This is a genomic window from Microbacterium sp. BG28, assembly GCF_034044005.1.
GTDB lineage: Bacteria > Actinomycetota > Actinomycetes > Actinomycetales > Microbacteriaceae > Microbacterium.
Genome location: NZ_JAXCHA010000002.1, coordinates 57672 through 170307, shown reverse-complemented (window position 1 = coordinate 170307; position 112636 = coordinate 57672). Strand labels below are relative to the sequence as shown.

Here is a 112636-nt window from a genome sequence, read left to right as displayed (position 1 = left end):
TGTACCGCTTCGACCACGCAGCCCCGTTCCTGCGCCTGATCGGACTCGGCGCGACGCACGCCACCGAACTGCCCTACCTCTGGGGCAACCTGACGAGCGGGCCCAAGGACCCGACATTCCGCCTCGGCGGCCGCCGGGTGGCCGAGAGCATCTCGGCTCGGATGCAGCAGCGATGGACCGCCTTCGCGCACGGAGACTCGCCCGATGCGGAGGGCGCGGCGCCCTGGGAGCCCTACTCGGTCGCTCAGGGGCGCAGCACGCTGGTGATCGACCATCAGGATCGGCTCGTGCCGGATCTCGACGGGGCACTGCGAGCCGCGTGGGGCGACGAAGTGCTGACCTTCCACTGACCGGGAGGCCGCGAGGGCGACGCATCGACGGAGAGGGCGGGAAACCGCCAGACGTCTCCGGCTCGAGCGCGTTGGCTGAAGGAATGAACAACGACACCGCGACCGCCGCCTTCCGCGCGCTCTGCCTCGACACGCCGCATCCGCTCGTCCTCGTCAACGCGTGGGATGCGGCGAGCGCGCGGATGATGGAGGCGGCCGGCGCGCCCGCGATCGCCACCACCAGCGCAGGAGTGGCATGGTCGCTCGGTCGATCCGACGGCGGCGCCCTCACCCGCGCCGAAGCAGTGGGTGCCGTGAGACGCATCGTCGGCGCCGTCTCGGTGCCGGTCTCCGCAGACATCGAAGGCGGGTATCCAGACTCTTTTGACGGCGTCGCGCGCACGATCGCGTCGGTGATCGACGCCGGAGCGGCCGGGATCAACATCGAGGACGGCACATTGTCACCGGCCGACTTCGCGGACCGCATCGCCGAGGCGCGGCGGACGGCCGATCGCGCGGGCGTGGCACTTTTCATCAATGCCCGAACAGACGTCTTCCTTCGCGGCGGGCGGAGCGCGGCCGCGCTCACCGCAGAGGCGATCGAACGCGGACGACGCTACGTCGAAGCGGGCGCGGACGGCGTCTTCGTTCCGGGCGCGGAGGAGACAGAGATCGCTGCCCTCTCGTCGGGTATCCCGGCGCCCCTCAACGTGATGGGAGGACCTGGGTCGTCGACGACAGCGACGCTGGGGAGACTCGGTGCGGCGCGGGTCAGCGTCGGTTCGAGCGTCGCCCAGGCCGCATACGCGCTGGCGCGTCGTGCTGCGGCAGCGGCACTGACGGCGGGCAGCTTCGACGTTCTCGCCGACGGCATGGACTACGGCCGGCTCAACGCGTTGATGCGGAGCGCGTGACGGGCGAACGCTCCCCCTCTTTCCACGGATCACCGACCGTTGCTCGAATTGTCTGCTCCTCGGGTTACGATCGCGGCATAGGCGCGGTTCTGCAGGTCCGCGCCCATGCAGAACGCGAGGATCCCCGGTGCCCTTCAGAAGCAAAGAGACGCTCGAGACCTGGCTCGAGGAGTTTCATCGCTCGCGCGAGGCAGGAGACCTCGTCCGGGTCGCGGTCCAAGACGGATCCGAGGGCGGTGACACCGGACTCGTGCTCGTGCCGCTGCGCACCGCGCGCATCTCGATCTACATGGAGCCGATCGAGGTCGGCGATGCACGTTGGCGTGTGACGTTGGAACCGCAGACGGAGACGACGGTGCTCACGAGCTTCGAGCTGCAGCATCTCGCCGCAGAGCTCTCGGTCGCCGCCGAACTCTGCGCGTTCCTCGAGGCCAAGTCCGTGGGGCACGTCGAGAGCTGAGTCGTCCGCGACGTCACCGCACCGGCGAGCCGGCGCACGATGAGTGGGCGCGGCTCCGTATGCCGCGGCCTATTCTTCGGTCGACGCGGCATAGACGTTGTGTGAGATCGCGGTGAACCCCTCCCGGCCGGGTTGCCCGTCGGGGACGACGACGAACCTCTGCGGACCCGGTCCCGAGACGGTCATCTGCCCGCCCGCTCCCGCGCATCCTGTCGCCCAGGCGTCGTCGTCCGGGGAGAAGAGGATGCAGACCTCCGCGGGTCTGCTCCCCCGCGCCAGCCACACTTCGGTGCCCTCGTGCTCGGCAACCCATCTCATCGAGTCGAGATCGAAATTCGCCAGCGTATCGTCCGGCACGGTATCCGGCAGCGCACGCGTCTCGGTGCTCTCCAGGTCGGTGTACCCGCCCGAGCTCGTGCAGCCGGCGAGCGCCAGCATTGCCGCCGCGAACGCGAACGGTGCGGCGAGTCGTCGTCGGGGCGTCATGCTCCCACTCTGGCAGCTCCACGGGGTGCCCTGCATCTTGCGTTGTGACCGGTCACCCGTCGAACTCGTGAATCGGAACGTACTGCGCACCGTCGTCCAGTCGGTCCACGAGCACGTTCGGGCAAGACTGTTCCGAATCGTCCCAGGGGCGGTACCAGCTCACCAGGCGGTCATCGAGGAAGCGGATGCGGACGGAGAAACAGGTATAGCCGGCGGGCGGCCCGTCGTAGGCCATCACGGCCGACCCACCGACGTCCCCGTGCAATGGGGCCTCGTCGCGGAGCCCCGATGAGGCGAAGACATCGAGGACGAGCACGACCTCTTCCGCGTAAGAAGCGTCGCCCGGCTCCCACCGGTAGCCGTGCGTCAGAACGGCCGCGGCGGTAGGGCCGAGCGATGCGGGTACCGCTCCGCCGTCCCAGTACGTGTCCCGCTTGAGGGCAGCCACCGCATCCGCCCGAGTCGCCCCGGTCTCGCGCAGAGTGGTGATGCGCGCGACGAAGCCGCCCTCGGCCGAATCCATCTGACGCCACAGGACACCGTCGTAGGACTGCGCGCATCCGCTGAGCGCCAGAACAGCCACGGCCACCACGACGGCGACAACACGACGGATCACGTGTGCAGACTATGCGCGATTACTCTGAGGCCATGGATGTGAGCTGTGATGTCTGCGAGACCGCGCTCGTGCACAACGACGGACGGCCCCCGCACGACATCGCCATCCAGCGCACGAGCGACGAGCTCGAGCGTCGCGTGAACGACGGCCGGATGCGGTTCATCCGCGGCGATGTGCCCCTCGCGGACATGCTCGCGCTGGCAGAATCCGACCTGAAGTTCACGATCGTCAGCTACCTCGAGTGCCTGGCGTGCGGTCGCACCTGGTTCTGGGGACTCTGCATCCGGGGAGCGCCGATCTACCGGCCCGTCGATGCGGACGCACCGTTGCGGGAACGGTGGGAAGACGTGCCACCCCGCGAACGGTGGGCACGCGACGCCGCATCCTGAGCTAGGAGACCGGTGTCAGCCGTTCCACCGGAAGCCACAGCTCGCAGGTCGCGGTGCGGAAGTCTTCGCTGCGATCGAGCACCGCGACGATCGACGGGCCCGGTCGCAGTTGCCACGGGTTCGACGGGAACCAGTCTGTCGCCGATGCGGCGTACGCCTCCTGCAGGGCGTCCGGATGCGGTCCGGACGTCCGCAAAACGACCCAGGTTCCCGCATCCACCTCGATGACGTCGAGATCGGCGGGAGCATCCGCATCGGCGGCGAGCGCGACACCGTGCAGATAGGTCAGCTCGCTCCCCTCGGAGTAGTCGGGGTCGACATCCGCGCTGATCTGTAGGAGACCGGCGGGCTCGGCGCTGCTGAGTGACTTCAGGCGTGCGTGCTCTTCGACGGGCAGCGACGCGATGTGCGCCTGGATGTGCGGGTTCACGCCCGCGTGGATCAGGGGCACGCGTGCGGCGTGTCCGGCGAGGCGGAGGGCGGGGCGTTCGATGAGTCGGGCGTCCATGGCGGATCTCCCTTCGACGGTCAGGCGGAACCTGAGGATGGATTGCGGACGAAGGGGCCCACCGTCGCGACGCACGTCGCCGTGGCTCACGCCGTGCACCGCACGGAACGCTCTGCCGAAAGCCTCGACGGAGCCGTAGCCGAAGCGCACGGCGACCGTCAGCAGATCCTCGCCGTCGATCACGTCGGCCGCTGCCACCGTCATCCGTCGGCGTCGCACATACTCGGACACCGGCATCCCCGCGAGCGTCGAGAACATCCGACGCACGTGGTAGCCCGTGACTCCCGCGGATCCGGCCAGCGCCTCGACGTCGATCTCGTCGCCGAGGCGGTGTTCGATCTCGTCGACCAGGCGATTGAGCGCTTCGATCACAGTGGCTCCCTTCGCGATCCACTCTCGTCGGGCGGGCACGTGCGCGCCCGATCGTTCCGGACCGAATCTGTCGCCTGGGTTCGCGGGGTGTTCTCACCGGGGTCGCGTCAGGAGAGCATCAAGGAGTCGTGCTTGAGGATGTCCGCTTCCCGCATTCGCTGGACGACGTCAGCCCCGAATCTCCGCGAGCGCAGCGCTGAGGCGCGCGTCAGAGTCCGATGTACCTTCCAACACACCGACTCGCCGATCGAGGAGGCTCAGGCGCTCCTCAGCCCCAGCTTCCTCGAGGCGCAGCTCACGTACATCGATATCGGTCGGATACGGTTCCCCGAGAACGCTCATCGCCTCGCGGAGAACGTCTTCCCAGTCGTTGCCGAGGAAGACGGGAAGAGCACGCAATGCCTCCTCGGCGGTGTTGCCACCCCCGTAACGGAAGTATGAATCGAAGCCGCCAGATGCGACCTCCTGGCGCAGATCCAGGATGGCGAGGATCCCGCGCTCCTGCTCCGAGAGCGACGAGCGGTCCGTCTCGGATCGGGTCTCGTAGAACTCCCACACGTTGCGCGACGTCGCCGGAGCGCTTCCGCTCTCAGAAGTCACCGGCTCGGCTCGACGAAGGCGCCGCCGTATGTGTTCCGCGGCGGCGGCAAAGAGAGACGAGCGAGGTGACCGACGATTCATGTCTCGATGTTGTCAGGGTCGCGCTGGCGCCACCACTACGAGGTGCGCGAGCCCGTCAGCGCAACCACGATGACCTGCGGATCGACGTCGATACTGCCGACGGCGATCGAACGCCGGCGCCGCTTGCCTGCATCCTGTCAAGTGAACTCAACGCGCTCCACAACGTCATGATCACTCATCCATGGGAACGATTGCTCCGCCGAAGCCGTCATACCCACCTCCGTGGGTGGCGGCGATACCCACGAGTTCATGGATGATGCGCGCAACATCGGCGTCAGTGAGGGCATCGTCCCTCGAGGCCGTCAATGCTGTTCGCAGCAGCCCCGGCTCGACGGAGACTCGGAAGTCCGCATCTGCGAGCGCCTGCGCCGCAGCTTCCGCATTCGACCTTCTCCGAAAGAAGAAGAAGTGGTCGAGCTCACGGGGCTGGTCGAGTCGGTCACCGAGCTCGCGTCGTTGTTCCTTCTGAGCCCGCCAGTTGTTCAGGTGGTCGGAAGGGGATGAGGCACGCATAGGGACATTCTGTCGGTCGGGCGGCTCAGCTGTTACAAAGCGGAGGCAAACCGTGTTCACGTGGTGCGTCGCGTAGGCGACAGTGTGCGGCGTCGTCGGCCCCATCGTCGGCCTCGAAGCGGGTTCAGGACCCGTACACCACGCCCCGACGAGGTCCGTGAGCTCACTGCGTCCGGGTTGAGGCTGGTCAATGCGCCTCGTAGCCGTCCAGCAGGAAAGCAGTACCGTAGATGTCGCACCCGAGTCTACTCACGTCGCTGATGAGGTCGGCCTCCAACACGAAACCACCCTGAGAGCTGTCGGAATCTCCCGACCACCACAGGACGGTTTCCCCGCTCTCGCGAATGGTGGCGAGCGCGCGGTGGATTGGACCCACCCGCTGTACCAACCTGCGCAACGCGGCGAAGCCGGTTGCGTCATCCGAGTCGCCGTCGTCTTTCTCGGTGACTGACCAGAAGGTGCGCTGATGGCGCAACCGCTCCGGCGCAGCGTCTCGACCAGCGCGCCCTGCACGAGTCAGAGTCCCCATGTCACCTGAGTTGTCAGGCTCGATTCCGAGCATGGCTGTGACATCGGCGACGGAAAGAACGTCGGAGTAGATGCTCAAGGTCGCGCGACTGCTCCGAATCATGCAGCAAGGCTAGTTCTGTCCAGACGCTGTTCGGGAGTGGAACTCCTCCACCACGAATGCGCCGATGCTCAGTTGTTGAAGCGGAACTCCACAACGTCGCCGTCCTGCATGACGTAGTCCTTGCCTTCGAGGCGGGCCTTGCCCTTCGCACGGGCCTCGACGACCGAACCCGTCGCGACGAGGTCGTCGAACGAGATGACCTCGGCCTTGATGAAGCCCTTCTCGAAGTCGGTGTGGATGACACCGGCGGCCTGCGGCGCCTTCCAGCCCTTGCCGATCGTCCAGGCGCGTGCTTCCTTCGGACCCGCGGTGAGGTAGGTCTGCAGGCCCAGCGTGTCGAACCCGATACGTGCGAGCTGGTCGAGGCCCGACTCGTCCTGCCCCGTCGAGGCGAGCAGCTCAGCGGCTTCCTCCGGGTCGAGATCGATCAGCTCGGACTCGATCTTCGCGTCGAGGAACACCGCCTGCGCGGGCGCGACCAGAGCCGCGAGCTCGGCCTTGCGATCCGCATCCGTGAGCACGTCCTCGTCCACGTTGAAGACGAAGATGAACGGCTTCGCGGTCAGCAGGCCGAGCTCCTTGATGGGAGCCAGGTCGATGCCGGATGCCGACAGTAGCTGTCCGCGCTCGAGCGCGTCCTTGGCGGCCTGCGCCGTCTCGAGAACGATCGGCTCGAGCTTCTTGCCGCGCACTTCCTTCTCGTAGCGCGTGATCGCGCGCTCGAGGGTGTCGAGGTCGGCGAGCTGCAGCTCGGCGTTGATGGTCTCCATGTCGTTCTTCGGGTCGACGTTGCCATCGACGTGCACGACGTCGGAGTCGGCGAATCCGCGCACGACCTGCGCGATCGCGTCGGCCTCGCGGATGTTCGCGAGGAACTTGTTGCCGAGCCCCTCCCCCTCGCTCGCACCGCGCACGATGCCGGCGATGTCGACGAACGACACGGCGGCCGGCAGGATGCGCTCGCTGCCGAAGATCTCGGCAAGCTTGTCGAGGCGCGCATCGGGCAGGTTGACGACACCCACGTTCGGCTCGATCGTCGCGAACGGGTAGTTCGCCGCGAGCACCTGATTCTTGGTCAGGGCGTTGAACAGGGTGGACTTGCCGACATTCGGCAGCCCGACGATTCCGATGGTAAGAGCCACGGGCATCAAGTCTAGGCGCCCCACGGCTCGACCCCCGCCGGGGCCTGTGTGCTGGGGCGGGCGCCTTGCCGCATCCGCCGGTCGGAGAATCGCACGAATGTCGGAGGATGCGGCGCGAAACCTCCGACGGGACGCCGAATCTCCGACGCGACGCGCGCCACGGAGACGCCCGCACACCGCACCCGGCGACGCCTCGGATGCGGCCACCTCGGCGCGCCTCATCGTGCACCGCACGCATCCGGGCGAGGGTGAGGGCGTGTCACTGGATTTCACCGCGATCGACTTCGAGACGGCGAACTCCTCCAGCGCTTCAGCGTGCGCGGTGGGTCTTGCCCGCGTCCGCGGCGGGCGCATCGTCGCGACCGCGGGTTGGCTGATCCGCCCGCCCGAGGGGCACGACCGCTTCTTCGAGCTGAACATCGGCATCCACGGCATCCGTCCGGAGCACGTCGCCGGCGCGAAGGGCTGGAGCGAGCAGCTCGACGACATCGCCGCCTTCGCCGGCGCGGACGTGCTCGTCGCGCACAACGCCGGGTTCGACATGGCCGTGCTGCGGCGCGCGTGCGCCGCGACCGGCGACATCTGCCCGCCGTACCGCTACGCCTGCAGCCTCCAGCTCGCGCGCCGCACTTACGACCTCCCGAGCTACCGGCTGCCGATCGTCGCGGCCGAAGCGGGCTTCGCGGAGTTCCGCCACCACGACGCGACAGCGGATGCGGCCGCCTCCGCCGCCATCATGATCGATGCCGCGCGCCGCTGGAACGCGCCCGACATCGACGCCCTCGCCGCGGCATCCCGCATCCGCATCTGCGAGATCGACACGGCGGTCGCCGCCGCGGCCTGACCCGGCGATGTCCGGAGTCGGGGGCATGCTGTGCTCATGGACCCCGTGATCCTCCTCGTCGCCGCGCTGTGCCTCGCCGCCGGCATCGCCCTCGGCTGGTTCGCCGCGAACTCTCGCGCCTCCGGGCAGCAGGGTGCGCTCTCGGCCCGGGCCGCCGCCGCAGAGTCCGCCGCCGCGGCCGCGCGTGCCGAGCTCGAGCGGCAGGGCGGGCTGTACCGCGAGTTCGTGGAGCGCCAGCGCGCCGAACAGCGCGAACGCGACGACCGCGATCGGCGCGACAACGCCGTCGTGGCCGCCCTCGCGCCGGTCCGCGACACGCTCGCGCAGGTGCGGGTCAAGGTCGACGACCTCGAGCGGGAGCGCCACGCCCAGTACGGGGCCCTGGCCGAGCAGCTGCGCCGCGCGCAGGAGACCGACGATCTGCTGCGCGACACGACCGCGTCGCTCTCCTCCGCTCTGCGCTCGACGAGCACCCGCGGTGTGTGGGGAGAAGTGCAGCTGAGGCGCGTCGTCGAGGCGGCAGGACTCACCCGCCATGTCGACTTCGACGTGCAATCGTCGATCAGCTCGGATGCGGGTTCCGGCCGCCCCGACATGATCGTGCGGCTCCCGGGGGGCAAGGCCATCGCCGTCGATGCCAAGGTGCCGCTCGACGCGTTCATCGAGGCGCAGGCGATCGCCGACACCGCGCAGGGCGAGGATGCGGTGCGCCGCCGTGCGCTCCGCGACAAGCACGTGAAGGCCCTACGCGCCCACATCGACGCGCTCGCGAAGAAGCAGTACTGGGCTGGGATCGAATCCAGCCCCGAGTTCGTGATCTGCTTCGTGCCGAACGAGGCACTTCTGGCGACGGCACTCGACGAGGACCCCTCTCTGCTCGACTACGCGTTCCGGCAGCGTGTGGCCCTCGCCTCCCCCGTGAACCTTTGGGCGGTGCTTCGCACGGTCGCCTACACGTGGACGCAGGAGGCCGTCTCCGACGACGCCCGCGAGCTCTTCACGTTGGGCACGCAGCTCTACGAGCGCCTCGGCGGACTCACCAAGCACATCGACGACCTGCGTCGCGGCATCGAGCGCACGGTCGACGGCTACAACCGGTTCGTCGGGTCGCTTGAGAGCCGCGTCCTGGTGACCGCGCGACGCTTCCCCGGCATCGATGAGACGAAGTTGGATGCGGTCGCCGCGCCCGCCGCGCTCGAGTCCACGCCGCGCCGGCTGAGCGCCCCGGAGTTCACCGCTGCCCTCGACGAGGTGCGGCGGGCCGCATCCGACGACGCGGATGAACCTGCGGCGTCCGCCGACGAGACACAGCTGCCGACCTCCCCCGCCTGACGCGCGTGTTCGCCCGTCGCGGATACGCCTGCGGGCCGGCGTGTTCCCGACGACGATGGGCTCATGAAGCTCCTCGTTCTCGGCGGCACCGCATGGCTCGGGCGCACGACGGCCGCCTCCGCGATCGCCGCCGGCCATGACGTCACCTGCGCCGCCCGCGGCACGGATGTTCCGCACGGGGTGAGACAGGTCCACGTCGACCGCGACGCTCCCGACGGACTCGCGCCTCTTATCGACGCGCGGTGGGATGCGGTGATCGACGTCTCCCGTCAGCCGGGACAAGTGCGCCGCGCGGCGCGTCAGCTGCGCACCGACCGGTACGTCTTCGTCTCGACCTGCAACGTCTACGCGAGCCAGGCGGAGATCGGCGCGGACGAGTCGGCGCCACTGCTCGACCCTCTGGACACCGACGTCATGACCGACCCCGAGGATTACGGGCGCGCCAAGGTCGCCTGTGAGGACGCGGTGCGCGAGGTGTTCGACATCGACCGCTCAGCCATCGTCCGCTCCGGCCTCATCGGCGGTCCGGGCGACCCGACAGGACGCAGTACGTACTGGCCGCGCCGCTTCGCCGCGCCGTCGAACCCCGACGGCGCCGTGCTGGCACCGGATGCTCCCCGTCTGCCGACCTCGCTGATCGACGTGCGCGACCTCGCCGGGTGGCTCGTGCGACTCGCCGACGGAGCGGGCTCGGGCGTGTTCGATGCGCAGGGCGTGCCGCATCCGATCCCCGCGCACCTGGAGGCGGCGCGAGCCGCCGCGGGACATCGTGGCAGGGTGACCGTCGCCGCAGAAGACTGGCTGGCCGAACGCGACGTCCACGAATGGGTGGGGCCGCGGTCGCTGCCGCTCTGGCTGCGCGACCCTGACTGGTACGGGATGAACGCGCGGTCAACGGAGCGTGCAGTGGCTGCCGGTCTCGAGCGACGTCCGCTGGAATCGACCCTCGCCGATGTGCTCGGCGGGCCGGTGGTGTCGGGAGCGGGGCTCACCGACGGAGAGGAACGCGAGCTGCTCGCGCAGCTGGCGGTGTAGCTCAGGCTCCGCCGGGCACGAAGCTCAGGAGCAGGAGCACCACGGCGGAGACGCCGACGAACGCGCCGATCGCCCACCACGGGCTCGGCTGGTGGCCCTCCTCGCGGCGGACGCGGAAGAGGACGTCGGGGCGGCGCGCGGGGTCGGGGTTGTTGACAGCCACGGCGTCGGCGACGACGGCGAGCGCTCCGGTGTGCGGATGCGCGTTCTCCTGGGTTGCGGACATCGTTCGTCCCTTCGTCTCGGTGCAGAGATCGACATCGACGGTGATACGACGACGTTCATTCTGCCACCTGCCGATGTAGCCGCCCCGGAGGCTTGCGCTCCTCCCCCGCATCGGCGTCTCACTTGTGCACGCCACACGCCTCGAAACCGTGAACAACTGAGACACGAACCCCACCCCGGCCGCCCTCGCATCCGCGTCTCACTTGTGCACGCCGCACGCCCCCAAACCGTGCACAACTGAGACACGAACCCCACCCCGGCCCCCCAACGCATCCGTGTCTCACTCGTGCACGCCGCACGCCCCCAAACCGTGCACAACTGAGACACGAACCCGGAACAATCGAACCAAAGGGGGTACTGCGCACCCCTGCGCCGGGCAGGTCCCACTTGTTGCAGTTATCGGCCCACTGCCGCACCGCCGCGGAGATCAGTCGGGCCGCAGTGCCTGCTCCGCGCGATGCACCGCCTCGACGCCTCCGACATCGAGAACGTCGCGGTGTTCCGGATGCTGCCGGTAGAACTTCACGAGCACAGCCACGAGATTCGGGTCGGAACCGAGGCTGAGCGAAGGTGCCGTGATCAGCGGAGCGCCGCCCGCGCGCAGCAGCGAGAGCTTGGCTGCGGGCGCTGCAACGACCGCCACCTGCGCCAGCTCTTCCCACGACCAGTCCAGCGCGCCGCATCCGCGGATGCCCGTCACGCCGCGCGACGTGAGCGTCAGCCCCGCGGGGACGCGCCGTCGCACGATCCGCATCACCAGCATCGCGATCCCGATCACGCCGAGGATGTAGGGCCCGCTGCGTGTCAGGCGCGGCCCCCACGGCACCGGCAGTCCGTTCAGGTCGATGAAGAGCTGCGCGCCGGCCGGAAGCAGCAGCGACACGGCGATGAAGAGTGTCGGGACAGATCCGACCCGCAGCGGGACGAAGCGCAGGGAACCCGGTCGATCGTCGATCGTCAGCGCACGCGACACGACGCCCCGGAACGTGACGAGCAGCGCGATGCCGATCACCATCAGCGTCACCGCCAAGGCACCGAAGACGATGCGCCGGCTCAGCTCGTCGCTCACCGCGGCGATGAGGCCGACGACGACGGAGGTCGCCACCACACCCCACGCGAGCGGACGCGGGTTACGCCCACGCGGAAACACGGGCACCTCCCGGCCGTCGAGGAGCGGGAGCGTAGGGGTCATCCGCCGAACAGTCATCGCCCCATCATCCCGTCGGCCGCAAGTATGTCCCACTTGCTGGAGGATTCGGGCAAGAAACCTCCAGCAAGTGGGACATGCACTGCGGAAAGTGGGACATGCCAACCGGACTCACCAGCCGAGAGACTCAACCGGAGACCCAACCCCAGAGACTCAGCCCCCGAGGCTCGGCCCCAGAGACTCGGCCCCAGAGACTCGGCCCCCGAGGCTCAACCCCAGAGGCTCAGCCCCCGAGGCTCAGAGCTCGAGCGTCACAGCCACTTCGAGGTCAGGTGCTCGCTCGAGATGCGGCGAAGGGTGCCGGAGGCGCCGCGCAGCACGACGCTCTCGGTGTAGATGTGCTCGCCCTCGCGGCGCACGCCGGCGACCAGCTGACCGTCGGTCACGCCCGTGGCGACGAAGATCGTGTTCTTGCCCTTGACGAGATCCTCAGCCTCGTACACGGTGCCGTCGACCTTGAGGCCCGCGTCGATGCCGCGCTGCTTCTCGTCGTCGTTGCGCGGCGCGAGACGGCCCTGGATGTGGCCACCGAGCGCCTTGATCGCGCAGGCGGTGACGATGCCTTCGGGGCTCCCGCCGATCCCGACGCACATGTCGGTGCGGGCGTTGTGGCGGGCGGCGTTGATGCCACCCGCGACGTCGCCGTCGCTCATGAGGCGGGTGCCGGCGCCGGCCTCGCGGATCTCCTCGATGAGCTGGTCGTGGCGGGGGCGGTGCAGCACCGACACGACGATCTCGTCGACAGGCTTGCCGAGCGCCTTCGCGAGCAGACGGATGTTCTCACCGATCGGAAGACGGATGTCGACGACGCCGACGCCTGCGGGACCGGTGACGAGCTTGTCCATGTAGAAGACGCTGGACGCGTCGAGCATGGCGCCGTGGTCGGCGACCGCGATGACAGACAGGGCGTTGTTGCGCCCGGCGGCGGTCAGCGAGGTGCCGTCGATCGGATCGACAGCGATGTCGCACTTCGGGCCGCGGCCGGTGCCGACGTGCTCACCGTTGAAGAGCATGGGCGCGTTGTCCTTCTCGCCCTCGCCGATGACGATCACGCCGTCGAAGTTCACGGTGGTGAGGAACGCGCGCATCGCGTCGACCGCCGCACCGTCGGCCACCTCTTTCTGACCGCGACCGATGAAAGGAACGGAGCGGATCGCCGCCGCCTCTGTCGCGCGCACGAGCTCGAGCGCGAGGTTCCGGTCGGGGTGCAGCGGACTCATGTCGGCAGTAAGGCTCACCATGCGGCTCAGCCTAAGCAGGATCCCGCAGAGCGGACGCGAGTTTCACCCCTGAAGACGCGAAGAATTCGACGTTCTTTCAGCAGGAGGAAATCCGCCGCCCCCGCGGCGATATTCCTGGCGCCCGGAGCACCCGGTCGCCCGCATCCCCTTCGATAGAGTGACGGGTAACCACTGCACACAGCAAGGAGCGGACATGCCCGTCGCAACACCCGATCAGTATGCCGAGATGCTCGACCGCGCGAAGGCGGGCGGCTTCGCGTACCCGGCCATCAACGCGGCGAGCTCGCAGTCGATCAACGCGATCCTGCAGGGCCTCACGGAAGCCGGTTCCGACGGCATCATCCAGGTCACCACCGGCGGCGCCGACTACTTCGCCGGCCACACCGTCAAGGGCCGCGCCACCGGCGCGATCGCCTTCGCGAAGTTCGCCACCGAGGTCGCCAAGAACTACCCGATCACGGTCGCCCTCCACACCGACCACTGCCCCAAGCCCGCCCTCGAGGACTTCGTGCTGCCGCTGATCGCCGCATCCGAAGAAGAGGTCAAGGCCGGTCGCAACCCGCTCTTCCAGTCGCACATGTGGGACGGCTCGGCGGTTCCCCTCGACGAGAACATCGCGATCGCCAAGGAGCTCCTGCCCCGCATCAAGGCGATCAACGCGATCCTCGAGGTCGAGATCGGCGTCGTGGGCGGCGAAGAGGACGGCGTGAAGCACGAGGGCTCGAACGAGGCGCTCTACACGACCACCGCGGATGTGGCCAAGGCCGTCGAGGCCCTCGGTCTCGGCGACGCGGGCCGCTGGATCGCTGCCCTCACCTTCGGCAACGTGCACGGCGTCTACAAGCCCGGCAACGTGAAGCTGCGCCCGGAGCTCCTCGGCGAGATCCAGGAGGGCATCGCCGCGCAGTTCGGCACCGGCCCGAAGCCCCTCGACCTCGTGTTCCACGGCGGCAGCGGCTCGACCCCCGAAGAGATCGCCCTCGCGGTCGCGAACGGCGTCGTGAAGATGAACATCGACACCGACACCCAGTACGCGTTCACCCGTTCGGTCGCCGGCTTCATGTTCTCGAACTACGACGGCGTCCTGAAGGTCGACGGCGAGGTGGGCAACAAGAAGGCCTACGACCCGCGCGCCTGGGGCAAGGTCGCAGAGTCCGCCATGGCCGCCCGCGTCGTCGAGGCGACGCAGCAGCTCGGCTCCGCCGGCAAGTCGCTCGGCGCCTGACCGACGTCCCTCTCGCGAATGCCCCGGCTCCGGCCGGGGCATTCCGCATTTCAGGATGCGACGCGCTCCATCGCGGCAGCCGCCTCACGCTCGGCGAGCCGGCGCACCGCGTCGCGCCGGTCCCCGAAACGGTCCGCGGTGAACATCTCGGCGAGCTGCGGAAAGACCGCCCACCCATCGGTGAGCGTGACCACGGTCAACAGCAACTGCCCCGCATCCGCCTTCGAGACGCCGGGAAGGGCCCGCTGGACCGCTGCCACCTTGGACCTGCAGTGTTCCTCGCGCACGGCACGATCCGGCACGTCTCCCCCGCGCACAAGGCCTTCCCAGGCCATCAACCGACCGAGCTCAGGCTTTCTCACGATGCGCTCGAAGAGACCGGCGGCATAGTCGCCGATGGCTCGCGGGCCCTCCCCCTCGAGCGGAACGTCCTCGAACACCTCGGACAGCTCGTGCACGATCACCGCCTCGAAGAGCGCGTCCTTGCTTCCGAAGTACGAGTAGATCCGCTCCTTGTTGACCTCGGCCGCCTCGGCGATGCGGTCGATCCGCGCCCCGGCGGGCCCGTGCGCCGCGAACTCCGCTGTTGCCGCGGTCAGCAGTTGACGCCGTGTGCGTTCGGTGTCCCAAGCCATACCTCGAGCTTAGTCCGCGACTCCAACCGTTCAGTTGCAAAAGTGCGCGAACGCGTCTAGATTCATCTCCAAACGAACAGTTGGAGATGACATGACCGAACCGAGCGCCACGCCTCGTCCCCCGATGCCCAACGCCCACGTCCGAGCCGCGCTGACGTGGATCGCGATCTTCCCGCTCGTGACGATCGGGATGCTGGCGCTCTCGCCGTTCACGGAGAGCTGGCACCCCGTACTGCGTTCGCTGGTACTGACGCTCATCGTCGTGCCGCTCGCCAGCTACCTCGTCATGCCCGTGCTGCTGCGCACCCACGGGCGGGTCGCCATGGCGCGGTCGGCGCGGCGCGCTCAGACGCCGTCGAGCAGTCCTGGAGCTCCCTCGGGGCGCGAGAGCACGACGATCTCGTCGCCCGCGGAGATCTCACCCGACTTCACCACGCGGAAGTAGGGTCCGAGCCGCCGCTCGTCGGCGAACCGCTTGACCCAGCCGCGAGCTTCCGGGCCGCCGAGGCGACGGGCGAAGGTCTGGCAGGGGTTGCGGTGCCGGGTCACCTCGAGCACGAGCGTGTCGCCGATGCGCCACCGCTCCCCGATGACGACCGCGTTGACGTCGATGCCCTCGGTGCGCAGGTTCTCGCCGAACCATCCGGGCGCCAACTCGCGTCCCAGCTCACTCTCCCAGAACGCCGCGTCCTCCTGCGCGTACGCGTAGACGGCCTGCTCGAGCCCGCCGTGGTGCTTGCGGTTGGCCTGCACGTCGCCGCGCACCCCGTAGGGACCGACGCGCACGGGGCGATCGAGCGGACGCTTGTCGATCGCGGTGACGCCGATCGTGCCCGCATCCGGGATCAGTGCGTGCACGGCGCAGACGGCGACGACGCGCGCGGTCACGTTGCGCTCGGGGTCGGCAGGGGCGTGATGCTCCCGAGCTGCTGCATGAGGCCCGGGTCCGACATCAGCGGCACGACCAGGAGCACGCTCGCGAGGAGTGTGAAGACCACGCCGCCCACGAGCGGGATCCAGAAGCTCAGGCGTCCGGCGCGCAGATTCCACACCGAGACGGCGGCGGTCGCGAACCATCCGACGGCGAGCAGGATGGCGGCGGCCGCTCCCCAGGCCCGGGCGCCCGCCGCATCCGTCAGTCCACCCTCGACGCCGAACTGGGTCAGCAGCTGTGTGAGCAGCTCGTTGGGATCGACGAAGCCGGGGATCGAGCGCAGCACCTCGAACAGCCCGAGCGCCAGCAGCGCGATCGTGGCGACGCGGTCCATGGCCCGGGGGTTTCGCGCCACCGGCCCCGCGGCAGGAGTCGGGGCGGGCGCGGGCGGCGCCGCATCCGGAGCCTTGCCCGCGTCGAGGTCGAAGGTCGCGTCGGGCTGACGGATGCGAGCGCGCTGTTCTTCGGGCGTCGCGTACTCGCCGTACTGGGGGCGGGGGCGTTCGTCGCTCATGCGCTTGCCCGTCCACCGCGGGCGCGGGCGTCGGTGGCGCCGGATGCGTCGCGACGCAGCTCCTTGGGAAGCGAGAAGATGAGGTCCTCCTCGGCGGTGCGCACTTCGGCGACATCGGCGTAACCGGCACCGGCGAGCACGTCGAGCACCTCCTGCACGAGCACCTCGGGCACCGAGGCTCCGCTGGTCACACCCACCGTGGCGACGCCGTCGAGCCACTCCTGGCGCACCTCCTCGGCGTAGTCGACCCGGTAGGCGGCCTTGGCGCCGTGCTCCAGGGCGACTTCGACGAGGCGCACGCTGTTGGACGAGTTCGCGGAGCCGACCACGATCACCAGATCCGCGTCGCGCGCGACCTTCTTGATCGCGACCTGGCGGTTCTGCGTGGCGTAGCAGATGTCGTCGGACGGCGGATCCTGCAGGTTCGGGAACCGCTCGCGCAGGCGCCGCACGGTCTCCATCGTCTCGTCGACCGAGAGCGTGGTCTGCGAGAGCCACACGACCTTGTCGGGGTCGCGCACCTCCACGGTGTCGGCGTCGGCGGGCGAGTTCACGATCGTCACGTGCTCGGGCGCTTCTCCGGCGGTGCCCTCGACCTCCTCGTGTCCGAGGTGGCCGATGAGCAGGATCTCGAAGTCGTCGCGGGCGAAGCGCACGGCCTCGCGGTGCACCTTGGTCACGAGGGGGCAGGTCGCATCGATCGCCTGCAGCCCGCGGTCGGCGGCGGCTGAGACGACGGCGGGCGAGACGCCGTGCGCACTGAAGACGACGTGGGCGCCGGCGGGCACCTCGTCGACCTCCTCGACGAAGATCGCGCCCTTGGCCTCGAGCTCGGTCACGACGTGCACGTTGTGCACGATCTGCTTACGCACATAGACGGGTGCGCCGTAGCGCTCGAGCGCCTTCTCGACGGCGATGACCGCGCGGTCGACGCCGGCGCAGTACCCGCGGGGGGCTGCCAACAGCACTCTCTTGCGTCCGACGACCGGGATATCCTGAAGCCGGCCGCTGCGCGCCGGCATCCGGGGGGTGGGAAGGTGCACGGCGGGTGAGCTCACGCCCGTGATTCTACGGGCGCGTGCTGGGCAGAGGCCGAGCGACGGAGGATGCATGACGAGGTTCGCACCGGATGCGGCGGCACAGGCCCCGCACGGTGATGACGTCCATCCCCGCGACGCCACCCGCGAGGCACCCACATCCGTCGCCCGGTTCAACGAGACGATCCGGGCGTTCATCTCCTCCTGGGGCTCGGTGTGGGTCGAGGGCGAGATCACGTCGTGGAACGTGCGCGGCGGCAATGTGTACGGCCGGTTGAAAGACCTCGTCGGCGACGCGAGCGTGTCGTTCCGTATCTGGTCGTCGACGCTGCAGCGCCTGCCCGACGACCTGAAGGTCGGCGATCGCGTCGTCGCGAGCGTCAAGTCCGACTACTTCGTGCGCACGGGCGATTTCAGCGTGCTGGTCTCCGCGATGCGGCACACCGGCATCGGCGACCAGCTCGCCGCGATCGAGCAGCTGCGCGCGAAGCTGCGCGCCGAGGGACTCTTCTCGGCCGAGCGCAAGCGGCCTCTCCCGTTCCTGCCGCACCTGGTCGGACTCGTCACGGGTGAGCGATCGGATGCGGAGAAGGACGTGCACCGCAACGCCGAGCTGCGCTGGCCGCAGGTGAGCTTCCGCACCGAGTACGCCGCGGTGCAGGGCGACCGGTGCGTGCCCGAGACGATCGCCGCGCTGCAGAAGCTGGATGCCGACCCAAACGTCGACGTGATCATCATCGCCCGCGGCGGCGGCGACCCGCAGCACCTGCTGGGCTTCAACGACGAGCGACTGCTGCGCGCGGTCGCCGCGGCCACGACGCCGGTCGTCTCGGCGATCGGGCACGAGAACGACCACCCTCTGCTCGACGACGTCGCAGACCTCCGCGCCTCGACGCCGACGGACGCCGCCAAGCGCGTCGTGCCGGATGTGGGCGAGCAGCGCACGCTCGTGCGGCAGCTGCGAGCGCGCCTGGGCTCGCGCCTCAGCATGCGCGTCTCGCACGACATCGCGCAGCTCGAGCAGTTGCGCTCGCGCCCGGTGCTCAGAGAACCCGATGCGCTTCTCGAGCGGCGCGCGCACGAGATCGAGCTGCTCGCGGCCCGCGGACGCGACACGATCGACCGCGCACACAGCCATGCCGCGCGCCAGACGGCCGAGCTGCGCGCGTCGCTGCGCGCCCTCTCGCCCGGCGCCACGCTCGCGCGCGGCTACGCGATCGCCCACGTCGCCGGCGGCGTGATCGTGCGGGATGCGGCGCAGGCACCCGAGGGCACAGAGCTGACCGTCACGGTCGCCCGCGGCTCGTTCGCCGCCACCTCCGCCGGCGAGGTGCCCGAGACGTCTGCGACGGCGACGGACGCCTAGGATGGAAGCCATGTCCGCGCCCGAGGAGACCACTCCCGAGATCGCGTCGTTGTCGTTCGAACAGGCGCGCGACGAGCTCGTTCGTGTCGTCGCCGAACTCGAGCAGGGCTCCCCCACTCTCGAACAGTCGCTCTCGCTGTGGGAGCGCGGCGAGGCACTCGCCGCGCGCTGCGAGGAGTGGCTGCTGGGCGCCAAGCGCCGGCTGGATGCGGCGCGCTCCGGCGCCGAGGGCGAACTCTGATGGCGCGAGGTCCCCGCGTCGTCGCCGAGCTCGGCCGGCCAGAGACTCCCGACGAGACCGCCGCCCGCAAGGCGGAGTCCTCGCGCATCTACCGCTCGAGCCAGACGTTCCGCAACCTCATCGCGGCGCTGCTCGCGACCCTCGGCGTCGTGATCGTGATCATCTTCGCGGTGCCGCGCGGCAACCCGGCGCCCGCCCCCGCCGTGAACGTCGCCGAGATCGCCGACGGTTTCGCGGACGCCTACGGGCGCCCCGTCATCTCCCCCGACGTGCCCGAGAACTGGCGCGTGAACCAGGCGCAGCTCGAGGGCAACAGCGTCCCGGCTTTCACCATCGTGTACGTGCCCGACGCCGAGAGCTACATCAACATCGCGCAGGCCTTCGACGCGGATGCGGGGTGGGTCGCCCGCACGCTGAACAGCGCCGCGCCGACCGGCACCGAGACGATCGACGGCATCGAATGGCAGCGCTACGAGATCTCCGACGCACGCTCCGCCGGCGGCGTCTCCTATGCACTGGCGACCCCCGCGGGGCCCGACCAGATCCTCGTGTACGGCACGGCCACACCCGACACCGCGGCACAGCTGGCCACGACCGTCACCGACACCATCCTTCAGCTGCGTGAGGAGACACCGTGACCGAGACCCACCCCACCCCCGCCCAGGTCTGGGCCGAGATGCTCGAGGGTAACGCGCGCTTCGTCTCCGGCACGCCGCGCCACCCCCGGCAGGATGTGGAGCGCCGCCACGAGCTGGCAACCGGCCAGCGCCCGCGCGCCGCCCTGTTCGGCTGCTCCGACTCGCGTCTGGCCGCCGAGATCATCTTCGACGAGGGCCTGGGCGACCTGTTCGTGGTGCGCAACGCCGGTCAGGTCATCTCCGACTCCGTCGTCGGCAGCCTCGAGTACGCGGTCGAGGTGCTCGGCACGCCGCTCATCGTGGTGCTCGGCCATGACGAGTGCGGCGCCGTCCGCGCTGCCATCGACAGCACCTCGCCCGACTCGCCCGCACTGCCGCCGCGCATCTGGCGTCAGGTCGCGCCCATCGTGCCGGCCGTGCGCCGCGTGCAGGTCGCCGAGGGCACGAACGCCGCCACCGTCGATGCCGAGCACGTGGGCCGCGAGCACCTGCGCGACACCGTGACCGAGCTGCTGCACTCTTCGGAGCTCATCAGCGCCGCCGTGGCCGACGGCTCCCTCGCGATCGTCGGCGTCAACTACCGTCTCGCGAAAGGCGTCGCCGAGCCCGACTTCATCGTCGGGGCGGCGACCGAATCCGCCGCCTGATCACCTACCGTCCGCACACCGTCAGAGGAGACACCCGTGGCTGAGACCGAATACCGCATCGAACACGACACGATGGGCGAGGTCCGCGTTCCCGCATCCGCTCTCTACAGCGCGCAGACCCAGCGCGCCGTCGAGAACTTCCCGATCTCGGGCGACGCCCTGGCGCCTGCTCAGATCGTGGCGCTCGCGCGGATCAAGAAGGCCGCCGCTCTCGCGAACAAGCAGCTCGGCACCCTCGACGCGCAGATCGCCGACGCGATCGCCCGCGCCGCCGACCAGATCATCGCCGGCCAGCACGCCGACCAGTTCCCGATCGACGTCTACCAGACCGGCAGCGGCACCTCGTCGAACATGAACATGAACGAGGTGCTCGCGACCCTGGCGACGCGCCACCTGGGCTCGACGGTTCACCCGAACGACCATGTCAACGCCTCGCAGTCCTCGAACGACGTGTTCCCGACCTCGGTGCACATCGCGGTGACGCAGGAGATCATCGACGCCCTGATCCCCGCTCTCGACCACCTCGCCGTGGCGCTGGAGGAGAAGGCGGAAGCCTGGAGCGATGTCGTCAAGTCGGGGCGCACGCACCTCATGGATGCGACGCCCGTCACCCTCGGCCAGGAGTTCGGCGGGTACGCGCGCCAGATCCGCCTCGGCATCGAGCGCGTGCAGGCGACGATCCCCCGCGTCGCCGAGGTTCCGCTGGGCGGCACCGCGGTCGGCACCGGCATCAACACCCCCCTCGGCTTCCCGCAGAAGGTCATCGAGCTGATCGTCGCCGAGACCGAGCTGCCGATCACCGAGGCCAAGGACCACTTCGAGGCGCAGGCGAACCGCGACGGACTCGTCGAGGCATCCGGAGCCCTCCGCACCATCGCGGTCTCGCTCACCAAGATCAACAACGACCTGCGCTGGATGGGCTCGGGTCCCAACACGGGTCTCGGCGAGCTGCACATCCCCGACCTGCAGCCCGGCTCCTCGATCATGCCGGGCAAGGTCAACCCGGTCGTCCCCGAGGCCACGCTCATGGTGTGCGCGCGGGTCATCGGCAACGACGCCACGATCGCGTGGGCGGGCGCATCCGGCTCGTTCGAGCTGAACGTCGCCATCCCGGTGATGGGCACGGCGCTGCTGGAGTCGATCCGCCTGCTCGCCAACTCGGTGCGCGTGCTGGCCGACAAGACGATCCGCGGCCTCGAAGTCAACCGCGAGCGCGCGGCGGCCTACGCCGGTATGTCGCCCTCGATCGTCACCCCGCTGAACAAGCTGATCGGCTACGAGGCCGCCGCCAAGATCGCCAAGCACGCGGTCGCCGAAGGCATCACGGTCCGCGAGGCCGTCATCGCTCTCGGCTACGTCGAGCGGGGCGAACTCACCGAGGCGCAGCTCGACGAGAAGCTCGACCTGCTCTCGATGACCCACCCGGGCTGAGCTACACGCGAAACCGCCCGACGGGACATAATCGGAAGGTGAAGCAGACGCCGAGAATGCTCTCGGCGCGCGTGAAGACTCTGGGGGCGATCCTCCTTGTGGCGTGCGTCGGGCTGATCGTCGCGGGCGGGGTCTCCTTCTGGATCCAGCGGGCGCGTCTCGTCGACGACGTGGACGACCGTCTGATCGAGAAGGTGCAGGCCCTGCGACCCGTGGGCGATGCCCCGTCCCCCGGCATCTACCTCACGCGCACCGTGACCGGCTTTTTGCCCTCGCAGACCGAGGGCGTCGTCGGCGTCGTCAACGGTGAGATCGTCGTGTCCCCCTCGGCGGGCAACCTCTTCCGCGCGATCGAGGACCCCGCCGTCGTCGCGGCGGCGACGAAGGCGGTCTCGGGCAGCGACATCGTGCTGGGCACGGTATCGACCGACCAGGGCGAGGTGCGCTATGTGGCGTTGCCGGTGCAGATCGGCGGCGAGTCGGGCATCTACCTGCGCGGCGTCGACATGGAAGCCGAGATGGCACCGTTCCAGGCGTCGATCATGACGTACGTGATCGCCGCGGTGGTCGTCATGGCCGCGCTCGGCTTCGCGAGCTGGTTCTTCACCGGCCGACTTCTCTCCCCGCTCCGGCAGCTGCGCGAAGCGGCGGATGCGGTGACGCTCGACGATCTGGGCACGCGCGTTCCCGAGGGGGGCGATCACGAGATCGCCGACCTCTCGCGCACCATGAACTCCATGCTCGATCGCCTCGAGGCCTCCGTCAGCAGCCAACGCCAGCTGCTCGACGACATCCGGCACGAGCTGAAGACGCCGATCACGATCGTGCGCGGCCACCTCGAGATGATGAACGTCGACGATCGCGAGGATGTCATCGGCATCCGCGACATGGGAATCTCCGAGCTCGACCGGATGACGCGTCTCGTCGATGACATCGACCTGCTGTCGTCGGCGCAGGGCGACCAGTTCGAGATGCGCCCCGTCGACCTGGGAACGCTGACCGAGCGCGTCGGCGAGCTCGTCTCTGCCATCTCCGGCCACCCCTTCTCGCTCGCCCGGAGCGCGCGCGGTGTGGTGGTCGCGGACGCCGACCGGCTGACTCAGGCCTGGTTGCAGCTCGCCGACAACGCCGCGAAGTACACGCCGGCCGGCAGCCCCATCGAGGTCGGCAGCGACGTCGTCGACGGCGAGGCACGGCTGTGGGTGCGCGATCACGGCGCGGGCATTCCGCCTGCGGCCAGGCGCCGGATCTTCCAACGATTCGCACGCGTCGACGCGAACCGCTCCGTCGAGGGCTCTGGCCTGGGGCTTGCCATCGTCGAGGCGATCGCGCAGGCCCACGGCGGCTCCGTCGACGTGACCGACACTCCCGGCGGCGGCGCCACCTTCACGGTGCGCGTGCCGACCAGCGGCCATCCGTCCACTCTGGTCCCGACGCCCGTGCGCGCCGGCGACGTCGTTCTGCAGCGAGAGGCAACCACATGACCTTGATCCTGATCGCGGAGGATGAACCCCGCATCTCTGCTTTCGTGAAGCGGGGACTGGAGTCCGCGGGATTCGCCACCGAGGTGGTCGAGGACGGTGACGACGCTCTCGAGCGTGCGCTCTCGGGCGAGATCGATCTTCTGCTCCTGGATGTGGGACTGCCGGGCATGGACGGGTTCGAGGTGCTCCGGCACCTGCGCGGGCAGGGCTCGCACCTGCCGGTCATCATGCTGACCGCCCGCAGCAGCACCCGCGACACGGTCGACGGCCTCAACGCCGGCGCGAACGATTACGTGCCGAAGCCGTTCAAGTTCGACGAGCTGCTCGCGCGCGTGCGTTCGCGCCTGCGGGAGAACGTCGCGACCGGCAGCATCGCGATCGTGCACGGCGATGTCATCCTCGACGTCCTCTCGCGGCGCGCGAGCGTCGAGGGCCGCGAGATCGACCTCTCGGCGCGGGAGTTCGCCCTCGCCGAGCAGTTCCTGCGCCACCCCGGTCAGGTGCTCAGCCGCGAGCAGCTGCTCAGCCGCGTCTGGGGGCTCGACTTCGACCCGGGCTCCAACGTGGTCGACGTGTACGTACGGTACCTGCGCGCCAAGTTCGGTCACGAGCGCATCGTCACGGTGCGCGGCGCCGGCTACCGCTGGGAGTGAGCGCTCCGCATCCGCACCGGCCCGACGGCCGGTGAACTGGCGCGCCCAGACATGAGGAAGGCCCCCGGCGCTGGGGGACGCCGGGGGCCACAGAGAGACCACGGGACCCGAACCCGTGATGCCCGCCACCTCACCGGGGGGAATCGGTGACGGATTGCTTCTCCAGTTTTTCTTCGCCGTCAGAGTCTGGGGGAACTCATTCCAGCGGTGAATGACAGTGTCGCGTCATCCGTGTTGTCCATCATCCGCGGCTGCCGTGAGAGCACAAGGAGGATCGGGTGAGAAAGCTCTCATCCGGCGTCATGAGAGCTCCCCGGCCTCCAGGAGGTCGGTCACCAGAGCCGCGATCGCGGAGCGCTCCGAGCGCGTCAGGGTGACGTGCCCGAACAGTCCGTGCCCCTTGAGGGTCTCGATGACCGAAGCGATGCCGTCGTGGCGCCCGACCCGCAGGTTGTCGCGCTGGGCGACGTCGTGGGTGAGCACGACGCGGGAGTTCTCACCGATGCGGCTCAGCACCGTCAGCAGCACGTTGCGCTCGAGAGACTGCGCCTCGTCCACGATCACGAACGCGTCGTGCAGCGAGCGACCCCGGATGTGGGTCAGCGGCAGCACCTCGAGGATGCCGCGGGCGACGACCTCTTCCAGCACGTTCGAGCTCACTACCGATCCGAGCGTGTCGAACACCGCCTGACCCCAGGGGTTCATCTTCTCCTGTGCGTCACCGGGCAGGTAGCCGAGCTCTTGGCCGCCGACGGCGAACAGCGGACGGAACACGATGATCTTCCGCTGCTGCTGACGCTCCAGCACCGCCTCCAGCGCCGCGCACAGAGCGAGCGCCGACTTGCCGGTGCCCGCGCGCCCGCCGAGCGAGACGATGCCCACATCCGGGTCCGACAGCAGGTCGATCGCGATCCGCTGCTCCGCGGAGCGGCCGTGCAGACCGAACACGTCACGGTCGCCGCGCACGAGCCGGAACTCGCCGTCGCCGGTGACCCTTCCGAGGGCGGAACCGCGCTCGGAGTGCACGATGAGGCCCGTGTTGACGGGAAGGCCGCGCACGTCGTCGCTGGAGGCGACGTCGCTCTCGTACAGGTCGCTCATCTCATCGCCGGAGACGCTGATGTCGGCGATGCCGGTCCAGCCCGAGTCCGCCGCCTGCTCGGCGAGATACTCCTCCGCGAGGATGCCGAGGGAGGCGGCCTTGACGCGCATCGGGAGGTCCTTGGAGACGACCGTGACGTCGTGACCCTCCTGCTGGAGGTGCATGGCGACCGCGAGGATGCGGGTGTCGTTGTCGCCGAGCCGCATCCCGCTCGGCAGGACCGACGGGTCGGTGTTGGTCAGTTCGACGCGGAGCGATCCGCCGGCGCCGACGGGGACGGGGAAGTCGAGGCGACCGTGCTCGACGCGAAGCTCGTCGAGGTGCCGCAGCGCCTGGCGCGCGAAGTAACCCAGCTCCGGATCATGTCTCTTGGCCTCCAGTTCGGTGATGACGACGACGGGGATCACGACCGAGTGCTCCGCGAAGCGGAAGTACGCTCGGGGATCGCTCAGAAGCACCGAGGTGTCCAAAACATAAGAGCGCAGGTCAGTTTCCTGATCTGCGCTCTGCTGGACGGTCGCCCGCTGCTGCTGGTGTGGTGCTCGTGTGGTCACAACCCACTCCCCTTCCGGGCCCGTGGCCCGGGGTCTCTCGAGTCGACCGGTGGGTAGCGAGTCGCTTCCTGGGGCCGACCCGAACGGGCGCCGTGCCCGTTGTGATGACCGTACGACGCGGGCGGGTGCGAGTGCCAGAGCGGATGCGGGTGTGTCGCGTTACGACTTCGTTAACGAGGTCGCGGCATTCACTTGCCGAAGCGGCGGTCGCGGCGCGCGTAGTCGCGGATGGCGCGCAGCAGGTCGACCTCGCGGAGGTCGGGGCCCAGCGCCTCGACGAAGTAGAACTCGCTGTGGGCGGACTGCCAGAGCAGGAAGTCGCTGAGGCGCTGTTCGCCCGAGGTGCGGATGACGAGGTCGGGGTCGGGCTGACCACCCGTATAGAGGTGCTCGCCGATCTGCTCGGGCGTGAGGCTCTCGGCGAGTTCCTCGAGCGAGCCGCCGGTGTGGTCGTACTGCGTGATGATGCTGCGCACCGCATCCACGATCTCCCCGCGGCCGCCGTAGCCCACGGCGAGGTTGACGTGCATGCCGGTGTTGCCCGCCGTGCGTGCCTGCACGTCGGCCAGCACGCGAGCGAGCTCCTGCGGCAGCGGGGCCGCACGACCCACGTGCTGCACCCGCCAATCGCGCTCGTGCGACAGCTCGTCGGCGAGCTCGGCGATGATCTCGATGAGATCGGCCAGCTCCTTCGAGTCGCGCTTGGAGAGGTTGTCGATCGACAGCAGGTAGAGCGAGACGACCTTCACCCCGAGCTCGTCGCACCAGCGGAGGAACTCGCGCATCTTCGCAGCCCCCGCGCGGTGCCCGTGCGCCGCGGAGTCGTAGCCCAGCTGCCGCGCCCAGCGCCGGTTGCCGTCGATCATCATCGCGACGTGGCGGGGAACGGATGCGGGCGGGATCTGCCGGCGCAGACGATTGCTGTAGAGACGGTAGAGGGGCCCCCGCCCCTCACTCTCCCGACCGCTGGTCACTCCCCTACGCTACCGCCAGCACGGCAGGAGACACGCGCATTCAGCCAACGCTATGGCTACGTGCGGTCGCGGGCATATCCACCCGATTACTCTTGGTCCCATGAGCTCCGGCGTTCCCGACGTGCCCTCGCTGCCGCTGATCGACGCCGCCGAGAAGGACGCGAACACGGAGATCCGCCCCACCTGGCGCGGCTGGATCCACGCGGGCACCTTCCCGGTCGCGATCGCCGCGGGCATCGTCCTCATCGTGCTCGCGCACGGCTCCGCAGCCAAGTGGTCGGCGGCCGTGTTCATGACCACCTCGCTGCTGCTGTTCGGCAACTCGGCGCTGTATCACCGCTTCGACTGGAAGCCGCGCACGAAGGTCGTCCTGAAGCGGATCGATCACGCCAACATCCTGCTCTTGATCGCCGGCACCTACACCCCGCTGGCGGTCCTCGCGCTTCCGCCCGAGAAGTCGGTGCTGCTGCTGAGCCTCGTGTGGGGCGGCGCGATCCTCGGCATCCTCTTCCGGGTGTTCTGGATCCACGCGCCGCGCTGGCTGTACGTCGCGCTGTACATCCTGCTCGGCTGGGCGGCGGTCATGTACATCGTCGACCTGCTCAACGCGAACGTCGCGATGATGGTGCTCGTCATCGTCGGCGGGCTGCTCTACACCGGCGGCGCCGTCGTCTACGCGCTCAAGCGCCCCAATCCGTGGCCCGGGAAGTTCGGCTTCCACGAGATCTTCCACGTGTGCACCGTGCTGGCGTTCCTCTGCCACTGGGCTGCGTGCCTGCTCATCTGCCTCTCGCCCGCCTACAACGGCTGAGCGTCAGCGCTGGGCCGGGTCGATGTCCTCGTCATCGGTCTCGGAGTCGCGCTCGGCGGCATCGCCCTGCTTCGCGGCCAGCTCTTCCGCATCCAACTGTTCGCGGATCTCGGAACGGTAGCGCCCGCGGCGGATGCGGCGCAGCATGTCCCACACCAGCAGGATCACCGCGACACCCACGAGCGCGATGGCCGCGAAGCCCCAGGGGCCGGGCGTCACGAGCAGCGGGTCGACATCGGTCGGCGTCGGGGTCGGGGTCACCTCGGCGAGCCACACGGCCAGGTGCATGGATGTCTCCGTTCCGCGCGCGAGCGCTTAGCCTGGACTCAAGCCTAATTCCCGATCCGAGGGTCTATGACGACGCAACAGCTGCTCGACGAGCGTTACGGCCGCACCCGCGGTGCCCGTTCCGGCCGTTTCTGGGCCGTGTTCGCATCGATCGGGATCGCCGCTGCCGTGATCGTCGCCGGATGGTACGCGTTCTCGGCGAGCTCGTCGTCGGTGGATGCGGTCACGACCGGCTATCAGCTGGTCGACGAGCACACCACGAGCGTCTCGTTCCAGGTCACCGTGCCGCCCAACACGGCAGTCGCCTGCGTGCTCGAGGCGCAGGACGAGGAGCACGGCGTCGTGGGCTGGCGAGTCGTCGAATACCCGCCCTCTCCCGACCACACGCGGGCCTTCGTCGAGCAGATTCCGATCACCGCTGAGGCGACCACGGGATTGGTCAACGGATGCTGGGTGCCGTAGGCTAACGGCAACTGATCGACGACGCCCTGGCAACCGCCGGGGCGTCTTGGCTTAGTTGCGGTGCCTTGCGCCGCGACTCACGACGAAGGAGAGACCGTGTCTTCTGACGCAACGGTGAGCTTCCTCACTCAGGACGCCTACGACCGGCTGGTCGCCGAGCTCGAGCACCTGTCCACGACCGGCCGCGAGGAGATCGCGAAGCGGATCGAGGCGGCTCGTGAAGAGGGCGATCTCAAGGAGAACGGCGGCTACCACGCTGCGAAGGACGAGCAGGGCAAGCAGGAGGCGCGCATCCGCACGCTGCAGGCGATGCTGAAGAACGCCAAGGTGGGCGAGGCTCCCGAGTCGACCGGTGTGGTCGAGTCCGGCACCGTGGTGACCGCGATCGTCGCCGGCGGCGAAGAGGTGTTCCTGCTGGGCAACCGCGAGATCGCTGCCGGCAGCGAGCTCGACGTCTACAGCGAGGCGTCGCCGCTGGGCGCCGCCATCCTTGGCCTGCGCGAGGGCGAGAAGACCTCGTACACCGCGCCCAACGGCCGCGAGATCGCGGTCGAGGTCGTGAAGGTCGAGACCTACACGGGTCAGTGAGCGCGGACGCGCCGGTCAGTCGGCGACGACGACCGGCGCGAACCCCGCAGCCTCCAGCGCTGCGATCACTTCGGCGCGGTGCTCGACGCCCCGCGTCTCGACGCTCACCTGCAGGATCACCTGACTGATCTGTAGACCCTGTCCGTGGCGGGTGTGCAGCACCTCGGTGACGTTGGCACCGACGCGCGCGATGACCTCTGACACCTGCACGAGCTGGCCCGGACGATCGGGCAGCGGGATGCGCATGGTCATGTAGCGGCCCGCGGCGCTGAGTCCGTTCGAGATCACGCGCTGCAGCAGGAGCGGGTCGATGTTGCCGCCCGAGAGCACGGCGACGGTCGGACCGGATGCCGAGATCTTGCCCGTCATGAGGGCGGCAACGCCCACGGCGCCCGCGGGCTCCACGACAAGCTTCGCGCGCTCGAGCAGCATGAGGATCGCGCGGGCGATGTCGTCTTCGCTGACGGTGACGACCTCGTCCACCAGCTGACGGATGATCTCGAAGGGTACGTCGCCGGGGCGGGCGACCGCGATGCCGTCGGCGATCGTGGGCGTGGTGGCGACCTCCAAGGGCTCGCCCGCGGCGAGCGAGGGCGGGTACGCGGCCGAGTTGGCCGCCTGCACACCGATGATCCGCACGGTGCGCCCGTCGACCTCGGCGCGGGCCTTGATGGCCGCGGCGGCGCCGGCGGTGAGCCCGCCTCCCCCGATGTTGAAGATGACGGTCTCGACCGTCGGGAGGTCGTCGTAGATCTCGAGGCCGAGGGTTCCCTGACCCACCACGACGTCGCGGTGGTCGAACGGGTGGATGAGCACGGCGCCGGTGCGCTCGGCGAACTCCGCCGCGAGGCGCAGCGGGGTCTCGACGGTGTCGCCCTCGAGGATGACCTCGGCGCCGTAGCCGCGGGTGGCGAGCAGCTTCGGCACGGGCACGCCGAGCGGCATGAAGATCGTCGCGGGGATGCCGAGGCGCTGCGCGGCGAGGGCGACGCCCTGCGCGTGGTTGCCGGCGGATGCGGCGACGACACCGCGGGCGCGCTCCTCCTCGGTGAGGCGGGAGAGCCGGTAGATCGCGCCGCGGATCTTGAACGAGCCGGTGCGCTGCAGGTTCTCCATCTTGAGGATCACCGGGGCGCCCACGATCTCGCTGAGCACCTGCGACTCGTCCATGGGCGTGCGGGTGATCAGGCCGGTGAGGGTGCGGGCCGCATCCTCGAAGTCGGCCAGTGTGGGAAGACTCACCGCGTCGTTCTCCTTCGTTCGCGGGGCACAGTGCTCCAGATGAGTTCGTCCGGTTCGGGTGGCCTACCGGTCTCCCACGCGCGGCGGGAGAGGTAGAGGACGAAGACGTTGACGAAGGCGGCCAGCGGCACGGCGAACAGGGCGCCCGGGATGCCGGCGATCATGGCGCCGCCGGCGACCACGAGCACGACGGCGAGCGGGTGCACCTTGACGGCGGTGCCCATGAGGATGGGCTGCAGGATGTGGCCTTCGATCTGCTGCACGCCGAGCACGACCACCAGCATCCACAGCGCGATCCACGGCCCGTTGTAGACGAGGGCGAGGAACACGGCGAGGGCGCCGGTGACGACGGCTCCGACGAAGGGGATGAACGCGCCGAGGAACACGAGCACGCCGACCGGGATCGCGAGGGGCACGCCCAGCAGGAAGGCGCCGAGGCCGATACCGATCGCGTCGATCGTGGCGACGAGCAGCTGGGTGCGGGCGTAGGTGACGACCGTGAGCCAGCCGGACTTGCCGGCACCGTCGACCGCGGGGCGGGCGGCCTTCGGGAAGAGCCGGATGACCCACTTCCAGATGCCGCCGCCGTCGGCGAGCACGCACAGCAGGATGAAGATCGTGAGCAGGAGGCCGGTGGCGACGTGGCCCACGGTCGAACCGATGGCGAGCGCCCCCGACCACAGGAGCGAGGCCTGCTGCTCGAGCATGCCGAGACCCTGGCGCAGCATGCCGTCGATCTGGTCGGCGGTGAGATGCAGCGGGCCGTCGATGAGGTAGGTGCGGAGGCCTTCGATCGCGCCGACGGTGCGGTCGCGCACCGATCCCCATTCGCGGGTGATCTGCCAGATCGCGAGCCAGAGCAGACCGCCCACGATGGCGACGGTACCGAGCACCGAGGCGACGATCGCGAGCCACCGCGGCCAGCGGTGGCGCAGCATCCACGTGAACGCCGGCCACACGAGGGCAGCGATGAGGATGGCGATGAGCAGCGGGATGACCAGCAGCTTCAGCTGGATGATGATCCAGATCGCCACGCCGACGGCCGCCGCGATCAGCAGGAAGCGCCACGAGTACGCGGCGGCGATGCGGACGCCGCGCGGCACGCTGTGCGTGGTGTCGGAGCTGACGGTGCGCTGACGCAGGGCGTCGAAGAACGATCCGCGAGGCTTCTCGTCGGGCTCGGTCATCTCGCCAGTCTAGTTGTCGGAGGCTGACGCTACGCTGACGCGGTGCGTGCCAGATTGAGCCGGTCCGAAGCCCGACGTATCGCCCTGCGCGCGCAGGGCCTGGGGGCGCCGCGGCCCGCCGAGGTCACGGGGGCGCACCTGCGTCGCGAGATCCGCCGGATGTCGGTGCTGCAGATCGACTCGGTCAACGTGTTCGCCCGCTCGCACTACATGCCGCTGTTCTCGCGGCTCGGCCCCTACGACCCGGCGCGGCTCGACAAGCTGCTGTTCCAGCGTCGCGCACCGTTCGTGGAGTACTGGGCGCACCAGGCATCCTTCATCGACGCGGCGGACTGGCCGCTGTTCGCGTTCCGGATGCAGCACTACCGCGCCCGGCACGAGGCCAAGGGCTGGCGAGGCATCGACGCCGCCACGCTCGACTGGGTGCGCGGCGAACTGGCTGAGCGGGGGCCGCTGCGGCCGGCGCAGATCGAAGACGACGCGTCGCGCGCGCCGCGCGGGCCGTGGTGGGACTGGAGCGTCGTGAAGAGCGCGCTCGAGCTGCTGTGGTTCACCGGCGAGGTGGCGATCGCCGGGCGCCGTGGGTTCGAGCGCGTCTACGGGCTGGCGGAGCAGGTGCTGCCCGCATCCATCGCCGGGGTCGAGACACCGAAGGAAGACGCGGTGCGCGAGCTGGTGCGTCGCGCGGCGCGGGCGTACGGCGTCGCCACGGCGCGTGACCTCGACGACTATTGGCGGCTCGGCGATCAGCGCGCGACGCTGCGGGCGATCGGCGAGCTGGTGGATGCGGGTGAGCTGCAGCCGGTGCAGGTCGAGGGGTGGACGCGGGCGGGGCGCCCGGCGCCGGCGTGGGTGCATCGCGACGCAACCCTCCCCCGCACGATGGATGCGGCGGCGCTGCTCACGCCGTTCGATCCGGTGGTGTGGTTCCGCGATCGCGCGGAGCGCCTGTTCGATTTCTCGTACCGGATCGAGATCTACACGCCGGCGCCGCAGCGGCGGTTCGGCTACTACTCGCTGCCGGTGGTGATCGGCGACCGTGTGGCGGCGCGGATCGACCTGAAGGCGGATCGTGCCACATCCGTGCTGCGGGTGCAGTCGGCGTGGTGGGAGCCGTCGCGTCTGCCGGGCGATGTGGAGCGGGTCGCCGAGCTGCTGCGAGACGCGGCGATGTGGCAGCAGCTGGAGACGATCAGCGTGTCGCAGTGGGGCGATGCGACGAACGAGCTCGCGTGGGTGCTGGGCGCCGAGCGGCACGAGTCGCGGCCCGAGCCCGTCGCCTTGGAGGGCGACGAACCGGGCTGAGTCTCAGAACTGGATGCGGGGAGGCTCGGCGATGGCGGCGCCGTCGACGACCTCGAAGAACTCGCGCTCGTGGAAACCGAGGTTGCGGGCGAAGAGGTTGTTGGGGAACACCTTGATCTTGGTGTTGAGCTCGCGCACTCCCCCGTTGTAGAACCGGCGCGAGGCCTGGATCTTGTCTTCGGTGTCGACGATCGACTGCTGCAGGTGCAGGAAGTTCTGGCTGGCCTGGAGCTGCGGGTAGGCCTCGGCGACGGCGAACAGCGACTTGAGCGCCTGCTGCAGGTGGCCTTCGGCGATACCCGCTTCGGCGGGGCCCTGCGCGTTGATGGTCTCGGCGCGCGCCTGGGTGACGTTCTCGAAGACCGCCTTCTCGTGGGCGGCGTATCCCTTGACGGTCTCGATGAGGCCCGGGAGCAGGTCGGCGCGGCGCTTGAGTTGCACCGTGATGTCGCTCCATGCCTCGTCGACGCGGACGTTGAGTTGGACGAGCGAGTTGTACGTCGCCCACAGATAGATTCCGACGACCAGGACGATCAGTACGACGACCGCGACAGGGATCAGCCATTCCCACATATGACGAGCGCTCCGTTCTCTCCGGGCAATCCTACTGCCGCAGCCCGCGCTGATGACGGGCGGGCCTCGGACTCTCAGCCCATGCCCAACCCCGGCATCAGCTCGGCTGAGTGACGGGCCTTCGGGAGGCGTCGACCTCGAGCAGAGCGACGACCCCGACCATCACGGCCGCGGCGGCGATGAACTCGCCGACCGGCAGGAGTCCGGATGCGGCGACGAAGGCGATGCCGACGAGGATCGCCCACCAGATGGTCCGACGCACGCTCCCCCGCAGCAGCACGGCCCAGGTGGCGAGCAGGAAGAGCGCGAGCGGCAGAGTGAGAGCGAGGCCGGCCGCGGCGCCGGTGATCTCGGTGGCGCCGGTGACGTGGTCGATCTCGACCTCGACGCCGGAGGAGACGGCGCCGACGGCGGCGAAGAGGAAGTAGTGCAGGTAGCCGAAGACGAAGCCGTCGGAGGTGCTGCGCAGGCGGGCGGCCTGTTCGCGGGCGAAGTAGATCCACCAGATGGATGCGGTGATGACGACGCCGGCTGCGGCGAGACCGATGAGTTGGGAGGTGTGCTCCCCCGTGCTGAGCGCGTCGATCATCGCGTTGGCGCTCGCGAGCAGGCTCTCACCCAGCAGGATGAGGGTGAACAGGCCGTAGCGTTCGGCGATGTGGTGCGGGTGCCACTGAGTGCGACGCCGATGCTCCGCCCATACCGGAACGGCGAGCTCGAGGACCACGAGCACCCAGAATCCGACGAATTGGGGCGCGCCCTCGGGCAGGGCGAGGCGGGCGACCCAGAGCACCTGCACGGCGGCGACCCCGACGGCGAAGCGGAGCGCGGTGGGGCGGGATGCCGCATCCGAGATCGCGGCGCGCAGCCACTGCGCAACCATCGAGAGGCGCATGATGACGTAGCCGATGGTGACGATGAGGAAGTCGTCGTGGAGCATCGCCTGCTGCACGCCCGCGGCGAGCACGAGCACGCCACCCATCTGGGCGATGGTCATGACGCGGTAGAGCCAGTCATCGGTGTCGAACGCGGAGGCGAACCAGGTGAAGTTCATCCACGCCCACCACACGGCGAAGAACACCATCGCGTAGGAGAGGAGCCCGTGGGCGGCCTCCCCCTCGCTGATCAGGTGGTGCAGCGTGCTGGATGCCTGCGAGACCGCCACCACGAAGACGAGGTCGAACAGCAGCTCGAGCGGACTCGCCACCCGGTGGGGCGAACGCGGATCGAGCGCCCGCATCCGGCGCAGCCCCGCGCGGGTGGTTGCGATCATGAGTCGATTGTGGCGGATGTGCCAGGTTCGGTGGATCTCAGGCGGACCCGCTCGCCCGCTGCCTGATCGGATTCCACGGTCAGTGAGCCGGTGCGACGATCGTGTGTGCCAGTAGTGTCAGCAGAAAGCGTGGGGACGCATACACAAAATTGGGGGTGAGCGTGGGCTTCTACGTGCGCACGAGCGTCAAAGCCGGACCGTTCCGTTTCAACATGAGTCGGAGCGGGGTGGGCGTTTCGGTCGGAGTTCCTGGATTCCGAGTGGGAACGGGCCCGCGTGGGAACTACATACGCACCGGCCAGCACGGCGTTTTCTACGGGTCGACCCCAAGATCGTCGTCTGTGCACGTGACACCGTCCTATCCCCTTGCACAACCGTCGAACGACGTGGTGATGGAGGACGTCACCGGTGCAACAGTGTCGGAGATCATTCCGTCGGGTCGCGACGATGTTGTCGAGCAACTCAACGCAGCGGGCAGTGCGTTCCGCTGGGGTTGGCTCACCTTGATCGTGGCCCTCATTCTGGGTGCGGCAACGCTTCCGTGGGGTCTCATCGTCTGGCTGGTGGCCGCGCCTCATTGTGTACGTTTGCGGCTGCGTGACAGCTCGCTAAATAAGCCGAACATCAAAGTGTCAGTGGCGGCCTGATGTGGATTACCGGCGAGGTCGAGCTACCTGACGAGATCCTCGACGCTCATGAGCGCGGCGAGCTCGTATTCTTCGTGGGTGCGGGGGCCTCGCTCGGTAAGCCTTCGAACCTTCCCCTATTTGACGGCCTCGCGAAGAAGCTGGCGCGGCTGGCGTCGCACCCGTTCTCGAAGCGCGGTGGACTGGACTTTTTCATTGGGCAGCTGGAGTCGCTGCCTCAGGGATTTGACGCGCATGCCCACGCGCACGCCCTGATTTCCGATCCGAAGTCGAGATTCAATCCTCTCCACAGTGCGATTGTCGACCTCGCGGGAATCGGAAGAGCGTTCCGCGTGGTGACCACCAACTACGACGATCACCTTGCTTCTGCTGCCAGCGGTGGGTCGATCACGGCTCCAGATACCTGGTACGCCCCGGCGTTGCCCCTCGGGCGTGACTTCGCTGGGCTCGTCCACCTGCATGGCTCAGTACGGCGCCCGAAGGAGGAGATGATCCTCACCGACCGGGACTTCGGCCACGCGTACATCACCGATGCGTGGGCAGCACGGTTCCTGCTCCCCATGTTCGATCGATTTACCGTGGTGTTCATCGGCTACAGTCACGACGACGTGATCATGCGGTACCTCGCGCTTGGGCTGCCGTCGAGCGGCAAGGCCACTGCCTCCAAACGGTTCGCGATTACGAGCGATCCGACGAACAGCAAGTGGGGCTACCTGGGGATTCAGCCGATCGCCTACCCGGTGGTCGGGCGCGACCACCAGGCGCTCGTGGCGGCCCTTACCGCGTGGGCCGACCGCTCCAAAATGGGGCAGACCGACCACCGCTCGCGCGTGCAAGCGATCATTGGCGGCGGGACCACACTGCCGCTGCCTGACCGCGACTACCTCCATGCTCGTCTCCGGATTGCAGATGGCGCCCGCGACTTCGCGATGGCGACCGAATCACTTTCCGACGAAGCCAAACTCGAATGGCTCACCTGGCTGGAGGATTTCCCTGAGTTCAAAGCCCTCTTCTCGCCGCCGGACGTGCCGGACGCGACAGCGATCCTAGGCAACTGGTTCGCACGGACGTTCATCGAGTCGACGACGCTGAACGGCGCAGCTCTCCAGACCATGCAACGGCTCGGGCAGTCGGCGACGCCCTCGCTCTACCGGACCGCCATCTGGGTCGCCACCGACCTGAGCAAGCAGGACGCGGCTGCCGGAGAACGGTGGCAAGCGCTCCTCGCCACCTCGATCTATGGACAGTCAGCTCCACTCGGAACGGACTTCCTTATGCCGTTCCTGCCCGATTCGGCTGCACCGAGCATCGCGGTGCTTCGGGCAGCGCTGCGGCCGTTCCTCAAGCTGGAGCGGCGCTGGTTCCTCGACGATTCCGCGAAACGCACGATCCGTCCCGATGCGAAGGTCACCTGGAACCAGGAGGAGTACGCGCTGACCCAGCACGTCCTGCTCGTCGTGCAGGAGTCCGACGCCGGAGATCGCTCCCTCGGCGGCGCCTTGGAGGATGCCATCGTCGCGGCGTACGACCTGCTCGACGTCTATCACGGTGAGCGAGGCTGGGACCCGCTCGCGCATCACCGATCTGCGATCGAGCCACATGCCCAGGACGAATTCCGGGAGCCGCTCGATGCGGTCATCGACGGCCTCCGGGAATACGGGATCAAGGCGCTGCCCGTTTGGCCGGACCTTCCGGATCGATGGTGGAGCCTCGGCCGAGCACTCATGCAACGGCTGGCCCTGCATCTGATGGCCGTCGACCCAGCGCGGGCTGCGGATGACAAGCTCTCGTGGCTCCTCGATCGCACCGGTCTATATGCGGACGACCTGAAGCACGAGACGTATCAGATACTCGCCGCCGCGGTCGGTAGAGCGGCGCCGTCGCTCAAGCAGCGGGTCTTGGACGCAGCTGCTGCTGGGCCGGACTACCCCGAAGAGATTCGCGGTCGCGACCGCCACTTCGCGTACGCGAAGTACAACTTGCTCGCATGGCTAACGAAGGCCGCCCCCGACTGGGCAGAGGCTCAAACCGCGTTCGACGCCGCCCAGTCAGAGAATCCCGACTTCGCGGCGCGAGAGCACCCAGACTTCGACGGCTGGATGACGAGTGGCTCCTGGGGCGGGACGCCGCCGATGGACATCGAGGAATTCGTTCAGGCACTCGATCAGAACGTGAGCGCTGCACTCGATGACCTGCTGTCCCACGACTTCTCCGAACGCCACTTCGATCAGCCCGACTGGCAAGATGCCCTCAGGCTCGTGCAGCAGGCCGCTGAGCGACGCCCGGACCTTGGCATACAGCTTTGGGACGCCGTCCTCGGTCGCAACGATCTTGACGAAAGGCAGATCGGCCTATGGCGTGCGATTGCCGAAGGCTGGGGAAAAGCCGACCTCGGAGGTTCGGGACTCGGAGCTGTCCAGCGCCTCACTGCACTGCTGCCGGACAAAGACTCCGCCTATGCGATCGGGCGTTTCCTGCTTGATCAGATTCGACAGCAGATTGACGAAAATGAGTCCCCGGTGATCGCATCCATGCGCGAGCTGGCGCGATCACTTTGGCGTGAGCAGGGCACAGGCTTCACGCACCGGGAAGATTCGACTCCCCTGTCGTTCGCGCCTCTGTATCTAAACTCGTGGCCGGGGTTCGTGGCCCAGTACTGGAACAGTGAGGTCGATCGTCGCTGGCGCCACTCGCGCGAGGAGTGGTTGGGACTCAGCGACGAGGAGTCGGAGGCGCTCGTCGCGCTGCTGAACGGTAACAAGGATGCGCTAGATGCTACTCAGCCCGCGATTGCTGGAGAGCTGTTCTTCCACTTCGCGGCGGACGCCGACTTCGCGGCGGCGCACCTGCTTCCGCTCTTCGACGACCCACAGCGACACGCCTTTGGGTGGAACCCGTTCCTGCACCATCCGAGGTGGAATGACCGGATCCTCGCAGCCGGCCTGTTCGACAGCATCGTCGCCGAACTCGGCCGCCTCGACCAACTGCCAGAACGGACGCTGCATCACGTATTCCTCAGGTTTGTGACATCCGTGGTGTCGTACGCGGGGGTCACGAGCACCGATCGGAGGCGCCTGCTCGACCAGACAGTGCTCGCCTCAAACGGCTCACATGCCGTCGGCTTCGCTGATGCAGTAGCCCGATTCCTCCGTGAAGACGGCGTCGACGGCGCTGAGGTGTGGCGCCGGTGGCTCGGCAGACATCTGGAACGCCGCCTCAGAGGACAGCCGCGACTCGCATCCAACGAGGAGCTTGCGCGATGGGCAGATGTTGTCCCTGCCGTTGGTGAATTCATCCCCTCCGCCGCCATGCTCTTCAGCGGTCAGCGGATCGGCCTGGGGCCCCGGTTTCTTAATCAAGAGTTTCCGAAGGGCGTGTTCGTCACCTATGGTGATTCACTCGTTACCTTCTTCGCAGACCGTGTGCGAAGCACGACAAACTCTGATCTCATGGTGAGGTATCGGGTGCAGAAACTGGTTCAGACAGTACAAGCAGCGGCCGGAGAGAGCGTTGCAACGCCCCTTGTCGAAGCGGCGATCGAGATGGGATTTCTTGACGCTGCTGATTAGGACATACCGGAGCGCGGAACACAACGCGTTGCCTACGCAAACTCGTCCCGACGAAGGACGAAGTCACACCCGCCATCAGGCACCTCAATGTCACACGGTGCCCCCACTGGGACTCGAACCCAGACTGAAGCGATTTTAAGTCGCCTGCCTCTGCCATTGGGCTATGGGGGCCCGTCTCCACGCTAGCGCGCCGCCGGGCACTGGCCACGCATGACGATGCCCCCGTCACCGAAGCGACGGGGGCATCGTTCAAGCGAGAGAGGGTCAGCCCTTCGCGGCGACCTTCTTGTCCTTCTCGGCGGGAGCCACAGCGGCCTCGCCCTCATCCTTCGCGACGCTCTTCGGGTCGATCGGAGGGGTGGCGGGCTTCTCGGCCGGAGCCTCGGCAGCCGCCGGACGCGGACGCGCGGCGAACGCCTCGAACGTCTCGCGCGGGTTCTGCACCGTGATGAGCGTGACGTTGTCACGACCCAGGAAGAAGTTGTGCAGCCAGTCGCCGATCACGCGCCACTTGCGCTCCCACGACGGCATCGCCAGGCCGTGGTAGCCGCGGTGCGCGAGCCAGGCGAAGAAGCCCTTCATCGCGAACTTGCCCGACTGGAACACACCGTTGTACAGACCCAGGCCCGCGACGGCGCCGAGGTTCTTGTGCACGTACTCGCGCGGCAGCTCGCCACGGATCACGGCGGTGATGTTCTTGGCCATGAGCTTGGCCTGACGCACGGCGTGCTGCGCGTTCGGCACGCAGTAGCCGCCCACGCCGCCACCCGACAGGTCGGGAACAGCAGCGACGTCACCGGCAGCCCACGCCCCCTCGACGATCTCCTCCGGCGTACCCACGCGGAGGTCGGCGCGCGCACGGATACGGCCGCGCTCCTCGACGGGCAGGTCTCCCCCGCGCACGACGGTGGGGTTGGCCATGACACCGGCGGTCCACACGATCAGGTCGGTGGGGATGACCTCACCGGTCGAGAGCTCGACGTTGCCGTCGACGGCGCCCTTGACCTGCGTGTCGAGGTGCACGAACGCACCGCGCTCGGCGAGGCTCTTCAGCACCCACTCGCTCGTCTTCTGCGACACCTCGGGCATGATGCGCCCCATCGCCTCGATGAGGTGGAAGTGCGTGTCGTCGAACGTGAGCGTCGGGTAGTCCTTCACGAGCGACGATGCCAGGGCGCGCAGCTCGGCGAACACCTCGATACCCGCGAAGCCACCGCCGACGACGACGACGCTCAGCAGGCGGTCGCGCTCGGGGCCGGCGGGCAGGTTCGACGCCAGCTCGAAGTTCTTGATCAGGCGGTCGCGGATCGCGACGGCCTCCTCGATCGTCTTCAGACCGATCGCGTTCTCGGCGATGCCCGGAATCGGGAACGTGCGCGAGACGGCACCAGCGGTCACGACGATCTGGTCGTACTCCTCCTGCCACGGCTCACCCAGCTCGGGCGTGATCGTGGCGACCTTGTTCGCGTGGTCGATGCCGGTCACCTTCGCGGCCACGACACGCGTGCGCTTGAGGTGACGACGGTGACCCACCACCGCGTGCCGCGGCTCGATCTCGCCCGCGGCGACCTCGGGCAGGAACGGCTGGTACGTCATGTAGGGAAGCGGGTCGACCATGGTGACCTCGGCTTCGCCCTTGCGCAGATGCTTCTCAAGCTTCCAGGCGGTGTAGAAGCCGGCGTAGCCGCCGCCGACAATGAGGATCCTGGGCACGGTGCTTGTCACGGTGGAACGAACTCCTAGACGATTCAACGGCTGCGCGCGCGTTCGACACGCGCCAATCGGATGCGACGGACAGCAGCACTGACGCCGAGCGCTATCAGTATAGCGGCCACCGAGAACACCAATAACGGTATCGATCCGTACAAAAGCGTATCCATGCTGGGCAGCAGCGGAGACGCCGGACGCGAACCCGCCTCAGCGGGCGGCAGCGGCGGCACCGACACCTCCCCCACCGTCGGCAACGGCGCCGGAGACTCCTCCGCCCGGCGGTGCACACGGATCCACTCCGACAGGTCGCCCATCGGGTTCGCCGACACCTGCGGAACGGATGCGGACACCGCCGCCGCCGCATCCACAAGGCCATACCCGTACTGGTCGTCCGGCAGCGACCCCACCCCGGCGGGCGCCTTCGCCGTCGCGATCAGCCGCTCGATCACGTTCGCCGCATCGAGCTCCGGATGCGCCGCCCGCACGAGCGCGGCGATGCCCGCCACGATCGGCGCCGCACCGCTCGTGCCCTTCCACACGACCACCTGGCCGTCGGCCGAGACACCGAGCAGCTGCTCGCTCGGAGCCGAGACACCCAGCGTGATGCCCTGCGTCGACGCCTCCACGCTCGCCTTGCCCTGCGGGTCGACGCCCGCGACCGGCAGCACGCCGGGGATGGTCGCCGGCGCACCCACGCGCGCCGTGCCCGAACCACGGTTACCCGCCGCCACGATCACGACCACGTCGTGCTCGAACGCGTACTGGAACGCGTCGTCCCAGCTCGGATCCCAGTCGAGGGTGTTCGTCGTGAACGACAGGTTGATGACCTTCGCGCCGTTGTCGACCGACCACCGCATCGCGTTGGCGATCTGCTCCGAGAACGGCACCGGAGAGCTCGTGCCGAACCCCACCGACACCGACAGCAGCGAGGCGTCCGGCGCGACGCCGACCATGCCCGTCTCGTTCGGCAGTCCACGGGATGCGGCGAGCGACGCCACCCAGCTGCCGTGGTTCGCGTCGACCGCCCCCACGGGCGTGCGACCGTCCGCCGTGCCGAGACCCGACACATCCGTTCCGCCGACGACCGCGCCGTCGAACTCGGGCGCCTTGCCGATGCCCGTGTCGATGATCGCGATCTTCACGCCCTTGCCGCGCGTGGTGTCCCACGCCTTGCGGATGCCGTACGCGTCGAGCCAGTACTCCTGCGCGCGCATCGGGTCGACGCCCGGGCTCTCCTGCGGCACCGGCGCGGGCGTCGTCTGCGCGTAGGCGGCGGGCGCGACACCCGCCGTCAGCGCGACGAGAACCAGAGCGGCAGCGATCCGCAGGGCGAGCGCTCTCACCCCGGGGTGCCCTCGGCGAGCGCCGCACCGGGGTCGGCGCACACGCAGCGAGTCGGCGACCAGGTGCTGCGCTCGAGCGCCGCGTCGCCGATCGGGTTGACGCCGGGCCCGGCCGCCAGGGCGTGGCCGGCGAGGGCGTGCAGGCACTTCACGCGGGTGGGCATACCGCCCGCGGAGATGCCGGCGATCTCGGGCACCTCGCCGAAGCTCTCGCGGTCGGCCAGATACGCCTCGTGCGCCGCCTGATACGCAGCAGCGGTGTCTTCGTCCTCCAGCATCGCGGCGAACTCGGGCATCACATGCTCGGCCTCGAGCGTCGACATCGCCGCGGTCGCGGCGGGATGCGTGAGGTAGTAGAAGGTGGGAAACGGCGTGCCGTCAGCCAGTCGCGGTGCGGTGGCGACCACGGTCGGGTTACCGCACACGCAGCGCGCGGCGATCCCCACGACATCGCGCGCCGGGCGCCCCAGCTGGGAGCGGAGCACCGCGAGCTCGGCGTCGGTGACCGGGGGGAAAGGCGCAGAACTCACCCTCCCAGGTTACCGTGACCCGTCTGGGAGGCCCGGTTCAGGGTGCGGGAGTGGCGGGCGTCTCGCCGTCCGCGGGAGCCGTGGGGTCGGCGATCGCGGTCTTGGCGGCACCGGCGGTCACGACGGACCCCACGAGCTGGGCCATCCAGTCGGTGCGCGTCTGCTGCACCTCGTCGCTGACCGCATCCTGTTCGCGCGGCTGCTGCGCCGCCGTCAGGTCGTTGTCGACGATGTAGGCGATCTCGCCCGGGTTCATGTAGTACAGCCGCTCACGCGCCTGCGTCGTGATGTACGCCGGGTCGTCCCAGCGCTCGCTCTGCGCCTGCAGGTCGGCGATCTGCGACTCGGTGAGCTGCACCGAGTTCTTGAGCGCGGCGATCCGCTGCTGCTGGTCGAGGTAGGTGCCCACGGTCGGCACCAGCACGAGCACGCCCAGCACGACCAGGCCGAGCATGATGATCATGAAGCCGGAGAGGCGGATGCCGCCGAGCCAGTCGCGCACGTCGACGCGGCGGCGGGGCGCATCCGAAGAACGCCGGGAACGAGAAGGAGGAGCCGTTCGTGCTGCCACGGCTCCTCCTCTCGTTCAGTGACGTTCGGTCGTCACTCAGCCCTTGAAGCGCGGGAACGCGGCACGGCCGGCGAACACAGCCGCCTCGCCCAGTTCCTCTTCGATGCGCAGAAGCTGATTGTACTTCGCGACGCGCTCGCTGCGAGCGGGCGCACCGGTCTTGATCTGACCCGCGTTCGTGGCGACGGCGAGGTCGGCGATCGTGGTGTCCTCGGTCTCACCCGAGCGGTGCGACCACATCGAGCGGTAGCCGTTGCTGGTGGCCAGAGCCACCGCATCCAGCGTCTCGGTGAGCGAACCGATCTGGTTGAACTTCACCAGCAGCGCGTTGGCGACACCGAGGTCGATGCCCTGCTGCAGGCGCTTCGGGTTGGTGACGAACAGGTCGTCGCCGACGAGCTGCACCTTGGTGCCGATGGCGTCGGTGAGCGCCTTCCAGTTGTCCCAGTCGTCCTCGGCGAGGGCGTCCTCGATCGTGACGATCGGGTAGTTGGCGACCAGGTCGGCGAAGTAGTCGACGAGCTGCGCGGGGCTCCACGGCTTGCCCTCGACGGTGTACACGCCGTCCTTGTAGAACTCGGTCGCGGCGACGTCGAGGCCCACGGCGATGTCGGAGCCGGGCGTGAAGCCCGCCTTCTCGATGGCCTTGAGCAGGAAGTCGAGACCCTCGCGGTTGCTGGGGAGGTCAGGGGCGAAGCCGCCCTCGTCGCCGAGGCCCGTGTTGTAGCCGGCGGCCTTCAGCTCGCCCTTGAGGACGTGGTAGACCTCGGTGCCCCAGCGCAGCGACTCGGCGTAGGTCTCGGCGCCGATGGGCGCGAGGAAGAACTCCTGGAAGTCGATGCCGTTGTCGGCGTGCTCGCCACCGTTGATGACGTTGAACAGCGGAACGGGCAGCAGGTGCGCGTTCGGGCCGCCGAGGTAGCGGAACAGCGGAAGGTCGGCCGAGTCGGCGGCGGCCTTGGCGACGGCCAGGCTCACGCCGAGGATCGCGTTCGCGCCCGTGCGCGACTTGTTCTCGGTGCCGTCGGTCTCGATGAGGATCTGGTCGATGACGCGCTGCTCGCTCGCCTCGACACCCTCGATCGCCGGGCCGAGCTCGTCGATGACGGCGTTGACGGCCTTCAGCACGCCCTTGCCGCCGTAACGGCTCTTGTCGCCGTCGCGCAGCTCGTACGCCTCGAACGCGCCGGTGGATGCGCCGGAGGGCACTGCCGCACGCTGCACGACACCGTCATCGAGGAGCACCTCCACTTCGACGGTCGGGTTACCGCGCGAGTCGAGGATTTCGCGCGCGCCTACAGCCTCGATAAGTGCCACAGGGGACTCCTTGAGTTTGGGGGTGTGATCTCGGAGCGACATCGGTCCGCTTCCGAGTCTAGTGACGCTCGGCGCGAGACCCACCGGAAGAAAGCCCCGGATGCGTGATGAGCGCCACCGCGAAGCCGTCCCAGCCCTTCGCATCGAGGGTCTGCACGGCCGTCGCGTCGAACCGGTCGTCGTCCGCGAGCATCGCCAGCGAGCGCCGCACGCCCTCGACCTGGCTCTCATGGTTCTCCGGATCGACGATGCGCCCGGCACGCACGACGTTGTCGACCACGACGACGGTCCCCTCGCGACCGAGACGCGCGGCCCAGTCGAGGTAGATCGTGTTGGACTCCTTGTCGGCGTCGATGAAGACGAGATCGAAGGGTCCCTCCAGCTGCGGCAGCACATCCGCCGCCCTCCCCTGCCGGATCTCGACCCGTTCGCCCACATCCGCGTGGTCGATGCTCCGCCGTGCCACCGCGGCGTTGCGCGGTTCGGCCTCGATCGTCGTCACCCGCCCCTGCTCCCCCACGGCGCGCGCGAGCCAGATCGTGGAGTAGCCGCCGAGGGTGCCGATCTCGAGCACCCGGCGCGCGCCGACCATCCGCGCCAGCAGGTGCAGCAGCTTGCCGGTCAGCGGCACGACCTCGATGGCGGGAAGGCCCGCCGCATCCTGCGCAGCGCGGGCTTGCTCCAAGGCCTCGTCGTTCTCGACCAGCGCGTCGGTCAAGTACGCGTCGATGGCCCGCCAGCCGTCCGGCGTCGGTGCCGGGTTCGTGTCGCTCATGCGGCCAGCCAATCGGGGCGCGCGCGACGAGGTCAACCCCTGCCGGCGAGCGGGTCCCGCGTGTCAGGAGCCTGGTGCCCGGGCGGCAGACGCACGTCGTCGCCGAGCGCCGCGAGCACCGACGGCAGCAGCGCGTCGGCGGTGCGACGGTAGCCGACGGCGCTCGGGTGGAACCGGTCGAGGCTGAACATCTCGTCGGGGTTCGAGATGAAGAACGGCCCCACGACGCGCCGCAACGACACGGTCCATGCTCCGGCGGCCGTCGCCGTGCGCGCCTGCGCCTGGGCGAGCTGGCGCGACAGCCGCGAGCCGAGGGAGCGCAGCGGCTGCGGCACCGGTCGCAGGGCGCCGAGGTCCGGGCAGGTGCCGACGACGACCTCGGTGCCCCCATGGCGCAGGCGCTCGATCGCTTCCTCGAGCGATGCCGCGGAGCGCGCGACCGGGATGCGGTGCGTCACGTCGTTGCCGCCGACCACGATCACGGCGACGTCCGCGCGATAGTCAGCGGGCAGGGCATCGAGCTGGGCCGCGAGCGCGGCGGACTCGGAGCCCACCACGGCCGCGGTGCGCAGGCGCACGGGGCGTTGCGTCCGCCGGGCGAGCGCGCGGGCGAGACGCGCGCCCAGCGTGTCCTTGCGCCGCTCGGCGCCGAGGCCCGCGGCGATCGAATCCCCCAGCACGAGCAGCTCGATCGGGGTGCCGTCATAGCCGGCACGCCACACGCGGTCGGCCGAGGGCGCCTGCTCGCCGAGCGGCTTGCCGATCTGCCGACGGGCGTGCGCGGCCTGGCGGCGCAGCACCTCCCGGGCAGCGGCGAGCGCGAACGCGACCACGCCGGCGGTCGCCGCGACCGTGCGCGCGGGGAATCGGATGCGGGCCACGCCCCCATCCGAACCCCTCACGGTGAACGGGTCGTGACGGCTGGGTGACCGATCGGCTCCCCGGCGGTTCACACCGCTGCAGTAGGGTGCCCGACGTGACCGGCCCCACCCTCCAGCGACGCCTCGGACTCGGCGACGCCGTGGCGATCGGCCTGGGCTCGATGATCGGCGCCGGAGTGTTCGCCGTCTTCGCCCCCGCCGCGCAGGCGGCCGGCGCGGGCCTGCTCGTGGGCCTCGCGATCGCGGCGGTCGTCGCGTTCGCGAACGCCACCTCCACGGCGCAGCTCGCCGCCGCCCACCCGGTCGCCGGAGGCGCGTGGGCGTACGGCCGCGCGGAACTCGGCCCGTGGGCGGGATTCGTCGCGGGCTGGGGGTTCGTGATCGGCAAGCTCGCGAGCTGCGCCGCCATGGCGATGACCTTCGCGGCCTACGCCGCGCCGGCCGGGTTCGAGCGGCCCGTGGCCGTCGCGGCGGTCGCGGCGCTCACGGTCGTGAACCTGCTCGGCGTCACCCGCACGGCCCGGCTCACCCGCATCCTGGTCGCGATCGTGCTCATGTGCCTCGCCGTCGTCGTGGCCGCGGGTGCGGTGTCGCTGCCGGACGGCGCCGGCTGGACCGGCGGCGACGTCAGCCCGTACGGGGTGCTGCAGTCGGCCGGGCTCATCTTCTTCGCCTTCGCCGGCTACGCCCGCATCGCCACGATGGGCGAGGAGGTGCGCGACCCCGCCCGCACGATCCCCCGCGCGATCCTCGGCGCCTTCGCGGGCGCGCTCACGGTGTACGCGGTGCTCGCCGTGCTGTGCCTGCTCGTGCTCGGCCCCCAACGACTGGCGGCCGCATCCGCACCGCTGGCCGAACTCGTCTCGGCCGCGGGCTGGGAGTGGGCGCAGCCGGTCGTGCGCGTGGGTGCGGCCGCCGCATCCCTCGGCGCGCTCCTCGCCCTCATCGCCGGCATCGGGCGCACCTCGTTCGCGATGTCGCGCGGCGGCGACCTGCCCGGCTTCTTCGCCGCCGTGCACCCGTCGCGGCACACGCCCTACCGCGCCGAGATCACCGTCGGGGCGATCGTCATGGTCGCGGTCGCCCTCGTCGACCTGCGCGGCGCGATCGGGTTCTCCTCCCTCGGCGTGCTCGTCTACTACCTCGTCGCGAACCTCGCGGCCCTGCGACAGGATGCGGCGCACCGCCGCTTCCCGCGTGCCCTCGCCGCCCTCGGGGCTGCCGGCTGCGCAGTGCTCGCCGTGACGCTGCCGTGGCAGGCGGCCCTCGCCGGGGCGGGCGTGCTCGCCCTCGGCGTGGCGCTGCGGCTCGTGTTCGGCCGCCGCGACGCTACGCGAGCGGCTTGAGCTCGAGCTGGGACGGATCGTCGCCCGCGGCGACCGTCGCGAACGCGGTGTACCCGTCGGCGGCCGCGCGCTCCAGCAGTGCCTTCAGGTTCTTGGTGCGCTGCTCGAGCCGCACGCGCGAACCCGCCGTCACGAGCGCGGACTTCATCGCGACGAGCTGGGCGACCGGCACGTCGCGGTCGTGCACGAGCACGACCGCGTCGAGTCCCGCATCCTCCCCCGCCGAGACGAGGTCGACGATGCGCTCGAAGCCGATCGAGAAGCCGACCGCCGGCACGTCCTGACCGAGGAAGCGGCCGATCATGCCGTCGTAGCGTCCGCCACCACCCAGCGAGTAAGGCACGGAGGGGTGCGCGAGCTCGAAGATCGTGCCCGTGTAGTAGCCCATGCCGCGCACGAGGAACGGGTCGAACACGAGCGGCACCTCGTCGAGACCGACCGCGGCGCTGACCGCCTCGCCGATGCCCACGAGGTGAGCGACGACCTCGTCGGCGACGCCGTCGGGCAGCTGCGCGCGGATGTGGTCCTCGCCGAACGCGGTGTGCTCCGCCACGGTGCGCCCGAGGAACGCCGCGAACGCGTCGACGGCGGATGCGGTCGCCCCGCGCTCGCGCAACTCGGCCTCGACACCTTCCGGGCCGATCTTGTCGAGCTTGTCGATCGTGATGAGCACGCCCGCACGCTCGGACGCCTCGAAGCCGAAGACCTCCAGCATCCCGTCGAGCGCGCGACGGTCGTTGATGCGCACGCTCGCGCCGACGAGGCCGAGGGCGTCGAGCGTGTCGAGGGTCGCGACGATGAGCTCCGCCTCGGCGCGCGCTCCGGCGTCGCCGATGATGTCGATGTCGCACTGCACGAACTGGCGGTAGCGCCCCTTCTGCGGGCGCTCCGCGCGCCAGACGGGCGCGATCTGCACGGAGCGGAAGACGCCGGGAAGCTCGGCGCGGTGCGAGGCGTAGAACCGCGCCAGCGGCACGGTGAGGTCGAACCGAAGGCCCAGGTCGCTGAGGGCTGCGGGGTCATCGGCGGCCGCCGCGATCGCCTCGGGCGAGAGCGCGCGCTTGAGCACGTTGAACGCGAGCTTCTCGTTGTCGCCGCCCATGCCGGCGTGGAGACGGTCGTAGTCCTCCATGACCGGCGTCTCGATCTCGTCGAAGCCGTGCGCGCGATAGCGGTCGCGGATGACGGCGAGCACGCGCTCGCGGCGGGCCTTGTCGGCGGGGAGGAAGTCGCGCATGCCGCGCGGGGGGTTCACTGCTGGCACCAGACCATCATCCCAAACCGGCCTCGGCCCGACGCACACCCTCCTCGAGCACACGCGTGCGGGTGCGAAGGGCCCGCTCCGCATCCCAGCCCTCGGCCTTCGCCCGGGCCACGAGCGCGAGCAGGGCGTCACCCAGCTGCTCCTCCGACGTGATCTCGAGCGGACGCGCCGGGATGGCGGCGCCGGGCGCACGCCCGACGACCTTCTGCGCGCGGGCGAGCGCCGGCATCGCCGCGGGGATCCCGTCGAGCACGCTGCGTCGCTCGCGCTTCTCCGCCGCCTTCGCCGCGTTCCAGTGCACGAGCACCTCTTCGGGCGTCGTCGCCGTCTCACCCGCGAACACGTGCGGATGCCGGCGCACCATCTTGTCGGCGAGATCGCCGGCGACGTCGTCGATGTCGAACGGGTCCTCGGTATCGCGCGAGGCGATCTCGGCGTGGAACAGCACCTGCCACAGCAGATCGCCCAACTCCTCGCGCAGCTCAGCGCGGTCGCCGTTCTCGACCGCATCGATCACCTCGGCGCTCTCCTCCACGAGGTAGGGCACGAGGGCGGCGTGATCGATCTGCCGCGACCAGACGCATCTCTCGCGCACCTCGTGCATCACCTCGGCCGCGCGCCGGAGACCGTCGGAGGCCGCATCCGCATCGTTCATACCCTGCGCTCCTCGCGTCGGTAGTGCCGTGCCCGCCATGCTACGAGCACCGCGGCGACCACGAGGGAGACCAACGACCCACCGAGCACGCCCAACGTCGCCTCGTCGCGCAGCATCGCGTCGTCGGCGAACGCGAGCTCAGACAGCAGCAGCGACACGGTGAACCCGATGCCGCCGAGCGCGCCCGCGGCGAGGAGATCGGCGAACCGCAGACGCTCCTCCGGATCTTCCAGCCGCTGCGAGAGCCAGCCGAACACGGTGATACCCAGGAGCTTGCCGACCGGAAGGGCGATCAGCACGCCCCAGAACACCGGCTGCAGCTCGTTCAGCCCGACCGCGGGAATGGCGACGGATGCGGCCGAGAGCGCGAACAGCGGCAGCACCAGCCCGTTCACCCACGGTTCCAGGCCCGCCCGCACGCGGGCCGCAGGCTTCGACGCCATCGCGAGCCCCAGCGCGACGCCCGCGATCGTGGCGTGCACGCCCGAGAGGTACACGAGCACCCACACGAGGATGCCCAGCAGCACCAGCACGATGCCCAGCGGCACCCGGTTGCGGTGGGTGAGCCGGCGACTCAGCAGCGAGAACAGGATGACGCCCACGAGGGCGGCGAGCAGGAGGAAGAGATCGACGCCGTCGGTGAAGAGCACGGCGATGAACACGATGCCCACGATGTCGTCGAGGATCGCGAGCGCCAGCAGGAACGCCCGCACGCCCGGCGGAAGCCCCCGACCGAACACGGCGAGCACCCCGAGGGCGAAAGCGATGTCCGTCGCCGTGGGGATGGGCCACCCGGAACCCGACGAGGTGCCCATCGCGATGAGCGCGAACACGACGATCGGGGTGATCACGCCGCCCGCGGCGGCGATTGCGGGCTGCACCGCCTTACGCAGCGAGCTCAGCTGGCCCTCGGTGAGCTCGTGCCAGAGCTCGATGGCCGCAACGAAGAAGAACACGGCGAGCAGGCCGTCCTGGATCCAGTGCGAGACCGAGAGATCGAGCAGCCCCGGGATGCCGACGTGCGCTTCCTTGACCGCGACCACACCCGGCGCGAGCGGCGAGTTGGCCAGGAAGAGTCCGAGCCCCGCCGCGATCAGCAGGACGACGGCGGGAAAGCGCTCGGAACGAAGCAGATGCATGGGACTCCGGGGGAAGAAGGACGTTCGTCGCGAACGACGAGGCGACCGGACCCGCCGCCACTCGGGTGCCCATCGTAACGAGGCGCCGCGCGTGTCATGAGTGGTCTCCGGCTCCCAGTACCGTTGTTCCCATGCTCGAACCCACCCCCACCGAGGCCATTCGCGTCGTCGGACGCCACGAGGCAGGGCAGGAGATCCCCGATCAGATGCGCGCGGACGTGCGCGTGCTCGGCTCGCTGCTCGGACAGGTGCTGCAGGAGAGCGGTTCGGCGGGTCTGTACGAAGACGTCGAACGCTTCCGCGTCGCGACCATCCAGGCCTACACCGACCCGAGCGACGAGGCCTTCGAGCGCGCCGCCGAGATCGCCGACTCGTTCACGATCGAGCGTGCCGACGAGGTCGCCCGAGCCTTCACCGTCTACTTCCACCTCGTGAACCTCGCCGAGGAGCACCAGCGCGTGCGGGTGCTGCGCGAGCGCGACGGCCAGCCGGAGCCCGAGGGCCGCACCGACTCCATCCGCTCCGCCCTGCGCCAGCTCGCGTCCGAGGTCGGCGACGACGTGGCACTCGAGCGCCTGCAGTCGCTGCGGTTCCACCCCGTCTTCACCGCCCACCCGACCGAGGCGCGCCGCCGTGCGATTTCGACCGGCATTCGTCGCCTGTCCGAGCTGCTCGACGAGTACGACTCGCTCACCGAGGGCGGCGTCGACCAGCGCCGCGCACGCCGTCGGATGCTGGAGGAGATCGACACCCTCTGGCGCACCGCGCCGCTGCGCGCCGAGAAGCCGTCGCCCACCGATGAGGTGCGCGCGATCATGGCCGTCTTCGACGACACCCTCTTCACGACCGTCCCCCGCGTGTACCGCCGCGTGGACGACGCGCTCGGCGAGGGCGCCGGCAACCGTCCCCCGCTCGTGCGCCCCTTCGTGCGCGTGGGCACCTGGGTCGGCGGCGACCGCGACGGCAACCCCTTCGTCACCGCGAAGGTCACGCGCAAGGCCGCCGGCATCGCGAGCGAGCACGTGCTGCTGGGCCTGGAGCGCACCGCGCTGCGGATCGGGCGCACGCTGACCCTCGACGCCACATCCACTCCCCCGAGCGACGCGCTCGTCGCCCTCTGGAATCGCCTGCGCAGCGCCGACGAGGAGGCCGCGGCCGAGATCGCGAAGCGCTCCCCCAACGAGCCGCACCGCCGCATCCTGCTGATGGTCGCCCGGCGCATCGCCGCGACCCGCACCCGCAACGCCGACCTCGCCTACCGCGACCCCGAGCACCTGCTCGCGGACCTGCGCACCGTGCAGCAGTCGCTCGCGGATGCGGGCGCCGCCCGCCAGGCCTACGGCGCCCTGCAGCAGCTCGTGTGGCAGGTCGAGACGTACGGCTTCCACCTCGCCGAGCTCGAGGTGCGCCAGCACTCCGCCGTGCACAAGAAGGTCCTCGCGGAGCTCGAGGCCGGCGGCGAGCGCAGCGAGCAGACCGAAGAGGTGCTCGAGGTCTTCCGCGCGATCGCCTACATCCAGGAGCGCTTCGGACCGCGTGCCGCGGGCCGCTACATCGTCTCGTTCACGCAGTCCGCCGAAGACCTCGCCAATGTGCACCGCCTCGCGCGGTACGCCGTGGGCGCCGACGGCGCGGCTCCCGTGCTCGACGTGATCCCCCTGTTCGAGACGTTCGCCGACCTCCAGGCGGCCCCCGGCATCCTGGCCGAGATCGCGGAGCACCCCGAGTTCGCCGCGCGGCTGGAGGCCACGGGTCGCCGCCTCGAGGTCATGCTCGGCTACTCCGACTCCTCGAAGGATGTCGGACCGGTCGCGGCGAACCTCGCCCTCTACGAGGCGCAGGCCCAGATCGCCGCATGGGCGCAGGCCAGCAACATCGAGCTCACGCTCTTCCACGGCCGCGGCGGTGCCCTCGGACGCGGCGGCGGACCTGCCAACAGCGCGATCCTCGCCCAGCCGCCGCACTCGGTCGACGGCCGCTTCAAGCTCACCGAGCAGGGCGAGGTCATCTTCGCCCGCTACGGCGACCCGCAGATCGCCATGCGGCACATCGACCAGGTGGCCGCCGCCATCCTCATGGCGTCGGCGCCGTCGAACGAGGCGCGCAACCGCCGCGGCGCCGAGATGTTCGCCGAGATCGCCCAGGTGCTCGAGAACTCGTCTCGCGAGCGGTTCTACTCGCTCGTGAAGGCGCCCGGCTTCGCGCCGTGGTTCGCCACCGTCACCCCGATGGAGGAGGTGGGACTCCTCGCCCTCGGCTCGCGTCCCGCCCGCCGCGGGCTGTCGGTCGAGTCGCTCGAAGACCTCCGCGCCATCCCGTGGGTGTTCGCGTGGTCGCAGGCGCGCATCAACCTCGCCGGCTGGTTCGGCCTCGGCACGGCGCTGGAGACCGTGGGCGACGAGCAGCTGCTGCGCACCGCCTACGCCGAGTGGCCGCTGTTCCGCGCGATGATCGACAACGTCGCGATGAGCCTCGCGAAGGCCGACGACCGCATCGCCCGCGAGTACCTCAGCCTCGGCGACCGCGACGACCTCGCCCAGCTCGTGATGGAGGAGATGTCGCTCACCCGTGACTGGGTGGTGCGCATCGTCGGCGGCGACGCCCCGCTCGCCAACAAGGCCGTGCTGCAGCGCGCCGTGAAGCTGCGCAGCCCCTACGTGGACGCCCTGTCGCTCCTGCAGCTGCGGGCGCTGCGGGCCCTCCGCGACGCCCCGGCCGACGCCCCCGCCGACACCGCCAACCAGCGTCTGCTGCTGCTGTCGGTCTCCGGCGTTGCCGCAGGCCTGCAGAACACCGGCTGAGCCGCATCCGGCGGCGCGCGGCGCCACCGCAGGCGGGCGGATGCGGCCGAGCCGCCTCAGTCGAGAAGGCGGTCGTCGTCGTGGCGCGCGAGGCTGCGCCCGTAGCGCTCCGTGAGCTGCACCATGAGGTCGGGGGTGTCGCGGTCGAGGCCGAACACGTAGCCCGGGAAGTCAAGCTCCTGCTGCCGCGCCCAGATCTCGTCGTGCTTGTCGGGCGAGACGACGATCGCGGGATCCCCCACGGCGACCCAGCCGATCGGCACGACCGCGCCCTCACCGAGGTGGGTGCGCAGGTGCACCGTGGCGCCGATGCGCACCTCGCTGCGGCGGTCGATGCGCGCGCCGTTGAACACGCGCGCCCCCGTCGCGATGAAGACCTCCTCGGCGATCGTCGCCCCGGCGATGCTCGCCGTGGGGCCGATCAGCGTGTGATCGCCGATGTGCACGGGGTTGGCGGCCGTTGCGCGCACGAGGGCGTTCTCCATGACGATGACGTGCTCGCCGAGCGTCAACGGTCCACCCTCGGAGGTGAGGATCGCGCCGTGCAGGATGCGGCATCCCGCCCCGATCGTGACGTCGCCGCTCAGCACGGCAGTGGGGGCGACGCTGGCCGACGGGTGGACCGACGGCGCGGCGCCGAGGTGCTCGTAGCGCATGCCGTCACCCTAGGGCAGCGCGCGTCCAGGCGACAGGTCCGGCGCCGCTAGGGTGGGAGCGTCCGCATCCATTTGCCCGGCGGCGCCAGGTCTGATCGATGGCGACGGACTCGGTGAAGAAGAGCCCAACCCCTGAGCCAGACGCTCGCGGGCACGCTGGTATCTGCCCCGCACCGTGCTGGCCGGAATGTGCAAGAGCTGCCCGATCTCCACCAGCGACAGTTCCTCCCAGTGCGCCAACTCGATGACTTCCCGCAGATCCGGCGGGAGCCGCTCCACCGCGTCGCGCAGTGCGACATGCTCCGACGCATCGTCGGCCGTCGATGGACGCGACACACCCCGCAGCGCGTCGAGTACCCGGTACTGGCGCGCTCGAGACCGCATCTGCGAGCGCAGCACATTGCGGGCGACGCCGTAGAACCACATCCGCGCGTGCTCGTCCACATCGGGGATACGTGCCCGTCGCCGCCAGCCGACGATGAGAACCTCGGACACGAGGTCCTCCGCCGTGTCGGGCGATCGTCGTTCGAAATAGCGCAGCAGCTCCGGCCCGAGCACGGAGATCAGGTCGATGTAGCGCGCCCGGACCGCATCGGCGCGCCGGGTCACGGCGTCGCCTCCGAGCACTGCTGCTGGGACTGGTACATCAATCCGGTTGACGGAACCCCCACCGCGGCGAGGTGCGCCTCGAACGCATCTTGCACGGCTTCCGGAACCGCCAAGTTGTACTCGACATCTGCGTCGTAATTTTCGGTCCCATAGCCGAACGGCTCTTGATCGCCGTTCTCATCGATGACCGCATCCGCGTCGGAGCGATTCTCGACGATCACCCTCTGCACGTCCGCGTCGGTGATCGTGAGTGATGAGCGCGCGAACTCCACGACGGATGACACCACCTGCGTGTCCGCGGGCACATCAGCGGGACGGTTGTCGGCCGGACTGAAAGCGAACTCACCCAGCCGCAGTTCGCAGGTTCGTCCGCTCGGAAGCGTGTACGAGACGACCGCGTCGGGCGCCTGCGCCCATTCCGCCCACTCCGTCGTCGTGGCGTCGTTCCAGTAACTCGACCAGTCGATATTCGCCGCCGCATAGGCGGCTGCCCCGCCGCTCACCAGCAGAACGGCCGGCACGGAGACGACGGCCACGAGCCGTCGGCGCTGGTGTCGCCGCGCGGCGCGCTCGACAGCCTGCGCGGCTGCTGTCGCGAACACGTCCGTGAGCGCGTCATCGTGCGGTGTGACAGGTGCCGCGGTGGCAGCGGCGGCCTTCGCGAACGGTGTCGACGGGTCGGGGTTGTACTGATGCATGGTGATCGCTCCTCAGTGTGGGTCTTACTGACTCATGACCACCACCCGCCGAAACGTCCATACGAGATGCTGTGAGCGCGCGTCCAGGCGACAGGTCCGGCGCCGCTAGGGTGGGAGCGTCCGCATCCATTTGGGACATCGCGCCGCGCGCGATACCCGGCCAGAGAGAACCACGTTGACCGAGACCTTCGCCGCGCTGCCCGAAGCCGTGCGCTCCACCTTCGCCACCGTCCTCGCCCGCAACCCCCACGAGCCCGAGTTCCAGCAGGCCGTGCACGAGGTGCTCGACTCGGTGGCACCCGTCATCGAGCGCCACCCCGCGTTCGCCGAGCTCGGCATCCTCGAGCGCATCGTCGAACCCGAGCGGCAGATCATGTTCCGCGTGCCGTGGGTCGACGACGCCGGCACCGTGCGGGTGAACCGGGGCTTCCGCATCCAGTTCTCCTCCGTGCTCGGGCCGTACAAGGGCGGGCTGCGCTTCCACCCGACCGTGAACGCCTCGATCGTGAAGTTCCTCGGGTTCGAGCAGATCTTCAAGAACGCGCTCACGGGCCAAGGCATCGGCGGCGCCAAAGGCGGCAGCGACTTCGACCCGCACGGGCGATCGGATGCCGAGATCATGCGCTTCTGCCAGTCGTTCATGAACGAGCTCTACCGGCACCTCGGCGAGCACACCGACGTTCCCGCCGGCGACATCGGCGTGGGCGCGCGCGAGATCGGCTACCTCTTCGGCCAGTACCGCCGCATCACCAACCGCCACGAGTCGGGCATGTTCACCGGCAAGGGCGTGCAGTGGGGCGGCGCCGAGGTGCGCACCGAGGCCACCGGCTACGGCGCCGTGTTCTTCGCCGAAGCGATGCTCGGCGTGGCCGGCGAGAGCCTCGAGGGACGCCGCGTGAGCGTGTCGGGCTCGGGCAACGTCGCCGTCTACGCCATCGCGAAGGCGCAGCAGCTCGGCGCGGTGCCGGTGACCGCATCCGACTCCAGCGGCTACGTCGTCGACGACGCCGGCATCGACCTGGGTCTGCTGCGGCAGGTGAAGGAGACCGAGCGTGCGCGGATCGCGGAGTACGCGGCCCGCCGGCCCAGCGCCCGCTTCGTGCCGGACGCGCGGCCGTGGGAGGTGCCCGTGGATGTGGCGTTTCCCTGTGCGACGCAGAACGAGCTCGACGAGACGGATGCCCGCACCCTCATCGCCCACGGTGTGCGCGCGGTCGTGGAGGGCGCGAACATGCCCTCCACCCCCGGCGCGATCGCCGCGTTCCGCGGCGCCGGTGTGCTCTTCGCGCCCGGAAAGGCGGCCAACGCGGGCGGTGTCGCCACCTCCGCGCTGGAGATGAGCCAGAACGCCTCGCGCCAGCGCTGGACGTTCGCCGACAGCGAGGCGAAGCTGCGCCAGATCATGCGCGACGTGCACGACGCCGCGTTCGACGCCGCGGAGCGCTACGGGCGCCCCGGCGACTACGTCGTCGGCGCCAACAGCGCCGGTTTCGAGCGCGTCGCGCACGCCATGGCGGCGCAGGGCGTCATCTGACGTCAGGCGTCGGGCGTCCGAGCGGCCGCCGCCGCGCGGCTGCCGACGGCCGCGCCGTAGAGCACGAAGCCCAGCATCGCCGCGCATCCGGCCAGCACGATCGCCGCGAGCCCGGCCGACGGCACCGGCAGCAGCGCGCCTAGGCCGCTGACGATGCCGGCGGCGCCACCCCAGAGCGTCGCCTGCTTCGCACGGATGTGGGCGGCGAGCCATGCCTCGTGGCTCGCCATGGTGACCGAGGTGCGGATACCGGCGATCGGGTTGCGCTTCAGGCGCCCGGATGCGGCGGCGCGCGCCATCCAGATCATGAGGCAGCCTGCGCCCACCATCACGACGGCGAGCAGGATGCGCACGAACAGATCGTTGCCCACGAGGTGCCTCAGGCCGCGGGCGCCGGCTCGGGAACGGGGAACAGCGCGTCGAGGAGCTGGCTCGTCCAGGCGATGAGCTCGGCATCGCCCAGCGGCTCGCCACCGGCGGTGGGCAGCGGCACGACAAGGGCCTCGCCGGAGGCGACGAGCTTGGCCTTCGGGTACAGCCGTTGCATCCGCACGCGCAGCGAATCGGGCAGGTGCGCGGGTGCGACGCGGAGGTTCGGCCCCATCGCGACGACGTCGGCGAGCGACGAACGCGCCGCACGACGGCGGAGTCGGGCCACGGCCACGAGGCCCTCCACCTCGGCCGGCGGCTGCCCGTACCGATCGGTGAGTTCCTCGATCACGAGGTCGATCGCGTCGTCCTTCGCTGTCGCGGATGCCGCCGCGGACAGCTTCTGGTACGCCTCCAGGCGCAGACGCTCACTGTCGATGTAGTCCTCGGGAATGCGGGCCTGCACGGGCAGCTCGAGCCGCAGCTCGGTCTGCCCCTCGGTCTCCTCGCCTCGGAAGGTGGCCACGGCCTCGCCGATCATACGCAGGTACAGGTCGAAGCCGACGCCCGCGATGTGGCCCGCCTGCTCGGCGCCGAGCAGGTTGCCCGCGCCGCGCAGCTCGAGGTCTTTGAGCGCCACCTGCATGCCCGAACCGAGGTCGTTGTTGACCGAGATCGTCTCGAGCCGGTCGGCCGCGGTCTCGCTCAGCGGCTTGGTCTCGTCGTACAGGAAGTACGCGTAGGCACGCTCACGTCCGCGACCGACGCGGCCGCGCAGCTGGTGCAGCTGGCTGAGGCCGTACTTGTCGGCGCGGTCGATGATGATCGTGTTCGCGTTGGAGATGTCGAGACCCGTCTCGACGATCGTGGTCGAGACGAGCACGTCGGCCCGGCGCTCCCAGAAGTCGTCGACGACCTGCTCGAGCTGGTGCTCGCCCATCTGCCCGTGGGCGACGGCGACGCGCGCTTCCGGCACGAGCTCGGCGAGGTCGGCCGCCACCCGCTGGATCGACGAGACACGGTTGTGCACGAAGAACACCTGTCCCTCGCGCAGCAGCTCGCGCCGGATCGCCGCGGCGATCTGCTTGTCGTTGCGCGGCCCGACGTAGGACAGGATCGGATGCCGGTCCTCGGGCGGGGTCGCGAGCGTCGACATCTCGCGGATGCCGGTGACCGCCATCTCCAGCGTGCGGGGAATGGGGGTGGCGCTCATCGCGAGGATGTCGACGTTGGTCTTGAGCTTCTTCAGGGCGTCCTTGTGCTCGACGCCGAAACGCTGCTCCTCGTCGATGATCATCAGGCCGAGGTCTTTGAAGATGACCTTTTCGGTGAGGATGCGGTGCGTGCCGATGACCATGTCGACGGTGCCGTCGGCGAGGCCGGCGACCACATCCTTCGCCTCCTTGTCGGTCTGGAACCGCGAGAGCGCGCGCACCTTGACGGGGAAGCCCGCGAAACGCTCCGAGAAGGTCTCGAGGTGCTGCTTGACCAGCAGGGTGGTCGGCACGAGCATCGCGACCTGCTTGCCGTCCTGGATCGCCTTGAAGGCTGCGCGCACGGCGACCTCGGTCTTGCCGAAGCCCACATCCCCCGACAGCAGGCGGTCCATCGGGATCGGCCGCTCCATGTCGGCCTTGATCTCGTCGATCGTCTGCAGCTGGTCGGGGGTCTCGGCGAACGGGAACGCCTCCTCCAACTCGCGCTGCCAGGGGGTGTCGGGCCCGAACGCATGACCCTTCGCCGCCATCCGCGCGGAGTAGAGCTTCACGAGCTCGACCGCGATGTCGCGAACGGCGCGGCGGGCCTTGCTCTTTGCGGCGGCCCAGTCGCTGCCGCCCATCTTCGACAGCGCGGGCGCCTCGCCGCCGACGTAGCGCGAGAGCAGGTCGAGCTGATCCGTGGGCACGTACAGCTTGTCGCCCGGGTGGCCGCGCTTGGAGGCGGCGTACTCGAGCACGAGGTACTCGCGCTTGCTCTTGACCGCGTTGCGGCCGCCGCTGGAGACCTCGCGCTGCACGAGCTCGACGAACTTGCCGATGCCGTGCGTGGAATGCACCACGAAGTCACCGGGCTTGAGCTGCAGAGGGTCGACGACGTTACGCCGACGCGAGGCGAGCTTCTTGACGGCGCGGGTGTCGCTGCCGATCGTGCGGCCGTAGAACTCGGACTCGGTCAGCACGGCGAGCCGCGCATCCGCCACCTGGAAGCCGCGTTCGAGCGTGCTCACGACGACCGTGGCCAGTCCCGGCTCGGGCGGCTCGCTCAGCGACTCCACCCGTCGCGCGGCGATCCCCCGCTCGGCGAGCACGTCTCGGGCGCGATCGGCGAGACCCACACCCGACGCCGTCACGACGACCGCCCACTGCTCGGTGAGCAGCTGGGCGACGTGATCGATCGCGCCCTCGACGCTGCCCGCGAACGACGGAACGGATGCGGCGGCGATCCGCGTGACGCCGGCGTCGTCCGACAGGCCTTCGGCGGCCGCATCCGCTGCACCCGAATCGAACGAGGAGAGCTCCCACCACACGTCGGTGCGCGCACGGGCTGCCTCGTGCAGCTCGGGCAGCGACAGGAAGTCGCCCGAGCCGAGATCGACCGGGGTGTCGGCGCCGGCGACGGCGGCGCTCCACGCCGCATCCAGGAACTCCTGGTTGGTCTCGGCGAGGGTCGTCGCGCGGGTCGCCGCGCGCACCGGATCGACGATGGCCACGGCGCTGGCGCGCGGCAGGTAGTCCACGATCGTCACGAGGCCGTCGACGAGCGCCGGGATGAGCGACTCCATGCCCTCGACCGGGATGCCCTCGGCCATCTTCGTGAGCATGCCGGCAAGCGACGGGAACGCGTCGGCGAGGCCGAGCGCCCGGTCGCGCACCTCGTCGGTGAGCAGCAGCTCACGGCTGGGCAGCAGGTCGATCCGCTCGATGTCACCGGGCAGCGAGCGCTGGTCGGCGACGGAGAACGCGCGGATCTGGTCGACCTCGTCGCCGAAGAACTCCACGCGATAGGGGTGGTCGGCGGCGGGCGGGAAGACGTCGAGGATGCCGCCGCGCACCGCGAACTCGCCGCGACGTGAGACCATGTCGACGCGGTGATACGCGAACTCGACGAGGCGCAGGACGATGGCTGCGAGGTCATGTCCGCGTCCGCCGACGTTGAGGCGGATCGTGCCCGCATCCCCGAGTCCGGGAACGATCGGCTGGATCGCACCGCGCACGGATGCGGTCACGACCAACGGCGCGGTGCCCTCCCATTCCGCGATGCGCTGCAGCACCGCGAGGCGGCGTCCGACCGTCTCGGCACTGGGGCTGAGGCGCTCGTGCGGCAGGGTCTCCCACGCCGGGAAGTGGCGCACCTCCGCGCCGGGAAGCAACGCCTCGAGCGCGGGACCCAGCGCCTCGGCGCGGCGGCCGGTGGGGGCGACGGCCAGCAGCACGGCGGGCTTTCCGGCTTCGCGGCGCCGCTCGAGCAGGGCCGCGAGCAGCGGGGCGTCGAGGCCGTCGACGAGGGAGAAATCCCCGTCGACGGAGGCCGCCCCGGCTGCGTCTCGGAACGTTTCTGAGCGCGCGAGGGCGCCGACGATCCCGGGAACTGTCACCACAAGAGTCTACGGCGCCCCACCGACACCCGCCTCGGTGCTCGGTCCCGGCGGGGTCGGGTGCGTGTGGCGCGGCGGGCGGGCGGGCGCGGCGGGCGGGCGCGGCGGGCGGGCGCGGCGGGCGGGCGCGGAACCACCCCATGTTGAAGGGACCCGAAACGCGCCTATCCCGGCCTGGGGCCGCAACACGCGTCCCTTGAACACGACGGGCCACGGCGAGATCCACCGAGACTGCATTTCGGTCACGAGATCACTGTGTTTGCGGCGCGCCACGCGCGCGGCGCACCCCGGGCGATGGGTCAGGAGCGAGGGGCGTGCCAGCGCTGTTGCGCGGCGACGATGCCCTCGTCGACGAGAAGCTCGACCGCATCCGCCGCATCCGAGACGAGGATGGGGAGCGTCTTGCGCTCGGTCTGACCGAAGGCGTCGAGCACCCAGTCGGCCGGGTCCTGACGGCCGGGAGGGCGGCCGATGCCGACCCGCACACGGGGGAACTCGGGGGTGCCGAGCGCCTTGGCGACGTCGCGGACGCCGTTGTGCCCGCCGTGACCGCCGCCGGTCTTGAGCTTGAGGGTGTCGAAGGGGATGTCGAGCTCGTCGTGCACGACGACGACACGATCGGCGGGGATGTCGAAGAACTTCGCGAGGTTCGCGACCGGTCCGCCGGACACGTTCATGAACGTGTTGGGCTTCGCGAGCACGAGCTTCGGTCCGCCGGGGCGCAGCCAGCCTTCGGCGATGCGCGCACCCGCCTTGTGCACCTTGAAACCCTCGTTGCGGCGGCCGGCGAGCTCGTCGATCACCATCTGGCCCACGTTGTGGCGCGTCGCCTCGTAGCGCGGCCCCGGATTCCCGAGTCCCACGATCAGCCAGGTGTCGGCCATGTCATCCCTTCCGGTGGCGGCGCGAGTGCGACGTTGAGACGGACGTAAAACAGGAGAAATCCCGAACGCAGGACGATTCTCGCGAATCGATCCTGTCGTCGGGATTTCTCCTGTGCGAGTGGCGCGGAATTACTCCGCGGACTCCTCGGACTGCTCAGCAGCGACCTCGGCGTCGGCCTCGGCGATCTCGTCCTCCGCGGCGAGAGTCGCGGCGGGCACCGAGACGGCCACGACGAGCGTCTCCGGCTCGGTCACCAGCGTCGCGCCCTTGGGGAGCACGAGGTCGGCGGCCGTGATGTGCGTGCCGTCCTCGAGGCCCTCGACGTCGACCTCGATGTTCTGCGGGATGTTGGTGGCCAGCACCTCGAGCGACACGGTGTTCGCGTCGAGGTTCGCAATGGTGCCGGCGAAGGGCTCGCCCACGACGACGACGGGCACGTCGACGGCGACCTTCTCACCCTTCTTCACGACCAGCAGGTCGATGTGCTCGATGATCTGGCGCACCGGGTCCTTCTGGACGTCCTTGACGAGGGCGAGGTGGTCCTGGCCGTCGGCCGTGAGCTCGAGCAGCGCGTTGGCGCGGCGGATGAGCAGGGCGACCTGGTGGCCCGGCAGGGCCAGGTGCACGGGGTCGGTGCCGTGGCCGTACAGAACGGCGGGGATCTGACCTGCGGCGCGCAGACGACGGGCGAAGCCCTTGCCGAACTGCGTGCGCACCTCAGCGGTGACCTTGTTGTCTTCCGACATGATGATTCTCCTTGCGGGCCCACGGGCCCCGGGTTTGGGGATGGGTTCGACTCGAACGCGAGCGCGTGAGGAAGCCGTAGGCCTGCACACCCTCGTCGATTACGGATGCGGATGCCGCATCCCTCGCCGAAGTTCGCGTCAACTCTACCAGTGCCGCCCGGTAGCATGGGAAAGATGCGCCCGCCGGCGCGAGCCCCGATCGAAAGGACTCCCCCGTGGACGCTCAGCTCGCCTCCGACCTCCTGCTCGGTTTCATCGGTCTGCTCTCGCTCGGATCCCTCATCGGCGTCGTCGGCGCCTTCTGGTCGATGGGCCGCCAGAACTACCGCAAGTCCTGACTCCGCGGCGACGCCCGACGTCGCACGGAACCCTCGCGGCGCGTGGGAACACTACGATTGGCGTGTTCCCACCCTTCGTTCGAGGAGTATTTTTCGTGACCGAGGCATCAGCCAACATCGGAGTCGTCGGACTCGCCGTCATGGGGTCGAACCTGGCCCGCAACCTCGCCTCGCGCGAGGGCAACACGGTGGCCGTGTTCAACCGCAGCTATGACAAGACCGAGCACCTCGTCACGGAGCACCCCGAGGCGGGCTTCGTGCCCGCTTCGACGTACGCGGAGTTCGCCGCGTCGCTGCAGAAGCCGCGCACCGCGATCATCATGGTCAAGGCCGGCGGCCCCACGGATGCGGTCATCAACGACCTCGTGCAGGTCTTCGAGCCCGGCGACATCATCGTCGACGGCGGCAACGCCCTGTTCACCGACACGATCCGCCGCGAGAAGGCGGTGCGCGAGACGGGCATCAACTTCGTCGGCGCCGGCATCTCGGGCGGCGAAGAGGGTGCGCTGAACGGCCCCTCGATCATGCCCGGCGGCTCGGACGAGTCGTGGGTCACGCTCGGACCGATCCTCAAGAGCATCGCGGCCGTCGCCGAGGGCGAGCCCTGTGTCACGCACGTCGGTCACGACGGCGCAGGCCACTTCGTCAAGATGATCCACAACGGCATCGAGTACGTCGACATGCAGCTCATCGGCGAGGCGTACGACCTCATCCGTCGGGGCACCGGCAAGTCGCCCGCCGAGATCTCCGAGATCTTCGCCGAGTGGAACCGCGGCGAGCTGGAGTCGTACCTGATCGAGATCACCGCCGAAGTGCTCAAGCAGGTCGACGCCGCCACCGGCAAGCCGCTCGTGGACGTCATCGTCGACCAGGCCGGCGCCAAGGGAACGGGCGCCTGGACCGTGCAGACCGCACTGGATCTCGGCATCCCCGTCTCCGGCATCGCCGAGGCCGTCTTCGCCCGCTCGCTCTCCTCGAAGCCCGCGCAGCGCGCCGAGGCGACGTCGCTTCCCGGCCCCTCCTCGACGGGAACGGTCGCCGACCCCGAGGCGTTCATCGAGGACGTCCGCCAGGCACTGTACGCGTCGAAGATCATCGCCTACTCGCAGGGCTTCGACGCGATCGTGGCCGGCGCCGAGCAGTACGGCTGGGACATCAAGAAGGGCGACATCGCCAAGATCTGGCGCGGCGGCTGCATCATCCGCGCCCAGTTCCTCAACCGCATCACCGAGGCGTACGCCGAGAACCCGTCGCTGCAGGCTCTGGTGCTCGCACCCTACTTCCGCGACGCCGTCGCGACCGCCCAGGACGCGTGGCGCCGCGTCGTCATCGGCGCCGTAGAGACGGGCGTGCCCACGCCCGCGTTCTCGTCGTCGCTGGCCTACTACGACGGCCTGCGCGCTGACCGCCTTCCGGCGGCGCTCATCCAGGGGCAGCGCGACTTCTTCGGCGCACACACGTACAAGCGCATCGATAAGGAGGGCACCTTCCACACGCTGTGGTCGGGCGACCGCTCCGAGGTCGAGGCCGTCGACACGCACTGACCTGTCATGACGGACGCCGTCGTGCGCGGCCGCCGGAGCACGCTCCTCCTGGCGGTCGCCACGGCGGCGTATCTCGTGGTGCTGGCGCGCCTCACGCTCGTGGCCGACGACGCGGCCGGCACCGGCGGCATCCTGAAGGCGTGGGCCGAGGCCTTCGGCGCGACGCCGTGGACCCGCTGGATCACTTTCGATCTGCTGGAGTTCACCGCGAACATCGCACTGTTCGTGCCCGCCGGCCTTCTCGGAGCCCTGTGGCTGGGCCGCCGGTGGTGGCTCGCCATCCCGATCGGCCTCGCGATCAGCGCCGGAATCGAGACGACGCAGGGTCTGGCCCTCGCCGGGCGGGTCGCCGATGTGCGCGATCTCGTCTCGAACACGACCGGCACCGCGATCGGCGCGCTCGCGATCGCGGCGACGCGCCGCATCCGCCGCCGCTGAACGACGGATGCGGCGCGCCGGGGTCACCGGGTGATGTCGCGCACCGTGCCCTTCTCGAGCCGCAGGCGCCGCGTGGCGCGCCGGGCCACGGCCGAGTCGTGCGTCACCACGATCAGTGTGAGTCCGTCGCGGTTGAGCGCCTCCAGCACCTCGAGGATCTCGTCGCGCATGTGCTCGTCGAGATTGCCCGTCGGCTCGTCCGCCAGCAGCACACGGGGCTTCTTCGCGATGGCCCTCGCGATCGCCACCCGCTGCTGCTGACCGCCCGACAACTCTCCCGGTCGATGGTCGGCGCGTTCCTCGAGGCCGACGCGCGCAAGCGCCTCGCGGACCCGCTCGGCCCGTTCGGACTGCGGCAGTCCCAGAGGCTCGAGCCCCATGTCGACGTTCTCTGCGGCCGTCAGGGTCGGGATGAGGTTGAACCCCTGGAACACGAAGCCGATCTCGTGCGCGCGCACCTCGCTGAGCTGACGGTTGGTCGCGCGGGCGATGTCGGTCTCGCCCAGCATCACCTGGCCCTCTGTCGGCTGGTCCAACGCACCGAGTAGCTGGAGGAACGTGGACTTGCCGCCTCCCGTGGGCCCTTGGATGGTGACGAACTCGCCGGGATCGATGTCGATGTCGACACCGGTGAGCGCCGTCACCACCCTCCCCTTCTGCCGGTACGTCTTGCCGACGCCGCGCACCCGATAGGCGAACGGGGCGGGGGCGGCTTCGACGGTGTCGTTCATGGTCATGTCTGTTCTCCTCGTTTCGTTTCGGTGCGGCTCAGGCGACGGCACGCAGCGCCTCGGCAGGGCTGAGTCGGGCGGCTCGCCAGCCGCCGAAGGCCCCCGCCACAAGCCCCGCGGCGATCGACAGCGCGACGGCCACCAGAACGATGCCGACCGACACCGGTGCGTTCAGGACCACGTCGGATGCGGCGGCCGCCAGCTGCGGCGCTCCGCCCATTCCTGCCATTCCGCCCGGCCCCGTCATCCCGGCCGGGCCCGTCGCCTGCTCCGTGGTCGCCGAGATCGTCGGAGAGATCAGGTTGATGACGCCGATCGCGCCGAGCCCCAGGACCACACCGGCGACACCGCCGATGAGCCCCTGCACGACCGACTCGCCGGCGACCTGTCCGACGACGCGGCGGTTGGACCAGCCGATCGCCTTGAGGGTTCCGAACTCGCGCGTGCGGCGGGAGACGCCGGAGATCGTGAAGAGCACGGCCAGTGCCACGGCGACGACCAGCAGGAGCACCGACAGCCACGTGCCGAGACTCGTGATCAGTGCGGCAGCGCTCGCCAGCGAGCCCGAGACGGTCGAGGCCAGATCCGACTGCGAACTCACGGTGGCGTCGGGGAAGGCGTCCGAGATCGCCGTCTGCACTGCGCCGATGGCGTCCGCGGAGCTCGCCTGCACGTAGACCGTCGAGACGACGTCGCCCACGCCCGCGAGCGACTGCGCGACGTCGAGCGGGATGTACACGTTCGCGGCCGTGTCGGCGTCGTTCGTCGCGGAGGCGACGATGCCCACGACCTGCATCGAGGTGCCGCCCACATCGATCGTGCCGCCCACGACCAGCGACTTCGACGCAGCATAGGTGGCGTCGAGCACGGCGACGTTCTGACCCGCATCCGCGCCCTCCAGCATCCGCCCCTCGGAGAGGGTCACCGCAGAGAGCGGTCCGACGGATGCGTCGGCTCCGACGCCGAGCACGGAGAACGAGTCGAGGTCGAAGGATCCGCCGCCGAAGCCCCCGCCTCCGCCCGGCGGGCCGGTCTGGCCCTCCGCGCCGGTGCCGTCGTCGGTGGACGGGCGCTCGGGGAGTTCGCCCGTGAAGGTCGAGTTGGTCAGTGCGAGCGCGCCGGATGCGGCCGAGACGTTCTCCAGGTTCGCGACGGTGTCGACGGTGGACGCCGCCAGCGTGCCGCGCATCAGATCGGTCATCAGCCGCGATTGGCTGAGCGAGGTGGTGCCGTCAGCGTCCGTCGAGCCGCCGTCCTGACCGAACTCGAAGCGAGGCCGCTCGCCTTCGCCGGGCTCGGTCTCGGCACCGGCCACGGTCAGGTCGGTGCCGACGCCGTAGACGGATTCCAGGGCGCGGGTCTGCGCGTCGCGCACGCCGGACGACAGCGCCGTGACCACGATGACGAGCGCGATGGCGATGGCGAGTCCCGCCGCCACGATGATGGTCTGCTTCTTGCGGCCGGACAGCTCCCGCCGCAGATATGTCGCGTACATGTTCTCCTCCTGGCCCATCGGGTTCTGGGGCCGTGCCGTGACGCTAAAGATCCTCACGATGCGAGACACATGGCGCGTTGATGAGGCGACTATGCGACCATGTCTCTCATCCGGTGCCCGGGCCGGCTACGCGACTCACAGCGGGCTCATAACCCACTCCATAGGAACGGCATAGAAACGACCTCAGAATCGAGGCATGACTTCGATGGCACCCTCTCCCGCTCTGCAGCGCGCCGACGGCTCCGCTCCCCGCATCCTCGTCGTCGACGACGAGCAGATGCTCACCGATCTGCTGTCGATGGCTCTGCGCATGGAGGGCTGGGACGTGCGCGCCGCGGCCAGCGGCTTCCAGGCGCTCCAGGCCGCGCGCGATTTCGAGCCCGACGCCATGGTGCTCGACATCATGATGCCCGACCTCGACGGCATGGCGGTGCTGCAGCGGCTGCGCCAGTCGGGCAACGACGTGCCCGTGCTGTTCCTGACCGCGAAGGACGGCGTCGCCGACCGGGTCGCGGGACTCACGGCCGGCGGTGACGACTATGTGACGAAGCCCTTCAGCCTCGAAGAGGTCGTGGCCCGACTCCGCGGGCTCATGCGCCGCGCGGGCACCGCCCAGGCCGGCGACTCCGAGCCCATCCTGCGCGTCGGCGACCTCAGCCTCAACGAGGACAGCCACGAAGTCGAGCGCCAGGGTGTCGAGATCGAGCTGACCGCGACCGAGTTCGAGCTGCTGCGCTACCTCATGCGCAACCAGCGCCGGGTGGTGTCGAAGGCGCAGATCCTCGACCGCGTCTGGAACTACGACTTCGGTGGACGCTCGAGCGTCGTCGAGCTGTACATCTCGTACCTGCGCAAGAAGATCGACGCCGGGCGGGAGCCGCTGATCCACACCGTGCGCGGTGTGGGCTACATGATCAAAGCCCCGCAGTGACACGCGTCCACCGAAGGGTGGCGCGCCGACTCACGCTCCAGGCCCGGCTCATGGTCGCCGTCATCGGCATGGTCGCCGTCATCCTCGGCGCCGTCGGATTGGCGACCGGGACGATCCTCACCTCGATCATGCGCGAGAGCCTCGACACACAGGTCAGCGAGGCATCGCAGCTCTACGGCTCCCCCAACGACAGCGCGGCCGACATCCTGAAGAACGGCCGGCAGGAGGTCGGGACGCTTCTCGTGCTGCGCGGGCAGTACGGGCCGACGACCGGCGCCTATGTCGCCGCCGACTCGGTGGTCGAACTCACCTCGGCGCAGATCGAGAGCATCACGGGACGCCCGGACCACGACACCGGTCGCGTCGATGTGTCCGTGGAAGGGCTGGGCGACTACCGCGCCATCCTCACCGGCGACACCTCTGGCGCGTTCCTGCTCGTCGGCCTGCCGACCTCGGAGGTCACCGAGACCCTCGGGCAGATCGTCACCACCGTCGCCCTCGTGACCGTCGGCGGACTGCTCCTGCTCGGTGTCGTCCTGGCCATGATCATCCGCCGCAGCCTCCGCCCGCTCCGCGCGGTGGCGAGCACCGCCGAGCGCGTCGCCACCCAGCCGCTGTCGGAGGGTGCCGTGCACATCAGCGAGCGCGTTCCCGCATCCGAGGCCGACGACGCCACCGAGATCGGTCGGGTCGGCGTCGCGCTGAACACCCTTCTCGACCACGTCGAGACCTCGCTCGAGGCACGCCAGCGCAACGAGGAGCGGATGCGGCGCTTCGTCGCCGATGCGAGCCACGAGCTGCGCACCCCTCTCGCCTCCATCCGCGGGTACTCCGAGCTGTCGCTGCGCGATCGGACGCTCAGCGAGACCACGGAGTCGTCGCTGCAGCGCATCCAGGCACAGTCGCTGCGGATGACGGAACTCGTCGAAGACCTCCTGCTGCTCGCCCGCCTCGAAGAGGGGCACGAGCTGGTCTACGGTTCCGTCGATCTGTCGCGGTTGGCCGTCGAGTCCCTCGGCGACGCGCAGGCGGCGGGCCAGGATCACCACTGGGAGCTCGAACTCGACGAGGAGCCCGTCATCGTCGCCGGCGACACGGGCCGACTCACCCAGGTCGTGGCGAATCTGCTGGCGAACGCCCGCACCCACACCCCGGCGGGCACGACCGTGACGCTCAGCGTCACGCGCGAAGGTTCGGATGCGGTGCTGCGCGTGCACGACGACGGCCCCGGCGTCGATCCTCAGGTGCGCGACGAGCTGTTCGAGCGCTTCGCCCGCGGCGACAGCTCCCGCGCCCGCAAGACCGGCGGAACGGGCCTCGGCCTCTCGATCGCACGAGCCATCGCCGACGCTCACGGCGGCGAATTGACGGTGGATTCGAGCCCCGGCGACACCACGTTCACCCTGCGTATGCCGGGCAAACCCATTGATCCGGGACCGGCCGCATCCGAGGCCGATCCGAGCCACTAGCGTGGTGGGGTGACCACTCCGATCGATCCCACCACCACCTCCGCTTGGACGGATCTCGCCGCTCTCCGTGACGGGTTCTCCCCCGATCTGCGGGGCTGGTTCGCCACGGACGCCGACCGCGCCGCACGCCTGAGCCTGCCGCTGGCCGACCTGCACGTCGACCTCTCGAAGAACCTCGTCACCGACGACATCCTCGCCCGGCTCGTGGAGCTCGCGCGCCAGACGGGCGTCGAAGAGCGCTTCGCCGAGATGCTGGCCGGCGTGCACATCAACACGAGCGAGGACCGCGCCGTGCTGCACACGGCCCTGAGGCGTCCTGCGGGCGCCGCGCCCGCGCTCGTCGTGGACGGCCAGCAGGTCGACGAGGACGTGCAGTCGGTACTCGAGCTCGTGTCCGCGTTCGCCGACCGAGTGCGCTCGGGCGAGTGGCAGGGTGTCACGGGCAAGAAGGTCACCCACGTCGTCAACATCGGGATCGGCGGGTCCGACCTCGGTCCCGTCATGGTCTACGAGGCGCTCAAGCCCTACGCGGACGCCGGCATCCAGGCGCGGTTCGTGTCCAACATCGACCCGACCGACCTCGCCCAGAAGACCGCGGACCTCGATCCCGAGACGACGCTGTTCATCGTCGCGTCCAAGACCTTCACGACCCTCGAGACGCTGACCAACGCTCGCCTCGCCCGCGACTGGCTGTGGGCGGGCCTGACCGCATCCGGCGCCATCGCCGACGAGGACGACGCCCGGACGGATGCGGTCGCGCACCACTTCGTCGCGGTGTCGACCGCGCTCGACAAGGTCGCCGCCTTCGGAATCGACCCCGCCAACGCGTTCGGGTTCTGGGACTGGGTCGGCGGCCGCTACTCCGTCGACTCGGCGATCGGCCTGTCGCTGGCGATCGCTCTCGGCCCCGACGTGTTCCGCGAGCTGCTCGCCGGCTTCCACGCGGTCGACGAACACGTGCGCACCACGCCGCTCGAGCGCAACGTGCCCGTGCTCATGGGCCTGCTGAACGTCTGGTACAACAACTTCCTCGGTGCGCAGTCGCACGCGGTCCTCCCCTACGCGCAGCAGCTGAGCCGCTTCCCGGCGTACCTGCAGCAGCTGACGATGGAGTCCAACGGCAAGTCGGTGCGCTGGGACGGGTCCCCCGTCACGACCGACACCGGTGAGATCTTCTGGGGCGAGCCGGGCACGAACGGCCAGCACGCCTTCTACCAGCTCATCCACCAGGGCACGCGGCTGATCCCCGCCGACTTCATCGCGTTCGTGAACCCCGCCTATCCGCTCCGCGACGGCGACCGCGACGTGCACGGACTGTTCCTGGCGAACTTCCTCGCGCAGACCAAGGCGCTCGCGTTCGGCAAGACCGCCGCGGAGGTGGAGGCCGAGGGCACCACCGGTGCGCTGGTCGCTGCGCGCACGTTCGCGGGCAACCGCCCGACGACGTCGATCTTCGCACCCGCCCTGACGCCGGCAGTGCTGGGTCAACTCATCGCACTGTACGAGCACATCACGTTCACGCAGGGTGCGATCTGGGGCATCAACTCGTTCGACCAGTGGGGTGTCGAGCTCGGAAAGCAGCTCGCCCTGCAGATCGCCCCCGCGATCGAGGGGGACGCGGACGCGACCGCGGCACAGGATGCCTCGACGCGCTCCCTGCTGGACTACTACCGGGCCCACCGCACGCGCTGACGTCTCCGGGCCTCACGCCCGGGCGGGTCAGTAGCCGCTGAAGGCGTCGGTCGTGATGCCGCGGGCCTTCTCGAGCGCGGGTGCGAGGTCGGCGATCAGCCGCGGCGGACCCGACACGTACGCATGGCGCTGGCCGATGTCCGGCACGACGCGTGCCAGGTGTGCGGCGTCGATCCGGTCGGGACCGGCCCACGTCCAGTTCGCGGGCAAGGCTCCCGGATCGTCGGGCGTGAACACGACGACCGGAACCCCGGATGCGGCGAGGTCGTCGCGGAACACGAGCTGGCCGGCATCCGACGCCACGAACACGAGCACGATGTCGCGGCGCACGCCGCTCGCCGTGAGATGACGCAGCTGCGACACGAAGGGCGTCACGCCGATGCCGGCGGCCACCAGCAGGACGGGACGCGAGGTGTCCTTGGGCAGCACGAAGTCGCCCCAGACCCCCGTGACGGCGAGTCTCTTGCCCGGCGGCACCTCGCCGAGCGCCTTCTTGTACGAGCTCTGAGGCCCGACACCGTCGCGGTACGCGACGCGGACGGTGGGCAGGTCCTCGGGCGCGGAGACGATGCTGAACTCGCGTCGGGTCCCCCGCGCATCGGCGCGACGGTGCGGCACGTCGAGCTCGAGGTACTGTCCGGCGCGGAAGGCAAGACCGCGCTCGGCCCGGAACACGAGTTCGCGCACCGTCGCGCTGGGCGAACGCCGCTCGACGAGGGTCAGACGCACGGCCTGGCGCAGGCAGAACAGGAACGCGATCAGGTTTCCGATGATCAGCGCCCGCTCCTGCCCCAGCGTCATGTACCCGACGGGGATCGGCCAGCCGGCCAGCACGCCGACGACCGCGGCCACCGTGTACTGCTGCCAGCGCCGGGGCGGCAGCGTCAGCGGCTCGGAGAGCATGAACGCGCCGAGGAACAGGAACGGGGACGCGGTCAGCACCTGGGCGATGACGGTCCCCGCATCGATCGCGAGACCGGACTGCTGGTACTGCACGAAGACGCGGACGAGGTTGACGACGACGGCGACAACGAAGAAGAGTCCGACGACGCGGATCTTCTCGGTGCGCCAGAGCACGACGAGCCCGAGCAGCAGCACCGGGCCGAAGAGCACGGGTGTTCCCACCCACCAGGCCGAACCGCCGATGCCCGAATCCAACGGCAGGAGCGCGGACACGATCGTGACGACCGTCGCGCCCACTGCCGCCGGGTTGAAGATGTGGCGGCCGCGCCAGGCGAGCAGGTACTTGGAGACGGATGCGGCCAGCGCCGCGATCGCGATGCCGACGAGCCCCATCGGCTCGACGGTCGGACGCAGCACGAACAGCAGGATCACGGAGGTGATGAGCGTCGACTCGGTGCGCAGCGGCAGGCGGAGCAGTCGTTGCGCGGTCGTGTCGGCGAGGACGCCGACGACGGCCAGCACGACCGCGGTGGCCAGCAGCTCCCACGGCGTCGGGACGACGAGTCCTGCGAACGAGAGGACGAAGGCGATGACGGCGAGCAGACCCAGCGCGAGCTGGACGAGCCGGTACATCGACAGGCGCCCGAACAGGGCGGTGACCCGGTTCGCGCCGGCGGTGAAGGAGGCGATCACAGGAACAACTCGGCTTTCTGGTCTGCTGACCATTCGACGGTGCCGTCGGTGGTCATCCTCACCCACGACACCCCCCAGTCGGCGGCCAGCTCCGGGCCGCCGTCGAAGAAGAGTGCGGTCGCCGCCGCGTCGGCGTGCATCGCATCGGATGCCAGCGCCCACGTCGCGGCGATCGTGCGCACCGGCATCCCGGTACGGGCGTCGAGCACGTGGTGGAGGCCCTCGCCCCACGCGCGGCGGTTGACCGCGGAGGCGCACAGCGCCGCATCCTCGAGCTCGAACACGCCGATGGCGCGCGACGGGTCGAAGGGATGCTCGAGGCCGACCCGGACGGGCCCGCCGCGTACGGCCATGTCTCCGCTCGCGTCGACGACGAAGCCACCCGTGACCGAACTCGCGAGGATCTCGGCGACGAGGTCGACGAGGCGTCCCTTGCCGAGCGCGCCCACATCCAACAGCGCCGGCCGCGCGAGGCGCAGCGTCTGCGCGTCCCACTCGAGCACCTGCTGCCATGACGGCGCGGGAGCGGCCCCGCGGTCGACGAACGAGTACGTCGCGTCGTACCCGCGACGGGCAAGGCTCTCCCCCACCAGGGGATTCACCGCCCCCGCGGTCGCCGCGTCGAGCTCGCGGTACACATCGAGCATCGCCGCGGCATCGACCGGCGCGGCCGCCTCGCCGCCATGGACGGCGAGGCGGCTCACGAGCGAGTCCGGGCGGAACCGCGACCACTCCTCGTCGAAGCCGTCGATGACGGCGTCGATGAGCGTGCGGGCCGCATCCGGCACCGGCTCAACGGTCTCGATCTCCCAGCGGGTGCCGATCGCGTCGAACCGCCACAGCGCGGACATCAGCCCTTCGCTTCGGTCTTGATCTCCTCGATGGCCTGGTTGAAGCCGCCGCTCGTGAGCGACGAGCCGGCCACGCGGCTGACCTTGATGTCGTCGATCTTCTTACCGACGACCTCGTCCGAGATACCGCCGATGAACTGACTCTGGTACTGCTGCGACTCGCGGGCCTGCGGGTCGCCGGTCACATCGACCGCGGTGATGGTGCCATCCGCCAGTGTCACCTTCACGGTGATCTTCTCGACGGTCTCGGGGGTCTGGTAGGAGCCCTCGGCCGTGTAGCTGCCGTCCTTGTAGGAGCTGGAGCTGGAGCTGGTGCTCGAACCCGACGATCCGGTGCTCTGCGGGGTGCTCGACGACGCGGGGGCGTCATTCGTGCCGGCGTCGGTGGTTGCGGTCTGCGAAGCGCAACCAGCAAGGGCGAAAGCTCCAGCGACGCCGATCACGGCGGCGGCAGTGCGGACGGGGCGGGGTACGGCGTTCGTGCGGATCATTGACGGTCCTCCTGGATGCGGTGCCTCGACAGACGAGCCCGGCGTGTGCCGTGCGCGTCCCTCGCGCTGTCGTAGCCGCCCGCTGTATGCGGCGGCATGCACCATCCTGCGCAGCAGACTTTTGCGACCGCTATGAATCCCGGGGAAGGTGGATGGGAACCGTCAGGCCGCGCCGTCGAACATGCTCGTGACCGAACCGTCCTCGAAGACCTCGCGGATCGCGCGACCCAGAAGCGGCGCGATCGGCAGCACTGTGAGTGCCGGGAAACGCTTCTCTTCGGGGAGCGGAATCGTGTCGGTCACCACGACCTCGTCGATCGACCCATCCTGCAGGCGCTGGGTTGCGGGGTCGCTGAAGACGGCGTGCGTGGCCGCGACGATGACGCGCTCAGCACCGCTGGCTTTGAGTGCCTGCGCCGCTTTGACGATCGTGCCGCCCGTGTCGATCATGTCGTCGACCAGCAGGCACACCCGGCCCGCGACCGAACCGACGATCTCGTTGACGGTGACCTGGTTGGCGACGTTGGGGTCGCGGCGCTTGTGGATGATGGCCAGCGGCGCACCGAGGCTGTCGGACCACGTGTCGGCCACCCGCACCCGGCCGGTGTCCGGTGAGACGACCGTGAGCTTCTCCCGATCCTCGGGGCTCAGCGTGCGCTCGAAGTACTCCAGGAGCACGGGCTTGGCGAACAGATGGTCGACGGGGCCGTCGAAGAAGCCCTGGATCTGAGCGGCGTGCAGATCGACGCTCATGACGCGGTCGGCCCCCGCCGTCTTCAGCAGGTCGGCGACCAGGCGGGCGCTGATCGGCTCGCGCCCGCGGCCCTTCTTGTCCTGGCGGGAGTAAGGGAAGTACGGCGCCACGACGGTGATGCGCTTGGCGGATGCGCGCTTGGCCGCATCCAGCATGATGAGCGTCTCCATGAGCCACTCGTTCACCGGCGGGCCGAAGCTCTGCAGCAGGAAGAAGTCGCAGCCGCGGATCGAGACCTCGAAGCGGGTCAGGATCTCGCCGGAGGCGAAGGTGCGGTACTCCGTGGGAACGAGCTGCGTGCCCAGCTGCGCGGCGACCTCCGTCGACAGCTCGGGGTGCGAGCGGCCCGACGCGACGACGAGGCGCTTCTTGGTCTTGGCGACCAGTCCCGGAGCGATCCCGCGCTCGCGATCCAGATCGACCGTCTTATCTTTGCGTGCCATCGCCAGCTTCCTGTGCGGTCCGTGCGCGCTTCGCCGCATCAGCTGCGGACGTGCCCGGCCTGTTGTTCTCGACCCATCCCTCGACGTTGCGCTGAGGGGCGACGCTGAGAGCCAGGGCACCGGCCGGAACATCCTTGCGGATGACAGCTCCGGCACCGGTTTTCGCGCCGTCTCCGATCTTAACCGGCGCCACGAACACATTGTGCGAGCCGCTGTGCACCTCGTCACCGATCTCGGTGCGGTGCTTGGCGATGTCGTCGTAGTTCGCGGTGATGGCGCCGGCGCCGAGGTTGACGCCGCGGCCGATCGTCGTGTCGCCGATGTAGGAGAGGTGCGGCACCTTGCTGCCCTCGCCGATCTGCGAATTCTTGGTCTCGACGAAGGTTCCGATCTTGCCGTCGGCCGCGAGTGTCGTGCCGGGGCGGAGGTAGGCGAACGGTCCGACGCTCGCGCGCGGTCCGATGACCGCCAGCGTCGCATCCGTGCGGCGCACGACCGCATCCTCCCCGACCTCGCAGTCGGTGAGGCTCGTGTCGGGGCCGATCGTCGCGCCCGCGGCGACCGTCGTCGCCCCGAGGAGATACGTGCCCGGGAGCACGGTCACGTCTTCGGCGAGGGTCGCGTCGACATCGATCCAGGTCGTCGCGGGATCGAGGATGCTGGCGCCGGCCATCTGCCAGCGGCGCACCGTGCGGGCGTTGAGGATGCGGGCGGCTTCGGCGAGCTGCACACGGTCGTTGACGCCGAGGGCGGCAGCGGGGTCGGGCGACTGTCCGACGGCGATACGCTCGCCGGCGCGGCGGGCGAGTGCCACGACGTCCGTGAGGTACTTCTCACCCTGCGCGTTTGCCTGGCCGACCTCGGGGAGGTGACGGCGCAGCGCCTCGGCGCGGAAGACATAGACCCCCGCGTTGATCTCGGCGACCTCGGCCTCGTGATCGGTCGCATCCTTCTGCTCGACGATGCGCTCGACGTCGCCGGACGCATCGCGCAGCACCCGCCCGTATCCGGTGGGGTCGGCCAGGACCGCGCTGAGCAGGGTCACGGCCGCTTCGCGCGCCCGGTGGGTCTCGACGAGCGCCCGCAACGTCTCGGCCTCGAGCAGCGGCACGTCGCCGCTGAGCACGAGCACATCGCCGTCGAAGGCGTCGAGGCCGGCGAGCCCGAGTTCGACGGCGCGTCCGGTGCCGGGGATCTCGTCCTGGTCGACGACGACCGCGTCCGGCGCGAGGGCGGCGACCGCCTCGGCGACGAGCGTGCGCTCGTGCCGCACCACGACCGCCACGCGCGCGGGCTCGAGCACGCGGGCCGTGCGCAGCACGTGGCCGACGAGCGGTTGCCCGGCGAGCGGATGCAGCACCTTAGGCAAGCGGGAGCGCATGCGCGTTCCCTGACCGGCGGCGAGGACGATGACGGCGAGCGGTGCGGTAAGCGATTCCGACATGCTCCGCCGCCAGGACTCGAACCTAGACCTCACAGCTCCAAAGGCTGTCGTGCTGCCATTACACCACGGCGGACCGCCCGCTCTCGGGCGGGCTCCCCCAGTCTGCCACCTGCCGCCCGACGCGCCCGCATCCGCCGCCGTCCGGGCAGCCCGCTTCCCGCGAGAATGCATCTTCTGCACGAGATCACGGGTAATGACAGTGATCTCGTGCTCGAAATGCAGTCTCGCGGGGAGGAAGTGGGATGGGAAGGGGCGGACGGATGCGGGTGCGCGCGAGCGAGCGCCTGTCGCCATAATGGCCTCATGGCCACAGAGAGCGACGAGGTCGACCGCATCGTCGGATCGTGGACGACCCAGCGCCCGGATCTGGATTTCTCACCGCTCGAAGTGCTCTCCCGCGTGGACCGCCTCTCGCGACACCTCGATCGCGCCCGGCGAGAAGCGTTCCGCCGCAGCGATCTGGAGCCGTGGGAGTGGGATGTGCTCTCGGCGCTGCGGCGCTCCGGCGAGCCGTATCAGCTCAGCCCCAAGCAGCTGCTGCAGCAGACGCTCGTCTCGAGCGGCACGATGACCAACCGCATCGACCGCCTGGTGGGGCGCCGGCTCGTGCGCCGCGAGGCTGACCCCGCCGACGGCCGCAGCGTGCACGTCATCCTCACCGACGAGGGACGCACCCGCGTCGACGCCGCCATCACCCGCCTGGTCGACGCGGAGGCCCTGCTGCTGCAGCGACTCTCCCGCAGCGACCGGGACCGCCTTGCCGCACTGCTGCGCAAACTCTCCCTGGGATTCGACACATGAGCGACGACACCGCCATCACGCGCACGCCGGATGCGGCTGGGCACAGCAAGCTGCAGCGCTGGTTCGACAACCGATTCCGCACCCCGGTCGCCATCTACGGTCTCATCGTCTACACGACGGTCGTGCTGATCGCCGACGAGGAGGGCCCCGTCAGCGAGATGCTCGCGATCGCCATCAGCAGCCTCGTCGTCTTCTACCTCGCTCACGTGTTCGCGCACACACTGTCGGACCACGGGCGCCACGGTCTCGGAGCGGCGACACGCCTCGCGTTCATCCACTCGCTCGGCATGATCTACGCGTGCGCCCCATCGACGATCGCCATGATCATCACCGCGTTCTTCACGACGGATGCGGGCGACGTGCAGGATGCGGCGATCTGGACGGCCCTCGCAATGCTCGCCGTCCTCGGTTTCTCGGCCTACGCCCGCACCGGGGCGAAGCTCTGGGTCCGCCTGCTCGGCGCACTCGGCACGGCCCTGCTGGGCCTGCTGGTCGTGCTGCTGGAGTTCCTCCTGCACTGAACAACGCCGCTCATGCCAGAGAGAACCCACCGTCGCCGGTGAGCACCTGACCCACCACCCAGCTACCCGCGGCGCTGGTCAGCCAGGCGATGAGCTCGGCCGCATCCTCGGGCCGACCGAAGCGTCCGAACGGGGTCGTCCGGAGGTACTCCTCGATCTCGCCCAGCGGCCGGTCCGCGGTGTCGGGATCCAGGTAGCCGGTGTTGACGGGACCGGGGTTCACCGTGTTGAGCACGATGCCGAGCTCCAGCAGCTCCGCCGCAACGGATGCGGTGATGCCGGCGAGCGCGGCCTTGCTCGTGGCGTAGGCGATCTCTCCCCGCATCGGCCCGTGGATCTGACCCGAGGTCATCCAGATGACGTGGCCCTGCGGCGCAGCGTAGGGCTTCGCCCCGCTCACGCGCTCCCCGGGGCGCCGCTGCTCGTCCCGACTCGGAGCCTTGCGGCGGGCGAACTCCGCCGTCAGCAGCAGCGTCGAGCGCGCGTTCACCTGCCAGAACGCGTCGAGACGCTCGGGTGTCATATCGAGGATGCTGCCGTCGTCGCCGCTTCTGGCGTGATTGCAGACGAGGATGTCGACGGCGCCGGTCGCGGCGGCGGCCGCATCCATCACCCGACCGATCGCCTCGGTGTCGGCGAGATCCGCGCCGATGTCGGTCAGCGTCGCTCCGGGCGCGAGCTCGGAGCGGATGCCGGCGCGGACGTCATCGAGATCGTCGGCGCCCCACGGCTGATCTTCGTCGTGCGGACGGTGGTGCTGGATGACGAGGTGCGCGCCGCGTGCGGCGAGCGCGCGGGCGACGGCATAGCCGATGCCGCGACGCCGGGAGACGCCGGTGACAAGAGCGGTCCGGCCGCTCAACGGAAGATCTGCGTACATGGGTGGACCCTTTCCGAGTCGCGCGACGGCGCGTTGACGGGAGCAGAAGGCGGGTCACCGGCATTGCATGCTGCGAGCGTAGCAACCGCACCGGGCGTGGGAGGCGGTCATCTAGCCTGGAAGCAACATGGCTCATCTACTCGGCGGCGAAGCCCTCCATCTCGAATACCCGACGAAGGTCGTCTTCGACTCCATCTCGCTCGGCGTCAACGAGGGTGACCGCATCGGCATCGTCGGCCGCAACGGCGACGGCAAGTCCACCCTGCTCGGCATGCTCGCCGGACGCACCGAACCCGACAGCGGACGCGTGACGGTGCGCGGCGGCGTGCGCATCGGCGTGCTGGATCAGGCCGACACCCTCGTCGACGGTCGCTCGATCGGCGAGAGCGTCGTCGGCGACCGTCCCGAGCACGAGTGGGCGGGCGACGCCCGCGCCCGCGACGTCATCGCGGGACTCCTCGGCGACCTCGACTGGGATGCGGATGTCGCCACCCTCTCCGGAGGGCAGCGGCGCCGCGTGTCGCTCGCGGCGCTCCTCGCCGGCGACTGGGACGTCATCGCCCTCGACGAGCCGACCAACCACCTCGACGTGGAGGCGATCAGCTGGCTCGCCGCGCACCTGAAGAAGCGGTGGCCCGCCAATGCCGGCGGCCTGCTCGTCGTGACACACGACCGGTGGTTCCTCGACGAGGTGTGCACGATGACCTGGGAGGTGCACGACCGCATCGTCGAGCCCTTCGAAGGCGGTTACGCCGCGTACATCCTGCAGCGCGTCGAGCGCGACCGGCAGGCGGCGGCGATCGAGTCGAAGCGGCAGAACCTGGCCCGTAAGGAGCTGGCATGGCTGCGGCGCGGCGCGCCCGCGCGCACGTCGAAGCCGAAGTTCCGCATCGACGCAGCGAACGAGCTCATCGCCGACGTACCCGAGATCCGCGACAGCGTCTCCCTGCGCTCCCTCGCCGTCGCGCGGCTCGGCAAGGACGTCGTAGACCTGCTCGACGCATCGGTGTCGTACGACGGTCGCGAGGTGCTGCACGAGGTCGAGTGGCGCATCGCGCCGGGCGAGCGCACCGGCATCCTCGGTGTGAACGGTGCCGGCAAGTCCACCCTGCTGGGGCTCGTCTCGGGTGAGATCGCACCGAGCGCGGGGCGCGTGAAGCGCGGCAAGACCGTGCAGGTCGCGACACTCTCGCAGCGCATGGACGAGCTCGACGAGCACCTCGACTCCCCCGTGCGCGTCGTGCTCGCGGGCCTTCGCACGACCTACTCGTTCGGGGCGGGCTCGAAGGCGCAGGAGCTCACCCCCGGTCAGCTGCTCGAACGCCTCGGGTTCTCCAGCGCGCAGCTCTCGACGCCCGTGAAGGACCTCTCGGGAGGTCAGAAGCGGCGCCTGCAGCTGCTTCTCGTGCTGCTCTCGCAGCCCAACGTGCTCATCCTCGACGAGCCGACCAACGACCTCGACACCGACATGCTCGCGGCGATGGAGGATCTGCTCGACTCGTGGCCGGGCACCCTCGTCGTCGTCTCACACGACCGGTACTTCCTCGAGCGCGTCACCGACCAGCAGTACGCGATCCTCGACGGGCGCTTCCGGCATCTGCCCGGCGGCGTCGAGGAGTATCTGCGCCTGCGCGCCGCGCAGCCCGCGATCACCGGCGCGGAACGTGAGAAGCCGGCGGCGGCCGCATCCCCCGCCCTCGCGGGCGCGGAGCGTCGCGCGGCCGAGAAGGAACTGTCGGCGATCGACCGGCGCCTCGCGAAGCTGCAGACCGAGATCGCCGCGCTGGACGCGCGGTTCGCCGACGCCCACGACGACTACGACCGGCTCCTCGAGCTGCAGCGCACCCGTGACGCGTACGTCACCGAGGTCGCGAGCCTCGAAGAGCGCTGGCTGGAACTCGGCGAGGCGCTCGACGACTGAGCGCCCCGCCGAAGGTTCGTCAGGCGGGTACGGACTCGCGCGGGTGCTCGACGCACCAGGCGAGGCAGGCGCGGATCTCGCCCAGGACGTCGTCGGGTTCGACGTCGAGGGCGATCGTGTCCGCCACATCGCCCACGGCGCGCTTCTCACCCAGCAGCGCCGTGTCCGCGGGGTGCAGACCGAACTCGCGACCGACCGCCTGCACCTCGGCCTCGCGGGCCTCGGAGGTGGGAAGGAGGTCGCCGAGCGGCACCACGGCGACGTCGTGCGGGTCGCGCCCGACCGCCTCGCAGCACAGCTCGAGGAACTGGGAGTGGCTGAGCTCGTAGGCGCTCAGGGTGTACCGACTGCCGTGTGTGCCCCGCTCCATCGCTCCGACCGCGGCCTGCGCCACCTGGCGCACCGTGACGGCGGATGTGGACCCACCCAGCACCGGGATCGGACCGGCGCTGGCTGCGACTGCATCCAGCACGGCCTGCCAGCGGGGACGCTGGCCCGCCACGACGCCGAAGATGTAGGGCAGGCGCAGGACCATGACGTCCATCGCGCCGTCACCCTCGAGCACGGCGACCTCTTCCTGCGCATAGCGGGAGCGCGGGTAGGCGTTGCGCGTGCGGAAGCCGAGCTCGGGCCAGCGCTCCCCCCACTCGGCGGTGTCGGAGCCGAAGACGATGAAGCGCCCGACGCCGGCCGCGCGCGCGAGGCGGGCGAGGCGCTGCGTCGGGACGACGTTGGCCTCGTAGTAGAAGCGGGATGCGGGCGCGGGCGGCAGCGTGCGCTCATCGGCGCCCATCGCGAAGAACACCGCATCCGTGCCCGCGAGCAGGTCGGCGAGCTCGCCGTCGGTCATCAGGTTCAGATCGCCCCAGTGGGCGTCGACCTCGACCGGCAGCTCCGGCGCGTCGGTCGCGGGCAGCGCCAGGGTCGCGACCCGATAGCCGCGACGCAGGAGTTCCTGCGTGGTGTGGTAGCCGAGGAGGCCGGTGCCGCCGACGACGAGTGCGCGTTGCATGATGAGCCCTTCCGCGCCGATCCCCTCGGCGCCCTGTGTCTTCGACGCTAGGCGCGCGCATCCTGACGCAGCAGGGGCGAAGGTCCCACGACAGCGACGGGCCCCCGGCGCGGTGCACGCCGGGGGCCCTTCGCTGACGGACGCGGTCAGCTCAGGCCGTTGTCCGCCAGCCACTTCTTGGCGATGTCGGCGGAGGACGACTTGTCGACCGTGCTCTCGACGTTCAGCGCGACGAGGCCCTCGGGGGTCAGCGCGGCGCTCACCTTGTTGATGACGTCGGCGATGTCGCCGGCGACGTCCTTGTTGACCAGGGGAACGACGTTCGACGCGAGGAACAGCGACTGCGGGTCCTCCAGGACCTTCAGCTTCTGGGTCTGGATCTGCGGGTCGGCCGTGAACACGTTGGCGACGTTCACGGTGCCGGCCACGAGGTCCTCGACCGTGGTCGCGCCGGTCGCCTGGAAGGTCACGTCGATGCCGTACGTGCTCTTGAGACCGGTGGGTCCGTACGGACGGTCCGCGAGCTCGGGCGGGCCGCCCAGGGTCAGCGGCTCGGTGACCTTCGAGAGGTCGGCGATCGTCTCGAGGCCCCACTGCTCGGCGAAAGCCTGGGTGACCGTGTAGGAGTCCTGGTCGCTCGCGGTCGACTGGTCGAGCACCGTGAGGTTCTCGGGCAGGGCCTCCTTGAGCGCGGCGTAGACGTCGTCGGACGAACGCGCCTCGGTGTCGGGTTCGAAGAACTGGAGCAGGTTGCCGGTGTACTCCGGGAACAGCGTGATGGCGCCGCTCTCGAGCTCGGGCAGGTACGCGTCGCGCTGACCGATCGTGAAGTCGCGCTGCACCGTGAAGCCGGCACCCTCGAGCGCCTGGGCGTAGATCTCCGCGATGATCTCGTTCGAGTAGTAGTCCTGCGAGCCGACGACGATCGTGTCGGACGGGGCTTGGGTCTGGTCGCCGTCGGAGAGCGGGTCGGACGACGACGCGCAGCCGGCGAGGGCCAGCGCAGAGGTGAGTGCGACGGCGCCGACGAGGGCGACGCGGCGGCGGAATGCTGTGGACATGATGTTCCTTCCTGGTGGATTCGGGACGTGTACGGCAGGCTCAGGCGGCCTGCACGGGTCGGGAGCGCAGCCGCCTCGGTGTGCGCGAGGGCGCCTGGACGCGGATGCCTGCGGGCACGGCGGCGCGCTGGGCGAGCGAGAGCAGCGCGTCGAGCACGAGCGCGAGCAGGGCGACGACGATCGCCCCGCCCAGCACCTGGTCGATCCGCCGCAGGGGAATGCCCTGGATGATCGGCAGGCCGAGGCCGCCGAGGCCGACGTAGGCGGCGATGGTCACCGTGGCGACCACCTGCAGGACGGCCGAGCGGATGCCGCCGACCAGCAGCGGCAGGCCGAGCGGGATCTCGACCCGCCAGAGGATCTGCCACTCGGTCATGCCCATCGCGCGGGCGGCGTCGATGACGCGCCGATCTATCGCCTCGAGGCCGGTGTAGGCACCGGCGAGCAGGGCCGGGATGGCGAGCACGACGAAGGTCACCACGGCCGCCTCCGGCTTGTGCAGCACGCCCATGAGCAGCACCAGCAGCACCAGCAGGCCGAAGGAGGGTACGGCGCGAGCGGCGCCCGAGAGGGCCACCGCGATCTCACGGCCGCGGCCGGTGTGGCCGATGGCGAGGCCCGCCGGAATCGCGATCACGCCGGCGATCGCCACGGCCACCGCGGTGTAGCCGAGCTGCTGGAGCAGCAGCACCGGCAGCGCGCTCGGACCGCTGTACTGCTCGGGCGAGAACAGCCACACGATCGCATCCCAGAAGACGTTCATGCCGCGACCTCCTCTCGCGCGGCCACGCCCCGGCGGGTCGGCCGGGCCTTGCGGGTCCACGGCATCAACAGGCGCCCGAGGAGCACGAGCAGGAGGTCGACCAGGAGCGCCAGGATCACGACGGCGACGACACCGGCGAAGACCTCCTCGAGGATGCGGCGCTGCAGGCCGTTGGTGAAGAGATAGCCGAGGTTGGTGACGCCGACGAGGATGCCGACCGTGGCCAGCGAGATCGTCGAGACCGCTGCGACGCGCAGACCCGCGAGGATCACCGGCCCAGCCAACGGGAGATCGACGGCGAAGAACCGCCGGAAACCGCCGTAGCCCATGGCCGTCGCCGCCTGGCGGATGCCCGCATCCACCGAGTCCAGGCCGTCCGTCACCGCGCGCGTGAGGATCGCGATCGCGTAGATCGTGAGTCCGACGATGAGGTTGAACTCGGTCGGGATGCGGTAGCCGAGTGCCGTCGGCAACAGGATCAGCAGCGCGAGGGACGGGATCGTGTAGAGCAGCCCGGTGACGGTGATGACCCAGCCGCGCAGCAGGCGGTACCGCCACGCGACCCAGCCCAGCGGGATCGACAGGACGAACCCGACGACGATCGCGATGAGGCTCTGGCGCAAGTGGTCGAGAGCCAGCTCCGCGATCATCCCGAGGTTCGCGAGGACCCAGGTCATCTCACCCGCCGTCCTCGACGAGGGCGCCCTGCGTGCGGCCCTCGGCGTCGACGACGACCGTGCGCCCGCCCACGTCCTTCAGCCGGAGCGCGCGCTTGCCCTTGTCGGCGCCGATGAAGGCGGAGACGAACTCGTCGGCGGGAGCCTGCATGATCTCGCTCGGGCTGCCGACCTGGAGCTTCTGCGCCCCTTTCGCGAGGATCACGACCTGGTCTCCCAGCAGGAACGCCTCGTCGATGTCGTGCGTGACGAACACGACGGTCTTGTCGAGGTCGCGCTGCAGGCGGATCAGCTCCTGCTGGAGCTCCGCGCGCACGATCGGGTCGACGGCGCCGAACGGCTCGTCCATCAGGAGGATGTTGGGGTCGGCGGCGAGCCCGCGCGCCACACCCACCCGCTGCTGCTGGCCGCCCGAGAGCTGGCTCGGATAGCGATCCGCGAGTGCCGTGTCGAGCCCGACGGTCTCCATGAGCTCGAGCGCCCGGCGCCGCGCATCACGCCGCGAGGTGCCGTTCAGCACCGGCACGGTGGCGATGTTGTCGGCGACGGTGAAATGCGGAAGTAGGCCGGAGTTCTGCATGACGTAGCCGATCCGCCGACGCAGCGTCACGGGCGATCCTGTCGAGACATCCTCGCCGTCGATCTCGATGACGCCGGCGGTGGGTTCGACCATGCGGTTGATCATGCGCAGCAGCGTCGTCTTGCCGCATCCCGACGAGCCGACGAACACGGTCGTCTGGCGCGACGGGATGATCAGGGAGAAGTCCGTGACCGCGCGCGTGCCGTCGGGGAACTGCTTGTCGACGCCGCGGAACTCGATCATGCCCGGTCCCGCGCCGCGGTCACTCGGTGACCTCGACTTCTTTCCAGAAGGCCACGTAGCCCGAGAAGTCCGCACCGACCTTCTCGATCGCGCCCGGATAGGGCTCAGGGTACGACCACGCGCGGTCGGTGAGCTCGCGGCCGTCCGCGGTGACCGTGAAGTAGTGCGCCGCGCCCTTCCACGGGCAGGTGTAGGGCGTCGGACTGTCGACGAGCACGCCCTCGGCGATGCTCGCCGGCGGGAAGTACCAGTTGCCCTCGATGCGGATCAGATCTTCCTTCGGAGCCTCCGCGAGCACCGTGTCACCCAAAAGAGCCTTCATCGCCGCCTCCCAGCCGGGCCAGATCCCCGCAGAACAGCGGAGGAGCACCCAGGTTACCGACCCCCGACGACACGGGCTCCGGCGGTTGCGTCACGCGACGTCATGTGCTGGTGTCGCGTCAGTACCAGTAGCTCAGACGCACCGGCATGTGCCATCCGAACAGACGGGCGATCGCCACCGGGTCCGCGGCGTCGATACGACCTGTCGCGGCCAGCGTCACCGCCGAGACCTGACCGAGGAAGATCGCGGCGAGCTCCGCGATGCCGAGGCGCGCATCGGCGGGATCACTGGTCTCGGTCACGGAGGCGGCTCCCCTCTCGTCGACCGTCAGGCGGAACCCGCCGCCCGCGAGATCCAGCGGGTCGTCCACGTCGAGCACGAGCGACCCCGCGGCCTCGTACCGCCGCCCGCTCAGCAGCGCGGGCGTATCGAGCACGCGCAGGTAGTGGTGGTCACGGAGGGTGAGGGTCGCGGCCCGCCGGTCGGAGATCATCCACAGCAGCGGCTCGTCGACGGCCAGCTCGCTCGCACGCACCGTGCCGATCAGGTCCATCTCGATGAAGAAGCGCCACAGCCCTGCGTAGGCGTCAGCATCCGCGGCGGCGAGATGGGCGATCGTGACGCTCGATCGCGTGAAGTCGTCATGGTTCTCCTCGACCGAGTAGAGGGCGAGGCCGGTGATCTCGCCGGATGCGGCCGTGTACTGCACCGCGCGCGTGTGCCCGGGCTTCTCCGCGTCCGCACGGGTTCCCGCGAAACGGTCCCAGTGCCCGCGCGGCATCTCGACCTCGCCGGGCGACTGCGTGCGGATGCGATCGAAGAGGTCCGGGGCGAGCTCGCGCCAGCGCTCCCGGGCGATGAAGTCCACGCGACCCGAGGGGTCGGGCCCCGCCCACGCAGCGCGCTTGACGTCGATCTCGACACTCGCGGCGGCCACGGCCTGCGCGAACCCGAATCGACCGTAGAGCGTCGATTCGCTCACCGTCAGGCTCGCGACCGGCAGCCCGAGCGCCGCGGCGGTGCGCAGCTCACCCTCCATCATCGCGCGCCAGATGCCGCGCCGGCGGTGCGTGGGTGCCACCGTGACGGAGCTGATCGCACAGGAGTCGACGACGCCGCCGGGCACGGTGAGCTCCCCCACCCACGAGGCGAGGGTCCCCACAGGGACCTCGGGCTGAGGAACGGACTCGTCGAGCACGGCGATCATCCGTCGATGCCCCCGGAACCCGCGACCGGTCTCGCGCTGCGCATCGCTGGGCTCGTCGCCCAGGAAGCCACGGGTGACGGCGGCCTGCCAGCCGTCGAACGCACGATCGTCGTCGTCAGCGAGACGCACGAGCTGCAGGCCGTCGTCCGCCAGACGCGCAGCGGATGCGGCGTCGACGGGCCCCTCGTGCTGACGGGCGATGAGGTCGTGGGCAGACATGCGTATCCTCCTGACGAGCGGCGCGCGCTCAGTCGATGATTCGGGCGCCGGGCACCGGCCCGTGCACGTGGTGGGCGACGTGCCCGCTCGCGCTGAGCACGATCTGGAGTTCGATCGCGGCCTCGGCGTCGGCAGCGAGGAACGCGAGCGTGGGCCCGGATCCCGACACCAGGCCGACCAACGCACCCTCACGCTCTCCCGCCTCCAGGACGTCGCCGAGCCGCGGGCGCAGGCTCAGCGCCGCGACCTGCAGGTCATTGCGGGCGGACGAGGCCAGCATGGCCGCATCCCCCGCGCGAAGCGCGTGCAGCACGTCGTTGTCGACGCGGGGTCGGCGCGATGCCGGCGAGATGTCGGGAGAGTGCCGGGCCCGATGCTCATCCAGCGCGCGGTAAACCTCGGGCGTGGACAGACCGTCCTGGCTCGTGACGATCACCCAATCGAACCGGCCGCGGGCGAGCGCGGGGCTCAATTCGTCGCCCCGGCCCACACCCACCGCGGTGCCGCCCATGAGCGCGAAGGGAACATCGGCCCCCAGCCGCGCGGCGAGCGCCTGTAGCTGCGGCGTCCCGAGCCGGGTGTCCCAGAGGGTGTCGCAGGCCAGAAGAGTCGCCGCCGCATCCGCGGATCCGCCTCCCATGCCCCCCGCAACGGGGACGCCCTTGTGGATCTCGAGACGCACGCCGCCCCGGTAGCCGGTCTCGGCCGCGAGGAGCCGTGCGGCGCGGACGGCGAGGTTGCGGTCGTCGAGCGGCACCCCCGCCACGTCCACGGAGCCCGTCACCTCGACACTGATCGTGTCGGCCGGCGTCGCCCAGACGTCCTCGAACGCCGACACGGCCTGGTACGCGCTCGCGACATCGTGATAGCCGTCGGCCTGCACCTGACCGACCTCGAGGAAGACGTTGATCTTCCCCGGGGCGCGCACATGGACGCGCGACGACACTCGCGAGATGCTCACAGTCTCGAGGACACCGCCCACAGGTCGACGTCGATGCCCTCCGCCAGTGCGTCGATGCGCTCCAGCTCCTCCGTGTCGAACGCGGGTCCCGCGAGAGCTGCGAGGTTCTCGTCGATCTGCTCGACGCTCGACGCACCGATGAGTGCGGAGGCGACCGTCGGCTCGCGCAGCACCCACTGGATCGCCATCTGGGCGAGGGTCTGACCCCGCTCCTTGGCCACCACGTTGAGTCCGCGCAGCGCCGCGATCGTGGCGTGCGAGAGCGGTTTGTCGGGCAGGGAGTTGCGGGTCTGCGAGCGCTGACCGCGGCCGTCGCCGAGGTACTTGCCGGTCAGCAGGCCCTGCGCCAGCGGCGTGAACGCGATGGCCGACATCTCCTCCTGGCGCAGCACGCCGGTCAGACCGTCCTCGACCCATCTGTTGAGGATCGAGTACGCCGGCTGGTGGATCACGAGCGGCGTTCCGAGGCTGCGCGCCACCGCGCTGGCTGCGGCGGTGCGCTCGGCACTGTACGACGAGATGCCGACGTAGAGTGCCTTGCCCTGGCGCACGAGGGTGTCGAGGGCGCCGATGGTCTCCTCGATCGGCGTCACCGGGTCGACCCGGTGCGAGTAGAAGATGTCGACGTAGTCGAGGTTCATCCGCTTCAGGGACTGCTCGGCGCCCGCGAGGATGTGCTTGCGCGAGGCGTAGTCGCCGTACGGACCGGGCCACATGTCCCAGCCCGCCTTGGACGAGATGATCAGCTCGTCGCGGTAGCGGCCGAAGTCCTCGCGCATCATGCGCCCGAAGTTCGTCTCGGCGGAGCCGTAGGGCGGCCCGTAGTTGTCGGCGAGGTCGAAGTGCGTGATGCCACTGTCGAAGGAGTGGCGGAGGATCTCGCGCTGCTTGTCGAACGCGACGTTGTCACCGAAGTTCCACCACAGTCCCAGCGAGATCGGCGGCAGGTACAGACCCGATCGGCCGACCTGGCGGTAGTCCATCGCACCGTAGCGCTCGTCGGCGGCGGTGTAGGGACGGTGGATCTCGGGGACGTTCGGACGGAAACGCGGCGCAGTCACCCTTGCAGCCTATCCACGGCGACCTCCGAGCGCGGGCTCTTGCGAAACTCGCCCGAAATGCGCGCGGTCTACGCTGACGAGATGGTCTCTCTGTCTGCTCTTCCCGCCGACCCCCACCCCTGGGCGGCGCTTCTGACGCGTGAGGACATCGTGCTCGAATCGGGCATGCTCCACCTCCGTCACGACGATCTCTCCCCGCTCGACGCGCACCTCGCGGATCTCGCGATGATCGCGGACGCGCTGACGGACGCCGGCGTCGAGCCGCTCCTGATCCGCCACGGGCTCCGAGACGAGGCGATCGTCGTGGACGTGGCCGACCAGGACCGCGCCTGGGACGCCGTGACGCGGCTGTGCGTCGGCGAACCGGTGTACGTCAAGCCCAAGGGCCTGAGCGCAGTGCCCGCCCCCGATCACACCCCGCGCCGCGGCGCACCGAGCGCCCTGCGCGTCTTCCGCCCGCGGCTGGCCGGATCGCTGCGGTACGGCGCATCGCACGGCGTGCGCCTGGAGTTCTGGCGCTTCGGCGCCGAGACGGTCGAAGCCCCCCACGCCAATGCCCTGACCCGGCGCATCATCGCCGCGGCCGACATCGAGCGCGTCAGCATCCGGCGTCACGGCCGCACCTGGCAGAGCCTGCGGGGCATGTTCGACCCGCATCCGAACGAGATGATCGACGACATCGACATGGTCTTCTCGTGGGTCGACGGCTCGTCGAGCGAGTTCCAGCGTCAGCGCGCGGCGCAGATGGCCGGCTACGTGGTGGGCGAAGGCGACGACGGCCCGGCCCGGTACCGGCACGTCGACGAGCTGCGCTACGCGCTGCGCAGCGTGTACATGTACGCACCCTGGGTGCGTCGCATCTTCATCGCCACCGATTCGCCGACGCCTGCCTGGCTCGCCGACCACCCGCGGGTGACGGTCGTGCGCAGCGAGGAGTTCTTCGCCGACACCTCGGTGCTGCCGATCCACAACTCGCACGCCGTCGAGGCACAACTGCACCGCATCGACGGGCTCGCCGAGCACTTCCTCTACTCGAACGACGACATGTTCTTCGGGCGGAGCGTCGCACCCGAGCTGTTCTTCTCCCCCGCCGGCATCTCGCAGTTCGTGGAGTGCGACGTGCGGATCGGCACGGGCCCGAACGCCCCGCACCGCAGCGGCCACGACAACGCGCTGCGAGTGAACCGGGAGCTGCTGCGCGAGCGCTTCGGGCGCACCATCACGCACGATCTCGAGCACTGCGCCACGCCGCTTCGCCGCAGCGTGATGGCCGAGCTGGAGGAGGCATTCGCCGAGGACTTCGCACGCACCGCCGCATCCCGGTTCCGCTCGGCCACCGACATCTCGGTGACGAACAGCCTGTACCACTATTACGCCGCCTTCACCGGTCGCGCGGTGGCCACGACCGCCCCGCGCACCCGTTACTACCAGACGACCATGGCGGAGTCGCTGCGGCGCATGAGCCGGCTGGCCGAGCGCCGCGACGTCGACATGTTCTGCCTCAACGACGGCGGTTCGGCCGAGGTGCCCGAAGAGGTGCGCGTGCGCGTGGTCACCGAGCTCCTGGAGCGCATGTTCCCGGTGCGCGCACCGTGGGAGCTTCCGGCGGTCAGCGCAGGATCGGGATGGGAGCGGTCGGAGGCGTCCGCCCTGCGCTGACGTCCTGGGCGATGCCCGCCGAGTGCAGGCGGCGCTGCGCCTCGACCGGGTCGATGTACTCGAGCGGATGCGGCGCCTCGACCGTGACGACGGAGTGCACGACGGTCTCGGCGAACACGTGCACGAGGTTGTACGACTGCGCGCCGTCCTGCGGGCGCGTGCCGCCGACCGGGACCGTGAGGTCCTGGGCGTAGCAGGTGGAGGACGCGACCGAGACCGGGATGCCGGCGAACGTCGCGAAGGTCGAGTAGTGCAAGTGGCCTGCGATGATCGCCCGCACGTCGCTGCCGCGCAGCACGTCGGCGAGCGCACGCTGATCGCGCAGCTCGACGCTCGCGGCGAGCGGGAGCACACTCGGCACGGGTGGGTGGTGCATGGCGAGGATCGTGCCGAGCGGCGCCGGCTGGGCCAGCTGCTCCCGGAGCCAGGCGAGCTGGGCGGGCCGCAGCTCGCCGTGGTGCGCGCCGGGGACGCTCGTGTCGAGCGTGATCAGGCGGAGTCCATCGATCTCGTCGACGCGGTCGAAGGGGGTCGTGGTGGGGGCCGCATCCAACAGGCGCGTGCGGAAGGCACCGCGCTCGTCGTGGTTGCCCATCACCCAGAACACCGGAGCGTCCAGCTGTCGGGCGAAGGGCTCGACGAGTCCGCGCAGGGCGGTGTACGCATCCGCCTCGCCCAGGTCGACGAGGTCGCCCGTGAAGACGATGCCGTCGGGACGGATGCCGCTCGCCTCGATGCGCTCGAGCGCACGCCCGAGCAGGCGGAGCCCGTCGACGCGGTCGAACAGCTTCGGCCCCGGGGCTCGCAGGTGGGTGTCGCTCAGGTGCAGCAGTACGCGTTCGGCCGCCGGATACTCCCCAGCACGCATGGGTCCGTCCCTTTCACGGGCCGCTCGGGCGCGGCCATCGTTCCCGCGAATGTTACCGGCATGTTTCGTACCGGCGGCTGAACACACGGTGAATCCCTCAGTTGCAGCCGGTGACGATCCGGTGCGGGAGCGGTCAGGGCCGGGCGCGGGCGATCCGCTGGAAGTCGTCGACCGTCAGCTGCTCGCCCCGGAGGGTGGGATCGACGCCGGCCTGCTCGAGCACGGCGCTCGCGGATGCGGCGGAGCCGCCGAACAGACCCGACAGCGCCTGACGCAGCATCTTGCGGCGCTGCTGGAACGCGGCGTCCACGACGCGGAACGTCGCGACTCGCTCCGCCTCGTTGCCGCGCGCCTCGGCGTCGCGCCGGAAGGCGACGAGCACGCTGTCGACGTTCGGGACGGGCCAGAAGACCTGGCGCGACACGGTGCCTGCCAGCCGCCACGAGCCGTACCAGGCGGCCTTGACGCTCGGGGCGCCGTAGACCTTGGACCCGGGAGGGGCGGCGAGACGCTCCCCGACCTCGGCCTGCACCATGACGACGCCGCGCTGGAGGTGACCGAAGTGCTCGAGGAAGTGCAGGAGCACCGGGACCGAGACGTTGTAGGGCAGGTTGGCCACGAGCACCGCGGGCTCTCCCGGCAGGTCGCGGATGGTGAGCGCATCCGCATCCACGACGCGCAGCATCCCGTCGCGCACCCCGTGGGCGCGGGCGGTGGCAGGCAGGCGCTCGGCGAGGCGGTGGTCGATCTCCACCGCCAGCACGCTCGCGCCGGTCTCGAGGATCGCAAGGGTGAGGGAGCCGAGCCCGGGCCCGACTTCGACGACGTGCTCACCGGCCGTGACGCCGGCGACCTGCACGATCTTTCGCACCGTGTTGGCGTCGACGACGAAATTCTGCCCCAGTTTCTTCGTCGGAGTGACATCGAGCTCGGCGGCCAGCGCGCGGATCTCGGCCGCGCCGAGCAGGTGCACGGTCATGTATATAACCCTAGACAACCGTCGAGCCAAGTCCGACCCTGAGAGAACGCTGGCAGGGTTAAGGTGACGAAATGACCACCGAAGCACTCCCCACGGGGACGTTCTCGATGCGCAGTCCGTTCGGACGCCGGGCGATCGGACTCTCCGTCGCCGCGGCCGTGGGCGGGTTCCTCTTCGGGTTCGATTCCTCCGTCATCAACGGCGCCGTGAAATCCATCGAGGCCGACTACACGAAGGAGCCGATCCTCACAGGCTTCGTCGTGGCGGTCGCGCTGCTCGGCTGCGCCGTCGGCGCCATCCTCGCCGGCGCCCTGTCCGACCGGTTCGGGCGTCTGCGCGTGATGCTGCTGGGCTCGGTGCTGTTCTTGATCAGCTCGGTCGGCTCTGCGCTGACCTTCAGCGTCCCCGACTTGATCGTGTGGCGCGTGCTGGGCGGTCTGGGCATCGGCATCGCCTCGGTGGTCGCACCCGCCTACATCGCCGAAGTCGCGCCGCGGCAGATCCGCGGGTCGCTGGCGTCGCTGCAGCAGCTGGCGATCACGCTCGGTATCTTCGCCGCGCTGCTGAGCAACGCCGTGCTGGCCGGCGCGGCGGGCGGTGCCGACGACACGCTGTGGTGGGGGCTGGAGGCCTGGCGCTGGATGTTTCTCATCGGCGTGATCCCCGCGGCCGTCTACGGCATCCTCTCGTTCACGATGCCCGAGTCCCCCCGCTATCTGCTCGCGCGGGGCCGCACCCAGGAGGCGAAGGAGATCTTCGCCCGCCTCGTTCCCGCCGCCGACCTCGACAAGACCGTCAACGAACTGACGACGGCCATCGAGACGGACCGCAAGAACGCGAAGGCCAGCCTCGCCGGCCCCGCGCTGGGGCTGAATCCCATCGTCTGGATCGGCATCATCCTGTCGGTGTTCCAGCAGTTCGTCGGCATCAACGTGATCTTCTACTATTCGACGACGCTCTGGCAGGCGGTCGGTTTCGACGAGAGCAACGCGCTGCTGGTGAGCGTCATCACGAGCGTCACGAACGTGCTCGTGACCCTCATCGCGATCTTCCTCGTGGATCGGGTGGGACGTAAGCCCATCCTGCTCACGGGCTCCGTCCTGATGGCGCTGTCGCTCGGCGCCATGGCACTGTCGTTCTCGTTCGCCACCGGAGAGGGCACGGACATCTCCCTGCCGGGCGCCTGGGGGCCGGTCGCCCTCGTCGCGGCGAACCTGTTCGTCGTCGGCTTCGGCGCCTCGTGGGGACCGCTCGTGTGGGTGCTCCTCGGCGAGATCTTCCCCAGCCGCATCCGCGGCAAGGCTCTCGGCGTGGCCGCCGGTGCGCAGTGGCTCGCGAACTTCCTCGTGTCGTGGACCTTCCCGGAGCTCTCGTCGTGGTCGCTGCCTCTGACCTACCTGATGTACGCGATCTTCGCGGCTCTGTCGTTCGTGTTCGTGCTCTGGAAGATCCCCGAGACCAAGGGCATGGAGCTCGAACAGACCGAGACCCTGTTCGTCAAGAAACCCCGTCAGAAGAAGTGAGAGGAGCCGGCATGACCAACAACTCGAAGTCGCACGAGGAGATCCGCGAAGAGCGGGAGAAGGCGCAGAAGGAGAAGGACCGGCTTGAGGCGCAGGAGGAGAAGCGCCTCGACGACGAGGATCGCTGAGCCGCACCCGCGTTGCTCCCGTCGGAGAAACGCACGAAGGTCGGAGGATCGCCGTCAGATCCTCCGACCTTCGTCGTCATCTCCGACGTTCGGATGCCGGACGCGGGGCGCTGTCAGTCGAACGAGCCGTAGACGGCGAGCGTGTTCGCGGCGAGTTGTGCGGCCAGCTCCTCGGGCTCCATCTCCAGCTCGGCCGCCATGAACCGCACCGTCACCGGCACGAGGTACGGAGCATTGGGACGGCCCCGGTAGGGGGTGGGGGTGAGAAACGGCGCGTCGGTCTCGACGAGGATGCGATCCCGCGGCGTCACGGCGAGCGCGTCGCGCAGGTTCTGCGCGTTCTTGAAGGTGATGTTGCCCGCGAAGGACAGGTAGTAGCCGCGCTCCGCCGCGATCCGCGCCATATCGGCGCCGCCGGAGAAGCAGTGGAAGACCGTGCGCTCGGGCGCGCCCACGCGCTCGAGCGTCGCGAGCACCGCCTCGTGCGCGTCCCGGTCGTGGATCTGCATCGCGATGTCGTGCTTCTTCGCGAGCGCGATGTGCGCCTCGAAGCTCTCATACTGCGCTCCCAGCCCGTCCGGCTCGGTGCGGAAGAAGTCCAGACCCGTCTCCCCGATCGCGCGCACGCGCGGCTGAGCCGCGAGCTCGTCGATCACGGCGATGGCCTCTCCGAGCCGCCCCGCCGCCGCGTAGGCGGGCGCCTCGTTCGGGTGGATCGCGACAGCGGCCAGTACTCGGGGATGCGAGGCCGCCGCCCACGCCGACCAGCGGCTCGACTCGATGTCGCCGCCGGCCTGCACCACCCCGACGATGCCGACGGACGCAGCGCGCTCGAGCTGCACATCCAGCGACATCGCCTCGTCGCCGTCCTGGATCTCCAGGTGGCAGTGGTTGTCGTAGAGCGCGACGCCCAGCGGCTCCGGCGAGGGCGGATAGCTGACGTCGCGGCTGCCCTTCTCGCGCTGGCGCACGTACTGGCTGGGATCGCTCATCGGGTCACTGCTCGACGCGCGGGAACAGCGGCGAGAGTCCGTTGACGCTCGTACCGGGTCGCAGCGCGCCCCAGACACCCGCCTCGCGCAGCGGCTGGTCCTGCAGACGCCCGAGCGACTCGGCCGCCCCGAGGGCGATCCACAGCTTCTCGGTCGCGACGGGCATGACCGGCGACAGCAGCACCGCGAGCGCGCGCAGTCCCTCGGCCGCCGTGTAGAGCACGGTGCCGAGGCGCCCCGCCTGCTCCGGATCCTTGGCGAGCGCCCACGGCTCGTTCTCGGTGATGTAGCCGTTGAGCGCGTCGACGATCGTCCAGATGGACGCGATCGCCTCGTCGATGCGGAAGCGCTCCATCGCCGCGTCGGCGGAGGCAGCCGCATCCGCCACGGTCTGCTGGATCACCAGATCGGCGTCGGTGTAGGTCGCCGCCGGCGGCACGATCGCCTCGAAGTACCGCTCGATCATCGCGACCGTGCGGGAGGCGAGGTTGCCGAAGCCGTTCGCGAGTTCGGCCTGGTAGCGCGCGGACAGGTCCTCCCACGAGAACGAGCCGTCCTGCCCGAAGGCGATCGCGGAGAGGAAGTAGAAACGGTAGGCGTCCGAGCCGAACACGTCGGTGATCTCGGTGGGCGCGATGCCGGTGAGCTTCGACTTCGACATCTTCTCGCCGCCCACGAGCAGCCAGCCGTGGGCGAAGACGCCGCGCGGCACCTCGAGACCCGCGGCCATCAGCATCGCCGGCCAGATGACGGCGTGGAAGCGCAGGATGTCCTTGCCGACCACGTGGTACGCGGGCCAGCGGCGTTCGAAGTTCTCCTCGTCGACGCCGTAGCCGATCGCCGTCGCGTAATTGAGCAGCGCGTCGACCCAGACGTAGATCACATGCTGCGGATCCCACGGCACCTGGATGCCCCAGTCGAACGCCGACCGCGAGATCGAGAGGTCCTTGAGGCCCGAGCGCACGAAGGAGACGACCTCGTTGCGCGCCGACTCGGGGCGGATGAAGTCGGGGTTGTCCTTGTAGAGCTTCAGCAGGGGCTCGGCGAACTCGCTCAGCTTGAAGAAGTAGTTCTTCTCCTGCAGCAGCTCGAGCGGCTTCGAGTGGATCGCGCAGACCTTGAGGCCCTCGAACGCCCCGGTACCGTCGAGGATCTCGGACTCCGGCTTGAACTCCTCGCAGCCCACGCAGTACAGCGCCTCGTACTCGCCCGCATAGATGTACCCGCGGTCGTAGATGGCCTGCACGAAGCGCTTGACGCCCTCTTCGTGGCGCTCCTGCGTCGTGCGGATGAAGTCGTCGTTGGCGACGTCGAGGCTCTCCAGGAGCGGGAACCAGGCCTCGCTCACGAGCTTGTCGACCCATTCCTGCGGCGTGACCCCGTTGGCCGCGGCCGCGCGGAGCATCTTCTGCCCGTGCTCGTCGGTGCCCGTCAGCATCCAGGTGTCGTCCCCCGACTGGCGGTGCCAGCGCGCGAGCGTGTCCACGGCGACCGTCGTGTACCCGTGACCGATGTGCGGGACATCGCTCGGGTAGTAGATCGGCGTCGTGATGTAGAAGGAACGGCCGTTGCTCACCCGTAGATTCTAGGCGGCGCCTGAGGGGCCCGCCGCCCTGTGACGGGTCGACTCAGGCGCTGTCTCGCACAACCAGCTCGGTCGGCAGGGTGATGCTGCGCCGCGGCGCGCCCTCGATCACCTCGAGCAGCAGCGTGACCATCTCGGCGCTGATGCGGTCCCAGGGCTGGCGCATGGTGGTCAGCGGCGGCTCGTGCGCGGCGGCGAGTCCGGAGTCGTCGAAGCCCGCCACCGCGACGTCCTCGGGTACGCGCAGGCCGGCGCGGCGCAGCGCCACGACGGCACCGGCGGCCATCATGTCGGATGCGGCGAACACGGCGTCGATGTCGCGGTTGCGCTCGAGTAGTCGCGTCATGGCGAGGGTGCCCGATTCGCGGCTGTAGTCGCCGTGCTCGACGAGCTCCGGCTCGAACGCCTCGCCGAGCTCCTCCCGGAAGCCCACGAGCCGGTAGCGACCGCCCGGGGTATCGTCCGGCCCGGCGATCATCGCGATACGCCGGTGTCCCCGATCGAGGAGGTGGCGGGTCATCACGCGCGCGGAGCCCTCCTCGTCGACCGCCACCGCGGCGAGGTCGCCCTGGTGCCCGAGCGGGAGCCCGCACGAGACGGTGGGAACGCCCGCATCCAGGAGGGAGTCGAGCAGCGGGTCTGCCTCATGCGACGAGATGAGCAGCACACCGTCGACGTGCCCTGCGCTGACGAAGTGCGCCACGTTGGCGCGCTCCTCCGGAGTGCCGGCAACCAGCAGCACGAGTGTCATCGACCGCTGAGACAGGGCTTCCGCGGCGCCACGGAGCAGTAGCGAGAAGTTGGGGTCGGCGAACAGCAGATGCTGCGGCTCGGTCAGCAGGAAGGCGAGGGAGCCGGCGCGTCCGGTCGCGAGCGAGCGGGCGGCGTGGTTGGCCGTGTATCCAGTGCGCCGGATCGCCTCCTCGACCGCTGTGCGGGCGTCGGGCGACACCCAGTGGCCGCCGTTGATCACGCGGGAGACCGTGCCGCGCGAGACGCCGGCGGCGGCGGCGACGTCCCGGATGGTGGGGCGGCGCCGGGCGATGGTCGTGTCTTCCACGCGAGGACTCTATCGCCTGCTCTCCGCGGCCGAGAGGCGACGTGCCGAGAGAACTGGGACCGGTCACAGTTTGATAACGAACGGGTCACGGGCTTGCTCGCCCCAATTGTCGCTGCGCAGACTGTGACCGGTCCCAGTCGCACCTGACGACGACCGAACACCCTCGACCCGACGGAGCGTCATGACCCAGAGCTCACCCTGGCCGCAGCTGGACGGAATCGCGTACGGCGGCGATTACAACCCGGAGCAATGGCCCGTCGAGATCTGGCACGAGGACGTCGCGCTCATGCGCGAGGCGGGAGTCAATCTCGTCAGCGTCGGCATCTTCTCGTGGGGTCTGATCGAGACTGCGGAGGGCGTCTTCGACTTCTCCTGGATGGACGAGCTCCTCGACCTCCTGCACGCGAACGGGATCCGCGTCGATCTCGGCACTCCCACCGCTTCCCCGCCGGCATGGTTCTTCGCGAACCACCCGGACGCACGCGTCGTGACCCGTGACGGCACCACGATGGGCTTCGGCTCGCGAGGGATGGCGTCGCATTCCGCTCCGGCCTACCGCGAAGCCTCGGTGCGCATCGCGACCGAGCTCGCCCGCCGGTACGCCTCGCATCCCGCCGTCGTCCTGTGGCACGTCCACAACGAGTACGGCGTGCCCGTCGGCGAGGACTACTCGGACCACGCGGTCGCCGCGTGGCGGCTCTGGCTGCGCGAACGCTACGGCAGCCTCGACGCGCTGAACGCCGCGTGGGGCACCGCCTTCTGGGGTCAGCACTACGGCGAGTGGGAGCACGTGGTGGCTCCCGCCGCGGCGCCCTCCGTGGTGAACCCCGCGCAGCGGCTCGACTTCGCGCGCTTCACCGACCACCAGCTCCGCGCCTGCTTCATCGCCGAGCGCGACGCCATCCGGCGCTACGCCGACCAGCCGATCACGACGAACTTCATGGCGAACCAGAGCCAGACGACGGACCTGTGGGCATGGGGACGCGAGGTCGACATCGTCTCGGACGACCACTACCTCTGGGCACCCGATCGCGAGGGCGAGATCGGCCTCGCGATCGCGGCGGATCTCAGCCGCTCCGTCGGCGGCGGCAAGCCATGGATCCTCATGGAGCACTCGACGTCCGCCGTCAACTGGCAGCCGCAGAACGTCGCGAAGCGCCCGGGCGAGATGGCGCGTAACTCCCTCACGCACCTCGGACGCGGTGCCGATGCGATCCTCTTCTTCCAGTGGCGCGCCTCGCGCTCGGGCGCCGAGAAGTTCCACTCCGCGATGCTGCCGCACGCCGGCACCGACTCCCGCGTGTTCCGCGAGGTCACCGCCCTCGGCTCCGACCTCGCCGCCCTCGCCGAAGTGCGCGGCTCCCGCGTGAGCGCGGACGTCGCCATCCTCTGGGACTTCGAGTCGTTCTGGGCGCAGGATCTCGAATGGCGCCCGTCGGATCTCCTCGACCACGGCGAGCGGGTGCGCGCGTACTACACGCAGCTCTGGCGCGACGGCATCACCGTGGACTTCGCCCTGCCCGGCCAGGATCTCTCGTCGTACTCGCTCGTCCTCGCCCCCGCGCAGTATCTGCTCACGACGAAGGATGCAGCGAACCTCACCGCGTACGTCGCCGACGGCGGGACGCTCGTCGTCTCCTACTTCTCCGCGGTCGTCGACGAGAACGACGCGGTCCACGAGGGCGGATACCTCGCGCCGCTGGCCGAGGCGCTCGGCGTGCGGGTGGAGGAGTTCCTCCCCCTGCGCGCGGGCGACACCGCCGCGATCGATCTCGACGGCGACCGCCTGACCATCGATCAGTGGGCCGAAGACCTCCGCGTCGACGGCGCCGAGGTGAGGGCGCGCTTCGTCGGCGGGCCTGCCGACGGCGCCCCCGCCGTCACGCGGAACACGCACGGCGCGGGCGTCGGCTGGTACATCAGCACGAGACCGGATGCGGCGGGCCTGGCCGAGATCCTCACGCGGGTGTACGCCGATGCCGGCCTCACCCCCGCCGGGCTCCCGGCAGGCCTGGAGACCGTGACCCGTCACGGCGACGACGCCGACTACGTCGTTCTCGTCAACCACTCCGACACGGCCCTCTCCGCCCCGGTCACCGGCACGGACCTGCTCAGCGGGAACGCCTCGGACCACGAGACGGTCGTCGCCGCCGGCGGCGTCGCCGTCGTTCGCACCCCTCCGACCCGCGGGGGTGGTCGCTGACCGGCGACGCCCCCGAACCTCGGCGTCCGTCAACGGACGGACGCTTCCCCATCCGGTCGTGACGATGCGACGTCGACGAAGGCGCGCATCCTCGACCACCGTTCTGAAAGGAACACGTCACATGCGCAAGATCATCGGAATCGGCGTCGCTGCCGCCGCATCCGCGCTGCTGCTGGCCGGTTGCTCCGGCGGCGGAGCCGCCGAGCAGACCGCCGACTCGTCGGCCGAGCTCGTCATCTGGACCGACCAGGAGCGCGAAGCGGCCATCACGGCGGCCGCGAAGGCGTTCGAGGAGGAGACCGGCGCGAAGGTCACCCTCGTGCAGAAGAACTTCGAGGACCTCCGCAACGACTTCATCTCGCAGGTGCCCACCGGAGAAGGCCCCGACATCACCGTCGGCTCCCACGACTGGCTCGGCGCGCTCGTCGCGGCGGGCGTCGTCGACACGATCGACCTCGGCGACAAGGCGTCGGAGTTCGAGCCGGTCGCGATCGAGGCGATGACTTACGACGGCCAGCTCTACGCGCTGCCCTACTCGCTCGAGACGGTCGCGCTCGTGCAGAACGTCGACCTCGTCGGCGCCGACGCCCCCGCCACCTGGGACGAGATGATCCAGAAGGGTCTGGCCGCGGGCACCGAGCGCCCCTTCGTCATCAACACGGCCGGCGAGACCGGTGACGGCTACACGATGTACGGGTTCCAGACCTCGTTCGCAGCGCCCGTCTTCGTGCAGGACGCGAGCGGCTCGTACACGAACGAGGTCGGCATGGGCGGGGCGGCCGGCGAGGCGTTCGCCCAGTGGTTGCACGCCAACGGTTCCGCCGGCACCGGGTACCTCTCGACCACGATCGACTACGACATCAACAACGAGCTGTTCGCCTCCGGCAAGGCGCCGTACACGGTGCAGGGCCCCTGGGCGATCAGTTCCTTCCCCGACGTGAACGTCGCCGTGAACCCCATCCCCTCCGCGGGCGGCCAGCCGGCCGCGCCCTTCGTGGGCGTGCAGGGCTTCTACCTGAGCTCGCAGAGCAAGAACGCGCTGCTCGCCCAGGAGTTCCTCGTGAACTACCTCGGCACCGAGGACGCGCAGCGCGCGCTCTACGAGGCCGACCCCCGCATCCCGGCCTGGAGCAGCCTGGCCGAGGAGGTCGCGAGCGACCCGATCATCGCCGGCTTCCTCGCGTCGTCGCAGAACGGCGTGCCGATGCCCTCGATCCCTGAGATGGGCTCCGTCTGGGACTTCTGGAACGCGGCCGAGTCGCAGATCATCAGCGGCGCCGACCCGTCCGGCACCTGGAACAAGATGATCACCGACCTTCAGGGAACCCTCGCGGGTTGACCGCGACGGGGCGGGCCCTGTGGCCCGCCCCGCTCGTGGCCGTCGAACAGGAGACGACACACATGGCGCAGCCGCAGGTTCTCACCCCGCCCTCGAGGCCCCCGAGGGAGTCTCACGCCCGCTCGTGGCGAGGCATCGGGTGGGGGTTCATCGTCAAGCTCATCGTGATGGGCCTGATCAACGCCCTCGGCATCATGGCGATCCTCTCGGCCTTCTCGGCTCAGTCGTGGATCCTGCTCGGCGTCACGGCCGCCCTCGTGATCGCCGCCGACATCGTGTACTTCACCAAGCGCGCCCTGCCGCTGAAGTACCTCATGCCGGGACTCGTCTTCCTGCTCGTCTTCCAGGTGTTCGTCTTCGGCTACACGGCCTACATCGCCTTCACCAACTACGGCACCGGTCACGCAGGGTCCCAGGAGCAGGCCGTGGACGCCGCCCTCATCCAGGGCGAGCGGCGCATCGAGGGCTCCGAGACCTATCCACTGTCGGTCGTCGAACGCTTCGGGGAGTACGGCCTGGCCATCAACGACGACGGCGACGTGCGCGTCGGCAGCGCCGAGTCGCCGCTGACGGATGCCGGGACGGCCCCCGCGGGCCAGTCGCCCGCATCCGTGGACGGGTGGACGGTGATCCCCCGCACCCAGGTGATCACCGACCAAGAGCTTCAGAGCACGATCGAGGCGCTGCGGGTCCCCTTCTCCGACGACCCGAACGACGGCTCGATCCGCACCCGCGACGGCTCCACCGGCGTGCTCTACACCCCGACGATGGTGTGGGACGCGGATGCGGGCACCATCACCGACACGGTCAACGGCACGGTCTACACGGCCGACGACGCGATCGGGAGCTTCATCGCCGACGACGGCACGCGACTTCCTGCGGGCTGGTACGTCAACGTGGGCTTCGACAACTTCCTGCGGGTGTTCACCGACCCCTCGCTCGCCGGACCTCTCCTGTCGGTGACCGGGTGGACGTTCGCCTTCGCGGCCGGCTCCGTGGTCATCAGCTTCGGCCTCGGGCTGGTCTTCGCGCTCGTCTTCAACGACCCGCGCGTGCGCGCCCGGAAGTACCTGCGCACGCTCATCATCCTCCCCTACGCCTTCCCCGCCTTCATGTCCGCATTGCTGTTCCGCGGCATGTTCAACGCCGAGTTCGGCGTCATCAACGACCTGTTCTTCTTCGGCAGCCAGATCAACTGGCTGGGTGATCCCTGGCTGGCCAAAGCGGCCGTGCTGTGGGTGAACGTGTGGCTCAGCTTCCCGTACTGGTTCCTCGTGTGCACCGGCGCGCTCCAGGCGCTGCCCTCCGACACCCTGGAGGCCGCCTCGATCGACGGCGCCGGCCGGTGGCGCCAGTTCCGCTCGATCGTGCTGCCGCTGCTGCTCGTGTCGACCGCGCCGCTCGCCATCTCCTCGTTCGCTTTCAGCTTCAACAACTTCACCGTCATCTACATGTTCAACGCGGGCGGACCCGCCATACCCGGTGCGCCGTACACGCTCGGTTCGACCGACATCCTCATCTCGGCGATCTACCGCGTCTCCGGCGTCGCCGGCGGCGCCGCCGACTACGGCCTGGCCAGCGCCCTCTCGATCATCGTGTTCATCGTCGTGGGCGTCATCTCCGCCATCGCCTTCCGCCAGACCCGCAAGCTCGAGGAGTTCCAGTGATGTCCACGGCACGCACCCGCATCCGTCGCCGCCGCTGGTGGCTCGAGGTCGGCTGGAAGTACTTCTTCGCCGCGATCGTCGTCTTCTACGCGGTCTTCCCGCTGGTCTACGTGCTGTCCGCAGCTCTGAACCCGCGCGGCACGCTCTCCGGCTCCAACAACCTGTTCAGCGCCTTCGACCTGTCGAATTTCGCGGCTCTGGGGGCGACCAGCTACTGGACGTGGGTCGGCAACACGCTCCTCGTGGGCGGTGTGTCGGCCGTGGGCGCCGTGATCATGGGCGCGTCGGCCGCCTACGCGTTCTCGCGGTTCCGTTTCCGTGGCCGGCGCGTGAGTCTCACGTCGCTGCTGATCGTGCAGATGTTCCCGCAGGCGCTCGCGTTCGTCGCGATCTTCCTGATGCTCCTCGCGATCGGCGAGATCGTGCCGGCGCTCGGGCTGAACTCGAAGCTCGCGCTCATCTGCGTCTACCTCGGCGGCGCGCTGGGTGCGAACACGTTCCTCATGTACGGCTTCTTCAACACGATCCCGATCGAGATCGACGAGTCGGCGAAGATCGACGGCGCGACCCACGCTCAGATCTTCTGGCGCCTCATCATCCCGTTGGTGACCCCGATCCTGGCCGTCGTCGCGCTCCTCGCGTTCATCACGGCGTTCGGCGACTACATCCTCGCGAAGATCGTGCTCACCAGCGAAGACAACTGGACGCTCGCCGTCGGCATGTACCAGTGGGTCTCGAACCAGCTGGCCTCCCGGTGGGGTCTGTTCGCCGCCGGCGCCGTCATCGCCGCCGTTCCCGTACTCGCCCTGTTTCTCTCCCTGCAGCGATTCATCGTGGGCGGGCTGACCCAGGGCTCCGTCAAGGGCTGACCCGCCCGAAAGAAAGGACACCCATGCAGCGCCGCATCCGTCGTTCCCTCCTCCGATCCGCCGCCGCGGCGACCGCGCTGGGCGTCGCCGTGGCGGGCGTGTTCGTCGCGACCCCCGCCGCCGCGGCCGACGAACCGGTCGCGGCGGGCATCACCGTGCCCAGAGTCGACGACCTCTCACCCGACTTCATCAACGGCGTCGACGTGTCCTCCGTCGTCGCCCTGGAGGACTCGGGCGTCGTCTTCCGCGACCCGGCGGGTCAGCCCGCCGACCTGTTCGACGTGCTCGCCGGCGCCGGCGTCACCGACGTGCGTGTGCGCGTCTGGAACGACCCGTTCGACGCCGCCGGCAACGGCTACGGCGGCGGCACCGTCGACGTCGAGCGGGCGATCGAGATCGGCGAACGCGCGACGGATGCGGGACTGCGGGTGCTCGTGGACTTCCACTACTCCGACTTCTGGGCGGACCCCGCGAAGCAGAAGGCCCCGAAGGCATGGGCGGCGTTGAACGTCGCACAGAAGGCAGCGGCGACCCGCACATTCACCACCGAGGCACTCACGGCCTTCGAGGTGGCCGGGGTGGACGTTCGGATGGTGCAGATCGGCAATGAGACCACGAGCGGTGTCGCCGGCGTCAGCGGCTGGGACGACATGGCGCAGATCTTCTCCGCCGGCTCCGCCGCCGTGCGCGAGGTCCTTCCGGACGCCCTCGTCGCGCTGCACTTCACGAATCCAGAGCGGCCCGGCAGCTATGCGGACATCGCGAAGCAGCTCGACGACCGTGACGTCGACTACGACGTCTTCGCGTCGTCCTACTACCCGTTCTGGCACGGCACGCTGCAGAACCTGACGAATGTGCTGACGCAGGTCGCCGACACCTATGACAAAGACGTGATCGTGGCGGAGACCAGCTGGGCGTACACGCTGGCGGACGGCGACGGGCACATGAATGTGATCGACCTTCCCGGCGAGGCGACGACCTACCCGGTGAGCGTGCAGGGGCAGGCGCTCGCGGTGCGCGACGTCATCCAGGCCGTCTCGGACGTCGGCACGGCGGGGCTCGGCGTGTACTACTGGGAGCCGGCCTGGCTGCCCGTGGGCCCGCCGGAGGCGGCGGCGCAGAACGCCGCCCTCTGGGAACGGGACGGCTCGGGCTGGGCGGCGAGCTACGCCGGCGAATACGACTCGAACGATGCGGGGGTCCACTTCGGCGGCTCCGCCTGGGACAACCAGGCGCTGTTCGCCCATGACGGGACGCCGCTGGAGTCGCTGAACGTGTTCTCGTACGCCCGCACCGGCGCCGTCGCCCCTCGCGCGGTCACCGGCATCACCTCGCCCGAGCTGACGGCGCCCGAGGGCGCGATGATCCCGCTGCCCGCCACCGTCACCGTCTCGTACAACGACCTGACCACCGAGGAACAGACGGTCACGTGGACGCCCGGCCTCGAGTGGGTCTCAGGCCCGGGCACCTATGTGTTGCACGGCACGACGCCGGCCGGCCTGTCGACCCGGGCGAGCGTCACGGTGACCTCGGCGAACCTGCTCGCCAACCCCGGTTTCGAGGACGACGACATCTCCATGTGGCGCACGGCGGGCACCGGCCTCACGGTCGGCGCGTGGGACGACCCCCGGACCGGATCGCGCTCCGCGCACTTCTACGCGGCGGATCGGTTCTCGTTCACGCTCGAGCAGTCCGCGGGGCCCGTTCCCGCCGGGACCTATCGCGCCACCGGAGCTCTGCAGGGCGGCGGCCAGCTCAGCGACACGGTGCGTCTCGCGGTCTCGTCCGGGGCTCAGGAGGCGTCTGTGCCGTTCGTCCTCGGCGGCTGGCGCAACTGGTCGACGCCCGCCACCGACACCATCACGGTCGCCGACGGCGCGACGATCACCGTGCAGGTCGCCGGAGACCTCGCGCCGGGGTCATGGGGAACCATCGACGACCTGCAGCTGGAACGCGCGCTCGACGCGGCCGCGGACCTCACGCCCCTTGCGGCGCTGATCGACCGCGCGGAGGCACTGGAGCGGTCCCGCTACACTCCCGCGACCCTCTCCGCGCTCGACGACGCCCTGGAGATCGCACGATTCCTCGGCGGCGCGCAGTCCCCCGCCCAGGAGCGCGTGGACGCGGCGGCGGACCTGCTGTCCGCGGCACTCGACGCCCTGACGCTGCTCGAGACGCCCGAGCCGCCCACGTCACCCGGCTCGGTCGACCCGGTCGCCGCCCACCCGGCGAGCGACACCGCATCCGCACCCGCCGCGCTCGCCCGTACCGGCCGCGAGGCGCCGGTCGCGCTCTTCGTCGCGGCGACGGTGGTGTTCGCCTTCGGCCTCGCGCTGCTCACCGGGCATGGGCGCGCGCGGCGACGGTGATGTCGGGTGCCGGCTCCCACGCGCGGTGAGGAGTCGGCGTCCGGCCGGGCGGGTGCGTCAGCCGCGAACGGCGAGCGCCGCCTGGTAGAGCTCGCGTGAGGAGTGACCGGTCGCTTCGGCGACCTCGCCGGCCGCTTCCTTGAGACGGACTCCGGTGCGGACGATCTCCAGCACCTGCGTGACGGCGTCGGGAAAGGCGACGCGGGTGCGCTCCGCCCCGCCGACGACGATGACGAGCTCGCCGCGCACGCCGTCGGCGGCCCAGGCCACGAGTTCCGAGAGCGCACCGCGCACGGTCTGCTCGTAGAGCTTGGTGAGCTCTCGCGAGACGGATGCGGGTCGATCCGCGCCGAACGCGTCCGCGAGCTCAGCGAGGGTGTCCGCGAGACGGGTCGGCGCTTCGAAGAAGACCAGGGTGCGCTCCTCGGCCGCCAACCGGGCGAACATCGCCCTCCGCTCCCCCTGCTTGCGCGGCACGAAGCCCTCGAAGGCGAACCGGTCGGTCGGAAGTCCCGAGACCGCGAGGGCCGTCAGCACGGCGGAAGGCCCGGGCAGCGCGATCACCTCGACGCCCTGCGCCACCGCCTCCGCCACGAGCCCGTATCCCGGATCGCTGACCGTGGGCATGCCGGCGTCGCTGAGCACGAGGACGTCCTCGGTCGCCGCGCGGCGCGCCAGCTCTGCGGCGCGCTGCTTCTCGTTGTGGTCGTGGAGGGCGATCAGCTGCGGGCGGTTCGAGACACCGAGCCCCGCAAGCAGCCGCTGCGTCGTGCGGGTGTCCTCCGCGGCGATCACGGTCGCGGCTTCCAGCGCCTCGACGAGCCGGCGGGTGGCATCCCCGAGGTTTCCGATCGGAGTAGCCGCAAGGATGATCACGGCCCCAGCATAAGGTGGAGGGCGTGACCTCGAGCGCCCCGCCGATTGCGCCCGCGCCGCGCCGCTCGGCGTTCGACGCGTTCTCCGACCGCGTCCGCGGCTCCCGCATCCTCGACCGACGCCTGCAGGTGTGGACGCCCGTACTGCTGACGCTGTTCGCCGGGGTGCTGCGCTTCGCGAACCTGGGGACGCCGTCGTCGTTGGTCTTCGACGAGACGTACTACGTGAAGGACGCGTGGTCGCAGTGGCTAATGGGCTACACGGCCAACTGGCCCGAAGGAGCCGACGCCCTGTTCGCCCAGGGAGAGGTGCCCGCCCCGCTGATCACGGGCAGCTTCTCCGTGCATCCGCCGCTGGGCAAGTGGCTCATCGGGTTCGGGATGTGGCTCTTCGGCTCCGGCGATTCGGTGGGGTGGCGGGTGGCGGTGGCCACCGCGGGCACCCTCACCGTGCTCGTCGTCTATCTCATCGGGCGCACCCTGACCGGTTCCACGGCCGTGGCCACCATCGCCGGCGGCCTGATGGCCATCGACGGCCTTGCCATCGTGCTGAGCCGGATCGCACTGCTGGACGGCATCCTCGCGCTGTTCGTCGCGCTCGGATTCTGGTTCGTCCTTCTCGACCGTCGCACGCACCTGGAACGCCTGCGCCGAGCACTCCCGGTGCCGGGCGAGGAGGCGACCAGGCCCGCATGGGGCCCGGTGCTCTGGAACCGGCCGTGGCTCATCGCCGCCGGGGCGGCCGTCGGCGCCGCGACGGCCGTGAAGTGGTCGGGGCTGTACGTGCTCGCAGCGCTCGGCCTCTACGTCGTGGTCACCGACGCCCTCGCCCGGCGCCGACTCGGCGTCGTGCAGTGGCCGGTGGATGCGGTGCGCCAGGGCGCGGCGGCGTTCGTCCTGCTCGTGCCGGTCTCGGCGATCGTGTACCTCGCGTCGTGGACCGGCTGGCTCGCCAGCGTGGGCGGATACGGGCGCGCAGCCGCATCCGAGGGTCTCGGCGGAGCACTGGCGAGCCTCTGGCGCTACCACGAGGCGATCTACGCGTTCCACGTGGGGCTCACGACGCCTCACGGCTATCAGAGCCCCGCGTGGCAGTGGCCGCTGCTCGTGCGCCCGACGTCGATGTACTGGCATCAGAGCGGCGACACCGTCCAAGCCGTCTCGAGCATCCCGAACCCGCTCATCTGGTGGGCCGGGATCGCGGCAGCGCTCTACCTGCTCTACCGGTTCGTCCGCACCCGCGACGCGCAGTCGGCGTTCGTGCTCGTGGGCCTCGCCGCGACCTACGTGCCGTGGCTGCTCTACCCCGAGCGCACGATCTTCCAGTTCTACACGGTCGTGATGCTGCCGTTCCTCGTGATCGCCATCGCCCTCGCTGCCAGACGCATCGCGGGATCCGCGGACGCGGATCGGCGTATCGCGGGGCAGCGGGTGGTCACCGTGTTCCTGGTGGCCTGCATCGTGCTGTCGGCGTTCTGGTACCCGGTGTGGACGGCGATGCCGGTGCCCTACGAGTTCTGGCGGCTGCACAACTGGCTGCCGAGCTGGATCTAGCTCAGACGCCCTGTTCGTCGGCGTGCATCTGCAGGATCTCCTCGGCGCCGGACTCCACGTCGACGGGCACCGCGATCGGCCGCCCTCCCGTGAACGCGTCGTACTCCCTCGCGACGATCGCCTCGATCTCCGTCAGGCGCAGCAGCGGATGCCGGGCCTGCAGGCGGGCGACCACACCGGCGTACGACGTGAGCAGCCAGCCGTCGACCAGATGGGTCGCGTCGTGCTCACCGACGGCGTCGGGGGAAAGGGTCATGATGCCCATGCTGTCACCGCAGCATCCGTTCCGGGCCGTCAGGGCGGGTAGCTAGCCAGACGAGCAAGACCCGCGGCGAGCCATATGCGTCTCGCTCAGGCGACGGCGGTGTGGGCGTCGACCTGGTCGACGGCGGCCTGCAGACGGCCCAGGCACTCCATGACCACGCGCGTGTCCTCCGGGGACATGTCGACGACGGCATCCATCATCCGCTCGTGCATGTCGCCGAGAGTGCGGCGCACTTCCTCGTCGCTGTCGACCGTGGGAACGACCCAGATGCTGCGCCGATCGGTCTCGTGTCGCTCGCGCCGCACGTGCCCGGACTTCTCCAACCGGTCGACCATCGCCGTCATCGATGCGGTGGAGACGCCGAGGTAGCGCGCCAGCTCACCCGGCGAGACGCGCTCGTCGCGCTGCTGGGCGCGCAGCAGATAGCGCAGCACGAGAAGGTCGTTCTCACCCATCGACATCGCCTCGCGTGTGCGACGTCGCATGGCGACCTCCGCCGCGCGGTACACCCGGAACGCCTGGAGCAGATCAACGGCACGGCGTCTGCGTGACTCTTCGTCGTCGGCGTACCAGTAGCCGCTGTGCGGCTCATCCAGCTCGGGCATGCTCTCGATGATAGGGCGAGTTCAGGCCTTCGGCTCGGACAAACCGTCGGGGTCGTGGAGAGGCAGGCGGCACACGAACTCCCGGCAGTCGTAGGCCGTGGGCCGTCCGTCGGCTGCGGTGCGGCCGGCGAACAACGAGAAGCCGGCCTCGGACCACGCCGCCGCATCCGCCTCGCTCACCCGCACGACGACATCGGCTCCCGTCGCCTGGGCGGCACGGGCGAGCGGATGGCCGTCGCTGTCGGCGACCACCACGATCTGACGCCCCGCGCTTTCCAGCAGCGCTGCAACGCGCAGCACCGCAGCGTGCGAGAACGGGTCTTCGACGGCGCGTGTCGCGCGCGCCGCCACGATCGTGCGGGCTCGCCGTCGATACTGCTCCCCTGCTCCCAGACGCCACAGGGTGAGGGAGGCTTCGGCGAGCGACGCCGCCCCCGAGGGGCGATCGGTGTCGGCGTCGTCGACCTCGGGCGCCCCGAGAGCCGCCAGCACGCGGTCGCGTCCGCCGGGCACGACCGCCGCGCCCTCCGTCGGCCAGCACAGGTCGACGATCCGGCGAGCCTCGACGGCAAAGGCGACACGCCCCGTGGCCATCGCGAGCACCGCGAGCCCCTGGGCGAGGGCGCCGTAGTCCTCGAGCGTCGCCGGTGCGCCCGAGAGGATCTCATCGAGCGAGGCGCGGCGCAGAGTGCCGTCGCCGGCGAGGTTCGACTCCTCGACGGCCAGGGCGGCGTGCACGGCTGCGTCCACGAGGTCCGCGCGTCCAAGGCGGGCCCCCGTCGCGGCGAGCGCCCCGATCGCTAGACCGTTCCATGCGCTGACGAGCTTCTCGTCGATGCGCGGCGGCTCCAGAGCGCTCCGTTCATCGAGAGCGCGCTGATAGAACCCGCCCTCGCTGCGCTCGCCATCGATCCAGGACTCTGAGTCCTGCGCGGCGGCGAATCCGCCGGAGGGGAGCTGGAGCGAGTCGACGAGGAATCCCGCCGCGGCGGACGCGATGTCGGCGCGCCCCGCAGCGAGGGCGACCTGGATGAGACCGGCGTTGTCGGTGAGCATGCGCTCGTAGTGGGGAACGCTCCAGTCTCGTCGGGTCGCGTATCGGAAGAACCCGCCGTCCGCGTCGCGCAGCGGCGAGCGCGCCATGCGGTCGAGCGTGCGCTCGGCCAGCGATCGCGACGCCTGGTCGGGCTCGGTCTGCAGGAAGCGGAGCACGGGCCACACCGGGAATTTGGGAGTGGTCGCATCCGCTCCCGCGGGAGCGAAGCCGCCGAACTCGGGGTCTTCACGCGCCGCGATGCGCGCGGCGAGCCGGGCGCGGACCTCGGCGGTGGGCCATGCGGGATCGAGTGCCTCATCGGCCCTCTCGCGTGCCGCCGCGTCGAGCGCGTGCTGGAGCGCATCCGAGGTCTCGGCCACCGCCTCCCGGCGCTCACGCCACGCCTGGTCGACGGCGTCGATGACATCGGCGAACCCGGGAAGCCGGCCGCGCGCCGTCGGCGGCCAGTAGGTCCCGGCGAAGAAGGGTTTACCCTCCGGAGTCGTGAAGACCGTCAGTGGCCAGCCGAGATGCGGGGTGAACGCCGCGGCGGCGGCGAGGAACACGGCGTCGACCTCGGGATGCTCCTCGCGGTCGACCTTGACCGAGACCATGGTCCGGTTCAGACGCGCCGCGATGTCGGGGTCGGAGAAGGACTCCGCCGCCATCACGTGACACCAGTGGCACGTGGCGTAGCCGATCGAGACCATGACCGGCACGTCCCGCCGTCGCGCCTCGGCGAAGGCGGCCTCGCCCCACGCGTGCCACGCGACCGGCTGCTCCGCGTGCTGACGGAGGTACGGACTCGCCGCTCGGGACAGTTCGGAGGACATGTGTCAAGCGTAGGTTTCCGAGTCGGGTGCTTTCGCGACGCTGTGATAGGAAGGTTCGGCAGAGTCCCGCGCGTACGTCGGGTGTGCACGTCGTACGCGGAAAGGGGGATGCCGGTGGCGCAGAGACTGCCCGCGGCACCGCCCGTTCTTCCCGGCTTCACCTACGTCCGCCCTCTCGGCACGGGTGGTTTCGCCGATGTCTTCCTGTTCGAGCAGGACATGCCGCGCCGCCCGGTCGCGGTCAAGGTCCTCCTCGAGGACATCGTCGACGACGGTCTGCTGCGCATGTTCAACGCGGAGGCCGACGTGATGGCGCGCTTGAGCGCGCATCCGTCGATCCTCACGATCTACCAGGCGAGCATCTCCTCCGACGGGCGCCCTTACCTGGTCATGGAGTACTGCCCCGGGTCCCTCGGCTCGCGCTACCGACGAGAGGAGATCCCGCTGGCGGAGGTGCTCCAGGCCGGCATCCGGATCGGCTCCGCGCTGGAGACCGCGCACCGCTCGGGTCTGCTCCACCGCGACATCAAGCCGTCCAACCTGCTGGTGACCGCCTTCGGCGCCCCGGTCCTGGCCGACTTCGGCATCGCCACCGCCGTAGGCGGACGCGGTGACGACGAGGTGTTCGCCATGTCCGTGCCGTGGAGTGCGCCGGAGATCATCGACGAGCGCATCGCCGGCTCCGTCCCCGCAGAGGTCTGGGCGCTGGGCGCCACCGTGTACTCACTGCTGGCGGGACGCAGCCCCTTCGAGCGCCCCGGCAGCGGCCAGAACGGCCGCGACCAGCTCAAGGCCCGCATCCGTCGCGCCGCCTACACCCCGATCGGCCGGGCCGACGTGCCCGCGAGCCTCGAGGCCGTGCTGTCGCGCTCGATGAACCGCGACCCGGCCGGCCGCCACCCCTCGGCCGCCCAGTTCGCGTACGAGCTGCAGCTCATCCAGCACGAGCTCGGTCTGCCTCACACCCCGATGGAAGTCGCCGTGGACGAGTGGGCCTCCGCCGGAACCCCCGTCAACTTCGCCGATGATCGTGCTCGCGGCCCGGTGCGCCCCAACGTCCAGTACGAATCGCGTCGGCCGGTGCGCTCGCGCGAGCGCGGCGGTCGTCGTCCCGACGAGGGCACTGTCCTGGCCGGCGCATCGCCGCGGGGGCGAAGATTGTCCGGTGGAATGATCGCTCTGCTCGTGGGGGGCGCCGTCCTCGTCGCGGCGGCAGCCGTGCTCGTGACCGTCCTCGTGCTCGGAGGAGCCTGAGATGGCCGAGGCCCCCCGCACCCCGCTCGCCGACCGCCGCGGCTGGATCATCGGCGGCTCCGTCGCAGCCGTCCTCGCCATCGTCACCACGCTCGCGGTGGTGTGGCCGGGCTTCGACGCGCAGCAGACTCCGCCCGACGACGGCACCATCTGGGCGATGCAGTCCGGCGAGGGTCGGCGTTATGCCCGCGTGAACACGACCGTCGGCGAGATCGACACCGTCAAGCAGGTGGAGAACCCCAGCGCACTCGTGCAGAACGCGGACCGCCTGCTGGTGTACGCCGAGGGCGACACCCGCTTCGCGGACGTGGACATGGCGATGCCCGCCGATCTCAACGCCGACGCGGAGGACGCCTTCCAGAACACCCCGCCCGGCACGGTCGACGTCGTCTCCAGCGGTGACACGATCGCCTACCGCACCGACAACGGCTCCGTCTTCGCCGGCTCGCTCGCCTCCCCGAGCAGCACCGTGCCCATCGACCCGTACGCGCAGACGCAGGTGGCGGAGGGCGAGGAGCGTCCCGTCTTCGTCGCCGACAGCATCGCGGTCGGGGTCGACGGCATCGTCTACGCCTACTCGTCGGCCGAGGAGCGCGTGGTACGCGCCGACGCCCGTACCGGCAAGATCGAGGGCTCGGACACGGTGGCCGACGCCCCGGCATCCGGGACGCTCAGCGCCGTCGGCACGACGTGGGCCCTCCTCGAGCCCGACTCGGGTCTTCTCTGGATGCGCGGGCGCGATCAGCCGCTCGAGACGGGGACGATCGGTGGAGTCCTACAGAAGTCGGGCACGTCGCG

The 112636-nt window shown here is 69.8% G+C and carries 108 protein-coding genes, 2 tRNA genes and 1 pseudogene (2 of these 111 only partly in view); 45 read left to right on the top strand and 66 right to left on the bottom strand.

From position 1 onward, the window contains the following. The 3 genes from SK224_RS06415 to SK224_RS06405 all read left to right on the top strand — a co-directional run. Positions 1 to 350: the 3' end of a carboxylesterase/lipase family protein gene (locus SK224_RS06415; RefSeq protein ID WP_320433927.1), read on the top strand. Its footprint begins 1222 nt before the window's first position; only the last 350 of its 1572 coding nucleotides appear in the window; its start codon lies beyond the left edge, outside the window; its stop codon occupies positions 348 to 350. A gap of 83 nt (positions 351 to 433) precedes the next feature. Next, positions 434 to 1243, top strand: coding sequence for an isocitrate lyase/phosphoenolpyruvate mutase family protein (locus SK224_RS06410; RefSeq protein WP_320433926.1), 810 nt, complete (start codon positions 434 to 436; stop codon positions 1241 to 1243). Positions 1244 to 1370: 127 nt separating this feature from the next. Then, the gene (locus SK224_RS06405; protein ID WP_320433925.1) at positions 1371 to 1703 is read left to right on the top strand and encodes a hypothetical protein; all 333 of its coding nucleotides are present in this window, start codon (positions 1371 to 1373) and stop codon (positions 1701 to 1703) included. Positions 1704 to 1772: 69 nt separating this feature from the next. Here SK224_RS06405 and SK224_RS06400 read toward each other — a convergent pair whose 3' ends face one another. Further along, a complete protein-coding gene (locus SK224_RS06400; RefSeq protein WP_320433924.1) occupies positions 1773 to 2189 on the bottom strand; it encodes a hypothetical protein in 417 nt (138 codons plus the stop codon). A gap of 52 nt (positions 2190 to 2241) precedes the next feature. Then, on the bottom strand, positions 2242 to 2805 hold the full coding sequence (locus SK224_RS06395; RefSeq protein WP_320433923.1) for a hypothetical protein: 564 nt from the start codon (positions 2803 to 2805) through the stop codon (positions 2242 to 2244). A 32-nt stretch (positions 2806 to 2837) separates the two neighbouring features. Here SK224_RS06395 and SK224_RS06390 point away from each other — a divergent pair, with 32 nt between their 5' ends. After that, entirely contained in the window at positions 2838 to 3194 is a 357-nt protein-coding gene (locus SK224_RS06390; protein WP_320433922.1) for a hypothetical protein, read from the top strand. 1 nt (position 3195) lies between these two features. On the opposite strand, the gene SK224_RS06385 is transcribed toward SK224_RS06390, so the two are convergent. From SK224_RS06385 to ychF, 5 genes are all read right to left on the bottom strand, one after another. Then, entirely contained in the window at positions 3196 to 4074 is an 879-nt protein-coding gene (locus SK224_RS06385) for an AraC family transcriptional regulator (RefSeq protein ID WP_320433921.1), read from the bottom strand. Between the two features lie 168 nt (positions 4075 to 4242). Then, positions 4243 to 4674 (bottom strand): DUF4375 domain-containing protein, encoded by a 432-nt coding sequence (locus SK224_RS06380; RefSeq protein WP_320433920.1) that lies wholly within the window; start codon positions 4672 to 4674, stop codon positions 4243 to 4245. Positions 4675 to 4926: 252 nt separating this feature from the next. Continuing rightward, on the bottom strand, positions 4927 to 5268 hold the full coding sequence (locus tag SK224_RS16775; RefSeq protein WP_413816763.1) for a ribonuclease E inhibitor RraB: 342 nt from the start codon (positions 5266 to 5268) through the stop codon (positions 4927 to 4929). A 187-nt stretch (positions 5269 to 5455) separates the two neighbouring features. After that, complete coding sequence (locus SK224_RS06370) at positions 5456 to 5899, bottom strand: hypothetical protein (protein ID WP_320433918.1); 444 nt, start codon at positions 5897 to 5899, stop codon at positions 5456 to 5458. 68 nt (positions 5900 to 5967) lie between these two features. Then, positions 5968 to 7041: a redox-regulated ATPase YchF gene (gene ychF / locus SK224_RS06365; RefSeq protein ID WP_234075039.1), complete on the bottom strand. Its 1074-nt coding sequence runs from the start codon at positions 7039 to 7041 to the stop codon at positions 5968 to 5970. A gap of 256 nt (positions 7042 to 7297) precedes the next feature. Here ychF and SK224_RS06360 point away from each other — a divergent pair, with 256 nt between their 5' ends. The 3 genes from SK224_RS06360 to SK224_RS06350 all read left to right on the top strand — a co-directional run bounded on the left by SK224_RS06360 (position 7298) and on the right by SK224_RS06350 (position 10252). Beyond that, the gene (locus SK224_RS06360; protein WP_320433917.1) at positions 7298 to 7885 is read left to right on the top strand and encodes an exonuclease domain-containing protein; all 588 of its coding nucleotides are present in this window, start codon (positions 7298 to 7300) and stop codon (positions 7883 to 7885) included. Between the two features lie 36 nt (positions 7886 to 7921). Further along, entirely contained in the window at positions 7922 to 9217 is a 1296-nt protein-coding gene (locus SK224_RS06355; protein ID WP_320433916.1) for a DNA recombination protein RmuC, read from the top strand. 63 nt (positions 9218 to 9280) lie between these two features. After that, positions 9281 to 10252 (top strand): NAD-dependent epimerase/dehydratase family protein, encoded by a 972-nt coding sequence (locus SK224_RS06350; RefSeq protein WP_320433915.1) that lies wholly within the window; start codon positions 9281 to 9283, stop codon positions 10250 to 10252. A 1-nt stretch (position 10253) separates the two neighbouring features. On the opposite strand, the gene SK224_RS06345 is transcribed toward SK224_RS06350, so the two are convergent. From SK224_RS06345 to glpX, 3 genes are all read right to left on the bottom strand, one after another. Continuing rightward, positions 10254 to 10478 (bottom strand): UDP-N-acetylmuramyl pentapeptide phosphotransferase, encoded by a 225-nt coding sequence (locus SK224_RS06345; RefSeq protein ID WP_274285745.1) that lies wholly within the window; start codon positions 10476 to 10478, stop codon positions 10254 to 10256. A gap of 426 nt (positions 10479 to 10904) precedes the next feature. After that, complete coding sequence (locus tag SK224_RS06340) at positions 10905 to 11669, bottom strand: hypothetical protein (protein WP_320433914.1); 765 nt, start codon at positions 11667 to 11669, stop codon at positions 10905 to 10907. Positions 11670 to 11935: 266 nt separating this feature from the next. Then, positions 11936 to 12925: a class II fructose-bisphosphatase gene (glpX, locus tag SK224_RS06335; protein ID WP_309736205.1), complete on the bottom strand. Its 990-nt coding sequence runs from the start codon at positions 12923 to 12925 to the stop codon at positions 11936 to 11938. A gap of 193 nt (positions 12926 to 13118) precedes the next feature. Here glpX and fbaA point away from each other — a divergent pair, with 193 nt between their 5' ends. Next, a complete protein-coding gene (gene fbaA, locus SK224_RS06330) occupies positions 13119 to 14150 on the top strand; it encodes a class II fructose-bisphosphate aldolase (RefSeq protein ID WP_137417482.1) in 1032 nt (343 codons plus the stop codon). A gap of 50 nt (positions 14151 to 14200) precedes the next feature. On the opposite strand, the gene SK224_RS06325 is transcribed toward fbaA, so the two are convergent. Next, positions 14201 to 14785, bottom strand: a complete 585-nt coding sequence (locus SK224_RS06325) for a TetR/AcrR family transcriptional regulator (protein ID WP_320433913.1) — start codon at positions 14783 to 14785, stop codon at positions 14201 to 14203. A 91-nt stretch (positions 14786 to 14876) separates the two neighbouring features. On the opposite strand from SK224_RS06325, the gene SK224_RS06320 reads away from it, so the two are divergent. Next, positions 14877 to 15230, top strand: a complete 354-nt coding sequence (locus SK224_RS06320; RefSeq protein ID WP_320433912.1) for a hypothetical protein — start codon at positions 14877 to 14879, stop codon at positions 15228 to 15230. On the opposite strand, the gene SK224_RS06315 is transcribed toward SK224_RS06320, so the two are convergent. The 3 genes from SK224_RS06315 to SK224_RS06305 are packed head-to-tail and all read right to left on the bottom strand — an operon-like array spanning position 15131 to position 17255. Continuing rightward, positions 15131 to 15673, bottom strand: coding sequence for an MOSC domain-containing protein (locus SK224_RS06315; protein WP_320433911.1), 543 nt, complete (start codon positions 15671 to 15673; stop codon positions 15131 to 15133). The two genes, SK224_RS06320 and SK224_RS06315, sit on opposite strands and share 100 nt — an antisense overlap. Further along, positions 15670 to 16233, bottom strand: a complete 564-nt coding sequence (locus SK224_RS06310; protein WP_320433910.1) for a DUF6264 family protein — start codon at positions 16231 to 16233, stop codon at positions 15670 to 15672. Before SK224_RS06310 ends, SK224_RS06315 begins: the two co-directional genes overlap by 4 nt. Continuing rightward, positions 16230 to 17255, bottom strand: coding sequence for a 4-hydroxy-3-methylbut-2-enyl diphosphate reductase (locus SK224_RS06305; protein WP_320434725.1), 1026 nt, complete (start codon positions 17253 to 17255; stop codon positions 16230 to 16232). The genes SK224_RS06310 and SK224_RS06305 overlap by 4 nt, the downstream gene beginning before the upstream one ends. A gap of 88 nt (positions 17256 to 17343) precedes the next feature. Between SK224_RS06305 and xseA the strand changes: the two genes are divergently transcribed. From xseA to SK224_RS06270, 7 genes are read left to right on the top strand one after another with little or no spacing between them, the layout of a single operon-like run. Beyond that, on the top strand, positions 17344 to 18636 hold the full coding sequence (gene xseA, locus SK224_RS06300) for an exodeoxyribonuclease VII large subunit (RefSeq protein ID WP_320433909.1): 1293 nt from the start codon (positions 17344 to 17346) through the stop codon (positions 18634 to 18636). A 10-nt stretch (positions 18637 to 18646) separates the two neighbouring features. After that, on the top strand, positions 18647 to 18877 hold the full coding sequence (locus SK224_RS06295) for an exodeoxyribonuclease VII small subunit (protein ID WP_320433908.1): 231 nt from the start codon (positions 18647 to 18649) through the stop codon (positions 18875 to 18877). After that, complete coding sequence (locus SK224_RS06290) at positions 18877 to 19515, top strand: DUF4245 domain-containing protein (protein ID WP_320433907.1); 639 nt, start codon at positions 18877 to 18879, stop codon at positions 19513 to 19515. Before SK224_RS06295 ends, SK224_RS06290 begins: the two co-directional genes overlap by 1 nt. Before the next feature lie 38 nt (positions 19516 to 19553). Beyond that, the gene (locus SK224_RS06285) at positions 19554 to 20162 is read left to right on the top strand and encodes a carbonic anhydrase (RefSeq protein WP_320434724.1); all 609 of its coding nucleotides are present in this window, start codon (positions 19554 to 19556) and stop codon (positions 20160 to 20162) included. Positions 20163 to 20198: 36 nt separating this feature from the next. After that, positions 20199 to 21593: a class II fumarate hydratase gene (locus tag SK224_RS06280; protein ID WP_320433906.1), complete on the top strand. Its 1395-nt coding sequence runs from the start codon at positions 20199 to 20201 to the stop codon at positions 21591 to 21593. Between the two features lie 38 nt (positions 21594 to 21631). After that, complete coding sequence (locus tag SK224_RS06275) at positions 21632 to 23077, top strand: HAMP domain-containing sensor histidine kinase (protein ID WP_320433905.1); 1446 nt, start codon at positions 21632 to 21634, stop codon at positions 23075 to 23077. Further along, on the top strand, positions 23074 to 23730 hold the full coding sequence (locus tag SK224_RS06270; RefSeq protein WP_137417490.1) for a response regulator transcription factor: 657 nt from the start codon (positions 23074 to 23076) through the stop codon (positions 23728 to 23730). Before SK224_RS06275 ends, SK224_RS06270 begins: the two co-directional genes overlap by 4 nt. 300 nt (positions 23731 to 24030) lie before the next feature. On the opposite strand, the gene SK224_RS06265 is transcribed toward SK224_RS06270, so the two are convergent. Continuing rightward, complete coding sequence (locus tag SK224_RS06265; RefSeq protein WP_320433904.1) at positions 24031 to 25386, bottom strand: PhoH family protein; 1356 nt, start codon at positions 25384 to 25386, stop codon at positions 24031 to 24033. Between the two features lie 188 nt (positions 25387 to 25574). Further along, complete coding sequence (locus SK224_RS06260) at positions 25575 to 26360, bottom strand: isoprenyl transferase (protein WP_320433903.1); 786 nt, start codon at positions 26358 to 26360, stop codon at positions 25575 to 25577. A 100-nt stretch (positions 26361 to 26460) separates the two neighbouring features. Between SK224_RS06260 and trhA the strand changes: the two genes are divergently transcribed. Next, positions 26461 to 27171 carry a PAQR family membrane homeostasis protein TrhA gene (trhA, locus tag SK224_RS06255; protein WP_320433902.1) on the top strand — a complete coding sequence of 237 codons (711 nt, stop codon included), beginning with the start codon at positions 26461 to 26463 and terminating at the stop codon, positions 27169 to 27171. Positions 27172 to 27174: 3 nt separating this feature from the next. Here the strand turns inward: trhA and SK224_RS06250 are convergent, their stop codons facing one another. Beyond that, a complete protein-coding gene (locus SK224_RS06250) occupies positions 27175 to 27459 on the bottom strand; it encodes a hypothetical protein (RefSeq protein WP_137417494.1) in 285 nt (94 codons plus the stop codon). 66 nt (positions 27460 to 27525) lie between these two features. Between SK224_RS06250 and SK224_RS06245 the strand changes: the two genes are divergently transcribed. Together SK224_RS06245 and greA are read left to right on the top strand one after the other, a co-directional pair. After that, positions 27526 to 27921: a DUF4307 domain-containing protein gene (locus SK224_RS06245; protein WP_320433901.1), complete on the top strand. Its 396-nt coding sequence runs from the start codon at positions 27526 to 27528 to the stop codon at positions 27919 to 27921. A gap of 96 nt (positions 27922 to 28017) precedes the next feature. After that, a complete protein-coding gene (gene greA / locus SK224_RS06240) occupies positions 28018 to 28509 on the top strand; it encodes a transcription elongation factor GreA (RefSeq protein ID WP_137417496.1) in 492 nt (163 codons plus the stop codon). Positions 28510 to 28524: 15 nt separating this feature from the next. Here greA and ilvA read toward each other — a convergent pair whose 3' ends face one another. Together ilvA and SK224_RS06230 are read right to left on the bottom strand one after the other, a co-directional pair. After that, the gene (gene ilvA, locus SK224_RS06235) at positions 28525 to 29751 is read right to left on the bottom strand and encodes a threonine ammonia-lyase (RefSeq protein ID WP_320433900.1); all 1227 of its coding nucleotides are present in this window, start codon (positions 29749 to 29751) and stop codon (positions 28525 to 28527) included. Continuing rightward, a complete protein-coding gene (locus tag SK224_RS06230; RefSeq protein ID WP_320433899.1) occupies positions 29748 to 30938 on the bottom strand; it encodes an AI-2E family transporter in 1191 nt (396 codons plus the stop codon). Before SK224_RS06230 ends, ilvA begins: the two co-directional genes overlap by 4 nt. A 42-nt stretch (positions 30939 to 30980) precedes the next feature. Between SK224_RS06230 and SK224_RS06225 the strand changes: the two genes are divergently transcribed. Then, on the top strand, positions 30981 to 32243 hold the full coding sequence (locus tag SK224_RS06225; protein WP_320433898.1) for a winged helix-turn-helix domain-containing protein: 1263 nt from the start codon (positions 30981 to 30983) through the stop codon (positions 32241 to 32243). A 3-nt stretch (positions 32244 to 32246) separates the two neighbouring features. Here the strand turns inward: SK224_RS06225 and SK224_RS06220 are convergent, their stop codons facing one another. Both SK224_RS06220 and SK224_RS06215 read right to left on the bottom strand, forming a co-directional pair. Continuing rightward, positions 32247 to 32816: a LemA family protein gene (locus SK224_RS06220; RefSeq protein ID WP_309736166.1), complete on the bottom strand. Its 570-nt coding sequence runs from the start codon at positions 32814 to 32816 to the stop codon at positions 32247 to 32249. A gap of 97 nt (positions 32817 to 32913) precedes the next feature. Then, entirely contained in the window at positions 32914 to 34089 is a 1176-nt protein-coding gene (locus SK224_RS06215) for a low temperature requirement protein A (RefSeq protein WP_320433897.1), read from the bottom strand. Positions 34090 to 34190: 101 nt separating this feature from the next. On the opposite strand from SK224_RS06215, the pseudogene SK224_RS16770 reads away from it, so the two are divergent. The 3 genes and pseudogenes from SK224_RS16770 to SK224_RS06205 all read left to right on the top strand — a co-directional run. Continuing rightward, positions 34191 to 34379, top strand: a pseudogene (locus tag SK224_RS16770) (DUF4236 domain-containing protein); the annotation flags it as partial. A 102-nt stretch (positions 34380 to 34481) separates the two neighbouring features. Continuing rightward, on the top strand, positions 34482 to 34736 hold the full coding sequence (locus SK224_RS06210; RefSeq protein ID WP_320433896.1) for a hypothetical protein: 255 nt from the start codon (positions 34482 to 34484) through the stop codon (positions 34734 to 34736). After that, on the top strand, positions 34736 to 38305 hold the full coding sequence (locus SK224_RS06205; RefSeq protein ID WP_320433895.1) for an SIR2 family protein: 3570 nt from the start codon (positions 34736 to 34738) through the stop codon (positions 38303 to 38305). Before SK224_RS06210 ends, SK224_RS06205 begins: the two co-directional genes overlap by 1 nt. A 98-nt stretch (positions 38306 to 38403) precedes the next feature. Here SK224_RS06205 and SK224_RS06200 read toward each other — a convergent pair. From SK224_RS06200 to SK224_RS06165, 8 genes are all read right to left on the bottom strand, one after another. Beyond that, positions 38404 to 38476 (bottom strand) — tRNA-Leu (locus tag SK224_RS06200). Positions 38477 to 38569: 93 nt separating this feature from the next. Continuing rightward, positions 38570 to 40018 carry an NAD(P)/FAD-dependent oxidoreductase gene (locus tag SK224_RS06195; RefSeq protein ID WP_320433894.1) on the bottom strand — a complete coding sequence of 483 codons (1449 nt, stop codon included), beginning with the start codon at positions 40016 to 40018 and terminating at the stop codon, positions 38570 to 38572. Positions 40019 to 40053: 35 nt separating this feature from the next. Then, on the bottom strand, positions 40054 to 41358 hold the full coding sequence (locus SK224_RS06190) for a S8 family peptidase (protein ID WP_320433893.1): 1305 nt from the start codon (positions 41356 to 41358) through the stop codon (positions 40054 to 40056). Beyond that, positions 41355 to 41888: a DUF501 domain-containing protein gene (locus tag SK224_RS06185; protein WP_309736153.1), complete on the bottom strand. Its 534-nt coding sequence runs from the start codon at positions 41886 to 41888 to the stop codon at positions 41355 to 41357. The genes SK224_RS06190 and SK224_RS06185 overlap by 4 nt, the downstream gene beginning before the upstream one ends. Before the next feature lie 37 nt (positions 41889 to 41925). Continuing rightward, positions 41926 to 42459, bottom strand: coding sequence for a septum formation initiator family protein (locus SK224_RS06180; RefSeq protein ID WP_320433892.1), 534 nt, complete (start codon positions 42457 to 42459; stop codon positions 41926 to 41928). Positions 42460 to 42495: 36 nt separating this feature from the next. Continuing rightward, entirely contained in the window at positions 42496 to 43776 is a 1281-nt protein-coding gene (eno, locus tag SK224_RS06175; protein WP_137417506.1) for a phosphopyruvate hydratase, read from the bottom strand. Between the two features lie 58 nt (positions 43777 to 43834). Beyond that, positions 43835 to 44551, bottom strand: coding sequence for an O-methyltransferase (locus SK224_RS06170; protein ID WP_320433891.1), 717 nt, complete (start codon positions 44549 to 44551; stop codon positions 43835 to 43837). Positions 44552 to 44583: 32 nt separating this feature from the next. Continuing rightward, positions 44584 to 45432, bottom strand: coding sequence for an SGNH/GDSL hydrolase family protein (locus SK224_RS06165; RefSeq protein WP_413816762.1), 849 nt, complete (start codon positions 45430 to 45432; stop codon positions 44584 to 44586). A gap of 95 nt (positions 45433 to 45527) precedes the next feature. Here SK224_RS06165 and SK224_RS06160 point away from each other — a divergent pair, with 95 nt between their 5' ends. Further along, positions 45528 to 46778, top strand: a complete 1251-nt coding sequence (locus tag SK224_RS06160) for an APC family permease (RefSeq protein WP_320433890.1) — start codon at positions 45528 to 45530, stop codon at positions 46776 to 46778. On the opposite strand, the gene hisS is transcribed toward SK224_RS06160, so the two are convergent. Genes hisS through SK224_RS06145 form a run of 3 tightly spaced genes read right to left on the bottom strand, consistent with a single transcriptional unit; the run spans position 46762 to position 49836 of the window. Beyond that, positions 46762 to 48015 (bottom strand): histidine--tRNA ligase, encoded by a 1254-nt coding sequence (gene hisS / locus SK224_RS06155; protein WP_320434722.1) that lies wholly within the window; start codon positions 48013 to 48015, stop codon positions 46762 to 46764. The genes SK224_RS06160 and hisS overlap by 17 nt on opposite strands. 34 nt (positions 48016 to 48049) lie before the next feature. Then, positions 48050 to 48697 carry a MazG family protein gene (locus SK224_RS06150; RefSeq protein WP_320433889.1) on the bottom strand — a complete coding sequence of 216 codons (648 nt, stop codon included), beginning with the start codon at positions 48695 to 48697 and terminating at the stop codon, positions 48050 to 48052. Then, positions 48694 to 49836, bottom strand: a complete 1143-nt coding sequence (locus SK224_RS06145; RefSeq protein WP_320433888.1) for a Na+/H+ antiporter NhaA — start codon at positions 49834 to 49836, stop codon at positions 48694 to 48696. The genes SK224_RS06150 and SK224_RS06145 overlap by 4 nt, the downstream gene beginning before the upstream one ends. Before the next feature lie 131 nt (positions 49837 to 49967). On the opposite strand from SK224_RS06145, the gene SK224_RS06140 reads away from it, so the two are divergent. Further along, positions 49968 to 52637, top strand: a complete 2670-nt coding sequence (locus SK224_RS06140; RefSeq protein ID WP_320433887.1) for a phosphoenolpyruvate carboxylase — start codon at positions 49968 to 49970, stop codon at positions 52635 to 52637. Between the two features lie 56 nt (positions 52638 to 52693). Here the strand turns inward: SK224_RS06140 and SK224_RS06135 are convergent, their stop codons facing one another. Genes SK224_RS06135 through SK224_RS06125 form a run of 3 tightly spaced genes read right to left on the bottom strand, consistent with a single transcriptional unit; the run spans position 52694 to position 54600 of the window. Continuing rightward, a complete protein-coding gene (locus tag SK224_RS06135) occupies positions 52694 to 53293 on the bottom strand; it encodes a gamma carbonic anhydrase family protein (protein ID WP_320433886.1) in 600 nt (199 codons plus the stop codon). Between the two features lie 9 nt (positions 53294 to 53302). After that, complete coding sequence (locus tag SK224_RS06130; protein ID WP_320433885.1) at positions 53303 to 53902, bottom strand: sigma-70 family RNA polymerase sigma factor; 600 nt, start codon at positions 53900 to 53902, stop codon at positions 53303 to 53305. Then, on the bottom strand, positions 53899 to 54600 hold the full coding sequence (locus tag SK224_RS06125) for a hypothetical protein (RefSeq protein WP_320433884.1): 702 nt from the start codon (positions 54598 to 54600) through the stop codon (positions 53899 to 53901). Before SK224_RS06125 ends, SK224_RS06130 begins: the two co-directional genes overlap by 4 nt. Before the next feature lie 175 nt (positions 54601 to 54775). On the opposite strand from SK224_RS06125, the gene gdhA reads away from it, so the two are divergent. Beyond that, positions 54776 to 56134 carry an NADP-specific glutamate dehydrogenase gene (gene gdhA / locus SK224_RS06120; protein WP_320433883.1) on the top strand — a complete coding sequence of 453 codons (1359 nt, stop codon included), beginning with the start codon at positions 54776 to 54778 and terminating at the stop codon, positions 56132 to 56134. 2 nt (positions 56135 to 56136) lie between these two features. On the opposite strand, the gene SK224_RS06115 is transcribed toward gdhA, so the two are convergent. The 4 genes from SK224_RS06115 to SK224_RS06100 form a co-directional block, all read right to left on the bottom strand. Beyond that, on the bottom strand, positions 56137 to 56505 hold the full coding sequence (locus SK224_RS06115) for an SdpI family protein (RefSeq protein ID WP_320433882.1): 369 nt from the start codon (positions 56503 to 56505) through the stop codon (positions 56137 to 56139). Between the two features lie 8 nt (positions 56506 to 56513). Continuing rightward, positions 56514 to 60098, bottom strand: a complete 3585-nt coding sequence (mfd, locus tag SK224_RS06110) for a transcription-repair coupling factor (RefSeq protein WP_320433881.1) — start codon at positions 60096 to 60098, stop codon at positions 56514 to 56516. Between the two features lie 299 nt (positions 60099 to 60397). Then, positions 60398 to 60982: an aminoacyl-tRNA hydrolase gene (gene pth, locus SK224_RS06105; protein WP_320433880.1), complete on the bottom strand. Its 585-nt coding sequence runs from the start codon at positions 60980 to 60982 to the stop codon at positions 60398 to 60400. Between the two features lie 129 nt (positions 60983 to 61111). Continuing rightward, the gene (locus SK224_RS06100; RefSeq protein WP_320433879.1) at positions 61112 to 61729 is read right to left on the bottom strand and encodes a 50S ribosomal protein L25/general stress protein Ctc; all 618 of its coding nucleotides are present in this window, start codon (positions 61727 to 61729) and stop codon (positions 61112 to 61114) included. 215 nt (positions 61730 to 61944) lie between these two features. Between SK224_RS06100 and SK224_RS06095 the strand changes: the two genes are divergently transcribed. The 3 genes from SK224_RS06095 (at position 61945) to SK224_RS06085 (ending at position 64049) form a co-directional block, all read left to right on the top strand. Then, positions 61945 to 62067, top strand: a complete 123-nt coding sequence (locus SK224_RS06095) for a hypothetical protein (protein WP_307324272.1) — start codon at positions 61945 to 61947, stop codon at positions 62065 to 62067. Positions 62068 to 62162: 95 nt separating this feature from the next. Continuing rightward, positions 62163 to 63611, top strand: coding sequence for an NADP-dependent phosphogluconate dehydrogenase (gene gndA / locus SK224_RS06090; protein WP_320433878.1), 1449 nt, complete (start codon positions 62163 to 62165; stop codon positions 63609 to 63611). A gap of 6 nt (positions 63612 to 63617) precedes the next feature. Beyond that, positions 63618 to 64049, top strand: a complete 432-nt coding sequence (locus tag SK224_RS06085) for a VanZ family protein (RefSeq protein ID WP_320433877.1) — start codon at positions 63618 to 63620, stop codon at positions 64047 to 64049. A gap of 23 nt (positions 64050 to 64072) precedes the next feature. Here SK224_RS06085 and SK224_RS06080 read toward each other — a convergent pair whose 3' ends face one another. Beyond that, positions 64073 to 64786 carry an ABC transporter ATP-binding protein gene (locus SK224_RS06080; RefSeq protein WP_320433876.1) on the bottom strand — a complete coding sequence of 238 codons (714 nt, stop codon included), beginning with the start codon at positions 64784 to 64786 and terminating at the stop codon, positions 64073 to 64075. Positions 64787 to 64817: 31 nt separating this feature from the next. Then, complete coding sequence (locus tag SK224_RS06075; protein WP_320433875.1) at positions 64818 to 66275, bottom strand: ABC transporter permease; 1458 nt, start codon at positions 66273 to 66275, stop codon at positions 64818 to 64820. Positions 66276 to 66471: 196 nt separating this feature from the next. On the opposite strand from SK224_RS06075, the gene SK224_RS06070 reads away from it, so the two are divergent. From SK224_RS06070 to pgi, 3 genes are read left to right on the top strand one after another with little or no spacing between them, the layout of a single operon-like run. Beyond that, positions 66472 to 67206: a response regulator transcription factor gene (locus tag SK224_RS06070; protein ID WP_274285789.1), complete on the top strand. Its 735-nt coding sequence runs from the start codon at positions 66472 to 66474 to the stop codon at positions 67204 to 67206. Positions 67207 to 67223: 17 nt separating this feature from the next. Further along, positions 67224 to 68675: a sensor histidine kinase gene (locus SK224_RS06065; protein ID WP_320433874.1), complete on the top strand. Its 1452-nt coding sequence runs from the start codon at positions 67224 to 67226 to the stop codon at positions 68673 to 68675. Positions 68676 to 68684: 9 nt separating this feature from the next. Continuing rightward, complete coding sequence (pgi, locus tag SK224_RS06060) at positions 68685 to 70367, top strand: glucose-6-phosphate isomerase (protein ID WP_320433873.1); 1683 nt, start codon at positions 68685 to 68687, stop codon at positions 70365 to 70367. Positions 70368 to 70394: 27 nt separating this feature from the next. On the opposite strand, the gene SK224_RS06055 is transcribed toward pgi, so the two are convergent. From SK224_RS06055 to SK224_RS06030, 6 genes are all read right to left on the bottom strand, one after another. Then, positions 70395 to 71963: a flavodoxin reductase gene (locus SK224_RS06055; RefSeq protein ID WP_320433872.1), complete on the bottom strand. Its 1569-nt coding sequence runs from the start codon at positions 71961 to 71963 to the stop codon at positions 70395 to 70397. Then, on the bottom strand, positions 71960 to 72814 hold the full coding sequence (locus SK224_RS06050) for an FAD:protein FMN transferase (protein WP_320433871.1): 855 nt from the start codon (positions 72812 to 72814) through the stop codon (positions 71960 to 71962). Before SK224_RS06050 ends, SK224_RS06055 begins: the two co-directional genes overlap by 4 nt. Next, positions 72814 to 73305 carry an FMN-binding protein gene (locus SK224_RS06045; protein WP_320433870.1) on the bottom strand — a complete coding sequence of 164 codons (492 nt, stop codon included), beginning with the start codon at positions 73303 to 73305 and terminating at the stop codon, positions 72814 to 72816. Before SK224_RS06045 ends, SK224_RS06050 begins: the two co-directional genes overlap by 1 nt. A gap of 162 nt (positions 73306 to 73467) precedes the next feature. Next, positions 73468 to 74502, bottom strand: coding sequence for a ribose-phosphate diphosphokinase (locus SK224_RS06040; protein ID WP_320433869.1), 1035 nt, complete (start codon positions 74500 to 74502; stop codon positions 73468 to 73470). Beyond that, a complete protein-coding gene (glmU, locus tag SK224_RS06035) occupies positions 74486 to 75946 on the bottom strand; it encodes a bifunctional UDP-N-acetylglucosamine diphosphorylase/glucosamine-1-phosphate N-acetyltransferase GlmU (RefSeq protein WP_320433868.1) in 1461 nt (486 codons plus the stop codon). Before glmU ends, SK224_RS06040 begins: the two co-directional genes overlap by 17 nt. A gap of 1 nt (position 75947) precedes the next feature. Further along, positions 75948 to 76019 (bottom strand) — tRNA-Gln (locus SK224_RS06030). A gap of 230 nt (positions 76020 to 76249) precedes the next feature. Here SK224_RS06030 and SK224_RS06025 point away from each other — a divergent pair. Both SK224_RS06025 and SK224_RS06020 read left to right on the top strand, forming a co-directional pair. After that, entirely contained in the window at positions 76250 to 76747 is a 498-nt protein-coding gene (locus SK224_RS06025; protein ID WP_274285797.1) for a MarR family winged helix-turn-helix transcriptional regulator, read from the top strand. Further along, positions 76744 to 77268: a hypothetical protein gene (locus SK224_RS06020; protein ID WP_320433867.1), complete on the top strand. Its 525-nt coding sequence runs from the start codon at positions 76744 to 76746 to the stop codon at positions 77266 to 77268. The genes SK224_RS06025 and SK224_RS06020 overlap by 4 nt, the downstream gene beginning before the upstream one ends. A gap of 10 nt (positions 77269 to 77278) precedes the next feature. Here the strand turns inward: SK224_RS06020 and SK224_RS06015 are convergent, their stop codons facing one another. Beyond that, entirely contained in the window at positions 77279 to 78148 is an 870-nt protein-coding gene (locus SK224_RS06015; RefSeq protein ID WP_320433866.1) for an SDR family oxidoreductase, read from the bottom strand. 127 nt (positions 78149 to 78275) lie between these two features. Here SK224_RS06015 and SK224_RS06010 point away from each other — a divergent pair, with 127 nt between their 5' ends. Next, the gene (locus SK224_RS06010; RefSeq protein ID WP_320433865.1) at positions 78276 to 80069 is read left to right on the top strand and encodes an ABC-F family ATP-binding cassette domain-containing protein; all 1794 of its coding nucleotides are present in this window, start codon (positions 78276 to 78278) and stop codon (positions 80067 to 80069) included. A 19-nt stretch (positions 80070 to 80088) separates the two neighbouring features. Here the strand turns inward: SK224_RS06010 and SK224_RS06005 are convergent, their stop codons facing one another. The 9 genes from SK224_RS06005 to SK224_RS05965 all read right to left on the bottom strand — a co-directional run bounded on the left by SK224_RS06005 (position 80089) and on the right by SK224_RS05965 (position 88097). Further along, complete coding sequence (locus SK224_RS06005; protein WP_320433864.1) at positions 80089 to 81081, bottom strand: NAD-dependent epimerase/dehydratase family protein; 993 nt, start codon at positions 81079 to 81081, stop codon at positions 80089 to 80091. Between the two features lie 146 nt (positions 81082 to 81227). Beyond that, complete coding sequence (locus tag SK224_RS06000) at positions 81228 to 82142, bottom strand: ABC transporter substrate-binding protein (protein WP_320433863.1); 915 nt, start codon at positions 82140 to 82142, stop codon at positions 81228 to 81230. Between the two features lie 40 nt (positions 82143 to 82182). Then, a complete protein-coding gene (locus tag SK224_RS05995) occupies positions 82183 to 82905 on the bottom strand; it encodes an ABC transporter permease (RefSeq protein ID WP_320433862.1) in 723 nt (240 codons plus the stop codon). Beyond that, positions 82902 to 83582: an ABC transporter permease gene (locus SK224_RS05990; protein ID WP_320433861.1), complete on the bottom strand. Its 681-nt coding sequence runs from the start codon at positions 83580 to 83582 to the stop codon at positions 82902 to 82904. Before SK224_RS05990 ends, SK224_RS05995 begins: the two co-directional genes overlap by 4 nt. Before the next feature lies 1 nt (position 83583). After that, entirely contained in the window at positions 83584 to 84405 is an 822-nt protein-coding gene (locus tag SK224_RS05985; RefSeq protein ID WP_320433860.1) for an ABC transporter ATP-binding protein, read from the bottom strand. Positions 84406 to 84424: 19 nt separating this feature from the next. Next, a complete protein-coding gene (locus SK224_RS05980) occupies positions 84425 to 84727 on the bottom strand; it encodes a DUF427 domain-containing protein (RefSeq protein ID WP_274285806.1) in 303 nt (100 codons plus the stop codon). A gap of 118 nt (positions 84728 to 84845) precedes the next feature. Continuing rightward, entirely contained in the window at positions 84846 to 86153 is a 1308-nt protein-coding gene (locus SK224_RS05975) for a GNAT family N-acetyltransferase (protein WP_320433859.1), read from the bottom strand. Positions 86154 to 86181: 28 nt separating this feature from the next. Then, positions 86182 to 87099 (bottom strand): 4-(cytidine 5'-diphospho)-2-C-methyl-D-erythritol kinase, encoded by a 918-nt coding sequence (locus SK224_RS05970; protein WP_320433858.1) that lies wholly within the window; start codon positions 87097 to 87099, stop codon positions 86182 to 86184. A gap of 11 nt (positions 87100 to 87110) precedes the next feature. Continuing rightward, positions 87111 to 88097, bottom strand: coding sequence for an aldo/keto reductase (locus SK224_RS05965; RefSeq protein WP_320434721.1), 987 nt, complete (start codon positions 88095 to 88097; stop codon positions 87111 to 87113). 159 nt (positions 88098 to 88256) lie between these two features. Between SK224_RS05965 and SK224_RS05960 the strand changes: the two genes are divergently transcribed. Beyond that, positions 88257 to 89834, top strand: coding sequence for a stealth conserved region 3 domain-containing protein (locus tag SK224_RS05960; protein WP_320433857.1), 1578 nt, complete (start codon positions 88257 to 88259; stop codon positions 89832 to 89834). Here the strand turns inward: SK224_RS05960 and SK224_RS05955 are convergent. Both SK224_RS05955 and rsmA read right to left on the bottom strand, forming a co-directional pair. Further along, positions 89785 to 90702, bottom strand: coding sequence for a phosphodiesterase (locus SK224_RS05955; RefSeq protein ID WP_320433856.1), 918 nt, complete (start codon positions 90700 to 90702; stop codon positions 89785 to 89787). The genes SK224_RS05960 and SK224_RS05955 overlap by 50 nt on opposite strands. 133 nt (positions 90703 to 90835) lie before the next feature. Further along, a complete protein-coding gene (gene rsmA, locus SK224_RS05950; protein WP_320433855.1) occupies positions 90836 to 91681 on the bottom strand; it encodes a 16S rRNA (adenine(1518)-N(6)/adenine(1519)-N(6))-dimethyltransferase RsmA in 846 nt (281 codons plus the stop codon). A gap of 71 nt (positions 91682 to 91752) precedes the next feature. On the opposite strand from rsmA, the gene SK224_RS05945 reads away from it, so the two are divergent. Next, the gene (locus SK224_RS05945; RefSeq protein ID WP_320433854.1) at positions 91753 to 93204 is read left to right on the top strand and encodes a sugar porter family MFS transporter; all 1452 of its coding nucleotides are present in this window, start codon (positions 91753 to 91755) and stop codon (positions 93202 to 93204) included. Between the two features lie 241 nt (positions 93205 to 93445). On the opposite strand, the gene SK224_RS05940 is transcribed toward SK224_RS05945, so the two are convergent. Genes SK224_RS05940 through SK224_RS05930 form a run of 3 tightly spaced genes read right to left on the bottom strand, consistent with a single transcriptional unit; the run spans position 93446 to position 96969 of the window. After that, positions 93446 to 94324, bottom strand: a complete 879-nt coding sequence (locus tag SK224_RS05940; RefSeq protein ID WP_320433853.1) for a TatD family hydrolase — start codon at positions 94322 to 94324, stop codon at positions 93446 to 93448. Positions 94325 to 94328: 4 nt separating this feature from the next. Continuing rightward, complete coding sequence (metG, locus tag SK224_RS05935) at positions 94329 to 95900, bottom strand: methionine--tRNA ligase (protein WP_320433852.1); 1572 nt, start codon at positions 95898 to 95900, stop codon at positions 94329 to 94331. 52 nt (positions 95901 to 95952) lie between these two features. Beyond that, on the bottom strand, positions 95953 to 96969 hold the full coding sequence (locus tag SK224_RS05930) for a LacI family DNA-binding transcriptional regulator (protein WP_320433851.1): 1017 nt from the start codon (positions 96967 to 96969) through the stop codon (positions 95953 to 95955). Between the two features lie 181 nt (positions 96970 to 97150). Between SK224_RS05930 and SK224_RS05925 the strand changes: the two genes are divergently transcribed. The 5 genes from SK224_RS05925 (at position 97151) to SK224_RS05905 (ending at position 105416) form a co-directional block, all read left to right on the top strand. Beyond that, positions 97151 to 99172 (top strand): beta-galactosidase, encoded by a 2022-nt coding sequence (locus SK224_RS05925; RefSeq protein ID WP_320433850.1) that lies wholly within the window; start codon positions 97151 to 97153, stop codon positions 99170 to 99172. Positions 99173 to 99293: 121 nt separating this feature from the next. Next, entirely contained in the window at positions 99294 to 100511 is a 1218-nt protein-coding gene (locus tag SK224_RS05920) for an extracellular solute-binding protein (RefSeq protein WP_320433849.1), read from the top strand. A gap of 62 nt (positions 100512 to 100573) precedes the next feature. Then, a complete protein-coding gene (locus SK224_RS05915; RefSeq protein WP_320434720.1) occupies positions 100574 to 102178 on the top strand; it encodes an ABC transporter permease subunit in 1605 nt (534 codons plus the stop codon). Then, positions 102178 to 103047, top strand: coding sequence for a sugar ABC transporter permease (locus tag SK224_RS05910; protein WP_243227351.1), 870 nt, complete (start codon positions 102178 to 102180; stop codon positions 103045 to 103047). The genes SK224_RS05915 and SK224_RS05910 overlap by 1 nt, the downstream gene beginning before the upstream one ends. Before the next feature lie 23 nt (positions 103048 to 103070). Next, positions 103071 to 105416, top strand: a complete 2346-nt coding sequence (locus tag SK224_RS05905; RefSeq protein WP_320433848.1) for a glycosyl hydrolase 53 family protein — start codon at positions 103071 to 103073, stop codon at positions 105414 to 105416. A 57-nt stretch (positions 105417 to 105473) separates the two neighbouring features. Here the strand turns inward: SK224_RS05905 and rsmI are convergent, their stop codons facing one another. Beyond that, complete coding sequence (gene rsmI, locus SK224_RS05900) at positions 105474 to 106292, bottom strand: 16S rRNA (cytidine(1402)-2'-O)-methyltransferase (RefSeq protein WP_320433847.1); 819 nt, start codon at positions 106290 to 106292, stop codon at positions 105474 to 105476. 23 nt (positions 106293 to 106315) lie between these two features. Here rsmI and SK224_RS05895 point away from each other — a divergent pair, with 23 nt between their 5' ends. Next, positions 106316 to 107845: a dolichyl-phosphate-mannose--protein mannosyltransferase gene (locus SK224_RS05895; RefSeq protein ID WP_320433846.1), complete on the top strand. Its 1530-nt coding sequence runs from the start codon at positions 106316 to 106318 to the stop codon at positions 107843 to 107845. 1 nt (position 107846) lies between these two features. Here SK224_RS05895 and SK224_RS05890 read toward each other — a convergent pair whose 3' ends face one another. From SK224_RS05890 to SK224_RS05880, 3 genes are all read right to left on the bottom strand, one after another. Beyond that, positions 107847 to 108101 carry a three-helix bundle dimerization domain-containing protein gene (locus SK224_RS05890; RefSeq protein WP_320433845.1) on the bottom strand — a complete coding sequence of 85 codons (255 nt, stop codon included), beginning with the start codon at positions 108099 to 108101 and terminating at the stop codon, positions 107847 to 107849. Positions 108102 to 108196: 95 nt separating this feature from the next. Then, a complete protein-coding gene (locus SK224_RS05885; protein ID WP_320433844.1) occupies positions 108197 to 108715 on the bottom strand; it encodes a MarR family winged helix-turn-helix transcriptional regulator in 519 nt (172 codons plus the stop codon). Between the two features lie 21 nt (positions 108716 to 108736). Then, positions 108737 to 110584, bottom strand: a complete 1848-nt coding sequence (locus SK224_RS05880) for a thioredoxin domain-containing protein (RefSeq protein ID WP_320433843.1) — start codon at positions 110582 to 110584, stop codon at positions 108737 to 108739. A gap of 108 nt (positions 110585 to 110692) precedes the next feature. On the opposite strand from SK224_RS05880, the gene SK224_RS05875 reads away from it, so the two are divergent. Beyond that, positions 110693 to 111838 carry a serine/threonine-protein kinase gene (locus tag SK224_RS05875; RefSeq protein WP_413816761.1) on the top strand — a complete coding sequence of 382 codons (1146 nt, stop codon included), beginning with the start codon at positions 110693 to 110695 and terminating at the stop codon, positions 111836 to 111838. 1 nt (position 111839) lies between these two features. Beyond that, a protein-coding gene (locus SK224_RS05870; protein WP_320433841.1) for an Ig-like domain-containing protein crosses the window boundary here: on the top strand, positions 111840 to 112636 show its beginning. It continues 5245 nt past the right edge of the window; the window shows 797 of its 6042 coding nt (coding positions 1–797); its start codon is at positions 111840 to 111842; the stop codon falls past the right edge of the window.

Excerpts from the sequence above, each read along its gene's own strand:
- SK224_RS06410 (WP_320433926.1), top strand. The coding sequence starts at position 434 with ATGAACAACGACACCGCGACCGCCGCCTTCCGCGCGCTCTGCCTCGAC.
- SK224_RS06400 (WP_320433924.1), bottom strand. The coding sequence starts at position 2,189 with ATGACGCCCCGACGACGACTCGCCGCACCGTTCGCGTTCGCGGCGGCA.
- SK224_RS06390 (WP_320433922.1), top strand. The coding sequence starts at position 2,838 with ATGGATGTGAGCTGTGATGTCTGCGAGACCGCGCTCGTGCACAACGAC.
- SK224_RS16775 (WP_413816763.1), bottom strand. The coding sequence starts at position 5,268 with ATGCGTGCCTCATCCCCTTCCGACCACCTGAACAACTGGCGGGCTCAG.
- SK224_RS06370 (WP_320433918.1), bottom strand. The coding sequence starts at position 5,899 with ATGATTCGGAGCAGTCGCGCGACCTTGAGCATCTACTCCGACGTTCTT.
- SK224_RS06355 (WP_320433916.1), top strand. The coding sequence starts at position 7,922 with ATGGACCCCGTGATCCTCCTCGTCGCCGCGCTGTGCCTCGCCGCCGGC.
- SK224_RS06350 (WP_320433915.1), top strand. The coding sequence starts at position 9,281 with ATGAAGCTCCTCGTTCTCGGCGGCACCGCATGGCTCGGGCGCACGACG.
- SK224_RS06345 (WP_274285745.1), bottom strand. The coding sequence starts at position 10,478 with ATGTCCGCAACCCAGGAGAACGCGCATCCGCACACCGGAGCGCTCGCC.
- SK224_RS06340 (WP_320433914.1), bottom strand. The coding sequence starts at position 11,669 with ATGACCCCTACGCTCCCGCTCCTCGACGGCCGGGAGGTGCCCGTGTTT.
- glpX (WP_309736205.1), bottom strand. The coding sequence starts at position 12,925 with ATGGTGAGCCTTACTGCCGACATGAGTCCGCTGCACCCCGACCGGAAC.
- fbaA (WP_137417482.1), top strand. The coding sequence starts at position 13,119 with ATGCCCGTCGCAACACCCGATCAGTATGCCGAGATGCTCGACCGCGCG.
- SK224_RS06325 (WP_320433913.1), bottom strand. The coding sequence starts at position 14,785 with ATGGCTTGGGACACCGAACGCACACGGCGTCAACTGCTGACCGCGGCA.
- SK224_RS06320 (WP_320433912.1), top strand. The coding sequence starts at position 14,877 with ATGACCGAACCGAGCGCCACGCCTCGTCCCCCGATGCCCAACGCCCAC.
- SK224_RS06310 (WP_320433910.1), bottom strand. The coding sequence starts at position 16,233 with ATGAGCGACGAACGCCCCCGCCCCCAGTACGGCGAGTACGCGACGCCC.
- SK224_RS06305 (WP_320434725.1), bottom strand. The coding sequence starts at position 17,255 with ATGCCGGCGCGCAGCGGCCGGCTTCAGGATATCCCGGTCGTCGGACGC.
- xseA (WP_320433909.1), top strand. The coding sequence starts at position 17,344 with ATGACGAGGTTCGCACCGGATGCGGCGGCACAGGCCCCGCACGGTGAT.
- SK224_RS06295 (WP_320433908.1), top strand. The coding sequence starts at position 18,647 with ATGTCCGCGCCCGAGGAGACCACTCCCGAGATCGCGTCGTTGTCGTTC.
- SK224_RS06290 (WP_320433907.1), top strand. The coding sequence starts at position 18,877 with ATGGCGCGAGGTCCCCGCGTCGTCGCCGAGCTCGGCCGGCCAGAGACT.
- SK224_RS06285 (WP_320434724.1), top strand. The coding sequence starts at position 19,554 with ATGCTCGAGGGTAACGCGCGCTTCGTCTCCGGCACGCCGCGCCACCCC.
- SK224_RS06270 (WP_137417490.1), top strand. The coding sequence starts at position 23,074 with ATGACCTTGATCCTGATCGCGGAGGATGAACCCCGCATCTCTGCTTTC.
- trhA (WP_320433902.1), top strand. The coding sequence starts at position 26,461 with ATGAGCTCCGGCGTTCCCGACGTGCCCTCGCTGCCGCTGATCGACGCC.
- SK224_RS06250 (WP_137417494.1), bottom strand. The coding sequence starts at position 27,459 with ATGCACCTGGCCGTGTGGCTCGCCGAGGTGACCCCGACCCCGACGCCG.
- SK224_RS06245 (WP_320433901.1), top strand. The coding sequence starts at position 27,526 with ATGACGACGCAACAGCTGCTCGACGAGCGTTACGGCCGCACCCGCGGT.
- SK224_RS06230 (WP_320433899.1), bottom strand. The coding sequence starts at position 30,938 with ATGACCGAGCCCGACGAGAAGCCTCGCGGATCGTTCTTCGACGCCCTG.
- SK224_RS06220 (WP_309736166.1), bottom strand. The coding sequence starts at position 32,816 with ATGTGGGAATGGCTGATCCCTGTCGCGGTCGTCGTACTGATCGTCCTG.
- SK224_RS06215 (WP_320433897.1), bottom strand. The coding sequence starts at position 34,089 with ATGATCGCAACCACCCGCGCGGGGCTGCGCCGGATGCGGGCGCTCGAT.
- SK224_RS06210 (WP_320433896.1), top strand. The coding sequence starts at position 34,482 with ATGGAGGACGTCACCGGTGCAACAGTGTCGGAGATCATTCCGTCGGGT.
- SK224_RS06205 (WP_320433895.1), top strand. The coding sequence starts at position 34,736 with ATGTGGATTACCGGCGAGGTCGAGCTACCTGACGAGATCCTCGACGCT.
- SK224_RS06170 (WP_320433891.1), bottom strand. The coding sequence starts at position 44,551 with ATGAGCGACACGAACCCGGCACCGACGCCGGACGGCTGGCGGGCCATC.
- hisS (WP_320434722.1), bottom strand. The coding sequence starts at position 48,015 with ATGCGCGACTTCCTCCCCGCCGACAAGGCCCGCCGCGAGCGCGTGCTC.
- SK224_RS06150 (WP_320433889.1), bottom strand. The coding sequence starts at position 48,697 with ATGAACGATGCGGATGCGGCCTCCGACGGTCTCCGGCGCGCGGCCGAG.
- SK224_RS06145 (WP_320433888.1), bottom strand. The coding sequence starts at position 49,836 with ATGCATCTGCTTCGTTCCGAGCGCTTTCCCGCCGTCGTCCTGCTGATC.
- SK224_RS06140 (WP_320433887.1), top strand. The coding sequence starts at position 49,968 with ATGCTCGAACCCACCCCCACCGAGGCCATTCGCGTCGTCGGACGCCAC.
- SK224_RS06135 (WP_320433886.1), bottom strand. The coding sequence starts at position 53,293 with ATGCGCTACGAGCACCTCGGCGCCGCGCCGTCGGTCCACCCGTCGGCC.
- SK224_RS06125 (WP_320433884.1), bottom strand. The coding sequence starts at position 54,600 with ATGCATCAGTACAACCCCGACCCGTCGACACCGTTCGCGAAGGCCGCC.
- pth (WP_320433880.1), bottom strand. The coding sequence starts at position 60,982 with ATGGCCGACACCTGGCTGATCGTGGGACTCGGGAATCCGGGGCCGCGC.
- SK224_RS06100 (WP_320433879.1), bottom strand. The coding sequence starts at position 61,729 with ATGTCGGAAGACAACAAGGTCACCGCTGAGGTGCGCACGCAGTTCGGC.
- SK224_RS06085 (WP_320433877.1), top strand. The coding sequence starts at position 63,618 with ATGACGGACGCCGTCGTGCGCGGCCGCCGGAGCACGCTCCTCCTGGCG.
- SK224_RS06080 (WP_320433876.1), bottom strand. The coding sequence starts at position 64,786 with ATGACCATGAACGACACCGTCGAAGCCGCCCCCGCCCCGTTCGCCTAT.
- SK224_RS06075 (WP_320433875.1), bottom strand. The coding sequence starts at position 66,275 with ATGTACGCGACATATCTGCGGCGGGAGCTGTCCGGCCGCAAGAAGCAG.
- SK224_RS06070 (WP_274285789.1), top strand. The coding sequence starts at position 66,472 with ATGACTTCGATGGCACCCTCTCCCGCTCTGCAGCGCGCCGACGGCTCC.
- SK224_RS06050 (WP_320433871.1), bottom strand. The coding sequence starts at position 72,814 with ATGTCCGCGCTGTGGCGGTTCGACGCGATCGGCACCCGCTGGGAGATC.
- SK224_RS06045 (WP_320433870.1), bottom strand. The coding sequence starts at position 73,305 with ATGATCCGCACGAACGCCGTACCCCGCCCCGTCCGCACTGCCGCCGCC.
- SK224_RS06040 (WP_320433869.1), bottom strand. The coding sequence starts at position 74,502 with ATGGCACGCAAAGATAAGACGGTCGATCTGGATCGCGAGCGCGGGATC.
- glmU (WP_320433868.1), bottom strand. The coding sequence starts at position 75,946 with ATGTCGGAATCGCTTACCGCACCGCTCGCCGTCATCGTCCTCGCCGCC.
- SK224_RS06025 (WP_274285797.1), top strand. The coding sequence starts at position 76,250 with ATGGCCACAGAGAGCGACGAGGTCGACCGCATCGTCGGATCGTGGACG.
- SK224_RS06020 (WP_320433867.1), top strand. The coding sequence starts at position 76,744 with ATGAGCGACGACACCGCCATCACGCGCACGCCGGATGCGGCTGGGCAC.
- SK224_RS06015 (WP_320433866.1), bottom strand. The coding sequence starts at position 78,148 with ATGTACGCAGATCTTCCGTTGAGCGGCCGGACCGCTCTTGTCACCGGC.
- SK224_RS06010 (WP_320433865.1), top strand. The coding sequence starts at position 78,276 with ATGGCTCATCTACTCGGCGGCGAAGCCCTCCATCTCGAATACCCGACG.
- SK224_RS06005 (WP_320433864.1), bottom strand. The coding sequence starts at position 81,081 with ATGCAACGCGCACTCGTCGTCGGCGGCACCGGCCTCCTCGGCTACCAC.
- SK224_RS06000 (WP_320433863.1), bottom strand. The coding sequence starts at position 82,142 with ATGTCCACAGCATTCCGCCGCCGCGTCGCCCTCGTCGGCGCCGTCGCA.
- SK224_RS05995 (WP_320433862.1), bottom strand. The coding sequence starts at position 82,905 with ATGAACGTCTTCTGGGATGCGATCGTGTGGCTGTTCTCGCCCGAGCAG.
- SK224_RS05990 (WP_320433861.1), bottom strand. The coding sequence starts at position 83,582 with ATGACCTGGGTCCTCGCGAACCTCGGGATGATCGCGGAGCTGGCTCTC.
- SK224_RS05985 (WP_320433860.1), bottom strand. The coding sequence starts at position 84,405 with ATGATCGAGTTCCGCGGCGTCGACAAGCAGTTCCCCGACGGCACGCGC.
- SK224_RS05980 (WP_274285806.1), bottom strand. The coding sequence starts at position 84,727 with ATGAAGGCTCTTTTGGGTGACACGGTGCTCGCGGAGGCTCCGAAGGAA.
- SK224_RS05975 (WP_320433859.1), bottom strand. The coding sequence starts at position 86,153 with ATGTCTGCCCACGACCTCATCGCCCGTCAGCACGAGGGGCCCGTCGAC.
- SK224_RS05965 (WP_320434721.1), bottom strand. The coding sequence starts at position 88,097 with ATGGACTACCGCCAGGTCGGCCGATCGGGTCTGTACCTGCCGCCGATC.
- SK224_RS05960 (WP_320433857.1), top strand. The coding sequence starts at position 88,257 with ATGGTCTCTCTGTCTGCTCTTCCCGCCGACCCCCACCCCTGGGCGGCG.
- SK224_RS05955 (WP_320433856.1), bottom strand. The coding sequence starts at position 90,702 with ATGCGTGCTGGGGAGTATCCGGCGGCCGAACGCGTACTGCTGCACCTG.
- rsmA (WP_320433855.1), bottom strand. The coding sequence starts at position 91,681 with ATGACCGTGCACCTGCTCGGCGCGGCCGAGATCCGCGCGCTGGCCGCC.
- SK224_RS05945 (WP_320433854.1), top strand. The coding sequence starts at position 91,753 with ATGACCACCGAAGCACTCCCCACGGGGACGTTCTCGATGCGCAGTCCG.
- SK224_RS05940 (WP_320433853.1), bottom strand. The coding sequence starts at position 94,324 with ATGAGCGATCCCAGCCAGTACGTGCGCCAGCGCGAGAAGGGCAGCCGC.
- SK224_RS05925 (WP_320433850.1), top strand. The coding sequence starts at position 97,151 with ATGACCCAGAGCTCACCCTGGCCGCAGCTGGACGGAATCGCGTACGGC.
- SK224_RS05920 (WP_320433849.1), top strand. The coding sequence starts at position 99,294 with ATGCGCAAGATCATCGGAATCGGCGTCGCTGCCGCCGCATCCGCGCTG.
- SK224_RS05915 (WP_320434720.1), top strand. The coding sequence starts at position 100,574 with ATGGCGCAGCCGCAGGTTCTCACCCCGCCCTCGAGGCCCCCGAGGGAG.
- SK224_RS05910 (WP_243227351.1), top strand. The coding sequence starts at position 102,178 with ATGTCCACGGCACGCACCCGCATCCGTCGCCGCCGCTGGTGGCTCGAG.
- SK224_RS05905 (WP_320433848.1), top strand. The coding sequence starts at position 103,071 with ATGCAGCGCCGCATCCGTCGTTCCCTCCTCCGATCCGCCGCCGCGGCG.
- SK224_RS05890 (WP_320433845.1), bottom strand. The coding sequence starts at position 108,101 with ATGACCCTTTCCCCCGACGCCGTCGGTGAGCACGACGCGACCCATCTG.
- SK224_RS05885 (WP_320433844.1), bottom strand. The coding sequence starts at position 108,715 with ATGCCCGAGCTGGATGAGCCGCACAGCGGCTACTGGTACGCCGACGAC.
- SK224_RS05880 (WP_320433843.1), bottom strand. The coding sequence starts at position 110,584 with ATGTCCTCCGAACTGTCCCGAGCGGCGAGTCCGTACCTCCGTCAGCAC.
- SK224_RS05875 (WP_413816761.1), top strand. The coding sequence starts at position 110,693 with ATGCCGGTGGCGCAGAGACTGCCCGCGGCACCGCCCGTTCTTCCCGGC.